Below are 90,383 nucleotides of genomic sequence, written 5' to 3'. Positions count from 1 at the left end.
GACTCATGACCCCATCCTGGGCCGTGACCACGCCAACAGCAGTATTCAACGTTTCTCGATCCTGAACTCGCCCTGTTCGGCGGACTCGCTATGAACCGCTGGCCTCAACTCACCCTGACACACAGGGACCCCTCCAGATACGGAAAGGGCGCGACGAACGTTAGCGGCGAAGCGTCCCCGTCGGACACGGCCAGTCTGGAGCCGCAGCTCCACCAGCTGTTCCCCTCTCTAACGTCGCCTGCGCCCTGTAGCCAGGAATAGCGCTCGGCGATCTTGTTCTCGACGCTAGCGCTCCCGAGTTCGACGGCCTCCTGCCGTGGCGACGAGGCGCTGAAGTTTCCCGGCTTGAGGTTGGTGCGCTTGTCAAGGAGAAAGATCGCGAAGTACCCGCCATCGAGTGGCTTTGGCGGGATCTGCCAAGGAACCCGCCCGAGCACCAACTGGTCGCGTCCGTTGGAGACCGGTACCTTCTCGCCGAGCGCGGCCTGAGCCTCCTCGGGGCTGACGAACTGAAGTGAGGACTTGATGGACAGCGCTTCCGGGCCGTACGGCGGGTGGTTGTGCCACCAGCGCCAGCCAATGAAGGCCACCATCGCCAGGATGACCGCCAACACCAGCCCGGTCCTTCGCCACGTCATGCGCGATAGTGAACCATGCGATCACCAGACGACCAGCCATCCGTAATCTTCTTCCAACTCGAAGGCCGGCATGCGCCACCGTGGGCCAGTAACCGTGTCGCTGGCCGACCCCTTCGGGCACAGCCGGCCCCGGGAGGCGGAGCGGGCACGAGACACGACCGGGCCCATCGCCGCTACAGGCGTTTCGGGCATCACGACCGCTTGAGCACGCTCTTCCAAACTGACCGTGCCCGAGTGGATTCGTCGTGCCCGTTGCGTGCCCGTTGGCTCGTCGAGCGTGTCAGCGTCCCGGGGACCAGGTGGGGACCACACGGCCTGCGCGATGGTGCGCGGCACGACGTCGACCGCACGGCCTGATCTTGGGGATAGCCGTGCGTGACGTGCGTGGACGTGTGGCGAAGCGTCCTGGGGGTCAAGGGATCGTCGGTTCGAATCCGGCCGTCCCGACAGTACGAAAAGAGGCCGTCGACCGGGGCATAAGCCCTGGCCAGCGGCCTCTAACTCGTACTGGGGCAGTGGGGATTTGCTGATCTAGACGGCGCGTAGCTGGGGACCATCTGGGGACCGGCGAGCCTTCAGGTGGGCGCTGAGTGCCGTGCCAGCGTCGGTGATCGACTGCCGGTCGGGGTGCAGGTACCGCTGTGTCGTGCTGAGCGATCCGTGCCCGGCGATCTTGCACAACACGTGCACCGGAACCCCCGCATCGTCCATCCAGGTCAGCCCGGTGTGCCGCAGGTCGTGTCGGCGCAGATGTTCGTGGCCCAGCTTCGTCACCACCTCGTCCCAGTGCGTCGCGTCCCGCAGTAGGGCAATGCTGATCCGTCCACCACGCGGCCCGGTGAACAGTCGGGAGTGCGGCTCGGCGACCGAGTCCAGGCGGCGGGCGACGATCGGTCGCACCTCTTCGATCAGCGGTACCACGCGGGCGCGCTTTCCCTTGGTGCCCTTGCCGATCAGACCGCCGGTGAACCCGCCGAGGCGACGCCGCTTCACTGCTGGGTCGGGACGACCTGCTGGTGCAGCGCGGAGCCGAGGATGTCCGCGGCGAGGCGGTACAGGTCGGAAGCGGCCTCCCCGGTGATGGCGGAGAACTGGTGCGCGGTCTCGAATGCCGGGTGCCGCTCCAGCTTGTCGCGGTAGTCGGGCAACGGCGCGTCCGACCTCATCAGGTCCAGCCACTGGCGGGTGCCGGGATAGGGACTGTTGATGTTCAGCGCCACACACCCGTCCGGGATGCAGCCCTCGCGGTGCAGGTCGGCGATGAGCTGAAGCGTCCGTACCCGCTGCTCGTCGGTCTCGCCCAGGCCGAACTGCAGCGAGGTGCCGACCCGGACACCGGCGGCACGACACCAGCGGGCCACCCGCCGGAACTGCTCCGTCCAGTCCGTCGGCTCCGCGAGTAACCGTAGTCGCTGCACCTTCTGCACCCGTTCGGCGTCCGGCTGGGCCGACTCCACGCCGAAGTAGATGTAGCTGCATCCGGTCCGGCCCATCCGGTGCAACAGCTGCTCGTCCACGTCGTTGATGGTGGTCTGGCAGCCCCACTCGACCTGCCGGCCGGCCGCCTGGTCCGTCTCGAGCATCGCGAGCAGGTCCGACAGCCAGCGGCGGTTCTGCGTGAACGTGCTGTCGTCGAAGAACACCGCCTCGAATCCCTGGTCGCTGCGGAGGCGGATCTCCCGCAGCACGTGCGCGGGCGTACGCTGCCGGATCTTCGGCTGGTTGTAGAGGAACGCGTCCGCGGACTCGTGGCAGAACGAGCAGGAGTACTTGCAGCCGAGAGCGGCCATGACCTGAGCGGTCCGCCGGTTGTCGAAGACGGGGAAGAGGTTCTCGTGGGTGAGCCTGGTGACGTCGATGAACGGCAACTTGTTGCCGTCGATCGGCGTGCCGCTCAGCGGTATCGGCGTGATCCGCCCGGTGTCGTCGTCGACGAGGATGAGCTGCCCGACCCCGGGAAGGGCGGCGAAGCGTTCGGGACTGGCCAGCAGTCTCTTGCGCAGCGCACGGGCATCGGTGGGCAGGTCCTCGGCGATCACCATGAGCACCTCGGGCAGGGCGAAGACCGCGTCCCCGGCGAAGACCAGGTCCACGATGGCGCGTTCCCGCTCCTGGGCGAAGGTCTGCAGGGCCGCCAGCCGGGCCAGCTGCGGGGACGTCAACGAGTACGACCCGTGGACGCCGCGCTGCCGTTCGCCCATCGCCCGGACCCGCTCGGAGGTGGACCGGTAGGCGTCCGGGTTCACGGCGTCCTCGTGTTGTCCCCCGAGCAGCACGATGCTGTTCGGGGAGACCGTTTTCACCAACTCCGCGATGCGGATCGCGAAGTGGTGGCCCTCCGACAGGTTGCTGATGCCGACGACCACGGGAAGGTGCTCGGCCACGCACTCGACGAGCGCCTTCTCGAACGCGTCGCTGTAGGCCGGCGGGTTGAGCACGCCGACGACCTCCGGCACCCGGTCACGGGGAAACTCGTCGATGCGCAGCATGCGGTCGAGCAGGCAGGTGGCGTACAGCAGGGGGGTCGGCATTCCGGGAAAGGCGCCGGTGGCGTTCTCCTCGATGTGGGGGGCGCTGACGAACAGGACCGGGAAGTGCTTGAGGCGGTGCCCCTGCCGTTCCGCCTCCGGCCCGCTCGCGGTGCCCAGTCGGGCGATCAGCTGCCGCTCCCGGTCCAACTCGCGCCGCATCGCCGCGGCAGAGACGGTGCCGGGGTCCAGGCCGTCGCCCGGGTACCAGCGCCATCCCCGCTCGTGCTCGGAGAGGTCGCGCGCGATGCGCTCCGCCCGTTGCCGGCGGATGCGCTCCTCTGCACCGGTCACCGGCCGAGGACCTTCAGGACGAACGCAGCGACGTCGGCGTCCGCCAGCAGGCGGCTGCGGTCGACCGGAAACGTGGTCGCGCCGACCAGGAGATCGGCCGGGTATCCGGCGTCCTGCGTACCGGAGAGCACCACGGACCCGAGCGGCGCCGCGGCCGGCGGCTGGACGGCCGACAGCGACGACGCGGCGAGGAACGCGAGGTAGGCGGCGAACCGGTCGGCGAGTTGCCGTTGCATGGCGGCGGGCACGGGCATCGTGCGGCAGGCGGCGGCGAGCGTCGTACGGTAGGCGTCTTCCAGGCTGGTCAGGACCGGCAGCAGCGCGTGGCCCGTTGTCGCGGGCTCCGTGTCGCGGGCCGCGACGGGGGCGAGGGCCGTCGCCAACTCCTCCGGCCCGAGGTGGGCGGCGAGGGAGTCGACCGCCTGCCGGTACTCGCCGCGGGCGATCCGGCTGTCCACGAGGACCGGGTCCACCGTGACGAGGCTCGGGTCGGCCGCACGGGACCCGCGGATCGCGGCCGCGAGTTGGGCGGCGAGCGGTGCGGCGGAGCAGTGTCCCAGGACACCGACGACGGGCGGCCCGTCCGCGAGGGCGCCGGCCAACCACGGCTCGATGTAGGCGCCGGGCTCCGTCACCTCGGTGACGGTCGTCGCCGGCGGTACCGCCTCGAGCACCCGGTACCCGGTCAGGTGCGGGGCGAGCTCCGCGAAGCCGGGGTCGCCGCGTCGCGCCTCGAACGCGACGGTGAGGATCACGCCCGCGCTGCCGTCGGCCAGCAGGCGCCAGGGGGAAGGTGTCATCATGCTCCCGTCCGGTAGGGCCGCGAGACGCTACACATGGGCATCCGCCCAGAAACCGCCATACTTCGACAGGTCGCCGACCGGCGACGCGCCATTGAAGTACGGCCGTTTGCCCATGGCCTCGGCGAATGTTTCCAGCCCGTCCAGGAATACCTGGTAGATCTGGTCCGGAGTGGCCTTGTCGGTGGCATAGACCGGCGGTAGGTCCTCGTGGTAAAGGCTGAAGTCGCGATGCAGGATTTTCATTCCGAAGCGCTCGGGATGTTGGAACATGGTGCTTCCGGGATAGGGTACGAGGCCGAACAGGTAGGTCGCCTGCAGCAGATCCTCGTGGATCAGTCCGCTGATCCAGTCGATGCTGCGGGCCATGTCGTCCGTAGTCTGGTCGGGAAAGCCGTTGACCGTGAACGCGCACGTTGCCAGCCCCGCGTCCCGGACTCGTTTCAACGTCTCGGTGGTCGCGTTCAGGTTCATGTGGTGTTTGTGCGTGTGATGCGTGTCCTGCGACCCGGTCTCGAGCCCGATCTCAATCCACTGGCAGCCGCTGCTCTTCAGTTTGCGCAGGACGCGCTCGTCGGTGAGGCAGTTGAGCCGCGTCTGGCAGTCGTATTGGATGTCGCCCTCCCGGGCGAGCGCGTCGAGCAGTTCGAGCGTCCGTTCCGGGTGCAGGGTGAACGTCTCGTCGCCCCAGTAGATGCTGTGGTGGGCGCCGTAGTGGGCGCGGTACGCCCGGATCTCCCGCAGCACCCGCTCGATCGGGAAGTATCCGGGGCGGCGGCCGATGGTCTGGATGGTGCAGAACGTGCACTGGTACGGGCAGCCGAGCGCGTAGACCTGGCGCAGGTAACGGATGTCCTCGCCGCTGCTGCGGGGGAACAGGTCGATCTTCGGAAACGGCAGGTCGGCGGGGGCGACGTCGGGGTAGCGGGTTGCGGTCCGCCGGGTGGTGCCGTCTTCGCGCTGGTAGACCAGGTTGCCCACGGGCGTCGGCTCCTGCCCGTCGCGCAGTGCGTCGAGCAGTGCGGGCAGGGCGCGCTCCCCACGGTCGACCACGACGTAGTCCACGCTCGGGTGGGCGGCGACCTCGTCGGCCAGCGGGGTCGCGGCCACCCCGCCGTAGACGATGATGGACCTGGGGTGGATCTGCTTGATGACGGTGGAGATCTCGTACGCGTAGCAGAGGTTCACCGTCATCGGGGAGAAGAGGTAGACGTCGGCCGGACTGCTGCGGGCCGCCTCCTCGATGGCGTCCTTCGCCAGGCGACCCGGCTCGATGAAGGTGCCCGGATCGGTGTAGAGGTCGAGGACTCCCATGTCGGAGTAGCCGTGCGCGTCCAGCACCCCGCCGAGCCAGAGCATCCAGTGCGGCAGTTCCCACATGTTGCGTTTCATGTGGCGCAGGCCCGGGTGAACCGAGTGGTATTGGACGTCGAAATTCCGCCAGAACAACTTCCGTTGCGGCACCGGCACGGTGGACATTGGTGTGTGAACGAATGATACCCGCATTTCCGCCCGTCAGGATTATGGACATTCCATGATGGTTTCAGCGGTTACCGCTGCGGCGACAGATATCCATGGCCGAGATAAATGCCCCCGTTGAGCCATGCCAAGCTCGCGTTACCGTATGAGCGAGCCTTGAGACTGTATGTCAGCCATTCACGGCTGTCAACATTATGATCTTGCGTCTACCGATTTGGCGTCGACCTTGACCGACGTGGAGATGCCATGATGGACTATTCGAGTCCGGTTTGGGGGGCCGCTTGTGTCTGATGATGATCCAGTAAGCGCTTCGGATGCGGCTGCCCGAGTCGAAGGAGATGCAGCCTCGCCGAACGGCCGCCCGGCCGGTGCCGCGGCTCCCGGCACCTCTCTGTGGCGCAATCCGAACTATCGCACCTTCCTGGGGATACAGACGCTCTCCGCCGTCGGTGACTCGTTCTCCTACGTGGCGATACCACTGCTCGTCCTGCAGGTCACCGGCTCGCTGGTCCAGATGGGAATCGTCACCGGGCTGACCGGCGTCGCCTCCATCACCACGGGGCTCTTCGCCGGGGTGGTCGTCGACCGCTTCGACCGCAGGACCCTCCTGATGATCTGCGACGGAGCCCGCTGCGTGCTCTACGGAGCCGTCGCGGTCGTCTTCCTCGTCGCCGAGCCGTCCTGGCTGATCTACCTCGTCGTGCCCCTGGCCGGCGTCTTCTCGATGATCTTCCAGGTCACCTACGTGGCCGTGGTGCCCGCCATCGTCGCGGCAGACCAGATCACCAGGGCCAACGGCCACCTCTACGCCACGTACGCGGTCGCGAGCGTCGCCGGCCCGGCGCTCGCCGGCATGGTGGCCGCCGCCTTCGGTCCCGCTGCCGCCATCGGCCTCGACGCCGTCACCTTCGCCGTCGCCGCCGTCGGCGTGCTGTTCATCAGGCTCGCGGCGGGGCGGCCGGACGCCGCCCGGCCGGCCGTCGTGGGCGCCGGCAACGTCCGCAACGAGTTCCTGGCGGGTGCGCGCTTCCTCTGGAACCATCCGCTGTTGCGTCAGCTCACGCTGCTGCTGTCGCTGCTGACGTTCCTGACCTACGGGCTCACCGACGCCGTCATCTTCCGGCTGAAGGACGAACTCGGGCAACCGGACACGGTGGTCGGCTACGTCCTGACCGCCGGGACGGTGGGCACCTTCGTGGCGTCGTTCGTGGTGGCCCGGGTCCGCGGGCGGCTGGGCTTCGGCCCCAGCTGGATAGGCGCCTTCAGCCTGGCCGGCCTCGCCGTCGCCGGAATGGGGCTGGCACGCAGCGTGCCCGCGCTCGCGGTGCTGATGGCGGTCATGCTGCTGGGCACCGGGGTGGCGGGCATCTGCTCGATGTCGTTGCGCCAGGAGATCACTCCGGGTCACCTGCTGGGGCGGGTGACCGCCGCCTTCTGGACGATCCACTCCGCGCTGGGACCGCTCGGCGCGGGCGCGATCACCGCCGTCGCCGCCGGGGTCGGCGTCACCCCGGTGCTCCTCGCGGTGGGTACGGCCATGGTCGCCATCGCGCTGTCCGGGGCGTTCAGCAGCATCGGGCGCGCCGGGGCGACGCCGGCCGCCGAGAGAGCCCTGGAGGGCGCGCGTTCGTAGGGGCCGATCATCCGGTGCGGGAGAGGGGAAACGATGGTGGACATGGATTCCGGCGGGACGCCGGCACCCGGCCTGCGGCGCCGGTCCGGGCGGGAGGTCGCGCGATGATCCCGTACTACCGCGGGCACCTGCTGGCCGAGCTGCGCCGCTTCCCCGGCTGGGTCGAGCCGGAAGGACTCGGCCTGACCGACGAGACGGTGGTCTACGTACGCCAGGACCTGTCCGTCGTGCTGCACCCGGTGCAGGACGACGAGAGCGTGCTGTGGGACGCGGACACCCCGCGGTGGCGGACGTTCTGCGAGTCCGAGCTCCGCTTCGAGGTGCCCGCCGAGTTGCGGGCCGACGCGGGCTGACGGCACGGCGTGGACCGGCAGAGGGGAGCGACCGTGCGTGAGCTGACCCAGCGGATCCAGAGCCTCACGCCCGAGCAACGTGGTGCGTTGGCTGAGCGGCTGCGCGATCGGGGGAGGGTCGGCCCGCTGGCCCTGTACGGCGGAGCCGCCGAGGGCGACGCCCCGGTGTCGTCGGCGCAGCGCCGCATCCTCTTCCTGCACCGGCTGCGGCCGGACAGCGCGTTCTACACCAGTGTCAACCCGTTCCACCTGGCCGGACCGCTGCGGGTCGGTGTGCTGCGGCGCTGCCTGCTCGAGATCGTGTCCCGGCACGAGATCCTGCGGACGACCTTTCCCGTCTTGGACGGGGTGGCCTACCAGCGGGTCCGGCCGACCCTCGAACCGGCGCTGCCCGTGATCGATCTGCGGGGCCTGAAGCCGGACGTCGCGCAGCGGGAGAGCGACCGGCTCGCGTCGATCGAGCGGCGCCGCCCGTTCGACCTGGGCGTCGACCCCCCGATGCGGACCAGCCTCGTCCTCCTCGCGGAGCACGAGTCGGTCCTTCTCGTCACGTTCCACCACGTCGCGGTCGACGGCTGGTCGCTCAGCGTGCTCGGGCGCGAGCTGGACCAGCTGTACCGCGCCTTCGCCGCCGGGCGACCCAGCCCGCTGAGCCCGCTCCCGGTGCAGTACGCCGGGTACAGCCGGTGGCAGGCGGACTGGGAGAACAGCGGGGAGGCGCGGGAGCAGCTCGCCTTCTGGCAGGACCAGCTCAGCGGCGCACCCGAGGCCCTGACGCTGTACACCGACCGGCCACGCCCGGCCGTGCAGAGCCATCGCGGCGCGACCCACCGGTTCGCGCTCGGCGCCGACCTCACGCGGGCGGTGGCCGAGCTGAGCCGCCGCTCCGGGGGCACCGCGCACATGACCCTGCTGGCCGCCCTCGGTGCCGTCCTGCACCGGTGGAGCGGCCAGGACGACATCGTCATCGGTGGCGCGGTGGCGAACCGCCGGCACCCGGAACTGCACGACCTGATCGGCTTCTTCGCCAACTCCGTCCTGTTCCGGATCCGCCCCCGTGGCGGGCAGACCTTCGACGAACTCCTGCGCCACGTACGCGACACGTGCCTGGCGGCGTACGCCCACCAGGACGTCTCCGTCGACCTCATCGCCCAGCGGCTGTTCCCCGAGCGTGACCTCGGCCGTAACCCGCTCTACCAGGTCAACTTCACGCTGCACAACACGCCGCCGCTGGCCGCGTCGCTCTCCGACCTCACGGTGACGCTGCTGGAGACGGGCACCGAGTCGGCCCGCTTCGACCTGGACGTCAACGTCTGGGAGTCCGACCAGGGGCTGGAATGCCTGATCGACTACTCCACCGACCTGTTTGACGAAGCCACCGTCGCCCGGCTGGCCACCTCGTTCCGCGAGCTGTTGGCGGCGGCCACCGCCGATCCGGGTCGGCGGCTGGCCGGGTTGCCGGTCATGTCGGGGGAGGAGCTGCACCGGATCCTGTCCGAGTGGAACGACACCGCCGCGCCGGGCGTCGACGCGCCACTGCACGAGCTGGTGGAGCGGCAGGCCGAACGGAGCCCGGACGCGCCCGCGGTGTGCTGCGCCGGGAGCGTGCTCACCTACCGCGAACTGGTGCGGTGGGCGAACCGGCTCGCCCACCACCTGTGGGACGCCGGCGCCCGGCCCGGCGGCACGGTGGCGGTGCTGTTGTCGCACGCGCCGGACACGGTAGCCGTGCTGCTGGCGATCATGAAGACCGGCGCGGCATACCTCCCGCTCGATCCGCGGCAGCCGCCACTGCGGACCGGCGCCATGCTCGCCGACAGCGGCAGCGCCCTGCTCGTCGTGCCCGACGGCGTGCCGGAGGGGGTGGACCGCTCCGCCCTGCGGGTGGTGAGACTGGAGGCCGAACGCGCGTCGATCGCGGCGCGGCCGACGGAGCCCCTCCCGGTACCGGTGTCGGCCGACCACCTGCTCTACCTGATGTACACCTCCGGCTCGACCGGCCGACCCAAGGCCGCCCTGCTCACCCACCGCAACGTGGTGAACTATCTGCGGTGGGCCGCCCGGTACTACACCGTCTCAGCGGGGACCGGGGTGGCGGTGCACTCGCCGCTGGCCTTCGACCTGGCGGTGACCAGCCTGTTCGCGCCGCTGCTCGCCGGCCAGCAACTGCTCCTCGCCGCTGCCGGGCGCGAGGTGCCCGGAGCGGAACTGCGTTCCCTGCTCGACGAGGCCGACGATCTGAGCTTCGTCAAACTGACCCCGTCCCATCTACGTCTCCTGGTCGAGTCCGCGGCGGACGACGCACCGGCCCTGCCGTGCCGGACGGTCATCCTCGGCGGCGAAGGGCTGCGCGGGGAGGCGGTGGCCGGGCTGCGTCGTGGTCAGCCCGAGGTCCGGCTGGTCAATGAGTACGGCCCGACCGAGACGGCCGTGGCCTGCACCGCGTACGACGGTGACCAGGTCACGCCGTACGGCCGGGTGCCGATCGGCACGCCGATCAGCAACGCGCGCGTCTACGTTCTGGACGCCGCCCTGCGCCCCACCCCGATCGGCGTGCCCGGCGAATTGTACGTCGGTGGTGCCGGGGTCGGTCTGGGCTACTGGCGCCGGGGCGCGCTCACCGCGGCGGCCTTCGTACCGGACCCGTTCGGCCCCGAGCCGGGCGGCCGGCTCTACCGCACCGGCGACATCGCGCGGTACCTGCCCGACGGCTGTCTCGAATATCTGGGCCGCCGCGACGAGCAGGTCAAGGTGCGCGGCCACCGGATCGAGTGCGGGGAGATCGAGGCCGTCCTGGACAGTCACCCCGCGGTGCGCTCCAGCGCTGCGGAACTGGTCCGCCGCGACACCGGTGACGAGCAGATCGTGGCCTTCGTCTGCCTGGAGGGCCAGCAGACGCGGGACGGCGGGTGGGACCGTGACCGCGTCCGGGAGTGGCGGGAGCTCTACGAGGACACCTACCGCGACCTCGACGGCGACCAGGACCCCTTCTTCAACCTCGCCGGCTGGCTGAGCAGCTACTCCGGGCGGCCCCTCGACCCCGCCGAGATGCGGGCCTGGCTGGACGACGCCGCCGGGCGCATCCGGGGGCTGCGCCCGAGTCGGGTGCTCGAGATCGGCTGTGGCACCGGCATGATCCTCGGCCGGGTGGCCCCGACATGCGAGTCCTACCAGGCGACGGACAACTCGCCCGCCGCCGTGGAGTACGTCCGGCGTGCCCTGCGCGACGTGGGCGGCGCGTGGTCCGACCGGGTCGAGACCTGGGCCGCGCCGGCCCACGAGAGTCTTCGGGCCGACGCGGCGAGCGCACCGCCGGACACCGTCGTCATGAACTCGGTGGTGCAGTACTTTCCGTCCGTCGAGTACCTGCTGCGGGTGCTGCGCCAGGCCGTCGACGTGCTGCCCGACGGCGGCCACGTCTTCCTCGGTGACCTGCGCAGCCTGCCGTTGTCGGAGCTGTTCCACACGTCGGTGGAGGTGCACAGGGCCCCGGTCGGGCTGCGCCTGGGCGAGCTGCGCCAGCGGGTCCGGCGCGCCGTCGCCCACGAGCCGGAGCTGTGCCTGGATCCCGCACTGTTCCGGGAGATCGGCGCGCGGTGGCCGAGGATCGCGCGGGTCCGGGTGCTGCCCAAGCGCGGCCGTCAGGACAACGAACTGGTCACCTTCCGGTACGACGTCATTCTCACCGTCGGTACGCCCGTCGCCGCGGAGGAACCCCCGACCCACGACTGGGGACCCGATCGCCGTACCCCCGCCGACCTGCTCCGCCTGCTCGACGCCGAGCGGCTCGACGCCGTGCGCCTGGCCGCCGTCCCGAACGCGCGCCTGTCCTGGGCCCGCCGCCTCAAGCGGTCGATGGACGAGCGGGATTCCGCCTCCTCCGCCGGTGAACTCGTGGCCTGCGCCACCGGTCTGCCGGCGGAGGGGACCGCCCCGGAGGACTGGTGGGAGCTGGCCGGCGACGGATCCGTCGACGTCGAGTTGAGCTGGGCGGCCGGACACGCCGAGGGCGCGTACGACGTCGTCCTGCGCCGTCGCGGGCCGATCGGGGCGCCCGGCCGGCCCGTCCACCGCCCGCCCGAGGAGTCCTGGGACGCCCGGCCGTACGCCAACGATCCGCTCTGGAGCCGGGCCTGCGCGGCGGCGATCCCGGAACTCGCCGGGTACGCGCGCGAGCGGCTGCCCGAACCCGCGCTGCCGGCGCGCTACCTGCCCGTCACCGAGCTGCCGCTGAACTCGAACGGGAAGGTCGACCGCGCCCAGCTGCGCCGCATGGCGGCGAACCCGGCGGTGCTGGAGAACGTCTGGGCGGCCCCCGCACGACCGCTGACCGAAACCGAGCGGGTCGTCGCCGACATCTGGCGCGCGCTGCTGGGCTGCGACGACGTCGGGCCGGAGGACGACTTCTTCGGGCTCGGCGGCCACTCCCTGCTCACCCTGCAGGTGGTGTTCAAGCTGCGCGGGCTGCTCGGCGTGGACGTGCCGGTACGGGCGCCGTTCGACCACCGGACCCTGGCCGACCTGGCGAGCTACCTCGACGGCCTGTCCGCCGCCGGAGACGACCTCCCGGCGTTGGTCGCGGTCGATCGGCGCGACCCGCTGCCCGCGTCCTTCGCTCAGGAGCGCCTGTGGTTCATGGCGCAGCTGCGTCCCGGCGACCACCAGTACAACGTCCCGGTATTCGACCGGATCGCGGGCCCGCTGGACGTCCGGGCCCTCGACGGGACCGTGGACGCGGTGGTCGCCCGGCACGAGGTGCTCCGTACCGTCATCGTGGCCGACGACGACGGCGTGCCCCGGCAGCGGATCCTGCCCGCCGCGCCGGTGCCGATGCCGCTGGTCGACCTGACCGCGCTGCCGGCCGGGCACCGCGAGGCCGAACTGCGGCGGCTGGTCGACCGGGAGTACCACCGTCCGTTCGACCTCGAGACCGGCCCGGTGCTGCGGGCACAGGTGGTCCGGCTCGGCGACGAGGACCACGCGTGGCTGTTGTCGATGCACCACATCGTCCACGACGGCTGGTCCTTCGGGCTGCTCACGGCCGAGCTGGCGGAGACCTACGCCGGCCTGGTGGCGGGGCGCCCACCCGATCCGACGCCGCCGACCCCGCAGTACGCCGACTATGCCGTCTGGCAGCGGCGGTCGTACGGCGACGGGCACCTCGCCGCCCAGCTGGACTTCTGGACCCGACGACTCACCGGCGTCCGCGAGCTGTTCCCGCGCCCGGCGGAGCGACCGGATCCGCCCGACGCGCGGCCCGCCGGGCGCAGCGTTCCGGTTCGGCTGTCGCCGTCGGTCAGCCGCGGCGTGCGGAGCCTCGGTCAGGCGACCGGTGCCACGCCCTTCATGGTGCTGCTGGCCGCGCTGGCGGCGACCCTGCACGCCCTCACCGGTCAGGACGACGTCGCCGTCGGCACGGACGTGGCCAACCGGTCGATGCCGGAGACCGAGACCATGCTCGGCTTCTTCGTCAACCAGATCGTGCTGCGGATGGACACCGGGGGCGACCCCACCTGGCGGCAGCTGCTCGACCGGGCCCGCACCACCGTGCTGGACGGACTGCGTCACCACCAGGTGCCGTTCGAACGGGTCGTGCAGGCGCTGAGGCCGCGCCGCTCCGGCCGGCGCACCCCCCTCTTCCAGGTGAAGCTGGTGTTGAACAACACGCCGCGCCGACCGGCGACGCTGCCCGGCCTCGACGTCACCGAGGTGCCGGTCGCCTCCGACGCCGTGCGTTTCGACCTCGCGCTCGTCCTGCAGGACGAGCCCGGTGCGATGACGGGATTCCTGGAGTACGACACGACGCTCTTCGACGAGACGACCGTCGACCGGGTGATCGCTGACTTCACCGCGGCGCTGGACGCGATGATCCTCGACCTCGGCGGACCGGCCGGGACCATGCGGCAGCGGGCTGAGCGGCCGTGACGCCCGAACCCACCGACCGGGAGCTCGCGGAGCCCGATCTCACCGACCCGGCGACCTACCGCCGGACCGACTACCTGGCGCTTTGGCGGGCGGTCCGCCGCCACCGTCCGATCGCCAGACTCGACTCGCCCCGGTACGGCCCGTTCTGGTCGGTGACCACCCACGACCTGGCCTGCCAGGTGCTGGAGGATCCCGTCCGGTTCACCTCGACGCGCGGGATGCGACTGGGCGCGGACGAGGCCGCGGTGGGGGCCGCGGCCGGCCGGATGCTCGTCGTCGCCGACGGCGCGGAGCACGCCCGGCTGCGCGCGGCGCACGCGCCCTGGTTCCGGTCGAACGAGGTGGCGGCGATGCGGGACGCGCTGCGCCGGCGGCTCGAGACCGAGCTGGAACCGATGGTGACGGGCGAACCGGTGGAAATCGTGCAGCGCCTCGCCAGCGCGGTGCCCACCTGGGTGGTGGGGCGGATGCTCGGCACCGACGACGCGGACACCGCCCGGCTCGCCGCCCTCGTCCGCACGGCCTTCGCCGAGGAGACCGACCCGGCGGAGCACACCTCGCGCCGCGCCGCCAGCGCACACGTCTTCGGCTACTTCGCCGACCTGCTGGAGAACCGGCGGGCGGATCCGCGCGCGGACGTGGTCAGCGCGCTGGCGCACGAACCGGACCCGGAGCGGCGGCTCACCGACGAAGAGATCCTGCTCAGCTGCGACGGTCTGGTCAACGGCGGGCTGGGTACGTCCCGACACGCCGTCTCCGGCACCCTGCTGGCCTTCGCCCGGCATCCCGACCAGTGGCTGCGGCTGCGGCGGGACGCCTCGCTCCTCCCGTCGGCCGTCGAGGAGGTGCTCCGCTGGGCGTCACCACCGATGCACCTCATGCGCACGGCGACGCGCGAGGTGGAACTGGGTGGTGCCCGCATCGGCGCCGGCGACCGCGTCGTGCTGTGGATCCCGTCCTGCAACCGCGACGAGTCGGTCTTCGCCGAACCGGACGCCTTCCGGATCGACCGGCGGCCGAACCGGCACCTCAGCCTCGGCGCGGGACCGCACTACTGCGTCGGGGCGTCGGTCGGCCGAATGGAGGTGCGCGTGCTGTTGCAGGTGCTGCTCGCCAGGGTGGACCGGATCGAGCTGCGCGCGGAGCCGGTACGCAGCGCCTCGACGTTCCTGCACGGCCTCGACCGGCTCGAGGTCGTTCTCCTGCCCATCCATCGTGCTGACAGGGAGGTGACGGTGTGACCGCCGCGAGGAGTGTCCCGCGCGACAGCGTGGAACTGGAGGTGACGCGGATCTACGAGGACCTGCTCGGCCTGGACGGGGTCGACGTCCACGCCGACTTCTTCACGCTCGGCGGGCACTCGCTGCTGGCCGTCCAGCTGCTCGCCCGGATCAAGAAGACATTCGGGACGGTGGTGCCGGTCTCCGTGCTGTTCGAGCACGCCGACGAGGAGGCCGCCAGCGTCTCGGTGCTCAGCGGTCTGGTTCGGCGCGGCCTCGGCGGCCGGCAGCCGGACTCCCCGGCGGGCCCGGTGACGCTGCGGCGGGGCGGCGGCGGCCCGGTGTTCTGCGTGCATCCGGCCGGCGGCGACCTCATGGCCTTCCGCGAGTTGGTGCGGCTGCTGCCGCCCGAGCGGCCCGTCTACGGGCTGCCGGCGCCGCCAGCGGACACCGATCCGTACGAGCCGGAGCTGTCCGACATCGCCGAACACCATCTCGCCCGGCTCACCGAGGCGCAGCCGGTCGGGCCGTACTCGCTGATCGGCTGGTCCATGGGCGGGGTGCTCGCGGCCGAGATGGCCGGGCGGCTGCGCGCGGCCGGCGCGCGCGTCGATCTGTTGGCGCTGGTGGACAGCTACCCGGCCGAGGAGGCCGAGGCGCCGGGGGAGAGCGAGATCCTGTCGGCGTTCGCCACCCACCTGGGCGGCGTCCTGAGCCGGCCCTTCGCCGTGCCGGCCGACGACCTGCGAGCGCTCTCCTTCGGCGACGGCCTCGCCCGGGTCCTCGCCGCGGCCCGCGCCGCGGGTGCCCTACCGCCCGGCACCGACATCACCGAACTGCTGACCTGGCTGACGCTCTTCCGCGCGCACGACCGGGCCCGGCGCCGCCACCGCGCCGTCCGGCCGGTGGAGGAACTCCTGTTGGTCTTCGCGTCGGACGCCGACCCGCTGAGACGGGACCGGGCCGCCGACAGCTGGCAGCGGATCACCGAGCGTCCGGTGCGGCGGCACCTCGTCCCGGGCAACCACTACTCGATGCTGACCGAACCGCACGTCAGGGAGTTGGCCACGATCCTCACCGACGCCCTGCGAGCACCGGCGGGGCGGTCATGACCGTCCTGCGCCTGTTCGACGACCGCTGCCGGGCCGTGCCGGACGCCCCCGCCGTGGAGTACCACGGACAGGCCCTCACCTACGCGGCGCTGGACGCGGCGGCGTCCCGGCTCGCGCAGCGGCTGCTGCGCCTCGGCGTGACCGGCCGCATCGTCGGTGTCTCCGTCGACCGTTCCGTCAATCTGCCCGTCGCCGTGCTGGCCGTTCTGCGGGCCGGCGCGGCGTATCTGCCGCTGGACCCGGCCTACCCGCCGGCACGCCTCGCGTTCATGCTGCGCGACAGTGACGTACGGGTGCTGCTGACCCAGCCCGACATCGCCGAGCGTCTGCCGTCGCGGGCCGGCGTCCGTACGGTGTGGTTGGACGAGGAGCCGTCGGGCGGTGCGCGGCCTGGGCAGCCGTGGCCCGTGGTCACCGACGAAGAGCTGGCGTACGTCATGTACACCTCCGGCTCCACCGGTGTCCCCAAGGGCGTGGCGATGCCGCACGGCCCGCTGACCAACCTCATCGAGTGGCAGCGCGGGGCGTCGGGCTGTGCGGAGGGTTCCCGCACGTTGCAGTTCTCCGCGTTCAGCTTCGACGCGTCCTTCCAGGAGATGTTCAGCACCTGGGCCGCCGGTGGCTGCCTGGTGCTGGTGGACGAGGACGTGCGGCGTGACCCGCACCGCCTGCTGCGTTTCGTCGACGAGTACCGGATCAACCGGATCTTCATGCCGTTCGTCGCGCTCCAGGCGCTGGCGGGCGCGGCCACCGGGCAGCAACGATTCCCCCAGGCGGTCCGGGAGGTCCTCACCGCCGGGGAACAGCTGTATGTCACGCCGGCGCTGCGGCGCTTCTTCGCAGCGCTGCCGGCGGCCACGCTGGTAAACCAGTACGGTCCCTCGGAGACGCACATCGTGACGTCGATCCAGCTCGGGCGCGACCCGGGCGAGTGGCCCGAGCTGCCGTCGATCGGCGCCGCGATCGACGGCGCTGGCATCGTGGTGCTCGACGACCGCGGGCTGCCCCTGCCGGTCGGCGCGACCGGGGAGATCGCCATCGGCGGGCGGGTGCTGGCCCGTGGCTATCTGCACCGCCCGGCGTTGACGGCGGAACGCTTCGTGCCCGATCCGCACGGTGCCGCCGGCGGGCGGCTGTACCTGACCGGGGACCGCGGGCGCCTCGACGTGGACGGAGCCGTCACGTTCCTCGGCCGCGACGACGGCCAGGTGAAGATCCGTGGCCATCGGGTCGAGCTGGGTGAGGTGGAGGTCGCGGTGAAGGCCGTGCCCGGCCTCGCCGACGCCGTGGTGGTCGCGCACGGCCGCCCGGGCGCCGAACGCAGGCTGGTGGCCTACGCCGTCGCCGGTCCGGGCGGGTGGCCCGCCGACGTTCGCGGGCAGCTGACGTCGGCCTTGCCGGCGCACATGGTGCCGGTGGCGGTCGTGCCGGTCGACGGGTTTCCGACGACGCCGAGCGGCAAGGTCGACCGGGCCGCGCTGGCCGCCCGGGAGTTGGTGCTCAGCGGCACCGGTGCGGCGACTGCCGACGGGTCGGTCGAGGACGCGGTCCGCCGCCTGTGGGAGGACGTCCTCGACGCCGTCAACGTGGGCCCGGACGACAACTTCTTCCAGCTGGGTGGTACGTCCCTGCTCGCGGCGGTGCTCACCAACCGGCTCAACGAGGAGTTCGGCATCCAGGCGGAGCTGGAGACCTTCCTGCGGAACCCGACCGTGGCGAAGCTGAGCGCCTGGATCGGGGCGCAGCCGATGGCGCCCGCGGCCGGCGGGAGTGACCGGTGAAGCCGCTCTGGACGGCCCCGATGGCCATGCCGGTGCGCACGCTCGCGTGGCGGCGCGACGACGTGCTGGAGGTGTCCTACCACGGCGGACGCGCTCTCCTCGGCACCGACGGCTCGCCGGCCGCCGCCGGGTCGTCCGGTGCCCCGCCCGCCGGGGATCCGGCGTGGTGCGAGCTGGTCGCCGACGGCGCGCGGCTCACCCTGCTGCTGGACGGCACGCCGCTCTGTGCCGCCACCCTCGACGGCCCGATCACCGCCGTCACCGCGGGCGCCGACGGCACGAAGGTCTTCGCCGGCACCACGGCCGGTACCGTGCACGCGCTGCGGCCGTCGCTGACGGCCTCCCAGGCCGCGACTCTCCTGGACGCGGAGCGTCGGCTGCTCGGCACGGTCGACGCGGGCACCCTCGATCGCGCCGCCCGGCTCTACGCCGCCACCGCCGGCCCGTCCTTCGCCGTGCACCGGATACGCCATCTGCAACGCGTCGGCGCGGCCGGCGCCGGGGAGGGCGACGCGGCGGTCGTGGCGGTGGCCCGGGCGGCCGGGGCGGCCCTGCACGGCCACTCGTCCGCCGCGTACGAGGTGGGCCGCGCACTGCGCGACCGGGGCGAGCCGGGCGAGGCGGTCGCCTACTTCCAGGCGGCCACCGCGTCCGCGCGGCTCAGGGCCTCCGCCTGGTACGCCGCCGCGGAGTGCTTCCAGCAGGTCGGCGCCCCGGCCGCGGCGGCGATCGCGTTCCAGCAGGCGTCGCTCGGCGGTCCCGGCGAGGAGGAGCTCCGACAGCTCTACCACCAGGCCCGGCGCCTGCAGGAGCAGGGCCGCCCCGGCGAGGCCGCCGACTGCTTCGAGGTCCTGCTGGCCTGGGACGTCAGCTACCTCGACGCGCAGGCGCGGCACGCCGCCTGCCGTGCGGTGCCCGCCCCGGCCGAGGCACCCGGGTCGGCTCGGCGCACGCCGGGACCGGCGGCGCTGGTCGGGGAACTCGCCGACCGTGGGTTGCTCGACACCGACGCGACCCGGCTGGACGCCTACGACGCCACGTTCTACCTCCAGTTCGAGAACACCGGGGTGACGGACACCGCGAAGAAGCAGCTCGAGTCGGTCGAGCTGCTGCACGCCCTCGGTCCCGTCGACCGTTACCGCACGTCGCTCGACGTGGGCAGCGGCACCATGCGCTACCCCCAGGTGCTCAGCCGGTACGGCGTCCGGTCGTTCGGCGTCGACCTGAGCGACGCCGGCGTACGGACCTGTGTCGACGGGCGGTGGCAGCGGCGGTTCGCGGTCGCCGACGGGACCTTCCTGCCGTTCCGGACCGGGTCCTTCGACCTGGTCAGCTGCATGATGGGCACCATCAATCACCTCTCGGCCGCGCAGCGCGGGCGGTTCTTCGCCGAGGCCCGGCGGACCCTGCGCCCCGGGGGCCGGCTGGTGGTGAGCGCGTGGAACCCCGACTGCCGGTTCCAGACGTTCCTGTCCTTCTACTCGCCCCGGGAGGTGGCCGAACTGCGCGGGCGGCTCACGCCGCCGGGGACCCTGGCGGGGGAGTGCGCCCGGTCAGGGTTCCGCGACGTCACGACCAAGAGCTTCTGCACGTTCCCGGACTGGCTGATCGCCGGCTCCAGTGTCTCCGGCACGGGCGCGGTGCACCTCTCCCGGCTGGTCGACCTGGACGCGGAGCGCACCGGCAGGGACCCCGCGGCACCGAGTCAGATGTTCATGCTCTGCGCGCGGCTGTAGCGCGGCCTCGCGTCGGAGGACCTACGAAGGGACACACGATGCGGCTCGACTGTCTGATCATCGGCTACAACGACACGCCCTTCTCGCGTCACCTGGACCTGGTGGGCCGCAAGGGCGGCCAGGCCATCGAGTATCGGACCGCCCGCCACGACCACGTGCGCTTCGACGGCCAGCGGCTGCCGTACATGGACCTGCTGTCGGAACTGGACCGTCGCCGCTCCGGCGCGGGCGCCGGCCACGTCGGGTACCACATCGGCGAGGTCCCGAACCTCGCCGCCGTGTACCTGACCAGCCACCTGCGCCGGCACGGGTACGAGGCGGACTTCGTCTCGGCGTTCCGCCCGGAGCAGGACCGGCTGGCGGCCCTGCTGACCGAGCGAGACCCCGTGCTCACCGTCATCACCACCACGTTCTACGTCTCGCCGGGACCGGTGATCGAGCTGGTCGAGTTCGTCCGGGAGCGCAACCCGGAGACGACGGTGGTGGTCGGCGGGCCGCTGGTCGCCAACCTGATCGTGGACGCCGACGCGGCCACGCTGCCCTGGGTGCTGGCCGAGATGGGCGCCGACGTGTACGTGCACGACGGGCAGGGCGAGGACACGCTGCGTCGGCTGGCCGCCGCCGTCCGCGACGGACGGCCGCTCGAGGACGTGCCGAACCTGCTGTGGGTGCGTGACGGGGAGACGGTGGTGAGCACCCGCCGGGTGCCGGAGAACAACTCGCTCGACGAGTGCGCCATCGAGTGGGGTCAGTTCGACGGTGGCGACCTGGGACCCGTGCTCCAGACCCGGACGGCGCGTAGCTGCGCGTTCAAGTGCGGCTTCTGCGACTACCCGATCCGGGCGGGCGCGCTGTCGCTGGCCTCGCTGTCCACGATCGAACGGGAACTCGACGCCATGGCCGAACTGGGCGCGACGGACGTCGTCTTCGTCGACGACACCTTCAACGTGCCGCTTCCGCGCTTCGTCGACATCTGCCAGCTCATGATCCGCAAGGGGTACGGGTTCCGCTGGTACTCGTACTTCCGGTGCGGCAACGTACGGGGCAGCGACATGTTCGACCTGATGGCGCGCAGCGGGTGCGCCGGCGTCTTCCTCGGCATCGAGTCGGGCGACGACACGGTCCTGAAGGCGATGAGCAAGTCGGCCAGCGTCGACCGGTACCGCAACGGCATCGAGCGGCTCAACGAGCGCGGCATCATGTCGTTCGCCTCGTTCATCGCCGGCTTTCCCGGCGAGACGGAGCAGACGGTGCAGAACACGATCGATTTCCTCAGCGACGTGGCGCCGACGTTCTTCCGGATCGAGCCGTGGTGGTACAACCACCGGGCCCCGATCCACCGGCAGGCGGCGAAGTACGCGCTGACCGGCAGAGACTTCCGCTGGCGGCACGCGACGATGGACTCGGCAGGAGCGTGCGACGCCGTGGATCGCGTCTTCGCGGAGGTGACCGAGTCGTTGTGGATGCCGATGTGGAACTTCGACTTCTGGGCGTTGCCCTACCTGCTCGGCCGCGGGTTCAGCCCTGAGCAGGTCGTCCAGCTGCACCGGCTGGGCCGTGACCTCATGGTCCTCAACGACGGTGAGGACACCGGCACCCAGGAGCGTCGCCGGGTCGCGGAGCGGGCCCTGGTCGACTGGTACGCGGCCGTGGACTCGCGGCCCTCACGGTACGGCTCCGGCGCCGTGTCACCGACGCTCCGCTAGCGGGTGGCGCCGTCCAGCGTCTCGCCGAGGCTCCGGGCGACGAGGATCTGGGTGTACCGCAGCTCGATGCCGATCGCCCGGCACCGGGCGGCCAGCTTCATCGCGGCGATCGAGTCGCCGCCCAGGGCGAGGAAGTCGTCGTCCGCCGACAACTCGCTCAACCCCAGCACGTCCCGTACGCACCGCAGGAACCGCTCCTCCCGACTCTCCGGCTGCGGGTCGGACGGCTCGGCCGCCGGTCGGGGCGCGGGGGCGACCGCCAGCGCGGCGAGGGCGGCCCGGTCAAGCTTGCGGTTGGCGGAGAGCGGCAGCGCGTCCAGTACGACGAACCGGTGCGGCAGCATGTAGTTGGGCAGCTTCCGGGCCAGGCCGGCGCGCAGGGCGGCCGGATCAGGATGCCCGTCCCGTTCGGGTACGACGAATGCGACCAGGGCGTCGCCGGGGGAGGCCACCTTCACGACTGCGGCGGCGCGTACCTCGTCGGACGCCCGCAGGCAGGCCTCGACCTCGCCCAGCTCCACGCGGTGCCCGCGGATCTTGACCTGGTCGTCGGTCCGTCCCACCACCACGAGCCGCCGCCGGTCGTCCAGGCGCACCAGGTCGCCGGTCCGGTACGCCCGGGTACCGTCCGGCAGCGTGACGAAGTTCCGTTCGGTGAGCGTGGGGAGGTTCAGATATCCGCGGGCCAGGCCGAGCCCGCCGATCAGCAGCTCGCCGGTGTCGTCCGCGGTCGCCTCCGGCTCTCGGGGACGCACCGTGAGCAGGGTGTTGGGGATCGGGCCGCCGACCGGCACGGGATCATGGGCGGCGTAGTCGTCCAGGTGGAACCCGGCGGATTCGTCGAGGCGCAGGAAGCAGCGCCCGATCACCGTCTCGGTCGGTCCGTAGTGGTTGTAGACGACTGATCCGGGAAAGAGGCGGCGCAGGGTCGACACCTGGTGCGCCCGGAGGACCTCGCCGCCCACGACGACGTACCGCGGCCCGGGTGGTGGCGTCCGACCGCCCGTGGCGGCGTCCAGCAGCTCGGCGTGCGACGGGGTCACCCGGACGAGGTCCAGCCGCGAGTCCTGGAGCAGTCGGGCGAGGGCCTCGTGGTCGGCGTCCGGCGGCGCCAGCGCGAGGCTCCCGCCGGTCACCAACGGCAGGTAGACGTTGGTGGCGGAGAAGTCGAACGCGATCGAGCTGTGCAGCAGACTGTGCACCGGGTTGCCCGGCGAGAACTCGGCCATCAGCCACCGCACGTAGTTCGCCAGCCCCTGGCGCTCCACCATGACGCCCTTCGGTCGCCCGGTGGAGCCCGAGGTGTACATCACGTACGCCAGGTCCCGTGGGCCGGCTCCGGCCCCGAGCCTCGCCCCGTCCCCGTCCCCGTCCCCGTCCCCGTCCTCGTCCAGGGAGACCAGGTCGTACGAGCCGCCGGCCATCGGGCCGTGCCGCCCGGGTCGGGTCAGCACGATCGACGCGGCGGCGTCGTCGACCATGAAGCGCAGGCGGTCGTCGGGCAGCGCCGGGTCGAGGGGCAGGTAGGCGCCGCCGGACTTCAACACGGCCAGCAGGCCGACGATCAGTTCGGGGGACCGATCGGCGTGCAGGCCGACGATCCGTCCCGGGCCGACGCCGAGGTCCCGAAGCCGCCGGGCGAGCCCGTCGGCGCGCCGGTCGAGCTGCCCGTACGTCAGGTGGGTGTCGCCCATGGTCACCGCGACGGCGTCCGGCGTACCCGCGGCACACCGCTCGATCAGCCCGACCACGTCCGGGATGGCGGTGGCACCGGCCGTCGTCGCGCTGGTCGGCGCGGACCTGGTGCGGGACGTCGACGCCTCGGTCATCTCGGTCATCAGGACTCGCGCTCCAGGTCGGCCAACATGTCGGCCAGCTCGCCGTCGGTCCCCGCGACGGCAGGCCGCGCGGTCAGTTCGGCCGCGAGCCCGGCGACCGTCGGGTACAGGAAGAAGTCGGCCAGGCTGAGCGGTGCCCCGAGACGCTCCTGGATGAGGGTCACGACGACGGTCGCCAGCAGGGAGTGCCCGCCCAGCACGAAGAAGTTGTCGTGCCGGCCGATGTCGGGGCGGGCGAGTACCTCGCTCCAGATCGCGGCGATCGCGGCCTCGGTCGCGTCCGTGGGGCCGGTGCCCGCGACCCGCGTCTCGACCCCCTCGGCGGGGTGGTCGGGCAGGTACGCGGGCGCCAGGGTCCCGTCCGGGCGCCGCCGGACCAGCCGCCCGGTGCGGGTCCGCCACCCTCCGCCGACGACCCACAGCTCGCCGGGCATACCCACCGGCGTCGGCAGCCCGTGCACGTCGACGACCTCGCCGTGCAGGTCGTCACCCGCGTCGGGTCCGGCAAGCGCGGCGACGTCGAGCACCTGGCCCAGCGCGGCCCGGGTCACCGGAGCCGGTGGTGCGCCGGCCGTACGGTCACCGCCGGGCGCCAGCTCGCGGACCTTCCGGTCCGGGTCCCGGCCGAGGTCGGCGAGGATGGCCAGCCAGCAGTCGGCGAGCGCCACGACGGACGAGCGTGCGAAGAGATCGGTGTCGTAGTCGATCCGCCCGGCGAGCCGCTCCCGCGTCCGGGTGACCGTGCAGACCAGGTCGTAGGTGGAGTTCTCCCGGTCGACCTCGCGCAACGTGCCGGTGGCACCCGGCAGGGCCAACTCAGGGTCCGCCTCTGTGATCATCTGGAACACGACCTGGAAGATCGGGTGGCGGTCCGACCGGCGTGCCTCGCCCCGCGCCGCCACCACCTGCTCGAACGGGACGTCCTGGTGCTCGTACGCGTCCTGGCAGGTCTCCGAGGTGAGCCGGAGCACCTCGCGGGCGCTCCGCTCGCCGTCCACCCGGATCCGGAGGGCGAGCATGTTGACGAAGGCGCCGATCAGTGAATCGACCTCCGGCCGGTCGCGTCCCGAGGCCGTTCCGCCCACGACGATGTCCTGCTGGCCCGTGCAGCGGTGCAGGAGGATCGCGAATCCGGCGAGCAGCGCCATGAAGACGGTGGCACCCTCCGCGCGGGCGAGTTCCCCCAGACGCGCGGTGACGGCGGTGTCGAGGGAGAAGCGGTAGCTGTCACCGCGGTAAGCGGGCCGGGCCGGTCGGGGACGATCCGTGGGCAGGGCCAGCTCCGTCGCGTCCCGCAACTGCTCCCGCCAGTAGGCACTGCCGCGTTCCCAACGGCCGGCCCGCATCAGCCGGTTCTGCCAGGTGGCGTAGTCGGCGTACTGCAGCCGTGGTTCGGGCAGGAGCGCCGGCTCTCCGGTCCGATCGGCACGGTAGAGCGCCGCCAGCTCGGTGAAGAAGATGTCGACCGACCAGGCGTCGGCGATGATGTGGTGGAACGACGTCAGCAGTACGTACCGGCGCGGACCGGTGTGCAGCAGGGTGAGGCGCAGCAGCGGGGCGCGCGCGAGGTCGAACACGCGTACCGCCTCCTGGTCGGTCAGCGCCTGCACCAGTCCCGCCGGCGACGGCGCGGCGTCCCCCGACAGGACGTCACGGACGTCGACGACGCGCAGCCGCGGCTCCCGCCCGGTAATCAGCTGACGCAGGCTGCCGTCGACGACGGCGAAACAGGTCCGCAGGCTCTCGTGCCGGCGCACGGTCCGCCGCAGTGCCCGATCGAGCGCCGCGACGTCCAGCTCACCGTGCAGATCGAGGGCCCGGGTGATGTTCTGCACCGCGCCGTCCGGCACCAGTTGGTCGAGGAAGTGGATGCGACGCTGCGCCGAGGAGGCCTCGCTCGATTCGACCGGACCGGCCCCGCTCATGACGCCGCTCCGACCGTCGGCACCGGTTCGGCCATGGCGACGGCGATCCGGCGCGGGCCCCGGAACGGCTCACGCGCGTGGGAGGTCAGCATGTTGTCGATCACGAGCACGTCGTCGCGCTCGTAGTCGAATCGGGTGCCGGCCGCGCGGTAGCTGTCGCGGACGTGGCCGATGACGTCGTCGGGGATCGCGCCTCCGTCGCCGAAGTAGCTGTTGCTGGGCAGTCCGTCCTCCCCGAACATCTCAAGCAGCCCGGAGCGGACGTCGGGCCCGAGGGTGGTGACGTGGAAGATGGCGGCGTGGTTGAACCACACCCGCTCCCCGGTCTGCGGGTGCCGGTGCACGGCATCGCGGACCGAGGTCGTGCGCAGCCATTGCGGGCCGCGCCACTGCGCCTCGATGCCGTGCTCGGCGCAGTAGCGGTCGACCTGGTCACGGTCGGTGGTGTTGAACACCTCCTGCCAGGGGAGGCCCACGTCGGGAGTGAAGTTGCGCCGGACCATCCACCGGCGCCTGGCGAACTCCTCCAGCACCGTCGGGTCGAGCTCCCGCAGCACGCCGCGGGTGTCGGCCAGCGGGGTGGCGCCCCGCTCCAGGGGCGGCTGTACGCAGTGGAAGTACAGCGTCATCGGCCAGGAACTCTGGTAGGAGTTCTCGTTGTGGAAGAAGATCTCCTCTGTGGGTGGGTAGTCGGTGGAGGTGTAGATCCTCCCCTTGATCGTCGACCGGGGTGAGGAACGCTCCGTGTAGGGCAGCGGATCACCGGACAGCGCCCGCACCGCCGCCTCGAGACCGTCGACTCCGCCGACGTCGAAGGCGCGGAGCAGGACCGCGCCGTTGGTGCGTAACCTGTGCCGGATCTCGGGGCGGTCGGCCGCGATCCGGTCGGTGAGCCTCTCCGCGGGGCGGTCACTGCGGATGACGTACGGAAGGTCCACGGCCTCTCCTTCAGCGCCGGTCGGCGAGCGGGATCACGGCGTTCCGTCAGCGGGGTGACGGACGACTTCACGGGCCACCGGAACGATCTCGTCCAGCCGGGCGAGGTCCCGGTCGGGGCGCTCGTCCTCGGCGTCGATCCTCGCGGCGACCTGCGCGATCGTCGGTTGGCGGAAGAACTGCCGGAGGCCGTACTCGATGCCCCACTCGGCCCGCACGCGCGCCACGAGCTGCATGGCCAGCAGGGAGTCGCCGCCGGCGACGAAGAAGTCGTCGTGCACACCGGTCCGCCGCCCGCGGAGCACCCGCGTCCACAGCCGAGCCAGCCGCCGCTCGGTCTCGGTACGCGGCGGCGTCCCGGTGCCCGGCAGGGGGATCTCCCGGCCGGGGCGACCCGCCAGGGCGCGGCGGTCCGTCTTACCGGTCGCCGTGGTCGGTAGCGCGGGCAGCAGCACCAGACGATCGGGAAGCATGTAGTGGGGAAGTGTCGCGCGCAGCGCGGCATGCCAGTCCCGCGTCTCGGCGGTCTCGGCGGCGGCGACGAAGGCATGCACCCGCCGGTCGGTGGGATCGCTGTCGTTTACGACCGCCACCGCGTCCCGGACGCCCGGCAGGCGCCGCAGGGCCGCCTCGATCTCGCCCAGCTCGACCCGGTACGCGCGGATCTTGACCTGCTGGTCGGCCCGGCCGAGATACTCGATCCGCAACCCCTGCGGCGTCCGGCGGAAACGCGCCCGGTCGCCGGTCCGGTACATCCGGGCGCCGGGCAGCGGGCTGAACGGGTCGGGCAGGAAGACCGACGCCGTCCGGCCGGGATCGCCCAGGTATCCGCGAGCCACCGTGGGGCCGCCGACGAAGATCGTGCCGGGCATTCCCGGCGGCACCGGCCGCAGCGCCGGGTCCAGGAGATGGACCGTCATTCCGGGCAGCGGTTCGCCGATGAGCACGGACGTGTCTTCCGGCCAGTCGGGCGGGCAGACGAAGTAGGTGCTGTCCACGGTTGCCTCGGTGAGCCCGTAGCAGTTGACCACCTGAGTGTCCGGCCCGCCGAGCCGCCGGAGGCGGGCCAGCTCGTCCGCGGGTACGGTGTCGGACCCCACGATGACGAGCCGGAGCCCGCCGAGGCCCTGGCCGCTGCGCTCAAGGTGCCCGGACAACGCCCGCAGGACGGTCGGTACGAAGTCCGCGACATCCACCCGTTCGTCCCGGATCAGGGCGAGCAGCCGGTCGGGCGAGAGCAGGAACTCGCGGGGGCAGACCACCAGCTTCGCCCCGGACGTGAGGGACCGGACGAGTTCCCCGAGGAAGCCGTCGAAGCAGAAGTTCGCCATCTGCAGGTGCGACCGGATCCGCCCCCGGAGCCCGAACGCGTGTTCCCACGCCATGCAGGTGCCCAGCAGGCCACCGTGGGTCGCCATGACACCCTTCGGCTGTCCGGTCGACCCCGAGGTGTAGATGACGTAGCTCAGCTGCCCGGCGGCCGTGGTGCGCGGCGGCCGATCGGTCGGCAGGTGGCCGAACGCCGTGTGGTCCGGGTCGACGGTCAGCACGTGCCGCCGGTCGTCGGCGAGGTCGCCGGCGAGCTGCTCCTGGGTGAGCAGGACGGTCACGCCCGCGTCGGCCAGGATCGCCTCCCGCCGGGCGGCCGGCATGTCGGTGTCGACCGGCACGTACGCTCCGCCGGCCTTCCAGACCGCCAGCACGGCCACGATCGTCTCGACCGAACGCTCCATCAGGATGCCCACCCGCGTCTCGGGTGCCACCCCGAGCTCGCGCAGGCGGTGCGCGAGTTGGTTCGCCCGCCGGTCCAGTTGCCCGTAGCCGAGCCGTACGCTTCCGCAGACGACCGCCTCGGCGTACGGGTCGGCGTCGGCGATCCGCTCGAAGAGATCCAGCACCGACGTCGCTGCCGGCGCGACGACGGGCGCCCCGGTCGACGCGGCGGCGACCACGGACCGTTCCGCCGGGGTGAGCAGGTCGAGGTCCTCGATGTCCGCGTCCGGCCGCTCGCACATGCCGACGAGCACGCTCTGCCAGTGCCCTGCCAGACGGTCGATCGTGGCCCGGTCGTAGCTGCTGGCCCGGTACCGGGCGACGAGCTCCAGGGCGCCGTCGTCCTCCACCACGTCGAGGGTCAGGTCGAGCTTGGCCAGACCGAGCTCGACCTCCCTCAGTGCGGCCCGCAGGCCGGCGAAGGAGTGCCGCTCGCCGGCGCCGGCGACGTACTGGAACAGGATCTGGAAGAACGGGCTGTTCTCCAGGTCCCGCCCGCCGCCCAGCGCGGCGACCACGGAGTCGAAGGGGACGTCCTGGTTGTCGTACGCGGCGAGGCAGGTGTCGCGTACCCGGAGCAGGGCCTGTCGTACGGTCGGCGCGCCGGACAGATCGGTGCGCAGCGCCAGCGTGTTCAGCAGCGGCCCGACCATGTCCTGGACGTCCGGATCGTCGCGCATCGCGATCGGCGTGCCCACCGTGATGTCGCCGCGTTGCAGGTAACGCGACACGGTGATCTTCAAGCCGGTCAGCAGCACCATGAACAGCGTGACCCGCTCGGCGCGGGCGAGGGCCCGCAGCCGCCCGGCGAGGTCGTCGGCGATGGCGTACCGGGCGTGTCCGGCGGCGTGCCCGGCATCGGTCCTCGCCCTGCGGTCCGGCGGCACGCGGGAATCGCCGGTGATGCCGTCCAGTCGACCGCGCCAGTAATCCAGCTGACGGTCGTGTCCGGCGCTGTTCCGCCATTTCTCCTGTCTCGCGACGACGTCCGAGAACTGCGGCCGAGAATGTGTCGGACGGAATTCGCCATTCTCCGCGAGGGTAGCGTACAGATCGCGGAAATCGCGGAACACCACCTGCGCCGACCAGCCGTCGGAGACGATGTGGTGCACGCCGAACAGCACGATGTGCCGGTCGGTTTCCGTGCGGATGACCGCCGCCCGGAACAGCGGGCCACGCTGAATGTCGAATCTGCGATGCGCGAGTCGGTCGACCAGGCCGTCGGCGGTCGTACCGCGTGCCGGGTCCGGAAGCGCGGAGAGGTCGATGAACGGTATCGCCGCCGGTTGGTCACCCGTCGACGTGTCGATGGCCGGCTGGCCGTCCTCGTCCGGGAATCGGGAACGCAGGATGCGGTGCCGACGGACGACCTCCTGCAACGCCCGGACCGCGAGCGCGGGGTCGAGCGGGCCCGACAGGTCGATCGCCGAATAGCTGTTGTAGACGGGGACGCCGGGCGTGATCTGGTCCAGGAACCAGAAGCGCCGCTGGCTGGCGGAGACCGCCTCCGGCCGCGACGGCACCTCCGTTCCTTCGTCCGAACGCTGCATCAATCGGCCTCGCGAGTCCTGATCGCCAACAATTCATGAGGTGGACGTTAATTGGCTGGCGGCCACTCGGACGCCGCTACCGGTCGTGCCGCCGCTGAAATCGCGGTGCACGATCGTGAAGACCGACCCAGTACAACAAGGCCCGCCGAGTTTCGTCAAGCGCCTGCCACGGCACCCTTGCCAAGATCTGAAAGCCGCCATCAGGCATTGGCGCTAATCGACCATTGACGGGGTCGGCATCGGCTGGACGCGAGCGTTGAGGGCGGCTACCCTGACTTGTCTGCGGAGGCTCGGGGGGCGACGTGGAATCGATCCGGCTCGTGGGTGCGGACCTCGCCGTCGGCGAGCCGATTCTTCCGTTGCTGGACGCCTCCTTCGGCCGTTTCGGGGAGCGGCCCGCCGTGTCCGATCCCGGCGGCTGCCTGACCTTCGCGGACCTGGACGCCGAGACCCGCTCACTGGCGGCGGAGCTGCGGGCGGCCGGCGTCGGCGCGGCGGAACCGGTGATCATCCAGACCGCCGCGTCCCGGTGGGCGATCGTCGCGATGCTCGCCGTGCTGCGGGCCGGCGCGCAGTACGTGCCGGTCGACCGGTTGTTTCCCCGCCGGCGGCAGGAGGACGTCATCGTGGCGAGCGGGGCGACCTGCCGCATCATCGAATCCGAGCACCCCGACGCCGGACTCCGGATCACGGGCGCCGCCGCGGGGTCGTCCGGAGCGTCCCCGCGCGCCCGGCCGGCGGGGGAGTCCCCGGCGTACACGCTGTTCACCAGTGGCTCGACCGGTACGCCGAAGGGCGTGGTGGTCACCCACGACGGCCTCGGATACTCCACCCGCGCCCGCATCCACTACTACCCGGACGCGCCGTCGGTCTACCTGCTCTGCTCGTCGGTATCCTTCGACAGCTCCGTGGCCGGCATCTACTGGTCGCTGGCGACCGGGGCGCACCTCGTCATCCCCGGCCGCAACCCGCTCGACGCCGAGGCCATCGTGACGGCGGCAGACCGCTTCCGCGGCTCCCACCTCCTGCTGCTGCCCACCCTCTACGAGGCGGTACTGGAAACGGCCGGCCCGAAGCAGCTCACGAGCCTCAGCACGGTCATCGTCGCGGGGGAGCCCTGCCCGCCGCGCCTCGTCGGCCGGCACTTCGCGCGGCTCCCCGGTGCGGCGCTCTACAACGAGTACGGACCGACCGAGGGCACCGTGTGGACGATGGTCCACCGGTGCCGTCCGGCGGACGCGGGCTCGTCCGACGTGCCGATCGGCCGGCCGATTCCCGGGACGACCGCGTACATCGACCTCGACGGCGAGCGGACCGGCTCCCGAACCGGTGAACTGCGGATCTCGGGCCCGGGCGTCGCAGCCGGATACGCGACCGCGGCCGGTGGGCTCGCGCACTTCCCGGTCGTCGAGGGGGCGCGAACCTATCGGACCGGCGACATCGTCAGCCTGGATGCCGAGGATCTCGTCCACTTCGTGGGCCGCCGCGACACCCAACTCAAGATCGGCGGTATGCGGATCGAGCTGGCGGAGATCGAGCAGGCGATCGTACGGCGCGTCGGCGGGCGACCCGCCGCCGTCGGCATCGCCCGCCGAGGCTCGACGGTTCCCAGTCTTGTCGCCTTCGTGGCCTGTGCCGACGCCCGCGAGAGCCTGCCCGACCTGCGCCGGCTGCTCCGCGACGACCTGCCTCGCGGCGCCCTGCCGAGCCGCTGGGAGGCGGTCGAGGAACTGCCGAGACTGCCGAACGGCAAGCTGGACCGGGCCGCGGTCGACCGGATGGCCGCCGACTTCCTGTGTCGCCCGTAGGGCCCGCTGCCCCGCCAGCACTGCTGAAGCACCCAAGGGGCCAGGTTCACGGCCCAAACATCTGCACGAAGGTCTGTCCCAGACGATCCCAGCGAGCTCATCTGCCGTACGCCGTCGGTCTCCGCCGGGGCGGCGTAGCAGTTCGCGGTCGAGACGCCACCGCGGTGCGCGCGGGAAACCGCGAGAGGAATTGGGCACCGAAAGCCGGGACGTGTTCGTGCACACCGTGATCGCCGCTGATCGCTCTGACCTGCCGCTTCATCTGCGTCCTGGATGAAGCGGCACCTTGGTCTCTTGATTCCGCGATCAGCCGTAATTTGTACAGTCCCGGTGTCTGCTCTCTGCCGATCGGAATGCCGCTGAGAATGCACGCCCTGAGCCGGGTATCGGCTAATGTCGATCATGGGTCCGATGCTCCTCCAGGCCACCCCGGGACGCACAACTGAGGTTGAGCGAGGCAGGGGCGCGGGCGGAAGATCATCGCTGACCGCCATGGCCGGTTCCCGGCTCGGTCATCGTCGCTGACTCACGCAGGCAGGTGTCCGCGAGCCGGTCCACCGGCCCCCACAGCGCCTCGACAGCGCCGGGGCGGCCGAGCCGCGCGGCCTCGGCGGCGGCCACGGTGGACAGTGCCGGTCCGACCCGCTGCGGCCCACCGAACTGGAAGTCGAGCTGTGTGGTGTAGCAGCCAGCCGAACGGATCTTCGCGTCGAGGTGGGCGTCGATGTCGACGGGCTGCTCGACGCCGTCCGGCACGGCCTGCCACGGGGGCTCGTCCGGGGCCCGGCTGACGTACGGCACGTCGCGCCACCACAGGACGCCGGTGGCGCACACGGCGACCGCCTCGGCGACGACGCGATGGTCGACGTGCCTGCCCAGCGCCTGCGGGGCGAGCACGAGGTCGGCGGCGCGCAGCCGTGGGCGCAGGGCCGTGACCAGCGCCGGGCCGATCCGATCGTCCGGGTGGACGCCGGTGAACAGGTCCGCGGCGCTGCCGTAGCCGCGGTGCGGAGCCTCCGGCAGGGGCAGGTGAACCGGTACCGCGTGGAGGACCCGGCACGCCGCCACGTCCTCCGCGCGGCGCAGCTCCATGTAGTCGACGTGCGTCGGTAGTCCCTTGTCGAGCTGGGTGGACAGGGCGAACGGCGACGGGTCCGGCACCGAGGCGGTGAAACAGGTCAGCACCTCGACGGTCCAGCCGGCAGCGGCGAGCGCGGCGAGGGTGGCGCCGACGGAGAAGACGGCGTCGTCGAGATGCGGGCTCACCGCGACGGCGTGGCGGGTCACAGCAGGTGCGGCGCCGCGCGGAAGCGGCACGCCGGATCCGGGGCCGGGTCGGCGATCTCCGGCACGGTCGCGCTCAGCCCGTCGTAGACCGCGGTGATCCGGTCGGCGATCACCGGCCAGCTCCAGTACCGCTCGACGTCGCGCCGGGCGCGGATCGCGAGCCGCGAGCGCAGGTCGGCGTCGTCGATCAGCCGGCGCACCGCCGCGGCCAGGGCCGCCGGGTCGCCGGCGGGCACGAGCAGACCGTTGTCGTCCGGGCGTACGCAGTCGCGCACCCCGACCACGTCGGTGGAGACCACGGGCAGTCCGGACGCCATCGCCTCCAGGATGGTGTTGGAGAAGCCCTCGGCGTAGGTGGGGCTGACGAAGACGTCGCCCCGGGCGTACACCCGGTGTGCCGTCTCGTAGGGCACGGCGCCGAGCAGTTCGACGTCGCCGGCCAGGTCGAGCTCGGTGATCCGCGCGGTGGTGGCGTCGACGTCGGGGCCGATGCCGGAGATCAGCAGGCGTACCGGCGTGCTGTCGGCGCGCAGCTTCGCCACCGCGTCGAGCAGGTCGAGCACGCCCTTGCGGGCGTCGACGCGACCGTGGTAGAGCAGCACCGGCGGCTCGGACAGCTCGCCGATCGCGCGCGACGGGGTGAACCGTTCGGTGTCGGTGGCCCCTGGTACGACGGTGAACCGGGCCGGGTCGAGGCCGTGCCGGTCGCACACCTCGGCGGCGAACGACTCCGACCCGATCAGCAGCGCCGGCGCGTGCGCGAACACCGCCCGCACCAGCCGGCGGTGGGTGTCGCAGCAGGTGCCGACCCAGTGCCCGTCGCCGCCCTGCACGGACACCACGGCGGGCAGGCCGGCGGCGCGCGCCGCCCGCAGCACCGCCAGGCCGTTCGGGTAGGCGTACTGGGCGTGCAGCACGTCGAAGGGGCGCCGGGCGTGCAGCCGCAGCACCGTGTCGGTCATCGCCGCCACGTCGGCTTCGAAGTCGGCCGGTTCGCCCCGGCCGACGGCCTGTTCGCCGTGCGCCTCGAGAGCGTGCACGGCGACGCCCGCCGGCACCCGGTCCGGCGGCGGTGGGCCGCCGCCGTAGACGGCCCGGCCGGCCGCGTCGCCCCGGTACTGGGAGACGAGGGTGACGTCGTGGCCGGCCCGCACCAGGTGGCGCAGCAGGTTCTCGGCGTACGCGCTCATGCCGGAGACGGCCGGCCAGTAGCGGCGGGAGACGAAGCAGATCCTCACGTCGCGGTCACCTCCAGGTGCACCGAAGCGGTGTGCCGGCCCTCGGCGGCGCGCAACGCGTCCAGCGCGGCCGGTACCAGGGTGTCGGCCCGGTGTGAGTCGCGCGACAACTCCAGGCTGACCAGCCCGGTGTAGCCGGTGTCGGTGAGCGCGCCGAGCACCGCCGGCAGGTCCATGTCGCCCTCCCCGGGCGCGCGGTGCTCGTGCCGGCCGCGGGGCATGTCCTCCACCGCGCAGGCGCCGAGCACCGGCCCGAAGGCCCACACCGCCGCCGCCGGTGAGTATCGGCCGGACACGAGGCAGTGCCCGGTGTCCAGGGCCAGGGTCAGCCCGGGCACCTGTGCGGCGAGGCGGGCCCAGTCGTCGCAGTCGTCGACCAGCATGCCCGGTTCGGGCTCGAACGCGCACCGTACGCCCCGCCCGTTCGCGTGGTCGACCACGTCGCGGACCCCGTCGACGAGCCAGCCCCAGCAGCGCTGCCGGTCGGTGCCGGGCTCGGGTACGCCGGCCCAGAACGACACCGCCTCGCTGTCCAGGTCGGCCGCCACGTCGACGCAGGTGCGCAGGAAGTCGCGCCGCCGGGCGCGGTCCGTCTCGTGCGGGGAGACCAGGGTGGGATGGTGCTTGCGCCGGGCGTCCAGCAGGAAGCGGGCGCCGGTCTCCACGACGCTGGCCAGGCCGAGCCCGGCCAGGCGGCGGGCGAGCCGCGCAGTGCGGCCGACCAGGTCCGGGGCGTACGGGTCGTGGTGTGCCACATCGAGGGTGAGGGCCACCCCGTCGTAGCCGGCGTCGGCGAGCAGGGCGAGGGCGTCGTCGAGGCGGTGCGAGGCCATGCCGTTGGTGTTGTAGGCGTACCGCAGGCTCATCCGGCGCTCCGGACGACGGCGTGCCGGGCCGGTTCCCGGTACAGCGGGTAGAGCGACCCGACGGTACGGGCCACCCCGGCGAGGTCGAGCCAGGCGCCGCCGCCGAGCCGCTCTCGGCCGGCCGCGTCCAGTACGACCGCGGCGGTGCCCTCGCGCGGCGGCGGACCCGAGCCCACCAGCGGCGAGTCCCGCTCGATGAGCCGACGCACGCCGCGCACCCCGATCCGGCCGTACGACATCGTCTCGGCCTCCAACCCCGGCACGATCACCTTGACCGCGACCGCCCCCTCCCCGGGGGCCAGGACGACCAGCACGTCGAAGTCGGCGAGCCGATCCAGCAGATCCGACAGCAGCGCGGGCGGATCGTCCAGCGAGCCCGGCGCGACCGTGGGCAGCGACGAGAACGGCACCCGGGTCCGCTCGGCCAGCACCACCGGCGCCAGCAGGCCGCGCAGGTCGCTCCCGCCGAGGCGGGTCCACGCGCGCATCGCCCGCAGCGCGTGCGGCTCCTGCGCCCCGAGGGGCCGGGCGAACTCCCGCCGCCAGTACGCCTTCGGCGCGACCGGCTCCACGTCGTCGAGGGCGCCGTGGGAGAAGACCTTGCGGGAGCGGGAGGAGACGTACTCCAGCAGCGCCTTGCGCAGCGCGACCTCCCGGTCCGGGTGCGCGGCCTCGCCGCACGCGGTCACCGCCAGCGGCGGCGTCTGCGGCTCGCGGTCCACGCCGACGACGTGCACGTCGACCACCCCGAAGTCGGTGGCCGCGAGCTTCGGCAGCACGTCGATCCCGGCGCTGCGCAGCCGCGCCAGCGTCGCCAGGGTCACCGGGTCGCGCACCTCGTCCAGGTCGAGCACCACACCGCGGTCCATGGCTCGGAACGCGGTTGCGTTGCCGTCGCGTTGCAGCAGCTCCAGCAGGCCGTGCGCGACAGCCCGCTCGACGGTGCCCCCGGCGCCGGAGCCGTTGGTGATCACCGTGACCAGGCGCTCCGCGGGGTCCTGCCACGGCAGGTCGTCAGCGGACGAGGCGCAGAACTCGGCCGGGACGAGGACGGTCTCGCCGGTGCGCCAGCGCAGCGTGGGCAGCCACGACCGCGGCTGGTCGTCGTCCACCGTCGTGCCGGCAGTCAGCACCAGAGAACGGGGGTCGACCACACCGTCCGGCCCGACCTCGCGCCGCAGCTGGGCGTAGGAGGCCCGGCGGGGGACGAGGCCGCGCAGGTGCCGGTGCAGCAGCAGGTCCTCCGCCAACTCCCCGTACGCGCCGATGCGGGCCTGCTCGACCGTCGCTCCGTAGCCGAAGGCCATCGCCCGGGGCCAGCCGGCGCCGAGGTGGTCGGCGGTGACCACCGGTATGCCGAGCCGGTCCACCGCGCTCACATCGAAGTCGCCGACCTCGCCGGGTGGCAGGGCGGCGGCGAGCTGGTCGGCGACCGACGACGCGGGGACCGTGTCGGTGCGGGGGTGCAGCGCTCGGGTCATGTCAGCTCCTCGATGGGAATCGGACCGGCCACCGGCTGCCCGCGCAGCTGCCGGTCGAACAGGGCGAGCACCTGCTCGCGACCGACCGGTGCCGCGAACTCGAACGGGGTGGCGACCGCCTGGAAGTCGAGCGTCTCGACCAGCTCACGGGCCTGACGGAGCTCGGCGTGCGACAGCGGGATCTGGGCGTGGTAGGCCTTGTGGCAGGACAGCCCGACCGGAGTCGTTCCCGCCAGGTCCACCTTGATGAGGTCACCGACGAAGAGGATGCCCCGCCGCGTGTCGTGCAGGACGCTGTGGCCGGGGAAGTGACCTCCGCTGCGGTACATGACCAGGCCGGGGGCCAGTTCGTGCCGGTCGTCGGTGGGCCAGGTGACCCTGAACGCCTTCGTCCAGACCAGGTCGTCCACGCCGACGGCGAGCACCGGAGGATCCAGCTCGTCCTGCAACTGCCACAGCGCGCCGTACCCGTGCACGTGGCTGGCGCCGAGCGCGACCAGGCCGCCGCGGCGGCGCAGATCCGCCAGGGCGGCGGGCGGATACCAGCCGGCGGCCTCCCAGCCCACGAGGCCGGCGTCGGTCTCGACGACCCAACCGGTGCTGCCCAGCCCGAGCTGCGGTTCACACCGGTAGCCGGTCACCCCGGGAGCGACCTCGGCCCAGCGGGCCTCCCGCCCGGCCGCCACCTCGTCGGCCCGGTGGAACAGCCAGCCCTCCTCCGGCAGGGCGTTGCGCACGTCGGTGCAGACCGGGCAGCCCGGGGGCGGGGCGAACCAGCGTTGCCAGTGCCCGCAGTTGTCGCACGCGTACGGTCGCAGCGGCATGTCAGGCTCCTCCCGCGGTGTGCAGCAGCTCGTGCAGGCGCAGGTCCCGGGCCAGCGGCCAGGGCCATCCGGCGCCGCGCACCGCCGCCCCGAACGCGCGGATCTGCTCGGTGAAGGGGCTGGTGCGGGCGTCGAAGGGCAGCTCGGTGGCGACGCCGGTGACCGCGTCCAGCCGGCGGAGACTGCCGCCGGCGGTCTGGCCCATGGTGTCCACGGCCACGAGCTGGGCCCGAGTGCCCACGATCTCCAGACGCCGGCGCGGCAACCGGTCGGCGGTGTTGAAGCTGACGTGCGCCGACACGAGGACCCCGCCGGCGGTGATGCCGGCCAGCACCGCCCCGTCGTCGACCGGGTACGGGTGCACCCGCCGTTGGGTCAGCACGGTGAGGGTGGTCAGGTCGTCGTCGAGCAGCGCGCCGACCAGGTCCACCCCGTGCGGGGCGAGATCGGCCAGCGCGCCCCCGCCGGAGCGGGCCGGGTCGACGCGCCAGTTGTCGTGGGGGCGGCCGTCCGGCGTCCAGTCCGGGGGCAGCCAGCAGCCGTAGGTGATGCGTACCGCCGTCACGGTGCCCAGGTCCCCGCCGGCGACACGGTCGGCGACGAGGCGGTGCGCGGGATGGAACCGTTGGTCGAAGGCGGCGCCGGCAAGAGTGCCACCGGCGGCGGCGACGAGCCGGCGGGCGTCGGTCACCGTCGCCGCGAGCGGCTTCTCGCAGAGCACCGGCACACCCGCCTTGGCCACTGCGGCGACCAGGTCGGCGTGGGTGTCGGTCGGCGTGGCGACGTAGACCGCCTCGACGTCGGGCTGGTCGAGCAGGGCGTCGAGGTCCGTGGTGGCGAGCGCCTCCGGCCGCAGGGCGGCGGCCGCCGCCGGGTCGCGGTCACAGGCCACCACGAGGCGGGCACCGGCGGCACGGATCGCGGGGGCGACGTGGTCCCGGGCCACCCAGCCGCATCCCACCACACCCCACCGCACCGCATCGTCCACGTCCGTCACCACCGCTCGGGCAGGTCGAGCAGGAGCCGACGGCGCACCGCGTCCGGTCCGGGCGGATCGGGCCAGCGCGGCGGCAGGTACGCCGACGCCCGGCGGCCGTACTCGGCCGCCCACCGCTCGTCCGGCCACGTGCGGTCACCGTCGGCGTAGAGGGGGTTGCGGCGAACCGGGACACCGGCGGCGGGCAGCAGCAGCGCCGGGTCGGCCGGCGCGGCGGCCCGGTCGCAGGCGAGCCCGAGCGCCTCGGTGGCGGCCAGCGCCGCCCCCGTGGCCGGCACCGGAAGCCGGCCCTCGGCCGTCGCGGCGGTCAACTCCTCCTCGGCGTACGCCTGGGCGCCCGGCAGCAGCGCCGTCCACTCGTGCGCGGACAGCGGCAGTCCGGCTCGGCCGGCCGGGTGGGCGGCGTTGTGCAGGTGCCCGAGCAGCACCGCCCCCCGTGGCCCGGCGGCGGCTGCCGCGGCGGCCACGAAGGCGGCCTTGTCGGCGAGGAAGTACAGCGCGTCGTGGCAGGCGACGTGGCGCGGGGCGGGGGAGGGCGGCAGTGGCCAGCCGGCGGTCAGGTCTGCGCAGGCCAGCGCGACCGGCGCGCCGGCGGGCAGCACGAAACGGCGGGCCAGCCACAGCTTGGCGAACACCACGTCCACACCGGTGAGGTCGGTGTGCCCGTGCAGGGCCAGGTGCCGCAGCAGGTGCCCGGCGCCGCAGGCCAGGTCCACCACCTCACGGCCGGCGGGCGGGTGGGCGGCGGTGAGCGCCAGTGCGGCCAGCCAGCTGGGGTCGGACCAGCGGTGTCGGAAGTAGGCGCCGACCCGGCCGAGACCGAGCAGGTCGACGGCCTCGGTGAGGGTTTCCGCCGCCCAGGCGGCGCGCAGTCGGTGCGGCGGGGGTGGGTCGCCGTCCCACCAGTCGTCGGCGTCGGCGAGCAGCAGCACCGCCGCGCCGCGCGGGTCACCGGCGTCCAGGGCCGCCACCGCGGCCTCGCGCAGCCCGTCGCGCCCGGGCCGCAGCCACGGGATGCCCTCGACCACGGGCCAGCGGCGCACCTCGTCGGTGAGGGTGTACGCGGTGTCGGCCCGCAGTCCGCTGCCGTCGGGGCCGCGCCATTGGGCGCCGGCGACCGGAGTGCCGACGGCGGTCACAGCCCCGCCGCCCGCAGCACGGCACGGTGGTACCCGGCGACCGGCCCGTCGTGCACCAACTGCAGGTCGACCAACGCCTGTTCGACGGTGAAGGCCGCCGCCCGGGCGTGATGGTGGGTCTGGAGCACCCGGTCCAGCACGTCGGCGGCGTGGAACGCGGCACCAAGCGGGGTGTTCGCGTCGGCGCGGTCCGCCAGCGCCGTGCTGACCCGGGCCGCGAGTGGGGCGGGCAGGGTGGCGAGTTCGGCCTCGGTGAGCCCGTCGACGATCGTGTCGAGGTGCTCGCCGAGCAGCATCTCACCGGCGAAGCCGGCGTCGGGCAGCCGGGCGTTGTGCAGGTGGTGCGCCAGGCCGAGCAGGAAGGCCGTACCGGGATCCGCGCCGACGTCCTCGGCGAGCAGCGCGGCGTAGACGGCCACGGCCCAGCTGTGCTCCGCATGACTCTCGGCGGGCTCGACCATCAGGCGGGGCCGCCCCGGCGCGGTGGCCCCCGCGCGGGGCTGGCGGCACAGGGCGGACACGAACGGCGGCACACCACCGCCCGGCGTACGGTCGGACACCAGCCCGGCCAGCGCATCGCGTAGCCGGGCGGCCGTGTCCGGGTGCAGCGCGTCGGCCAGCTCCGCGACTGCCCGGCCGAGAACCGTCTCCGCCTCCGACGCGGACAGGCCGCAGGCGGTGAGCGTGGCGGCGTCCACCCCGGCCAGCCGCGCCCCGGCCACGGCGGCGGCGCACTCCCGGGCTGCCAGCGCCGCCGGATCCGCGCCGGCGACCAGCGCCGCCCACGCCCGGACGAAGGCCTGTTCGGCGGTGGAGCCGTCGGCGTGCGCCACCCGGACCCGCTTCAGGTCGCCGATCTGCCGGAACGCCGGCGCCACCGCGGCCAGCCGGCGTGCCGGCGGCGCCGCCAGCGCGGTCGTCATGCCGCGTCCAACCACCGCAGCAGGGTCCGCTCCTGCGCATGCAGGGCATGTTCGGCAGCATGGCCGTGGCGTGTCTGCGGGGCCTTGAAGAAGTAGCCGAGCTGCTCCTGCGGGCCGCCTTCGCCGCGGCGGGCCGCCTCGACGACCAGCCGTACCAGCTCGATCACCAGCGGGGCGGCGAGGATCGAGTCCCGGCACAGGAAGTCGACCTTGACCTGCATCCGTTGCCCGAGGAAGCCGATCAGGTCGATGTTGTCCCACGCCTCCTTGGCGTCACCGCGCGGCCGGTAGTAGTCGATGCGCACCACATGGTCCTCGACCGGGTAACCGAGGATGTCGTCGAGCACCGAACCCTTGGTGTCCAGCTTGCTGGCCAGCGATGACGGGTCGTCGAGGATCTGCCCGTCCCGGTTGCCCAGGATGTTCGTGGAGTACCAGCCCTCGACGACGAGCGCCCGGGACCGGAACGCCGGCGCCAACACCGTCTTGACCAGCGTCTGGCCGGTCTTGCCGTCCTTACCGGCGACCGGTACCCGCTCCCGCTCCGCCAGCTCGACCAGTGCCGGCACGTCGGCGCCGAGACTCGGGGTGAAGTTCACGTACGGGCAGCCCTCCCGGATCGCCGCGTACGCGTAGAGCAGGCCCGGTGTGATCATGGCGTCGTCGCGGTCCAGCCCCTCCTCGAACGCGGTCAATCCGGCCAGCACCGGCGCGGCCGGGTCGGGCCGTGCCTCGGTGGAGGCGAGGTTGACCACCACCACCCGCTCCAGCGCCTGATCCGTCCGGAACCGGCGCAGGTCCTCGCGGAGGTGGGCGACCCGGTCCCGCAGCGGCCCGACCGGCACGACGTTGGCGCCGGTCGCGTTGCGGCACCACGCCGGGTCGGACACCGCCGGCCACGGCTTGATCGCCTGCAACGGTTCGGCGACGGTGTCCAGCTGCGCGGGCTCCACCACCCGGTGCACGTGCGCGGCCTTGGCCAGGTCGTCGGGGGAGAGGTCCCACCCGCCGAAGACCAGCGACTCGTACGGCACCAGATCCGTGCGGTGGGCCAGTGGCAGCCCCGACATGTCCCGCATGCCCAACCGCAGGAGTTCCACTCCGGCGACCGCCGTCGTGGCCACCGCACCACCCAGTCCCACCACCGCGACCCCGATGCGTTGCTCCGCCATGCTTCCTCCCGTGTCCAGCCGGACGCCCGAAACCCGGGCCGTCGGGTACCCGCGATGGGCCCGCCCATTCCCGCAGGTCGGCACCGGTCGGGCGGGCGCGCCGGGCTACGGCGATCGCCCGTTGCCGACCGCCGGCTATGGGCAAGATGCAGGTGGGTGCGGGTGCCGCACCGGCGGTACGCCTCGGGGGAGGGCTGATCGTGAAGGTGCTCATCGCAGGTGGCGCGGGCTTCATCGGCAGCACCGTCGCCTCCCGTCTGCTCGACGCCGGCCACACGCCCGTGGTGATCGACAATCTGATCACCGGCCGGCGCGAGTTCTGCTACGGCCGGATCTTCCACGAGGGTGACGTCGCCGACGCCGCGCTGGTCGACGACGTGCTGGACCGCCATCCCGACATCGAGGCCGTGGTGCACTGCGCGGCGCTGACCGTCGTGCCCGACTCGGTGGCCCGGCCGGTCGACTACTACCGCGCCAACGTGGCCGTGACACTGGAGTTCGTCGACCGGCTGCTCACCCACGGCGTGCGCCGCCTGATCTTCAGCTCGTCGGCCTCCATCTACGAGCCGGACCCGGATCTCGCGGTCGACGAGACGTCACCGCTGAGAGCCGGCAACCCGTACGCGCACACGAAGCTCGTGGTGGAACGGATGCTGGCCGACATCGCCGCCAGCAGCCCGCTGCGCGTGCTCTCACTGCGCTACTTCAACCCGATCGGCGCCGACCCGGCCCTACGCACGGGGCTGCAACTCGCCGCGCCCTCCCACGCGCTCGGCCGGCTCATCCACGCGTACCGCACCGGCGAGCCGTTCCCCGTCGCCGGCCTGGACTGGCCCACCCACGACGGCTCCGGGCTGCGCGACTACGTCCACGTCTGGGACCTCGCCACCGCCCACCTGCGGGCACTGGAACGCTTCGACGACCTCTTCCCCGCCGGTGCGCCCGGGCACGCCGCGATCAACCTCGGTACCGGCACCGGCAGCACCGTGCTGGAACTGGTCGCGGCGTTCAACACCCTGGTCGACCGCCCCGTCGCCGTGACCGAGGCGCCGCGCCGACCGGGCGACACCGTCGGTGCGTACACCCGCAGCCGACTCGCCCGGGACCTGCTCGGCTGGCGCGCGGAGCGTGACCTGACCGTGGGCATCACCGACTCGCTGGCCTGGTCCCGCCGACGCGAACGGCTGCTGCCCGACCTCGCCGTGCCGCTGCACCGGTTGGCCGGGTGACCGGCGAGCGGGTCGTCCCGATGATGGGGCGCTGGGCGCGGTCGGTCCTGACGACGTCCTGCCGGCTCGCCCCCGTTCACCCCGAAAACCCGTCTGGGATTGTCGATCAGTGACAAGGGGTGATTGGTCCCCGGTCATCGACGTGGTGACGGCGGCACTCGCGACGTAGGCGGCGGGCCGGCACAGTATGGGCAGCGGCTACCGATGTCACCGCGGGCGGCGGAGGCCAGGGTGAGCGTATGGCCTTTTCGCCGTCGTTCGCGCTCACCCGGGCCGAGGACCAGCTCGTGTTGCAGGTGTCGGTCAGCAACCTGCGGCCGCAACTGCGCCCCGGCCCACCGACCGGCTACGACCTGCAGCTGGTTGCCGGCGCCGCTCAGGGGCACCTGTGGGTGCGGTTCCCTCCGCAGCAACTCCTGGAGAACGCCGCCCGGGGTGCCAGCCCGCGACTGGTGCAGACCAAGCCGGTCTTCACACCACCCAGCGACGTGGTGCTCGTGGTGCGCCCGTCGGACGGCCCGATCGACCTGTCCGTCGCCGGTATCCCTGGCCGCGATCTCCCGGCTGGAGATCGTCCCCGGTGAACAGGGCGGTGCGGTCGACCCGCTTGACGCCCGGACACCTCGGCGTACCACCTGGTCGCGGCCGCGATGGCCGGGCAAGTCGGCCGGCCCGAGGACCCGGCCGCGGCAGAGGACCGGCGCCAGGACCGCGCGGCCCGCCGGGCCGCCGGGCCGCCGTCAGCCCACCAGATCCAGCGGTACGTCCAGCGCCCGCGCCGCCGACGCCGCGCTGGTGGCCGCCCCGCCGCCGGGCTTTCCGCAGGCGTCGCAGTTTCGCCTGCCCTACCTGCTCAACCTTGAGTCCCCCGGTGGTCACGTCCGGCTGCGGCACGCCGCCGCAGCCTGGGTGAACGCCGGTCGCACCGCCCTGTGGAGCACCCGGCTGGAGGTCACCTCGGTGGATTTCTCGGCCAGCGCCGAGGCGCCACTGGCGGCGCGCTTCACCCACACCCCGCAGAGCAGTGCACCGCAGCCGGGGTGGGCCGACGACGTCAACGACGCGCGGCTCAAGAACACCCTCAGGGCCGATCTGTGCGTCGAGACCTCCGAGCAGTCGCGCACCATCGCTTGACCAGCATCGGCGTGTCGCCTGACCTCATGACGGGTCTCCCTTCTCGGTCGTGTCCGCCGCCGCTACCCGTGCCCGCCGCACCTGGAAACGTCCGCGCTCGAAAAATCGGTGTCGGCATGACGATGCTCCACGCCCGGAGGGGCTGATAAAGACATGTTGAGCCAGGACGAACGTCGCCGACTCGACGACATCGAGCGGCACCTCCGCCGCGATCCGATCTTCACGGTGCGGATGCGCAGCGCGGCAACGGTGCCGTCGGTGCCAACGGCCGTGGTGTGGTTCCTCGCCATCCTCATCGCGCCCATCGTGGCGATCTCGAGCGGAATCGGCGCGGTGGCCCTGATCGCCGCCTTGGCCGTCGCAGCCGTCGCCATGGCAGCCGTGCGAAGCAGGACGCAGCGGCACCGTCTCCCGCGTCGCTGAACCGGCAGGCGGCGCAGCTCGCCTCAGCCACGGCACCGGGTCATGGCCCACCGGGCGGGCAGCTGCGTCGCAGCGGAGCGGCGGCGGTGCGTTTGCCGTTCAACGGTCCGGGTAGCGCGACCCTCTTCACTGTCAACTCGACCACCGCCGCCGCGAGTCGCGACGGCCAGCACGAAAGGACACGCTCGTGGAACGTCGAACGCAGTGGGTGACGGGGCTGTGCGCGGCGGCGGTGCTGACACTGGGCAGCGGCTGCACCGCCGACGCATCCTCCTCGGCCCCGGCGGCATCGCCCACCCCGCAGGCGGCGGCTCCGGCGCCGGTGGATCTGCCGCAGGTCGTCGCGCGCCTGCAGCCGTCGGTGGTGACCGTCCGCGCGGGGCAGTCCATGGGCTCAGGAGTCATTTTCCGTGACGGCGGGCTGATCCTCACCAACGAGCACGTCGTCGGTGACCAGCGTGATGTGGAGATCGCTCTCGCAGACGGCACCCGCGTTGCCGCTCGGACTGTGGCCACCGACGCCGTCACCGACCTCGCCGTGCTGCGCGCCGCGCGCACCGACCTGCCGCCCGCGCCGTTCCGCACCGACCTGCCTCCGCCGGGGGAACCGGTCCTCGCCCTCGGCAGCCCGCTGGGGTTCCTCAACAGCGTCACCGCGGGCATCGTTTCCGGCGTCGGGCGGGAGATCCCCGGTTCCGCGAGCCAGGACAACGCCCTGGTCGACCTCATCCAGACCGACGCCGCGATATCCCCCGGCAACTCCGGCGGCGCCTTGGCCGACCACTCCGGCCGGGTAATCGGCATCAACGACGCGTACCTGCCGCCGCAGACCGGCGCGGTCTCCATCGGCTTCGCCATCCCCGCCGCCACCGCCATCGACATCGCCGACGACCTGCTCGACGACGGTAAGGTCACCCAGCCCTATCTCGGACTGGCCGTCGCCCGCCTCACCCCGCAGATCGCCGAAGCCCTCGATGCCGGCACCGACCGCGGCGTACTGGTCCGCGACGTCGCCCCCGGGTCACCCGCAGCCGACGCCGGCCTACGACCCGGCGATCTCGTCACCGCGATGGCCGGGCAGCGCACCGACACACTGGAGCAGTTCCTGGGCGCGTTGCGCGGCATCGAGCCCGGCCAGCGGGTGCCGGTGACCTACGTGCGCAGCGGCAGTCCCCGCGACACCACGTTGACACCGACCGCCGCCACCCGCTGACCCGATGACAGCCGTGAAACCCCGGAACAGCACGGACACCGCCGCCAAGGGGCGGTACGGGATGCGCCGGTGAAACGCCCCTCCGAACGCGACGCCACCCTGAACGGGCTCGCCCGCCGGCTCGACAAACCCATGGGTGCCCTCGGGGTGATCTTCGTGCTCCTCGTGCTCGGCCAAGCTCTGGCCCGCGACCCCGGCGTGTCCGCCGCGCTCACCGTCGCCAGTTGGGTGCTGTGGGCGGTGTTCGTCGCGGAGTTCGCCCTCCGCGCCTGGCTCGCCCGCCACCGCGCCCGCCAGTTCTGGCGACGCAACTGGTGGCAGGTCATCTTCCTCGCCGTGCCATTCCTACGCTTCGCGCGCGCCGCGACCGCCCTGCGCGCCGCCCGTGCCGGCGGCGTGATCACCGCCGCCGTTCGCGGATCCCGCTCGGCCGGGCGACTGCTCACCGACCGCCTCGCCTGGCTGGCGATCATCACCACCACCGTGGTCCTCACCGTCGGGCAACTGCTCGTGCTCGCCGGCGCCTACCGCGGCTACGGCGAGGCCCTGCACGACGTCGCCCTGACCACCATCACCGGTGAGCCCCTGGGCTCCCCCAACAAGCTGGCGCAGATCGTCGAGCTGCTCCTCGCCGTCTACTCGGTCGTCGTCTTCGGCACCCTCGCAGGTGCCCTCGGCGCCTACTTCCTCAGCAACGACCCGGGGAACAGGAAAGACCGGCCCCCGCCGTCCGCCTGACCCGATGGGATGGCGCCGGCGCCACCGCCGGCCGCACCGTCAACAGGTCCACCCGCTGCGCCTCGTTACCGGACGAGCAACGCCATCGGCTGGAGTGGGAGCGGTTCGCTCGACCAACCGGGTCTGTCAAGCTTACGGCTGATCTTGGTTGTTGAGGTGGTCAGTCGTTGGCCGGGGTGAGCCGGCCCTCGAAGGCGATCTGGAAGGCGTTCAGCGGCGCCTTCCAGCGCATGGTCCATCGGCGGCGGCCGGTGCCGGTGGGGTCGAGGCTCATCAACGCCATGTAGACGCACTTGAGTGCTGCGGCTTCGTTCGGGAAGTGTCCTCGGGCACGGACGGCCTTGCGGATGCGGGCGTAATCGACTCGATCGCGTTCGTGGAGCAGATGACCTTGCGGATCTCCACGTCGAATGCGAGGAAGGGCACGAATTCGGCCCAGGCGTTCTCCCACAGCTTCACGATCGCCGGGTACTTCTTGCCCCAGGTCTCGGCGAACTCGAGGAACCGTTCGGTCGCGGCGTCCTCGGTCGCCGCGGTGTAGACCGGCTTGAGCGCTTTGGCGATCTTGTCCCAGTCCTGGCGAGCCGCGTAGCGGAACGAGTTGGCAGCAGGTGAACCACACAGGTTTGCACGATCGTGCGCGGCCACACCGTCGCGACGGCGTCCGGCAGGCCCTTGAGCCCGTCACAGACGAGCATCAACACGTCCTGGACACCGCGGTTCTTCAGTTCCGTGAGCACATGCAGCCAGTGTTTCGCGCCCTCACCGCCGTCACCAGCCCAGATCCCGAGGATGTCGCGGTGCCCGTCGACGGTGACCGCCATGACCACGTAGATCGGCCGGTTCGCGACCTGACCGTCCCTGATCTTGACGTTGATGGCATCGATGAACATGCCCGGTAGAAACCGCCCCCTGTCGAGAGGCTGGTTCTGCCACTCGGCCATGCCGTTCATGACCATGTCGGTGATGGTGGAGATGGTCTGCTTCGACACCTCAACGCCGTAGACCTCGGCCAGGTGCGCGGCGATCTCCCCGTGAGTGAGACCCTTGGCCGACAGCGACAGCACCATGTCGTCGACCCCGGTCAGGCGCCGCTGCCGCTTACGCACGATCTGCGGCTCGAACGTCCCGGCGGCGTCGCGTGGGACCCGGACCTCGACCGGTCCGACGTCGGTGAGCACGGTCTTGGTCCGGCTGCCGTTACGGGTGTTCCCGCTGCCCCGACCCGCCGGGTCGTGCTTGTCGTAGCCGACGTGATCGGTGATCTCACCGTCCAACGCCGACTCCAGGACCCGCTTCGTGAGCTGCTGCAACAGCCCGCCCTCACCGGTCAGCTTCAACCCGTCCCCACGAGCCCGATCGACCAGCATCGCGATCGACTGCTCATCCGTGACCGCACCCACCGGCTCCACGGCCGGCTGTCCCACGGTCGTCTCGGTCGTCATCTGGCGTCTCTCCCTTGATCGGTCGATCAGCCGTAATTTGTACAGTCCCGCCACCGGCGCCCGTCTGTGACCGTGCGGACAGCCGGAAACGTGGTTCTCCGATTGGCGTTCGCTGCGTAGGATCTCCGGCGATCAAGGGGGATGAGACGGTGGGCGATTTCCAGCAGTTCGTGACGGATGTGACTTCGCGTCTGTCCACGATGTCCAGGGGTGAGTTGTACGTCGTCGGCGACGGTCTCGACCGGGACTCACTCTGGCTCACCTTTCTCGATTCCTTCCCCGCCGGCACCAATCTGCGGTTCCGTGAGCGATCCGAGTACGACTGCTCGACCTGCCGCGGTTTCGTCAAGCACTTCGGCAACGTCGTCGAGATCCACGACGGGCGGGTCCGTACCGTCTGGTCCGGGGTGTCGGCATCCGACCCGGTCTTCTCCGTCGTCGCCGCCGCTCTGGACGAGTTCGTTCTTTCGCTGCCGTTGTCCACCATCTTCCGGTCCACTCAGGCGCAGTACGGGACGAAGACCACCCGAACGCTGCGCGACAGCCAGGTCGAGGTGTGGCACCACCTGCACGGCCGGGTGGAGAAGCGGCATCGCATCGAGGACGTCGGCGCGGCACAGGCCAACTTCGGCGCCGCGGTGCAGGTCTTCCAGCGTGGCCTGGCCGAGCTGACCCGGCACGCTCTGGACACCGTCGTCGACCTCGTCGACGACAACGCCCTCTACCGCGGCGCGGAGCATCGCCGGGCGGTGACCGAGTTCCGCTCGCTGCAGAACCGGTGGACCCAGGCGACCGACCGATGTGCCTTCGTCTTCGCCAACGCCATGAACCCGGCGGCCCGGTTCCGCAACACGGTGATCGGCACCCTCGTCCAGGATCTCTCCGCGGGCGTCGACCTGGAGCAGGCGGTCCGGTCGTTCGAGGCGAAGGTGGCGCCGCAGAATTACCAGCGCCCGACGGCGTTGATCACCCCGGGCATGGTCAGGGCCGCCATGAGGACCATTGCCGAGCTGGGTATCGAGGAGTCGTTGCAGCGACGGTTCGCCCGGCTGTCCGACGTGTCGGTCACCAACGTGCTGTGGGTCGACAACGACGCCCAGGCACGGATGAAGGACGGCATCGAAGGGCTGCTCATGCAGGCGGCCACCACCCGGTCGTCAGGTGCGCTCCTACGCGACGCCAAGCCGGAGGAGATTCCCGTGGTCTCCTTCATGAAGGACATCCTGCCCGGCGCCGCCACCATCGACCTGTGGGTCGCCAACACCTACGAGCCGCACCTCGTCAGCCTCACCACCGGCCGGTGCCCGGCTGCTCCGCGGTTGTTCAAGTGGGACAACGATTTCGGCTGGTCGTACGGCGGCAACGTCACCGACTCGATCAGGGAGAAGGTCAAGCGGGCCGGCGGCAACGTCACCGGCAAGCTGCGGGTGAGCCTGTCCTGGTTCAACCACGACGACCTGGACCTGCACGTGTACGAACCCAACGGCGACCACATCTGGTACCAGGAGAAGCGCAACAAGCTGGACGTCGACATGAACGCCAGCGGGACGCTCTCCCGCGAGCCGGTGGAGAACGTCACCTGGACCGACCGTGTCCCCGACGGTGAGTACCGGATCGAGGTGAACCAGTACCGCAAGCGGGACAGCACCCAGGTCGGCTTCGTGATCGAGACCGAGAGCAACGGGAAGATCGAGCATTACAGCCACGAGCGCGCGGTCGGCCACAAGGAGACCGTCGAGGTGGGCCGGATGACGGTTGCCGGCGGGGTGATCACCGCTTTCCGGCCGGGTAGGGACGTGCAGCCGGGCAGCGCGGGCAAGGAGTTGTGGGGCATCACCACCGAACAGTTCGTACCGGTGTCCACCATCATGTACTCGCCGAACTACTTCGACGACAACGAGGTCGGCAACCGGCACTACTTCTTCATCCTGAAGGGGTGCGTGAACGACCAGCCGACGCGGGGGATCTACAACGAGTTCCTCCGCAGCGACCTGCAACCGCACCGCAAGGTGTTCGAGGTTCTCGGCGACCGCGCCAGGTGCGAGCCGTCTCCGGATCAGCTGTCCGGCCTCGGCTTCAGCTCCACGGTCCGCAGCTCCGTGGTCGCCAAGGTGACCATGACCGGCGGCCGGCGCCGCCTCATCAGCATCCAGTTCTGATTCCCTGACCAGATATTCCAGAGAGGCTGCCGTGACCATTTTCGAGAAGGCCACACGGGAGAAGTTCCGGTATCCGTCGGCCAAGGGACTGCTGACCACGGAACAGCTGTGGGAGCTTCCGCTGACCGCCAAGTCCGGCTTCAGCCTCGATGATGTGGCCAAGGCGGTCAACGCCGAGCTCAAGGCCGTCGACACCGAGTCGTTCGTGGCCACCGAGGCCAATCCAGCCAAGGCAACCTTGGAGACCAAGCTGGAGGTCGTCAAGCACGTCATCGCCGTCCGCCTCACGGAGGACCAGGCGGCGAAGGCGGCGGCGGCCAAGAAGCTGGAGAAGGAGAAGCTGCTGGCGGTCCTGGCCCGCAAGCAGGACGCGGTCCTGGAGAACCTGACCGAGGCAGACCTACTGGCCCGAATCAACAACCTGTAGCCCGCCGACAGTCAGCGTCTGCCAGCGGACCCGCACATCGCCGGGAGGTACGGTCGCCATGCAGGACCTGGGCGGCCAGGCCGACGCTCACGGCCACCTCTCGGCGAACCCGCATCGGTACAACAGCGACCGCGACGCCCCCTCATCGGCTGCTCGTCGACGAGCAGGCCATCGACCGCTCGCCGATGGAGTGGGTGCGGCAGCCGAAGACTCCCCGGAAGCTGGTTCCGGTTCTGCGGGTCGGGGACACAGGAAAGCTCCTCGACGCGTGCAAGGGCAAGGGCTTCGTCAACCTGCGGGACGAGGCGCTGATTCGGCTGTACTGCAACACTTGTGCTCGGCTGTCCGAGGTGGGCAACCTCCCCGTGGCCGATGTCGACCCGTGTGATGGCTACCTGCTTTCGACACTGGTACCGGCCAGGGGCCGATGCCTTACCGGCGTCCGCAGCCGCGGCCCGCGCTGCCTGGTGAGGCAGTACGGACTGCCCCGAAGGCCGCCGACTGCGCGTGTCGGTGAGCCCACCGCTGCGCCATGGTGACCGCGTCGACTGTCGCCGAGTGAAAAGAGCGGTCATGACCTGGCGAGAGACCTACTGGCACGACGCTGCCTCCGACCCCGCGTACTTCACTGCCGTGGAGTTCGCCACCGTCCTCGATGGTGACTACGGCACGCGGCTGTTCGGCAGATGGGTCGCCGAACGCTACCCGTACTCGCACGAGCTGGTCCGCGCCGTGGAGTACCTGCTGGTCACCAACGCCTACGCCGAGGACGTCACGGAGACGCTGGACATCCTCCACCTGCGCCTGCCCCGCCCGTGGGACGACCCGGCGATGCTCACCGCCCTGGAACGGACCACCACGCGATTCCCGCATGTGCCCACGCAGGTCCGCGACGACCACGACGCCAACGTGCTCGCCGACGCGCTTTCGGCCGACATCGACACGTTTCGGCTGTGGCGGGAGGAGATCCAGCAGGCCGCCGTCGCGCTGCTGCGCGACGGCGGGGTGATGGACACCTTCCTCGACGACTGCGCGCTGCTCGCCGGCGAGGCGAAGGAGCACCAGGCGGTGCAGGCCCTGGAGAAGGGCAAGGAGCGGGTCGACGGCCCGCTCCACATCCCGAGCCACAACCAGGGCCACCACGGTCACGAGGAGAGCGACGCCACCGCGTACGTCCGCAGCGACGAGGGGACGGTCACCGTCGTCCGGAAGCCGGGCGTGTCGTTCAGCGAGCCCGCCGAGGTCGCGGCGAGGCGGTATCCCTGGTTGTCCTACCCCTTCCGGCTCGGGGTGGCCTTCACCCTGAACCCCGAGGCGAACTCCCACCTGCCCGAGACGTTCAGCTGGGACGAGGCGCAGGTCCACCTCGGCCGGTGGGGGGTCGACCTCGACGAACTCGTCGAGCGGATCGAGCAGGCCATGGGCAACCGCTTCGCGCGGATGTACCGGGACGAGCGGATGGTGGTCTCGGTCATCGGCGAGAGCGTGGACGTGACGGTGACCATCGACTCGGCGCTCAACGCCCACAACACCGGGATCCTCGCCACCCTCGACAGTGACGGCGCGTACACGCACTACGTCCAGTTCAAGGACCTGGTGATGTTCTACGTCGACGAGAACGACATGTACACGCCGATCTACAACGTGCTGAAGACGTTCGGCGACCTGTGGGTCGGCGGCGATGCGGAGAGCTACGTGGTGCGGCACGGCAAGGGCCGAAAGGCGTACTTCACCGTCACCTCGGTCAAGCCGAGCCACCAGGCCAGCCTGGTCGCGGTGGTCCGGCGCTGCTCGGACGGCATGACGGTCAAGGTGCTGTCCTGACCCGACCCGGCCGGCCGGCACCGGGTGCGCCGGCAGGTCCGAGGGATGCGGGTGCGGTCGGTGTTGCCCGTGGGTGCAGGAAGGCCTGCACCCGGGTCTGTCCGCCCACCCGCTGCGCAGCGCCGGCCCGGCCGACTTCAATGCCCGGCATGGTCGCATTCGCCTCCCGCTCACTGCGCACCGCGTCGGCGCTGGCCGTCGTGGCAATCCTGGTGGCCAGCGCTCCACCGGCCGGGCACGCCGCGTTCCTCGCGGCACCGGCCGCGGGCGGGGGAGCGGAGTTCCGGATCAGCGTCGCGGACGCCGCCGCACCGGCCGCCGTCGCGCCGCACGGTGGCCTGACCGACACGGCGATCGGGTTGACCCCCGGCGGGTCGGCGTCGCTCACCCGCACGGTCACCACGGCCACCGTGCCGCCCCGCCCCGACGTGGTGCTGCTCGCCGACACCACCGGCAGCATGGGCGGGGCGCTGGAGGACGTCAAGACCAACGCCCGCCGGATCGTCGCGGACATCAGCGCCGTACAGCCGGATGCCGGGTTCGCCGTCGCCGAGTACCGCGACGGCGGCGACGAGTACGCCTTCCGGGTCAACCAGGACCTGACCGCCGACCCCACCGCCGTGCAGGAGGCGGTGAACACCTGGACCCCGGCCGGTGGCGGGGACATCCCTGAGGCGAACCTGCACGCGTTGTCCCGGGTCGCCACCGGCGCGGTCGCCCTTCGCACCGACAGCAGCCCGATCCTGGTGATCTTCGGTGACGCGCCGTCGCACGATCCGAGCCTCGGCCACGACCTCGCCGGGACGATCACCGCGCTCACCGCCCGGGGCATCCGGGTGGTGGCGGTCGACGTCACCGCGTCCCCGCTCTCCAGCCTCGACCAGACCGGGCAGTTCACCGAGATCACCGCTCGCACCGACGGGGTGCTGCTCAGGGCGGTCTCCGCCGGTGAGGTCTCCACCGCGATCCTTGCCGGCATCCGGGCGATCCCGTCCACCGTCACCGCCCGCGTCTCCGACTGCGACCCGCAGCTCAGCGCCGACGTCACGCCCGGCGAGCGGACCGTCGACAGCGGCGGCAGCGTCGACGTCACGCTCACGGTGCGGGTCGACCCGAAGGCCCGCAACGGCGAGTACACCTGCCGGCTGACGTTCACCGTGGACGGGATCGTCCACGGCGCGGCGGAACGGTTGGCGGTGACCGTGACCGGGGCCGCCCCCGACGTGCCGGTGCTGCACTCCGACACGACGCTGCTCGACCTCGGTGAGGCATCCCTCGGGGTGGCCGCCCCGACCCGCCGGGTACTCCTGAGCAACTCCGGGGACTACCCGCTCAGCGTCGCCGCCACGCTCGGCCCGCAGCCGTACCCGGCGGCATTCACGGTCAGCGGGAACGGGTGTGGCACGGTGCTCGCCGCCGGCGATTCCTGCGCGCTGGACGTCGCGGCGACCCCGCGCGTCATCGGGGCGGCCAGCACGGTGCTCACCTTGGCCAGTTCCACCGACACCGGGGGACGGGCGGCGCAGTCGCTGACCCTGCGCGTCTTCGGCCGCAGCCCGATCCTGGCGTTCAACCCGGGGGTCGGCCGGCCCGGTCAGGTGGTGACCGGCATCGGCCGGGACTTCCCGCCGGGCGCGACGGTCTCGCTGGCCTGGGCTGACGGCACCGGAGCGGTGACCGTGGCGGCGGATGCCTCCGGCCGGTTCGCCGTACCGATGGTGGTCTTCGCCGACGGCCCGGCCGGTCCCCGCACGGCGGTCGCGGCGGTGCCGACGGTCGGGACGGTGACCAGCGGGACGTTCCTCGTGCAGTCCCCGACGGCGCAGCCGGGCGTCTTCACCCGGCGCCGCTGACCCCCGGCGCCATCAGCCGACGAGCACCTGACCGGTGGCGACGATGGTGCCGTTCGGCGCGGGCGCGGGATCGTTGCAGGTGTTGACCTTGTCGCCGTGCCGGGCGACGGGCTTGCCGTTGACCAGCACCAGCGGGCTGCCGGCGAGGACGGTTCCCTGGTTGGTCGGCGGGACCTGGAACGGCCCGCCGGTGGGTACGTGCGGGGGCGCGTTCACCGCCCCGCTGCCCACCACGGCGGCCGGTTTCCCCTCGATCAGCACGTCGGTGCTGCACCCGGTGGTGATCGTGCCGGTGAAGGGCATCGGGGTCGGGGTCGGCACCGGCCCCACCGGCGAGGGGAGCATGACGATGTGCGTGTCGGTGCCGACCACCTTGTCGCCGAGCTTCGCCGCGGGTACGCCCACGTCGCCGCTCCTTCCTTGTCTCCGGGACCGGGACCGGTCGGACGTTCAGATCAGGCCCTCGCGGATGGCGTGCGCGACCGCCTGGGTCCGGTTGCGCACGCCGAGCTGGACGGTGATCTCGCGCACGATGTTCTTGATGCTGCGTTCCGAGTAGGACAGGTCCCGGGCGACCGTCGCGGTGTCCGCCCCGGCGGCGATCATCCGCAGCACGGCGAGCTGCCGTGGCGACAGGGGCAGGATGGTCAGACCCCGGGGGGTCAGCACCTGGCGCTGGGCGCGTCCCACCCGGGTCAGCAGGGAGCTGAGCAGGTCGGTGGGGAGCCGCGCCTCACCTCGGGCGGCGGCCCGCACCACCTCGCGTAGCAGCGGCGCGGTGCTCTCCGCGCGTCGTACCATGCTCAGCCCGCCTGCCTCGATGGCCCGGAGCCCCGCCGTGTCGTCGAGCTGTCCCACCACCAGCACCGGCCGGGGTGCCGGTGCGGGTGCGGCGGCCAGCGCGTCGAGCTGGGCCAGCAGCCACTCGTCCACGGTGTCCCCGACGAGCACCAGCACGTCCGCCGTAGCGTCGTCCTCGGTCGCCCGTACGGGACGGACCCCGGCCGGATCCCCGTCGCCCGGCCCGCCGCCGAGTTGGGCGATCACCCCGGCCTGGGAGATCGGGTCGCGGGCGCGGACCGCGGTGCGTACGGGAGTGACGTCGGTGGCCGGGCCGGACTCCGGCCGGGCGCTCATCGGGCGGCGCCGGGGCTGGCGGACGGGCTGGTCGCCGGTGCGACCGGCACCAGTTGGCCGGCGAAGTAGGCCGCGGGGGTGCACGGTGTGTTGCCCGGGTTGGTGCACCGGACGGCTACCGTGACCGGCTGGCCGGCGGAGAACTTCAACGGCTGCACGAAGTGGTAGTCCAGGTCGCGGAAGTTGTTCAGTCCGGTCTCCAGCAGCACGGTGTCACCCCGCCGCACCTGGAGCACGCCCGCGTCGCCGTGCGGGTTCTGCAACACGATGTCGGTCACCCAGAGCACCTTCCTCGCCGCCGGCCGGTACGTCGACAGGGCGAACTCGTTGGAGGTCGGGGAGGCGTTGGTGGCCACCCGGAAGTCGGCGGCGGTTTCCGGGTCGGCGTTCTCCAGCGTTCCGCCCGGACCGCCCCCCGGGCCGTTCCCCGTGCCGGCCGTCGGGCTCGCCGGCGCGCTCGGCTTCGGCGGGGCGGACCCCCCGGTCACCGCCTGCTCGGCCTTCTCCGCGGTCTGCGCCGCCTCGCTGGCCTGCGTCCTGACCTCGGCGACCTCCTCGCTCAAATCCTGGTTGAGCTGCTGGGTCCGCACCTGCGCGGCCTCCTTGGCGGTGGACTGCACGGTGGGTTTGAGCACCGCGAACCAGAGCGCCGTCACCGCCACGACCACCGCCACGGCGACCAGCGCCACCCGGGGCGACCAGGCGGGCAGCACCGCCCGTTGCATCAGCAGCCCGTCGCAGGTGATCGGCCCGGTCTCGGGCCGGGTGACGGCCACCTGGAAGGGCAGGTTGCGGTCAGGGCCGAGCAGGAACCGCTTCTTCGGGCGTACCCGCAGCTTGACGAAGGTGGCGGTGCCCGGACGCAGCACCGGCGCGGCGGGCCGGACCCGGAAGCCGAGCAGCAGGTCCGGGTCGGTGGGCAGCACCTCGACGGTGGTCTCGGTGTTGCCGGTGTTGTCCACGACCAGCTGGTGAGCCCCGGTCCGACGGGACCGGGAGGTCCGGGGCGCCAGTTCGGCGGCGAGCTCCACGAAGGGCAGGACGGTGACCCGGCCCTCCTCGACGACCGAGCCGTCCGGGTCCTCCCGGCCCCGGACCCGTACCCCGAAGTCGAGGTCGCCGGCCGGAACGGTGGCCGAGCGGGGCGGCCGGAAGGTGACTCGGGCCTCCTCCTCCGTGCCGGGCAGCAGGTTCATCGTCGGTGGCTCGACCTGGGCCCAGGCGCCGGCGTCGCCGACCACGTCGAGGGTGAAGTGGTCGACGACGGAGGCGGTGTTGCGCACCCGTACGGTGCAGCCGACCTCGTCGCCGGGCGCGACGGTCAGCTCGGTCTCGGCAAGTCCCACAGCGGCGCTCATGCCGCGCAGTCTCGCCGCGCGGCGGGTGCCGGCAGTACCGCGATCGAGGAACACCAACGGGCAGCTGTGGTTACCTCATCGGGCAACCCGCTGGCCCGACCCGTGTCGGGGTCGTCCGGTTCGGGCCGGCCCCACCCCGATCCGCTCGGCGCTCAGCCGGGTTCGCTGATCCGTCCGGGGCGGCGTGTGGCGCGGGCCCCGGAGGTGCCGCCGTGCCGTCCGGCGCTGACGCTCACCTCGCGCGGTGCGGGCGCCAGGTCGGTCGTGGCCTCCGGCACGTACGGGACGAGTAGTTGCAGGTGCAGGCCGCTGCGGGCGGCGCCGTCGCGCGGCAGCCACGCCGACCCGCCGTTTCCCTCGCGGCGGGGGGCGCTGCGCACCACGACGGGCTGGTTCGCCCGCGCCAGGGCCCCGACGAGGAAACGGACGGGCAGCGCGGTGCAACCCGCGCAGCCGACCAGCAGGTCGCCGAGGAGACGGTGTTCGCGTTCGGTGTCCGGTCCCCAGGCGGTCAGCAGGTAGCTGAACCGGTAGCGCCGCCCCGGCGGGCGGCGTCCGGTCACCTGGCCGGTGGCGTCGCGCAGGTCGTCCCAGCTGGCGGAGACGCCATCGGGGTCCTCCTCCACATCGAGCAGGAAGGCCGAGACCCGCTCGCCGGCCAGCTGCGCGCAGCGGTCCGGCGGGTCGAAGACCACGGGCACCCCCGGCGGCAGGTAGCTGCCCAGCCAGGCCCGTACCGACAGGTCGACATCCCAGATCACCCACCCACCCTGCCGGTCGTCGGGGCCGCCCTGCCTCGGCGACCGGGCAGGCCGGTGGGGCGGATCCCGTTGCCCTTCGGGGCAGTGCGGCCTACCCCCGTGGCGGTCCGGCGGGCAACGGATCCGGCCCGGCACCGTTGGCATGCTCGCCGCAACACACCGTCGTACAGGAGGTTCGATGCCGACGTATCTGTCGCCGGGCGTCTACGTGGAGGAGGTGTCCTCCGGGTCGAGGCCGATCGAGGCGGTCGGGACCGCCGTCGCCGCGTTCGTCGGCTTCGCCGAGAAGGGGCCGGTCGACGAGCCCACCCTGATCACCAACTGGTCGCAGTACACCCGCACGTTCGGCGGGTTCCTTGCGGGGGCGTTCCTGCCCCTGTCGGTCTACGGATACTTCCTCAACGGCGGCGGTTGCGCGTACGTCGTCCGGGTGGGTGGCTCCGACGGCGACGCCGGGGTGGCGGGCGGCGACGGGGCGTACGCCACCGCGGCGGTGCCGGCCGGCGGGAACAACGGGAAGCTCTCCTTCACCGTTCGCGCCGCCCTGCCCGGCCCGGCCGGTCAGGACCTCTCGGTCGAGGTCACCGACTCCTCCGAGGGCGGCGACGACACCTTCAAGCTCGTGGTGAAGCAGGCCGGCAAGCCGGTCGAGACGCTGGACAACCTGACCACCCGCCGGGGTGCCGGCAACGTGGTCACCGTCGTGCGCCAGCAGTCGAAGCTGATCCAGATCGAGGAGGCCAAGGGCACGACGCTCGCCCCGCCTCGACGCGGTGCCGAGGTTGCCCTCGCCGCTGCGGCACTGCCGGACACCACCACCGTCGACGGCGACCTGAGGGTGCGCGCCGAGGACTACGTCGGGGACGTCAGCGACCGGACCGGGTTCGCCGGGCTGGAAGCGATCGAGGACGTCACCATGCTCAGCGTGCCGGACCTGGCGGCCGCTCACCAGCGCGGGGTCATCGACGACGAGGCGTACAAGGCCGTCCAACTCGCGATGATCGCGCACTGCGAGCTGATGGGCGACCGGGTGGCCATCCTCGACCCGCCGCCCGGGCTGCACCCGCAGCGCCTCAAGGAATGGCGGCAGGACGTCGCCGGCTACGACTCCAAGTACGCGACCCTCTACTGGCCCTGGATCAAGGTCATGGACCCGGCGCAGGGGCGGGCGGTCTTCATGCCGCCGAGCGGCCACGTCGCCGGAGTGTGGGCCCGCAACGACGACACCCGGGGCGTGCACAAGGCGCCGGCCAACGAGATCATCCGGGGTGCGCTCGCCCTGGAGAGTGGCCTGACCAGGGGCGAGCACGACCAGCTCAACCCGATCGGGGTCAACTGCATCCGGTCCTTCCCCGGCCAGGGCATCCGGATCTGGGGCGCCCGTACGCTCTCCAGCGACGCCGAGTGGCGCTACCTCAACGTCCGGCGGCTGTTCAACTGGATCGAGAAGTCCATCCTGCTCGGCACCAACTGGGTGGTCTTCGAGCCCAACGATCCCCGGCTCTGGGACGCGGTGCGCCGGGTCATCACGATGTTCCTTCGCCGGGTGTGGCGCAGCGGCGCCCTGATGGGCGACACCTGGTCCGAGGCGTTCTTCGTCAAGTGCGACGCGGAGAACAACCCGCCGGAGAACCTCGACGCCGGGATCCTCACCGTCGACATCGGCATCGCACCGGTCAAGCCGGCCGAGTTCGTGGTGTTCCGCCTCTCCCAGCTCTCGCACGGCGCGGGCGACGACTGAGCCCGAGCGACGACGTAACCAGGAAGGACGACCATGGCAGGTCAGGGTACCCAGGACCCGCGCCAGAACACCGAGATCATCAGTGCCGCCGTGTTCCGGCTGGAGGTGCCGGGCATGAACGCGGTCAACTTCGCCGAGCTGGTCGGCATCAGCAGCGAGGTGGAGAACGCCGAGTACATGGCCGCCGGTCCCACCGGGCCGATCTTCTCCCGGCACTTCGGCCGGACCAAGCCGCCGATGGTCACCCTCAAGCGGGGACTCGACCTCAACGGTGACCTCTGGCTCTGGCACCAGAAGGTGCGCAATCTGATGTACGACGCGTATCGGGACTGCGCACTGAAGCTCTACGGGCCCGGTGACGACCTCAACGGCGACGCCCGGCTGACCTACATGATGACCAACGCCTGGCCGGCGAAGGTGGAGGTCAGCGGGGTCAAGGCCGGCGCTACCGACATCGTCTACCAGACGGTCACGCTGATGTGCGACGACCTGTTCGACTTCAATGCGCGGATCTGACCTCGCCGGGCCCGCCGCTGGACCGGCGGCGGGCCCGCGCACCGAGTTCCCGTTCGTGCTGCCCCGTGGGCTGGTCGACGAGCGGGGCGCGGTGCACCGGCAGGGCGTCCTGCGGCTCGCCACGGCCCGCGACGAGATCCACCCCCAGGGCGATCCCCGGGTACGGCAGAACCCGGCGTACCTCACCGTGTTGCTGCTGGCCCGGACGGTGACCCGGATCGGTGCGGTGCAGCCGGTCGACACCACGGTGATCGAGCGGCTCTTCGCCTCCGACCTGGCCTTCCTCCAGGACCTCTACCGGCGGGTCAACCAGCAGGGGCACACCGGCGCGGAGGTCACCTGCCCGCACTGCGGCGACGAGTTCGCGGTGGACCTGGCCGGCGCCGTGCCAGCGGGAGCCTGACCCGTCCCTCCCGACCACGAACCGGTCCCTGAGCTGATTTCCAAGGAGGTGGGGGATGGCCTGGTCCCTCCGGCCCCGCCGGTTGTTCCGGCCGGGCCGTCAGCCGGCCGCCGAGGCGTCCGTCCCGGCGTCGGTGCCGCCCGCCGGGGGACGGCGGTCGCTGGTGGACGCCCCGCTGGCGCGGGTGCCCGTGCCGCTGGCGGCGTCGGCGTACCCCGCTCGGGAGTGGGCCGCAGCCGCCGCGCCCCTGCTGACCGTGGCACCCGTCCCGGCCATGGTCACGCTCACCCTGCCCCCGGTGTTGGCGGGTGTCCCGTCGTCCGGGCCGGCCTTCTCCGACGCCGTCGCCACCGCCGTCCCCCGGTCCGCCGGGCCCGTCGTCGCGCCGCTGCCCACCGAGCACCCCGCCCGCCCGGTGCGCCGTCCGGTGGACACGCCCCGCACGCTGGCGCCGGTCGTCCCGGCAGCCACCCACGCGACCCCGCTGGCCGGAAACGACGACCTGTACCCGGCCATCGGCCCGGAGCACCCGCTGGACCCGGCCAGCAGCTTGAAGCCCGACCTGGACCCGGCCACCGGACCGGCGCGCAACGGTGGCCCGGCCGGGCGTGACGAGGCGGCAACCCGGACCGCCGCCCGGTTCGCCGCTGCCGGACTGCCGGTCGCGCCCGTCTGGCCGCCCCCCGGTTTCGAGGACGTCTACGTCGCGGCCGAGGCCACCCGGGCGGCGGAGGCGGCCCGCTCGGCCGGGACGCCGGGGGCCGTGCGACAGCGGACCGAGACCGCACCGCGCGCCACCGATCCGCCGCCCGACGGCGAGCAGCTCGGTGCCGGCTCGGCACCGGCGCCCGGTCGGGCGGTCCGCCCGGTCGAGGTGGTTTCCCGTGCCCGGTCCGCCCGGCGCACACCGACCCGCCCGGCTCCGGCGGGGGAGGACACGCCGGTCACCCCCAGCGAGGTGAGGCCGGTGGACGCGGTGAGCGCCCGGGGGGACCGCCCGGCAGCAGTGCCGGCGACGAACACCGCCCCGCCACCGGCCGAGGACCCGCCGCCCGTGTCGCCGACCGACCCGCCCGCGCACCGCTCCGACGACCCGACCGGACGGTCCGCACACAGCCCCGCCGCCCCGGCCAGCCCGGCCCCGCACCGCCGCGACGAGCCGATCGGGCCGGCCACGCACCGCCCGGATCGGCCTACCGGACCGGTCACGCGGCGGGTGGAACGGACCGGGTCGACCGCCGGACCGGACGACCCATCGGGAGGTGACCCGGTCGCCGCGCCGCAGGGTGGGGTCGCCGTACGTCCGGCGGGTGACCAGACTGCGCTGTCGCCGGCCCGGTTCCTGACCCGGCGTACGGACACCTCGTCGGTCGGCGCCGGGGAACGGCCGGCGCCGGTGTCACCCGCCACGATCGGGGTGCCGGCATCGGTCATCCGCACGGAACTCCCGGCCCGAACTCCTGGTCGACTGTCGGGCGGCGGTGCGGTGTCGGTCATCGGCCCTGACCCGGCGACCCTTGAGGAGGATCGCGGCGACGCACCGCCGGTCAGCCGTCCGGTGTCCACCAGCGGCGCGCTGTCCGGCGACGCGGGGGAGCCAACCACCGGTGCCCCACGGCTGCCCACCCCAGCCAGCGTCGCGGGGTACGCCGATCCGCGTCCCACCGGGACGGAACCGACGTCGGGTGCGTCCACCCCGAGCACGCCCACCCCGCCCGCGGGGCGCCCGGCGTCTCCGACCGGGCCCGCCATCGGTATGCCGGTGGTCGCGGACCCGTGGCCGGCGCTGGCACCCGGCACCGGACTGGCGTCGGCCACGGACGACCGGATCACCTCCGCAACAGCCGTGCCGTCCACTCCGGGCGGTCCCTTGCGCCGGTCGTCTCCGGTGACGGGCACCGACGGGGAGCAAGCGACGCCGGAGCGAAGGTCGGGAGACGACCTGACGGCTGGTGGTCCGTCCGGCAACGCGCCGCCCACCCGGCCGGGGCACCCACCGGCCGTGCCGCTGCGGTACCCGGACCCGCCGTCCCGGGTGCTCCCGGCCGCACCGGCCGAGGGGCCTACCGCCGAGCCGGTGCCCGCCGTACTGGTGGACGGGTTCCGCCGCCGGTACGACGTCGACGTCTCGGACGTGCCGGTCCGGCGCGGCCCCCGGGCCACCGCCGAGGTACGGCAGGCCGGTGCCCGTGCCGCCGCCCGGAACGGCGAGGTCCTGTTGCCGGCGGAGGCCGGCCCGCTCGACGCGCCGCCCGCCCGGGCCCTGCTCGCCCACGAGCTGGCCCACGTCGTGCAGCAGCGCGTGCTCGGCGGGACGACCCCGGCGGAGTCGACGGCCGCTGGACGTGACCTGGAGGCACGTGCCCTGGCCGCCGAGTACGCCTTCGGTGGCGCGTCCACGCCGAACGGGGTGGGCCCGACCTCTCCGACGGTGCCCCTGGTGGCCGGCGGTGCGGTCGTCCCCGCCGGAGCGACCTCGACGTCCGCGGGGGGCACCTGGGGGGCAACGTCGGACGGCGGGCTGACCTGGCGGGCCGGTCCCGCCGGCCCGGCCCCGACGGGTCACCCGGCGCAGCGGGCACCCGTGGGGGGCTCCGCCGACGCCCTGGCCGACCTGCGCGACCTGGTGCGGGCCGAGGTGAACCGGCAGGAAGGGGCCGAGCAGGTCGGGTCGTCCGAGCCCATGCCGGAGACGACCCTGGCGGCGCTACGGGCCGAGGTGGCCGCCGCGACCGCCCCGCCCGCGTTCGACCGGAGTGCCGGCCGCCTCGCCGAGGTCCGCGGCGCGGTGGAGCGACTCCGCGAGGAGCTGCGTACCGCGACGGAGCGGGAGGAGGCCGCCACGGCTCGTCTCGACCGGGACATCGCGTTCCTGCGCTCCTGGCTCGGTGACCGGCTGCCGGGGCGGACGGTGGACCTGGACGACGCGGACGACCTGGAGGAACTGGCCGGACGTCTCTACGGACGGCTGCGCGCCCGGCTCCGACAGGAACTGCTGGTCGATCGGGAACGCGGCGGACGACTGGCCCGGTTCCCCTGACCCGACGACGCCCCGTCGAGGAACACCGGGCACAGGAACACCCGGACCGGAAACGCGCGATCCACCAGCACGACGACGCAGACGACGAGGAGGTACGAACGATGGCGGGCGGTCTCTCCACCGCGGCCCGGTTGATGGGTGGCTTCTTCGAGGTCACCGGAGTCAACCACCGGTACCTGGTGGTCATCGACGACGAGCGCTACAACCTCGGCTCCTGGTCCCGGGTCTCCGGCCTCGGCGTGACCTGGCAGGTTTGCGAGTACCGCGCCGGGGACAGCAACGACGTGCACACCTTCGTGGGCGACCCGACCTACAGCCGGATCCGGCTAAGCCGGGCGGTCTGTTTCGACTCCCAGGTGGTGCAGGAGTGGCTCTGCCAGCAGGCCCGGCGGTACCAGCCACTCAGCGGCAGCATCCAGCTCGTCGACAGCCTCGGCATCAAGATCGTCGGCTGGGAGTTGAAGCACTTCTTCCCGGTCGGCTGGTCGGTGTCCGAACTCGACCCGAGTCGGGTCGGGATCGTCGTGGAGACCCTGGAGCTGGCCCACACCGGCTTCCTCGACGACGACGTCTCGTTCTCGCTCTGACCCGGCCCTCCACCACGCAGCCAGACCAAGAACGGAGCAGTGATGGCGACGATCTCCGCGGGACAGCTCGGCGGCATGCTGGGCGACCCGAACCAGACCGCGCAGGGGCTGGCCTCCGGTGGCCTGGCGCAGTTGTTCCGCAGCGGACCCGGGGTCCGGCGGACCGACAAGCTCGGCCTCGCCATGCGGTTCCAGGTGACCATCGGCGGCGTCCAACTCGGCCTCTGGCGCTCCTGCCGGGGCCTGCGGGCCGACTTCAGGCCGGAGGTGGTCCGGGTGAGCGGGGACTACGTCGGCCAGTACCACCTGCCGGGCGAGGTCAGCTACCCGCCGCTCGTGCTGGAACGGGCCGTCCACCGGGAGCACTCCGCGCGGTTGCAGCGCTGGCTGGTCGACGTCCTGGGCTCCTGGCGGGACGGCACCGGCGACGACACCCGGACCACCGCCCGGATCACCCTGCTCGACGCCGACGGCGAACCGGTCGACAGTTGGCTGCTCTACGGCGTACGCCCGTCGTCGTGGTCCGGACCGGACCTCTCCGCCGACACCAACCAGGTGGCGGTGGAGCGCCTGGAACTGGTGCACGAGGGCTTCTTCCCCGACCTCCAGGTTCGGGCGGCGACGGCCTCGCTGTCGTCGCCGACGATCGGCACGGTCACCTTCGCCTACAACCCGACCAGGATGAACATCACCCGATCCTCCCGGGCCAGCCAGCTCGTCGGGCAGGGCAAGGGCCTGGTGATCGCCTCGGACACCGCGCTGCGGGTGTCGGCGGGGGAGGTGCTCCTGGTCGGGCCCGGCGTGGCGCAGGACGTGCAGAAGCTGATCGCCTTCTCCGGGACGCCCACCCCCGAAGACCAGAACCGCGCCACCAGCGAGGCCGCACTGCCCGATCTCACCTTCACCTGGGGCAAGCTCTCCATGACGGTCAAGCTGAGCACGCTGAATGTCAACCTCACCCGGTTCGACGGGGAGGGGCAGCCGATCCGGGCCCAGGCCACCCTGGACCTGGTCGTGTTCAAGGGGGAGATCTTCCCCAGGCAGTCCGGTGCCACGCCACCGCCCCGCTCGGTGTGGACCGACCCGGCGCAGTGGCGGCAACGGGCCTCGGCGAGCGGCATCGACGACCCGATTCGGGCCCAGACCCGTGGCGGTGCCGGGGGAAGGCCGACGCCGGGGGCGCGGCGATGAGCGGTGTCGACCGGCACCACCTGCTCTGGGGTACGACCGCCCTGCGCCCCCGGGTCACCACCGGCGCGGCCGGTCGGGACCTGCCGGCACCGGTCGCCGCCGGTCTCGTCCGGGTGGTGGTGGACACCCAGCTGTGGTTGCCGGACATGTTCGAGTTGACCTTCGCCGACCTGGACGGTGACGTGCTCACCCGGGCCGGTCTCCAGCTCGGCACGGCGGTGCAGGTCTTCGGTCCCAGCCAGGACGGCTCGGTCGAGCACCGGCTGATCAGCGGCGAGGTGACCGCACTGGAAGGCCGCTTCGTCGACCTCACCGCCTACGTGGTGGTGCGCGGCTACACCCACGACCACCGGTTGCACCGGGTCCGCCGGACCCGTACCTTCCTCAACCAGTCCGACTCCGACATCGCCCGCCAGGTCGCCACCGCCGCCAAGCTCACCCTCGGCACCATCGACTCCACCGGCGGCACGCTGGCCCATCTCGCCCAGGTCGACCAGACCGACTGGGAGTTCCTCACCGGCCGGGCCCGGGAACTCGGCTACGAGGTCGGCGCCGACGGCGACCGGTTCCGCTTCCGGCGGGCGACCACCGCCAGCCGGGCCGGCACCCCGCTGCCACTGACCTTCCGGGGCAACCTGCGCCGCTTCCTGCCCCGCGTCACCGCCGGCAACCTCGCCCCCGAGGTCGAGGTGCGGGCCTGGGACCCGGTCGCGGCGACGGTGGTCGCCAGCCGTACCGCGACCACCGCCGACGGGGTGAACCTGGGCGCGGGCCGGACCCCGGCCGGTGCCGCCGACACCTTCGTGCCCCGCGCCGCCCCGGCCCCGCGTGCCGGCAACAGCGCCATCGGTGACGTGGGGCCGGCCCCGGGCCCCCGGGCGCACGTCCTGGTCGGCCGGGGCCTGCCTGTCCCGGACCGGGCCGACGGCGCGGTCCGGGAGTTGGCGGCCAGCCTGGCGGCCGGCCTCGGTGGCTCGTTCGCCGAGGCCGAGGGGGAGGCGCTCGGCGACGCCCGGCTGGTCGCCGGCCGGGCGATCCGGGTGGACGGAGTACCGGCGCCGTTCGCCGGCACCTGGACGCTCAGCGCCGCCCGGCACGTCTTCGACGAGACCGCCGACGGGTACCGGACCGAGTTCACCGTCGGCGGCACCCAGGACCGGTCGCTGCTCGGCCTCACCGGCACCGACGACACCCGCGGCGGATCCGGGTCAGGTCGGATCGACGGGGTGGTCTGCGGGGTGGTCAGCAACGTCCGGGACCCGCGGAACCTGGGCCGGGTGAAGCTCGCCCTGCCCTGGCTGTCGCCGGACCACGAGACCGACTGGGCGCCGGTCGGGCAGCTCTTCGCCGGTCCGGTCGCCGGGGCGTTCTTCGTTCCCGAGCCGGGTGACCAGGTGCTGGTGGCCTTCGAGTTCGGCGACGTACGCCGCCCGTACGTGCTGGGCAGCCTGCCCAGCCGGCACACCGGGTATGGCCTGGACGGCGCACAGACCTCGTCGACGAAACCGGGTGCCAGCGGCGTCAAGTCGGTCGGCCAGACCGGCTCGGTGATCCGGCGCGGACTGCTCTCGCCGTCCGGCAACCGACTGGTCTTCCACGACGAGGTACCCCCTGGCGGCAAGGGCCGACCCACCGCCGCGAACGTGGTCCTCGGCACCAAGGGCGACAAGCTCGCCCTCGCCATGGACCAGGTGAGTGGGGAGGTGACCCTGCGCTGCGCCCCCGACCGGCCCGGGAAGCTGGTCATCGAGTGCACCGGGCAGACCGCCGTGGAGATCAAGGCCGGACCCGGCGGCAGCATGACCCTCGACGGCGGCACCAGCCTGAAGCTCAAGGCCAAGACGGTCGACATCGACGGTACGCAGGTCAACATCAGCGGCACCGCGGCGACCGCCATCAAGGGCAAACCCATCCAGCTCAACTGAGGAGTGCCATGCAGGCCGACGTCATCGGCACCGGGTGTGCCTTTCCCCTGCGCGTCCAGCCCCACGGCGGGCTCGCCACGGTCAGCGGGACCGCCCTGATCGAGCAGGCGATGCAGGTGATCCTGGCGACCTACCCGGGTGAACGCCCGATGCGGCCGGAGTTCGGCTCCCGGCTGCGCGACTTCGTCTTCGAGCCGGCCACCGCCGCGACCCGCCGCGCGGTCGCGGTGGAGATCCGTACCGCGCTGGCCCGTTGGGAACCCCGGGCCGAGATCGACGAGGTCGCCGTCACCGACGACCCGGCCGGCGGCGACGGGCTGCTGCACATCGACATCCGCTACCGGGTCCGCGGCACCGAGGACCCGCACAGCCTCCAGCTCGACCTGCGAACGTTGCCCGGTGGCGAGGCCCCGGCCGGGGCGGAGGTGACCAACTGATGGCGCTGCCCGCCCCCACCCTCGACGACCGTACCTACGACGACCTGGTCGCCGACGCGCGCCGGCTGATCGCCGACCGCTGCCCGGAGTGGACCGACCTGCACCCGGCCGACCCCGGCGTGACCCTGATCGAGACCTTCGCGTCCCTGAGCGACCAGCTCATCTACCGGCTCAACCGGGTGCCCGACCGGCTGTACGTGAAGTTCCTGGAGCTGATCGGCGTGCGCCTGGTGCCGCCCACCGCAGCCCGGACCTCGTTGACGTTCTGGCTCTCCACGCCGGCCCGAGCCACCCAGGTCGTCCCGGCGGGCACCCGGGCGGTCACCGTCGCCGACGGCGACGACCCGCTGGTCTTCACCACCCTGACCGACCTCACCGTGCCGCCCTGCGCCCTGACCCAGTTACGCGTCCGCACCGCCGACGGGACCGCCGACCAGACCGCCGCCCTGGAACTCGGCGGCCCGGTGGCCGCGTTCTCCGCCGTACCGCGGCCGGGCGACGAACTGCTGGTCGGCCTGGACCGGCCGGTCGGTGGCTGCGCGGTGCGGCTGGAGTTCGAGGGCCGGGTGGACGGCGTCGGGGTCAACCCGCAGCACCCGCCGCTGCGCTGGGAGGCGCGGGTCGCCGACGGCTGGCGGGAGTGCGAGGTCAGCCTGGACGAGACCGGCGCGCTCAACCGGCCCGGGCCGCTCCTGCTGCACGTACCCGAGGGACACCAGGCCACCCTGGTCGACGGCGTCCTCGCCGGCTGGCTGCGGGCCCGGGTGGTGGAGCCCGAGGAGGGCCAGCCGGCCTACCGCGCCACCCCGGTGATCCTCGGCCTGGCCGCCAACACCGTGGGCGGCACCACCGAGGCGGTGCACGCCGACCTGGTCGACGACGAGGAACTCGGCGACTCGGAGGGGGTGCCCGGCCAGCGTTTCCCGCTGTCCCGTCGACCGGTGCTGACCAACCTCGGCGACCCGGTGCTTGAGGTCAGCTCCGACGACGGCTGGCAGCCGTGGACCCCGGTCCGCCACTTCGCCGCCAGCGGACCGGACGACCGGCACTTCCTGCTCGACGGGGTGGCCGGGGAGGTCGTGCTCGGCCCGGCGGTCCGCCAGCCCGACGGCACGCTGCGCCGCCACGGTGCCGTGCCGCCCCGGGGCAGTCGGCTGCGGCTGCGCCGCTACGCGGTCGGCGGTGGCAGCCGGGGCAACGTCGCCGCCAGCGCGGTCCGCGCGCTACGCACCAGCGTCCCGTACGTCGCCGGAGTGGAGAACCGCCACCCGGCCAGCGGCGGCGTGGACGGCGAAACCCTGGACGAGGCCCGCCGCCGGGGCCCGCTGACGCTGCGCAGCCGGGACCGCGCGGTCACCGTCGAGGACCACGAGGTGCTCGCCCGCGAGGCGGCCCCCGAGCTGGCCCGGGTGCGCTGCGTGCCGGGCGACGGCGCCGGCCCGCCGGTGGCCCGGATCCTGGTGGTGCCGGCGGCCCCGACCGACCGGGGCCGGCTGCGGCTGGAGGACCTGATCCCGGCCGAGGCGAGTCTGACCCGGGTGGCCGAGCGGCTGGACGCCACCCGGCTGATCGGTACCCGGGTGGTCGTCGAGCCGCCCCGCTACCGGGGGGTGACCGTGGTGGCCCGGGTGGTCGCCCGGCCCCGGGTCCGCGTCGACCGGGTCCGTGAGGACGGCCTGGCCGCCCTGTACGGCTTCCTCAGCCCGCTGGCCGGCGGTGGCCCGGACGGGCTGGGCTGGCCCTTCGGTCGTCCGGTGCAGGCCGGGGAACTCTTCGCCGTGCTGCAACGGGTCCGGGGCGTGGAACTGGTGGAGGACCTGAGGCTGTTCACCGCCAACCCGGTGACCGGGGAACGGGGCGCCGAGGCGGGCCGGATCGACCTGGAGCCGGACAGCCTCGTCTTCTCCTTCGACCATCAGCTCCGGGTGGAGGAGCACTGATGCGTGGCCTGGTCGACGTGCGGATGCCGTACCCGGTCGCCGGGTTCCTACCCGCCCTGTTGCAGGAGGACGACCTGCTGGTCCGCTGGACCGAGGCCCTGGACCAGGTGCTCGCCCCGGTGGTCTCCACCCTGGACTGCCTCGACGCGTACCTCGATCCGTGGCTGACGCCGCCGGACTTCCTGCTCTGGCTCGGCGAGTGGGTCGGAGCGCACCTGGACGAGAACTGGCCGGTCGAGCGGCAGCGCGCGATGGTCGCCGCCGCGGCCGCGGCGCACCGGCTACGGGGCACCGCGCGCGGGCTCCGGATGCTGTTGGAGTTGGCGACCGACGGCGAGGTGGAGGTCGTGGACTCGGCCGAGGTCTCCTGGTCGGCCCACCCGCGATCGCACACCAGGCCGGTCCCGCCGGCCCGGCTGCACGTCCGCGTCCGGACGGCCGAACCCGACCGGGTCGCCCGGTACGCCCTGGAGGAGCTGATCCGCGCGGCCGTGCCGGCCCACGTCGCGACGACCCTGGAGGTACTCGGCCATGATCGTCTGTCGTGAGTGCGGCAACCACAACGGTGACGCGGACACCTTCTGCGGTTCCTGCGGGAGCTTCCTCGAGTGGACCGGCGAGAAGACCACGCCGAAGGTCACCGTGGCGCCCGATCCCGAGCCGGAGCCGGAGCAGCGCCTGCGTCCGACCCTGCTGCAACGCATCGCCGGCGTGATCGCGCCGGCCCCGGGCGGTTCCCCGGTCGACCAGAGCGTGGTCCGGGTCTCGGACGGCTCCGCCCGGGGACCGGGGGCCCGTCCCGGGCTGGGCGGTCCCCCGGGGTTGCCCGGCGGGGCCCGACCGGGCCCACCCGGCACCGGCCGCCCGGGTGCGCCGCCCGGTCCCCGTCCCGGCCCGCCCGGGATGTCCCGTCCCGGTAGGCCGGGAGGGGGCGGCCCCGCAACGCCCCCGGGCGTACGTCCCGGCCCGCCCGGCACCGGTGGTGGTGCGGTTCCGGGGCTTCGGTCCGCACTGGCTGGCCCGCCGGGCGTGGGCGCGCGGCCGCCGGGTACGGGTGGGCCGCCGCGCCAGCTGCCCCCGCCACCACCGGGGGTGGCCAACGCACGGTTGCCCCGACCGGTGGAGCGCCCCGCCGGCACCCGGCCCGGCGTGCCCGACGGACCACCGCCCGGCCCGGCACGGCCTGCCTCCGGCGAACCCGCGAGCGCTGACGAGTCCGGGACTGATGCCGGGCTTGCCGGGCTGTCCCGGCCGGCCGGAGCGGATCCGGAGCACGAACCGGTCGACGCGGTCGAGGTGACCGCCGTCGGGTCGGCCGTGCCGGAACCGACTGACGGGGCGGGCCGGGCCGACGATCCGGACGAGGAGCAGGTCCCGGCGCCGCGTCCCCGGCGCGCGCTCGCCGCGCCACACACCAGCGCACTGGTGGCGACCGTGGAGGACCCGGCCAGCCAGGCCGGGCGGACGACCACCGGCCGGACGTCCGGGCGGGCCCGTGCCGGTGTCCGGGTGGGCGTTGAACCGGAGGAGGTGACGCCCCAGCCGGCCCGGTCCCGGACGGCCACGACCGGCCGACGCGCCTCCACCCGCCGGCTGGAACCGGGTGACCTGGTCTGCGGCGAGTGCGGCGAGGGCAACCCGCCGACCCGCCGGTTCTGCAGCCGCTGCGGCGACTCGCTGCGCACCGCCGAGGTGGTCCGCCGCCGGTGGTGGCAACGGCTGCTGCCCCGGCGTGGCCCGAAGGTCGCAGCGGCGGGCACCCGTCCCGGCGCCCCGGGCGGCGGGACGGGCGGCGGCGGCGTCGGCGTGCTCCATCGCGTCTACCAGCGGGCGAACGCGGTCGCCGCGGTGCTGCTCTTCGCGCTCGGTGTCGCGTACCTGATCTATCCGCCGCTGCGGGAACGGGTGAACGCGGTCGTGCTGCCGCCGGTGCGCGACGCCCGCGCCTGGGTCGACCGGAAGCTCAACCCCCGGTTCGTGGCGGCCCGGCCGGTGGAGGTGACCGGCAGCGCGTCGGTCGCCGGGCACGGCCCGGACCTGACCGTCGACCAGTACCGCAACACGCACTGGCAGGTCCGTTGGAACGCCGATCGGCCGCCCACGGTGACCCTGCGCTTCGGCGCCGAGGTCGACCTGGAACGGCTCATCGTCATCGCCGGCACGGCGGAGGACTACACCGCCTCGCACCGGCCGGCGAAGCTGCACCTGGTCTGGTCCACCAACCGTTCGGACACGCTGACCGTCCAGGACACCGGCGAGCCGCAGACCCTCACGCTGACCGCCGCCAAGGGGGTCACCAGCGTGCAGATCCAGGTCACCGACGTGTACCGGGCGGAGAAGGGCACCGACGTGGCCGTCAGCGAACTCGAGTTCTTCGCCCGGGAGTGACGCTCCGCCGGCGGCGCGGTCCACCGCGCCGCCACCCCGACCACCACCGCCGGTCACCCGTCCGGCGGTCCAGCTGAGACGGAGGTACGTCCGTGGCAGAAGCAGCCATCGTACTGAACACCACCGCCGGCCTGACCGGGTTCGTCACCGGCCAGGCACGGGGACTGACCGAAGGCCTGTTCCAGGTCACCGCCTTCAACGACGCCCGCTTCGAGAAGGAGATGCCGCTGGACATGCTGGCGTCGCCGAACCCACTCGGGGACAGGCAGATCGTCATGGTGCGGGGCAGCCAGTCCGTGGACCACGTGTACTGGCTGCGCTACCTGCGCCGGGGCAAGGTCGGCGTGACCGACCGGAAACGGGTCTGCGTGGAACTGCTGGTGCGGTTCACCACCTTCGACTACGTGCCGAAGGCCGGCCAGGGCCTGCAGCCCAGCGACCTGAACGCGCTTGCCGACTATCCGATGTGGGGCATCTCGGGACTGAGCATCTCGCTGATGGCCACCGGTCGGGGCCGGAACCCGTTCAACAAGTTCAACGAGGTGGGCAGCCTGGTCTTCGACACCACGCCGGTGACCAGCGGGCTGCCGCACTTTCGGATCAACTACCGGGTCCAGCACCAGGCCAAGACCGTCATGGGGGCCACGCTCGCGCTGAACCACAACGACACCGGCGCGTTCCTGGTGCACAGCAACGGCCTGCTGGAGATCGCCCCCGGTGAGGGGCGGACCGAGAAGCACTTCCGCATCACGCCGCTCAGCGGACGGGTGCACAACCGGCCGAGCCTGATCGGCGCGGCCAACGCCCCGGCCGGCCAGGTGTCCCTGCTCGCCGCCACCCGGATCACCCGGAGCCCCTGGCAGGCCGCGCACGCGCTCGCCGCGTACGAGCACGACAGCCTGCGGGTGATCGGATTCGACCAGCTCAGCGGCCCGGACACGCTCACCGTCGACAGCGCCGCCGCCAACGGGGTGGTGGCCCGGGCGGGCCAGAACGGCCGCCAGGGGGCGATGCGGCTGGAGTACATCCGCAACGGTGCCGTGCTGGGCAGCCAGGTCCGCACCAAGATCAGGGTGCTGCTGCTGCTCCGCTACACCCTGGTCCACTACTTCACCGATCCGGACCAGGCCGGCAAACGCCAGGTCGTCCAGCAGAACGGGGTCCGGTATGCCAGCTTCCAGGACGTGTCGCTCACCGTGCTGGACACCGTGGCGGGTGATCCACTCGTGGTCGGCGAGGACGGGACCAAGTACGACATCAAGGCGATCAAGAACCGCTTCCACGAGACGTCGACCCTGCGGTTCGGCGCACGGGTCGAGGAGGTCAACGGCCAGGTCGGGGCCCAGGTGAAGATCGCCTGGCGGGCCCAGCACGCGGGTGCGCTGGGCAAGTCGCAGTCCCACGACGACACCGGCGACTTCCGGCTCGGCGTCGACCAGTCCGGAAATCCGGTGCTGCGCCTGCTCGACGAGGACAGCAACAAGTACTTCACCGTGACGGCCTGACAGGGGAGTCGAGATGAGTAACTACCCGGAGACCTTCGACCCCACCGGGCCGGCGAGCCTGGAGGAGGCGTACTCCTACCTGAACTGGACGGCGGTCAGCGTCGGCCGGATCCTCGCCGGTCAGCCGGAGACGAGCTGGGAGCTGCTGCCCGGCCTGCTCGGCGAGAACTGGGGCGACCCGGACTGGTACCAGCACAACGAGTGGCTGGCCGACTTCTACAACGCCGTCTACCAGTACGCCAGCTCGGTGCCCCCGGTCGAGATCTTCGCCGTGGACGAGATGGGCGAACCGGCGGCGGACGTGGCGCGCGTGATCGACAGGGTGGTGCAGACCTGGACCCTCGCCGCCTACCAGGACCTGGAGACCGACGAACAGTCCTACGACGAACAGGACCAGTGGTCGGAGCAGGACCAGTGGGCCGAGCAGGACCAGTGGACCACCGGGCAGGACCAGTGGACCCACCAGGACCACGGCACCGGGCTCGACCCGTCCGTCGGCCACCACCCGGAGGCGGAGTACGACCCGACCGCCGTGCTCGACCCGGAGACCGCAACCGCCGACGAGGCGGACCTCGCGCGGCAGGAGCCGCTGACCCACCTCGACCCGGACGCCGCCCGGCAGGTCCTCGCCAAGGTGCTCGACGACGAGGTGGACGACCTCTCGGCCGAGGACGAACAGATCCTGGCCACCGTGCTCACCGCCGAGAGGTTCCAGTACCTGGCCCGCGAGTTCGACCTGGTCTGAGGCAACGTTCCGGGACGCCCGGGTGGACCCCCGGCCGGCCCCACCGGCCCCGCGTCGGCTGATCCCACCGGCCGGCACCGACCGGTTCCACCGATTCCGCGCCGGCCGGCCCCACCGGCTCGACACCGCGCCGGCCGTCCCGCGTCACCCGACGCCGGGCGGCCGGCCGGCGGGGCGCCACCGGCCGAGGCCGTCGAGCCGGTCGGCCTCCCGCCGGTACGCCGTCTGCTCGGCGGCGGTGAGGCCGGCGACCGGGCCGATCCCGGCGAGCAGCCGCAGGCTGCGCAACCGGCCGAGGAAATGGCCGGTCTCCCGGTGCGTCGCCAGCGCGTCGCGGGCCGTCCGTACCGCCGCCACCGGATCCCGGGCGCTCAGCGCCTCGGCCCTGGTGACCAGGGCGTGGCCCACCCAGATCCGGTACCCGGCGGCTTGGGCCACCTCCCACGCCTGCCCCGCCACAGCGAGCGCCTCGGTCGGATCGGTCCGCCGGTGCACCTCGGCCAGTCCGATCAGCGATTCCGCCTGTTCACCGTGGGCGCCGCTGGCCCGGGCCAGCGCCAGCGCCCGTCGGTGCTCCGCCACCGCGGCGTCGCCGTCCCCCCGCCGCAGGTGCACCATGCCCAGCACGTTACGGGTGGCGGCCTGCTGGGACGGGTCGCCGACCAACTCGGCCAGGGCCAGAGCGGCCTCGGCCAGTTCGGTCGCCCGGGCCAGGTCGTCCGCGTTCACGTGCAGCGCGGCCAGTCCGCGCAGGCTCTCCACCTCCGTCGGCCGGTAACCGGTCTCCCGGCTCACCTCCAGGGCCTCGCCGAGGTGGGCCAGGGCGTCGTCGTACCGGCCGAGAGCGTGCTCGACGTCGCCGAGGTTGCTCAGGCTGATCCCCGTGTTCATCCGCATGCCGGTACGCCGGGTCAGCGCCAGCCCCTGTCGGAAGACCTCCTCGGCCTCGCGTAGCCGGCCCATGTCGCGGTAGATGACCCCGAGGTTGCCGAGACTGGTGCTCAACCGCTCGGCTCCGCCGAGCCGTTCGTGGATCTCCACCGCCCGCCGGGTCAGCTCCGCCGCGTCGGCCAGTCGCCCGGCCCGCAGGTGCACCAACCCGCAGGTGCCGTACGCCGCCGCCAGCCCTTCGGGCCAGTCCGCCCGGGTGGCCGCGTCGATCATCGCCGTCGCGTGTTCCAGGCCCACCCGGAACTCGCTGCGGCGTAGGTGCAGGCTGGCCAGTCCCAGCCGGCTCGCGGCCTCGCCCGCCTCGTCGCCGGCGGTCTGGGCGGCGCGCAGCGCGTGGGTCGCCGCCAGGAAGCCGTCGCTGTGCGGGCGGAACTGGTAGTACCCGCGCAACGCGTCGGGGATCCGCCAGGCGGCTGGGTCCGCGTGCTCGGCGGCGTGCGCGACGACCCGGACCAGGTTGGTGCGTTCCGCCTCCAGCCAGGCCATCGCCTCGCCGGTCGAGGCGAACCCCGCCGCGTCGGCGGTGCCGACGTCCCTGCTCGACGGCAGGCGCACCATCTGCGGATAGATCGCTGCTGCGGCGGCGTCGGCGCGTCGTTGGCACCAGGCGTAGAGCCGCCGGGTGGCCGCGCGCAGCTCCGGTGCCGGGTCCTCGGCGGTGGCCCGCTCCACCGCGTAGATCCGCAGCAGGTCGTGGAAGGTGTACCGGCCGGTGCGGGGCTGCTGCACCAGGTGCGCGGCGGCGAGCCGGTCCAGCTCCCGGGCGGCCGAGGCCTCGTCGACCGCGGCGACGGCGGCGGCCGCCGGTACGGTCACGTCCGCCCCGGGAGCCGGCCCGAGCAGCCGGAAGAGCCGGCGGGTCGAGGGGGGCAGCGCCGCGTACGACAGGTCGAAGGCCGCCCGGACGGCGGCCTGGTCGTCCCCCTCGACCCGCAGCCCGGCGAGCTGGTTGCCGGCGCTGAGCCGGGCGGTGTGCGCGCTGATCGGCCGCCCCGGATGGTCGATGAGGTCGGCGGCGGCGATCCGCAGTGCCAGCGGCAACCGGGCGCACACCTCCGCCAGTTCGGCGATCTCGGCCGGGGCGGCGGCCACCTGGTCGGCAGGGATGATCCGGGTCAGCAGGGCGCTGGCCTCGGCCCCGGTGAGCACGTCGAGGGCGATGCGGCGCGCGCCGTCGATCGCGACCAGCCCACTGAGCCGGTCCCGGCTGGTGACCAGTGCCAGGCAGCCGGGGGTGCCGGGCAGCAGCGGTCGGACCTGGTCGGCGCTCGCCGCGTTGTCGAGCACCAGCAGCATCCGGCGACCGTCGAGCAGGGTACGCAGCAGCGCGGCGGCCTGGCTCGGGTCGACCGGGATCTGCTCGGCCGGCACGCCCAGCGCGTGCAGGAATCCGGCGAGCGCCTCGCCCTCGCGGACCGGGTTGGCCGTCGAGTAGCCCCGCAGGTTGACGTAGAGCTGCCCGTCCGGGAAGTGCTGCCGCACCCGGTGGGCCCAGTGCACCGCCAGAGCGGTCTTGCCCACCCCGGCCATACCCGTGATCGTGGCGACGACGACCGGCCCGCTGGCGCCCGCCGACGCGGCCAGCAGGGTGTCGAGGGCGGCAATCTGGCTGCTCCGGCCGGTGAAGTGCGCGACGTCGGCCGGCAGTTGGGCCGGCGGCCGGTGGTCGGGCATCCGGGGCGGTGCCGGCTCGACCGGCCGGGGCGGCGGCGAGGCGGCGGTCGCGACCCGAGGCACGATCACCGGCAGGTCCTGCCGGAGGATGCGCAGCTGCGCCTCGCGCAGCTCCGGGCCGGGCTCAACCCCGAGCTGGTCGGCGAGGCGGTCCCGTAGTTTCCGGTGCAGGGCCAGCGCCCGGGCCTGCTGGCCGCAGGCGGCGAGGGCGAGCATCAGCCGGGCGTGCACCTGTTCGTGCAGCGGCTCGTGGCTGGCCACCGCGCTGAGTTCGCGGACCGCCCGGTCCGGCAGGCCCAGCTCCAAGGCGAGCGTGGCGTAGGTGACGGCGGTGGCGATCCGGCGGCGGTTCAGGGCGGCGGCGGTCGGATGCTGGGCCAGGCCCGGCCCGAGGTCGGTCAGGACCGGTCCCCGCCACAGGGCCAGCGCCTCGGCCAGGCGGTCCAGGCTCGCTAGGTCACCGGCCACACTGCCCTCGGCCCGACCGATCAGGGCGGTGAACCGGGTCAGGTCGAGCTGCCTGGGGCCGACGCGCAGCTGGTAGCCGCCGGCGGCGTGCACGATCGTTGTGCCGCCGTCACTGGTCGCCCCACCGCTCCCGCCCGCCCCGGCAATGCCGTTCGCCCTGCCGCTCGTCCCGCCGCCGGGATGGACGAGCGTCCGGCGGAGCCGGGCGACGTAGGTGTGCACCAGGTTCAGGCAGCTGTCCGGCGGATCGTGGCCCCAGAGGACGTCGACGATCTCCTGCCGGGAGATGGTCGTCTCCGGATGCAGGGCGAGCAGACCGAGTAGCATCCGCTGCCGTCCCGAGCCCAGCGCGACCGGCTCCGCGCCCACCCGCAGGGTCAACGGACCGAGCACCCCGATGCGCAGCGACCCCGTCCCGCCGGGCGGCTCCGAGCCGGGTGGCTCCGGAGCGGGCGGGCCGACGGCCTCGGCGATACGGCGCAGTGACTCCGGGCGGGGAGTGCGTACCCGACCCTGTTCGATGTCCCGTACCGCCCGGACGCTGATCCCCGCCCGATGGGCCAACCCTTCCTGGGTCAGCCCGGCGCGCAACCGCCGGAGCCTCAGCTCAGCGCCGTCTTCCGCCATCTCCGGTTCCCCTGTTCGCCCGCGCGGCTCGGTCGGCCACCACCAACGAGTGATTCTGCCGGTTCGGGGTCAGGCGACCATGATCCACCAGTTCGGCCCGTAGCGACAGTCGAGAGTAGACGCACCGGGCAGCGCCCGCCCGGGTAGTCGTTCTGCCGGTTCCTGCCGGTGCCCGTCATACCCGTCGTTGCCCGGACGGGCAACTCCGCAGCTCGATGACAGGGGAGGTGACGGACAGTTCCCCGTCCGGTCGCGTCCAGTCCGCCGCCAGTCCCCGGGCCGCCGGGTTCTCTACCGTTCGAGGGCGGGTAGGACCACCACCGCCTGCTGGTCCCGCCCGTCACGCGAGACACCACCACTCCACGGCCCGACCGCCGGTTCGCAACCCGGCGACCGTGTCGCACACCCCGATGCTCGTTCGACCACCAGTAAGGAACCGTCATGACCGGACGTGCGCAGGCACACATTCGTACCCCCGATCCGATCTCCACGGCCGGCATCACCGCGGCCCTGCGTGGGCGGATGGAGATCGAGGTCGTCTCCGAGGATCGCATCACCGCCGAGACCGTCGGCGTGGTCGCCGCCGACGCGCTCGACCAGGAGGCACTGGACCTGATCCGGGCGGTCCGCCGGCTGGGCTGCCGGCGCTTCGTGCTGGTCGCCGCCGTCGAGTCGGACACGGCCCTGATCCCCGCCGTGGAACTGGGGGTACGCGCCCTCGCCACCCGGGCCGAGGCGACCAGCCACCGGCTGGCGCAGCTTGTCGTCAGCACCGCCTCTGGGGGTGCCGCGATGCCGCCGGAAGTGCTCGGCCGGCTGGTCAAGCAGGTCACCCGCTTGCAGCAGACGGTGCTCGCCCCGCGCGGCATCGACGTCAACGGGCTGTCCCACCGCGAGAACCAGGTGCTGCGGCTGGTCGCCGATGGAATGGACACCCGGGAGGTGGCCACCCGGCTCAGCTACTCGGAGCGGACCGTCAAGAACGTGCTGCACGACATCACCACACGGTTCCAGCTGCGCAACCGCACCCACGCGGTGGCGTACGCGGTGCGCGAGGGCCTGATCTGACTGTGCGGGTGGCGGGGTCGCGACGGTAGCAAGCAGAGCAGGAGGCAGCAGCCAGAACATCACCGGGGACAGCTCACGAAGCGGCAGGATGCTGTTGATCACCTGCACGGCGCCGGGCCCCGTCGTGGGTCAACACCTCGATCCGGCGCTCGTACGTCGCGAGGGCGACGACCGGGTAGGAGACTTCGACGACCGCCAAGGCGGCGAGGGCCTGCACGATGGTCTGGGCAGCGCCAACTTGCGTCCATTCCGGTTCAGGTCGTCGGCAGCTTCGCTGCCAGCACGTGAGTCATCTGGCGGACCCGCCTGGGTGATCAGTTCGGGTGAGGTGTCCGGGTTGAGCCGGGCGTGCCCATTTGGTCAGGTCATCAGGAGCGGTGGCCTCGCGCAGCACGGTCTCGTACATGCTGGTCAGGCGACGCGGGCTGCTCAGGTCGCAACGCGCCCGCCCGGACCGGTCGGCTGTGAGCGATAACAGAGCCGCAGCCGGTCGCATCCGCGGTAGCGATCCCATCCGGCTCGTCGAGCGTCTCGTGAGGCAGAGGTGACCAAGCGGCTGGGCGGTCCTGACGGATGAGCGCGTCGTGGGGCTGAGGAATTGATGATTAGTCACGTCTTGACGAAGGCAATGTTATCGCTCACCCTCGATGTCGAGGCTGACTGCGGCCACGGCTCACCGGGCGGGCCCTCGCTGGTCGACCTCGCGATCGTGACGTCCCCCAGGGCATGCGGACGTCACCTCAGGACATCCGCTGGCGACAGCGACCGGACTGCCGGTGTCGGTGCCGTCCACCTCACTGACCGTCCCCGAGCCGCGCCCGCCGTTCCGGGCCGGCTTCCCGAGCCAACTGGCACATCACCACCACCGGTATTGATGACTGGACAGGAACGCCATGACATCCAAGAGAACCCTGCTGTCGGCGATGGCCCTCGCCGTGGCGCTGACCGCGGGTATGACGGCGACGCTGGACTCCACGGCCAGCGCCGGAACCACCCTGAAAGCGTCCGCGGCCGAGAAGGGTCGCTACTTCGGCGCGGCCGTCGCGACGGGCAAGCTCTCCGACAGCCAGTACGTCGGCATCCTCAACCGCGAGTTCAACAGCGTCGTCGCCGAGAACGAGATGAAGTGGGACGCCACCGAGCCCCAGCAGGGCCGGTTCAGCTACACCGGCGGCGATCGTCTCGTCAGTCACGCCCGGGCCAACGGCATGAGCGTGCGGGGTCACGCCCTGCTCTGGCACGCGCAGCAACCGGGTTGGGCGCAGAGCCTCTCCGGTAGCGCGTTGCGCAACGCCGCGATCAACCATGTCACCCAGGTGGCCAGCCACTTCCGAGGCCAGATCCACTCCTGGGACGTGGTCAACGAGGCGTTCGCCGACGGTGGCGGCGGCGGACGGCGTGACTCCAACCTGCAGCGCACGGGCAACGACTGGATCGAGGCGGCGTTCCGCGCCGCCAGGGCGGCCGATCCCGGTGCGAAGTTGTGCTACAACGACTACAACACCGACGGCGTCAACGCGAAGTCGACCGGTGTCTACAACATGGTGCGGGACTTCAAGGCCCGGGGCGTGCCGATCGACTGCGTCGGTTTCCAGTCCCACCTGGGCACCTCGCTCCCGGGCGACTACCAGGCCAATCTGCAGCGCTTCGCCGACCTCGGGGTCGACGTGCAGATCACCGAGCTCGACGTCATGAAGGGCGCCAACCAGGCCAACATCTACGCCGCGGTCACGCGCTCCTGTCTGGCCGTCTCGCGCTGCAACGGCATCACCGTGTGGGGTGTGCGGGACAGCGACTCCTGGCGCGGCACCGACGACGCCCTGCTCTTCGATCGATCGGGCAACAAGAAGCCGGCGTACACCGCCGTCCTCAATGCCCTCAACGAGGGCGGTAACCCGCCCTCCACGCCGCCACCGGGCCTGCCGGTGGACACCAGTGCCTGGTATCTGCTGGTGAACCGGAACAGTGGCAAGGCGTTGGACGTGTACAACCTCGCGACCAATGACGGTGCGCGGATCAGCCAGTGGACGCGGAACGGCGGGGCGAACCAGCAGTGGCAGTTCGTGGACTCGGGTGGTGGCTACTACCGGTTGAAGTCCCGGCACTCCGGCAAGGTGCTGGACGTCTACAACTTCTCCACCTCCGACGCCGCCGCGATCGTGCAGTGGAGCGACGGCAACGGCACGAACCAGCAGTTCCGGCTCGCCGAATCGGCCGGAGGTTACGTGCGTGTGATCAACCGCAACAGCGGCAAGGCCGTGGAGGTGCAGGGCGCGTCCACCAGCGACGGGGCGAACGTCGTCCAGTACACCGACTGGGGCGGCAACAACCAGCAATGGCAACTGATCCGTATCGGTTAGCTGGTCTTCCGTCAGGTGGCGCGGACGGCATCCGTTCGCGCCACCGCAGGCGGGCAACCGGCCAGGGACACGCGCCGGTGGCCGCATCGCACCCGTACGACGAACACCGTGCCGACGCCGGACGTCGGCAGGCACCCCAGGCCATCCGCCTGCGTTCCGCTCGCGGGTGACCCCGACCAGAGGAGTGGACCATGAGTGCCATCGGTGCGGCTCGTCCCGCCCTTCCATCGAGGCATCGCTGGCGGTCAGGGCTGGCCGCGGCGGCTGCGGCGGTCATCGCGGCCGGCACGATGGTCGCCGTGAACGCGGCCCCCGCGGCCGCGGCGACCGTGGACACCAACGCCTGGTACGTCCTGGTGAACAGGAACAGCGGCAAGGCGCTGGACCTCTACGCCTCGGCCACCAACGACGGTGCGCGGATCAGCCAGTGGACCCGGAACGGCGGGGCCAACCAGCAGTGGCAGTTCCTGGACTCGGGTGGCGGCTACTACAGGCTGAAGTCCCGGCACTCCGGCAAGGTCCTCGATGTGCACAACTGGTCGACTGCCGACGGCGGGGCGATCGTGCAGTGGTCCGACAACAACGCGACGAACCAGCAGTTTCGGCTCGCGGACTCGGACGGCGGTCACGTCCGCCTGATCAGCCGGCACAGCGGCAAGGTCGTGGAGGTGCAGGGTGCCTCCACCGCCGACGGTGGGAACATCGTGCAGTACTCCGACTGGAACGGGGCCAACCAGCAGTGGCAGCTTGTCCGCGCGGGCAGCGACGATCCGCCGCCGGGAGGCACCGGGTGCGGTAGGGCCCCGACGCTGTCCAGCGGCACGCACACGATTCAGAGCAACGGCAGGAGCCGCTCCTTCATCCTGCGGGTGCCCGCCAACTACGACAGCACCAAGCCCTACCGGCTGATCTTCGCGTTCCACTGGCGTGGCGGCACCATGCAGGAGATCTCCTCGGGCGGCACCAGTGGGACGGCCTGGTCCTACTACGGGCAGCAGGAACAGTCGAACAACAGCGCGATCCTGGTCGCGCCCCAGGGAATCGGCAACGGCTGGGGCAACGCCGGCGGTGAGGACGTCACCTTCGTCGACGACACGATCAGACGGATCGAGAGCGACCTCTGCGTCAACCCGAGGCAGCGGTTCGCCCTCGGCTTCAGTTGGGGCGGCGGCATGAGCTATGCGCTCGCCTGCGCCCGGGCCACTGTCTTCCGGGCGGTCGCGGTCATCGCCGGCGCACAGATCAGCGGGTGTAGCGGTGGTACGCAGCCCATCGCGTACTTCGGGCTGCACGGCATCTCGGACAACGTCCTGAACATCTCGCAGGGGCGTTCGTTGCGCGATACGTTCGTCCGGAACAACGGTTGCGCCGCCCAGAACCCGCCCGAGCCGGGGCCGGGCAGCCGTACGCACGTCACGACCGCCTACTCCGGCTGCAGGGCCGGCTACCCGGTCCAGTGGGCCGCGTTCGACAACGGTCACATGCCCGGGCCGGTGGACGGGACGTACGCCGAGAGTGGCGTTACCACCTGGACCAAGGGTGAGATCTGGCGGTTCTTCGCGCAGTTCTCGTGACGCGGACGGGTCACCGGCGCCGGCTTACGCGATGCGGGGGTCGGCGCCGGCTGACCTCGGGTCGAGATGGCGAGGATCCTGAGCGTGGCCTCCTGTCTGGCTCTCGAGCATGGCGTCGGGCACGCTGGAGCCGTTGCTGCCCGTGGGACGTAGGCCGGGTCGGCCGTGGGCGTGGACGAAACGGCAGCTCATTGATGGGATCAGGTGGCGGACCCCGGTCGGTGCGCCGTGGCGGGACATCCCGGAGTGCTACGGGTCCTGGGCGGCGGCGTACGCGGTGTTCCGCCGGGGTAGGCGATGCCGTGGCGTCGTGCCGCCGGGCAGACGCTGAGGGGCCCTGGTGGGTTCGACCACCGGGCAGGGTCTCCGGATACCTGATCGTGATCATGCTGGTGGTCGTGTATGACAACGTCGTGCTTGTTGAGGAGTTCCAGGGCGGGACAGCGGGTGTCTGCGCTCGTCGTGCGGATCTGACGCGGGGTGGCCGGTGGCAGGGCCTGCTTCTCGATGTCACCTCTGCGCCCCGACGTCCGGGGATCGCGGTGGAGGTCACCCGGGGTGGGCGTCTTCTGATCCGGCAGGGACCGACGGTTGTCTTCCTCGCTCGGCTGGACGCTGCCTCCTGGTCGGAGTGCTGCTCGAGGTCGATGCCGTAGGCGATGTTGTGGTGGCGCGTTCGGCGTTGGCGCTGGTGTCCGGTGTGCCGGGATTGGTGGTTCGGCTCGACGAGCACGCGCGGTCGGCACCGCGGCACGGCCGATACCGGGAGCCCACGTGGCGGCGGGTCGCGGGGCGGTTCCGGACGTGCGGGTGCGGGTGCGGGCGGCGGAGGCCGCGTGTCGTGACGCGGTCTGGACGCGCCGGCACGATTTTCTGGGCCGGCTGGCGCGGTCGGCTCGGGCCGAGGTGCGGGTGGTGGCGTTGACCGGGCTGGTCCGGGCCGGCCAGGACGTCGCCGCCGCCGGATCTCTGGAGGATGATGCGCCGTTGGTGCGGGCCGTGGCCCGAGACGCCGCCCGCCGCCTCGGTACGGACGCTCGGGAGCACTATCGCAGAGCCGTCGACACCGACGAGCCGGCTGTGGGGGCGATGGCTGGGCTCGCCGAGATCGGCTCCGTAGCGGACGCCCCGTTACTGAGGCGGTTGCTCGGTCACCGGAGGGCAAGGGTACGTGCCCAGGCGGTGCGCGGTCTGCGGATGCTGGACGCGGTCGTGGCGGGCGAGATGGTGACCTTGGTACGGGACCCGTCACCCATGGTGGTGCGGGAGGTGACCCTGGCGCTGCGTCCGGTCGCCGGCGCTCTGCCGCCGGCCCTGCCATGGGAACTGCTCCGCGACGGCCGGGTGGAGTTGCGTCGGGCCGGCTACCGGCTCCTGCGGGGCCGTGGCGTCGGCGTCGAGTTGCGCGGGGCTCTCATCCTCGCCGTCGACGTGGACCCACGGGTGGCGGAACGGGGCAGGGCCGATGCCACTCGCATCGTCCGTGACGCGGCGCGGACAGTCTGGCGTCGTGCTCCTCGACCGGAGTTGGAGGTCAGCGGGGCAGCGTACGCCGAGCTTCTCGCGTTGGCGGCCCGAGCGGCGACGGCACTCGGGGAGGAGACGAGTCGGCAGCTCGCCGACTGGCTGGCGAGTAGCCGCCCGGCCGGTGACAGCGCGCCAACGCCTGGAAGTCCGCAGTGGTGTCGTTGCCGTCGTGTCCGGCGAGCCGGCTGCCGAACGGAGGGCGCGGCTGCGTGCGTCGGACTGTGGACTCGGCTGCGCGCGCTGGCCTGAAGACAACAATGGCAAGGAGGGGAACTCCTTGCCATTACAAATATATACCACACCCCCGGGCTTGCGGCAAGGCCCCGATCATGGCGCAGAATTTGCCGGCCGAGCGCAAGAATTGGCACACCATTGGGGGAATTCGATGTTCGATGTGATCATCGTCGGCGGCGGGCCGACCGGCATGATGCTGGCGAGCGAATTGCGTCTGCAGGGCGTTGACGTGCTCGTGCTGGAGAAGGAGGCCGAGTTGCCGCCGTTCGTGCGGTCGCTCGGACTGCACGTGCGCAGTATCGAGGTGATGGATCAGCGGGGGCTGTTGGAGCGTTTCCTCCAGAACGGCAAGCAGTACCCGATCCGGGGATTCTTCGCGGGCATCGACAAGCCCGCTCCCACCGGGCTGGACACCGCGCACGGATACGTGCTCGGCATTCCGCAGACGCTCACCGACCGGCTGCTGGCCGAGCACGCGGCCGAAGCCGGAGCCGAGATCCGGCGCGGCTGCGCCGTGGTCGGGCTGGAGCAGGACGACGACGGCGTCACCGTCCACGTCGGACCGGAAGCGGCAACGCCGTTGCGGGCGCGGTTCGTCGTCGGCTGCGACGGTGGCCGCAGCACGGTTCGGAAACTGCTCGGGGTCGGATTCCCCGGCGAGCCGTCGAGGATCGACACGCTGCTGGGCGAGATGGAGGCGACGGCGTCCGCGGACGACATCGCCGAGGTGACGGCCGAGGTGCGCAAGACCGAGAAGCGGTTCGGGATCGGGCCGTCGGGCAGGCCGGGGGTGTTCCGGGCGGTCGTGCCGGCGGAGGGCGTGGCCGAGGACCGGTCGGTGCCGCCGACGATCGAGGAGTTCAAGCAACAGCTGCGCAGGTACGCCGGCACCGACTTCGGTGTGCACTCCCCCCGCTGGCTGTCGCGCTTCGGCGACGCGACCCGCCAGGCCGAGCGCTACCGGGTCGCACGGGTGTTCCTGGCCGGGGACGCCGCACACGTCCACCCGCCGCTGGGTGGGCAGGGGCTCAACCTCGGGATCCAGGACTCGTTCAACCTGGGGTGGAAGCTCGCGGCGGCCGTCGGCGGCTGGGCGCCGGACGACCTGCTGGACAGCTACGAGTCCGAGCGGCATCCGGTGGCCGCCGACGTGCTGAACAACACCCGTGCACAGATGCAGCTGACGAGCGACGAGCCCGGGCCGCAGGCGGTTCGGCGGTTGCTGGCGCAGCTGATGGACCTCAACGACGTCAACCGGTTCCTGATCGAGAAGATCACGGCGATCAGCGTCCGGTACGACTTCGGAGCGGGCCATGCCCTGCTCGGGCGGCGGCTGCGCGACGTCCAGCTGAAGAACGGGCGGCTGTTCGAGCTGATGCGCACCGGCGGCGGGCTGCTGCTCGACCGGACGGGGCGGCTCTCGGTGGGCGGCTGGGCAGATCGAGTGGACCACGTCGCCGACGGCAGCGAGGAGCTGGACGTGCCGGCGGTACTGCTGCGGCCGGACGGGCACGTCGCGTGGGTGGGCGACGATCAGCAGACGCTCGAGGTCGCGCTGGCCAAGTGGTTCGGCGCCGCAGGAGCCGCTACGGCCGGGTGAGGGACGCTTCGGGGGCTGCGAGCCCTCGGGGTGCCGGTGCGGACGACGCGCCGCCTGCCGGGCCGCCGCGGAACTGACGCCTCGACCACCGTCGGAGCTCTGGTCGGGGCTCGTGGTTGCGATGTCGGCCCGTGACATGATGGCGCCCATGGGGAAACAGCAGGACGTCGGCGGGCCCGACCGTCACAGTGGGTCAGGTTCCGCCGAGGACGGCGTGACGGGGGGCGGCGTCGATGCGCGGCTCGCCGTCGCACAGGACCCCACGACGCCACAGATGGCCCTCATCGACCTGGCGTCCGACCCGTCGGCCGTGGTCCGTAAGGCGGTCGCGACTCGCGCCGACGCGCCCGCGCAGGCACTGCGACCGTTGACCCGGGACCGTGATCGTGATGTCCGGGAGGCCGTGGCGAGGAACCCCTCGACCTCCCGGGCCAATCTCCTGCTGCTCGTCAGGGACACCGACCGGTGGGTCCGCTGGGCGGTCGCCGGCAACCCGGCCTGCGACGAGTCGATCCGCCGGGTGATGGCGGAGGCTCCCGACAAGGAGCTTCGTGGTCTCCTCGCGGAGACGCGCGAACTTGAGCCCGAGCTGGCCGCGCGGCTGGTCGACGACGTCTCACCCGAGGTACGGGAACGGCTCGCCACCCACACCCACGACCCGGGCGTGATCACCGCCCTGCTGGCCGATCGCACCGCGCGCGTACGCAAGGGGCTCGCCCGCAATCCGCGGACCACCACCGCCCAGCGCAGCGCACTCGCCCAGGATCCGGTGGCGGACGTCCGCGTCGCGCTGGTGCTCGCGGTCGAGCTGGACGATGCGGATCTGCGACGGCTGGTCGACGACCGTTCGGTGCAGGTGCGGATGGCGATGGCGACGTCGGAGGTGGTCCCGCCGCACATCCGGGAGGCGCTCGGCCGCGATCCCGACGAGATGGTCGCCGGCGCGGCGCGGGACTTCCGTCCCGGGGCGCCCGGCGCCGCGGTGGTACGGGCACCGCGTATCGGCCACCGGGCCTCCGGGGCCGGCCGAGGCCGACCGGGCGGCGCCCGGCGCTGAGGGCGGTCGTCGCGGCGCCCGCCGCCGCGCGCATCGCCTGCGCGGCCTCTTCATCACCGTATGGCTGTGCGTGCCGCCCACCCCAGGCCGTACGTCGACGCTTCGCCCGGCGTGCCGGGCGGCCGGAGGGCGTGGCACCGCGGGCCCGTCGGCCGAGTCCCTGACGGTGTACGGGAACCCGCGGGCCGCCTCCTGCCGGCCGTCAGCCGGCCGTCGCTGGTGCGCCGGTGCCGGGCCGGGCGCCGGCCGCCTCGGTGAGCGCGGTCCGGAGGATGTCGAGCAGCGGGCCGTCGGGGTGGTCGATCCAGTGCTGGATGGCGACGCGCAGGGACGCCAGGAAGGTCGCCGCCAGGACCCGGGACCGCAGCGCCCCGTCGGGGCCGGTCAACCGGTGGGCGACGTCGTCGGCGAGGTCGCGCTCGATGGCGGTGTAGGCCGCGACCTGGTGTGCGACGAGGCCCGGGTGCCCCCGTAGCTGACGGCGGTGGACCAGCCAGGAGGGCGGGGCGTTGCCGTACGCCTCGACGGCGAGGCGCTCGGCGGCCCCGCTCAGCGCGTCCCAGGCCGGTGCGTCGGCCGGTTGGCGGCGGACGAGTTCCAGCAGCCGGCGCAGCCGTACGGCGTCCCCGTGGAAGACCGCCTCCTCCTTGCTGGAGAAGTAGTTGGAGAACGTCCGGCGGGAGACGTTCGCGGCGTCGGCGATGGCCTCCACGGTGACCCGGTCGAGCCCGTGTTCGGTGGCGAGGCGCAGGGCCGCCTCGTGCAGGGCGAGGCGGGTGGCCGCCTTCTTGCGCTCCCGCAGCCCGGTGGTCTCCTCCATGGCGACAGCCTACGGCGCGGGTGATTCAGTTCTCGTCGGGAAAACTTGCACTACGGGCAAGATCTGAAGATGCTTGTGGGCGGCAACCATCGGCCGGATCCTCGACACCGCGCTCGTCGAGTGACGCCGGCAGAGGTGGCGGCGTTCGCCGCCGCGCTCGGCCGGTTCACCCGCGACGTCGAGACCGTCCTCGGACACCACGACAACCTGGAGGCCGCGCGATGAGCGCACCCACCACGGCCGGCGACGCGCCGATGACCCACCGGCAGACGCTGGAGGCCCTCAGCGGCCTGCTGTTGGTGCTGTTCGTCGCGATGCTCAGCGGCACCGTCGTCTCGACGGCGCTGCCGAGGATCATCGGAGCGTTGGACGGGTCGCAGACCCAGTACACCTGGGTGGTCACCGCCACCCTGCTCACCGCGACCGCGACCACCCCGATCTGGGGCAAGCTCGCCGACCTGTTCAACAAGAAGTCCCTGGTCCAGATCGCGATCGTCGTCTTCCTGGTCGGCTCGGTGCTGGCCGGCCTCGCCCAGACCGCCGGCCAGCTCATCGCCGCCCGCGCGTTCCAGGGCATCGGCGTCGGCGGCCTCCAGGCCCTCGTCCAGGTGGCCATCGCCGCGATGATCCCGCCCCGGGAGCGCGGCCGGTACAACGGCTACCTCGGCGGGGTCATGGCGGTGGCGACGGTGGGAGGCCCACTGCTGGGCGGACTCATCGTCGACACGTCCTGGCTCGGCTGGCGCTGGTGCTTCTTCGTCGGGGTCCCCGTCGCCGCCGTCGCGCTGGTCCTGCTGCAGTTCACCCTGCGCCTGCCGACGGTCCGCCGAGAGCACGTGAAGATCGACTACCTGGGTGCGGCCCTGATCGCCGCCGGCGTCAGCGTGCTGCTCATCTGGATCTCCTTCGTCGACGGCTCGTTCGCCTGGGTCTCCTGGCAGTCCGCCCTCATGGTGGGCGGCGCGGTGGCGCTGCTCGCCCTGGCCGTCCGGGTGGAGTCCCGGGCCGAGGAGCCGGTCGTCCCGCTCGATCTCGTCCGGCAGCGCACCACCGCCCTGGCCATCCTGGGCAGCCTGGCGGTGGGCATGGCGATGTTCGGCGGCGCCGTCTTCCTCGGTCAGTACTTCCAGATCGGCCGCGGCTACAGCCCCACGGAGGCCGGGCTGCTCACCATCCCGATGATGGCCGGCGTCCTCGGCTCGTCGATCATCGCCGGCCGGCTGATCACCAGGACCGGGAAGGTCAAGCCGTACATCGTGTTCGGGGCGATCATGCTCGTCATCGGGTTCGCCCTGCTCGGCACCATCGACCACCAGACCTCGCTGGTGCTGGTCGGCGCGGCCATGTTCATCGTCGGCGTCGGGGTCGGCATGACGATGCAGAACCTCGTGCTCGCCGTGCAGAACACCGTCTCGCTGCGGGACATCGGCGCGGCCAGCTCGACCGTCGCGTTCTTCCGCTCGCTGGGCGGCACCATCGGCGTCTCGGTGCTCGGCGCGGTCCTCGCCCGGCGGGTCACCGACCAGATCACCACCGACCTCTCCGCCGCCGGCATCCCCACCTCCGGCAGCGCGGGAGCCGGCAGCCTGAACCTCGACGCCATGCCCGCGGCGGTCCAGCAGATCGTCCGCGCGGCGTACGGGGACGCCACCGGTCACATCTTCCTCATCTCGGCCGCGATCGCCGTCGTCGGCGTCATCGCCGCGGTCCTGCTGCGGCCGGTCGGCCTGCGCAGCAGCCTCGACCTGCCCGACGCGGCCAGGTCGACGGCCGTGGGCGCCGACGCCGTCGACGGCGCTCCGGCCTTCGACCAGGTGACCGTGGACGCCGCCGCCGTGCGGGAGGCGCCAGCGCGCCGCTGACCGGCCCCGCTGTCGTCAGGCACCCGCGGGCCGTACGGCCACGACCTGGCCGCCCTCGACGGCCCGGACACGTCGCTGTTCGTGAAGGATCCCTGTGCCTCCGGGACGTGGCCGGGCGGTGCCGGTGACCCGGCCGGCGGGCCGCGCACCCCGCGTCGTCGTGCCGGGCGTAGCGCCGGGGAGTGGAGAAGACGGTGGGGAGGAACGACGCTCCGCCCCTCCCCACCGTCGCGGGTTGCTCAGGACAGGAACTTGTCCAGGGCGGCCTCGATGCTGCCGGAGTCCGGCGCCGCGTGCGACTTCATGGTGGTCTTGTTGTACGAGATGAAGCTCGGGCAGCGCGCCGCCGGGGCGGTGACGGTACCGCCGTCGCCGATCTTCTCGCCGGTCTTCGCGGCGTAGAAGGTCAGGGTGTAGCGCGACGAGATGTAGTCGATGGTGACCTGCTTGCCCGCGCTGTCCTTGTACTGGCACTTCTTCGGCGCGCCCTCGCTGCCTTCCACGAACTTCAGGCAGCCGACCACCGACACCGTCTCGAAGTCGGCGCTCTTGGCATAGTACGGCTTGTTCGAGGCGACCGACTTCGTCGACCAGAAGTTCGGCCGGTCGGGGTTGTTCGAGAACGTGTACGCCTTGGCGCCGCTCGGGCCGGTGTAGGGGGCCGCGTTCAGGATCTGGCCACCCTCGCAGACGTTCGACAGGTCGCTGGAGTAGCGGGCGGTCACCGCGTTGTTGTCCGGCTCCTGCGTCTCCTGCTGCCCCGGGGTGGGGGAGGCGTCCGTGCCCGGGGTGCCGCTGGCGCCGGGAGCGGCGCTGGGGCCGGCGGTCGCGACCGTGGTGGGCTCGTCGTCGTCGCTGCTGACGAGGATGAGGCCGATGCCGGCGCCGCAGATGGCGAGCACGAGGACCACCGCGCCGGCGACCAGCCCGATGATCAGGCCCTTGTTCGACTTCTTCGGCGGCGGGAAAGGAGCACCGAACTGCGGTGCCTGTGCTGGCTGCCCGTATCCCGGGTACCCGCCCTGCTGCGGCGGAGCCGGCGGCCCGCTCCAGGGGGTGACGTTCGGGTCCGGCTGCTGCCCTCCGTACGGAGGGTAACTGTCGCTCATGTGAAGCCCTTATCGCTGTCGACGTGTGCCCAGGCACGGGATCAACAATCAGGGTAGTGAGCGCCGCAAATTGCGACGATGGGCGGCCGAACCCGCGGGAAGTCGCCGTTAGGCAACGGCGGCACACGGTGTGACTCTGTGTGTGAGTTACGGTTCAGTACGTGCCGAGATGCCCGGTCTTCCGGGGTTCGCAGGCGGCGTGGATCCGGGCTGCCGGAAGGGGATTCCGTTGTGTGGCCGGGGATGTGGGCCGGAGGGATCGTCCGATTCGGGCCTGTGACGAAGATCACTGTGCCGCGGGCCGAGTTGTGGGCGACACCGGCGTGTCGCGATGCGTCGGCACCGCTTCGTCGCCCCGCCCCGCCCCGCCC

General features: G+C 72.4%; 64 protein-coding genes and 2 pseudogenes. 40 read left to right on the top strand and 26 right to left on the bottom strand.

The annotated features are described in order from the left end of the window. Positions 1-104 precede the first annotated feature (104 nt). The 5 genes and pseudogenes from KBX06_RS24975 to KBX06_RS24955 form a co-directional block, all read right to left on the bottom strand. Entirely contained in the window at positions 105-614 is a 510-nt protein-coding gene (locus tag KBX06_RS24975; RefSeq protein ID WP_210839252.1) for a hypothetical protein, read from the bottom strand. 555 nt (positions 615-1,169) lie between these two features. Then, positions 1,170-1,604, bottom strand: a pseudogene (locus KBX06_RS24970) (tyrosine-type recombinase/integrase); the annotation flags it as partial. A 23-nt stretch (positions 1,605-1,627) separates the two neighbouring features. Next, positions 1,628-3,460, bottom strand: a complete 1,833-nt coding sequence (locus tag KBX06_RS28585) for a radical SAM protein (protein ID WP_210839250.1) — start codon at positions 3,458-3,460, stop codon at positions 1,628-1,630. Continuing rightward, positions 3,457-4,263, bottom strand: coding sequence for a hypothetical protein (locus KBX06_RS24960; protein ID WP_210839248.1), 807 nt, complete (start codon positions 4,261-4,263; stop codon positions 3,457-3,459). The genes KBX06_RS28585 and KBX06_RS24960 overlap by 4 nt, the downstream gene beginning before the upstream one ends. 27 nt (positions 4,264-4,290) lie before the next feature. After that, entirely contained in the window at positions 4,291-5,739 is a 1,449-nt protein-coding gene (locus tag KBX06_RS24955) for a B12-binding domain-containing radical SAM protein (RefSeq protein WP_210839246.1), read from the bottom strand. Between the two features lie 391 nt (positions 5,740-6,130). Here KBX06_RS24955 and KBX06_RS24950 point away from each other — a divergent pair, with 391 nt between their 5' ends. The 8 genes from KBX06_RS24950 (at position 6,131) to KBX06_RS24915 (ending at position 21,205) form a co-directional block, all read left to right on the top strand. Beyond that, entirely contained in the window at positions 6,131-7,372 is a 1,242-nt protein-coding gene (locus KBX06_RS24950) for an MFS transporter (protein ID WP_210839258.1), read from the top strand. Positions 7,373-7,476: 104 nt separating this feature from the next. Continuing rightward, on the top strand, positions 7,477-7,725 hold the full coding sequence (locus KBX06_RS24945; protein ID WP_210839244.1) for a hypothetical protein: 249 nt from the start codon (positions 7,477-7,479) through the stop codon (positions 7,723-7,725). A 33-nt stretch (positions 7,726-7,758) separates the two neighbouring features. Further along, a complete protein-coding gene (locus KBX06_RS24940) occupies positions 7,759-13,650 on the top strand; it encodes a non-ribosomal peptide synthetase (protein WP_210839242.1) in 5,892 nt (1,963 codons plus the stop codon). Further along, positions 13,647-14,891 (top strand): cytochrome P450, encoded by a 1,245-nt coding sequence (locus tag KBX06_RS28580; RefSeq protein WP_210839240.1) that lies wholly within the window; start codon positions 13,647-13,649, stop codon positions 14,889-14,891. The genes KBX06_RS24940 and KBX06_RS28580 overlap by 4 nt, the downstream gene beginning before the upstream one ends. Next, positions 14,888-15,982, top strand: coding sequence for an alpha/beta fold hydrolase (locus KBX06_RS24930; protein WP_210839238.1), 1,095 nt, complete (start codon positions 14,888-14,890; stop codon positions 15,980-15,982). The genes KBX06_RS28580 and KBX06_RS24930 overlap by 4 nt, the downstream gene beginning before the upstream one ends. Continuing rightward, positions 15,979-17,763 (top strand): non-ribosomal peptide synthetase, encoded by a 1,785-nt coding sequence (locus KBX06_RS24925; RefSeq protein ID WP_210839236.1) that lies wholly within the window; start codon positions 15,979-15,981, stop codon positions 17,761-17,763. The genes KBX06_RS24930 and KBX06_RS24925 overlap by 4 nt, the downstream gene beginning before the upstream one ends. Then, the gene (locus tag KBX06_RS24920; protein ID WP_210839234.1) at positions 17,760-19,499 is read left to right on the top strand and encodes a class I SAM-dependent methyltransferase; all 1,740 of its coding nucleotides are present in this window, start codon (positions 17,760-17,762) and stop codon (positions 19,497-19,499) included. Before KBX06_RS24925 ends, KBX06_RS24920 begins: the two co-directional genes overlap by 4 nt. A 38-nt stretch (positions 19,500-19,537) precedes the next feature. Beyond that, entirely contained in the window at positions 19,538-21,205 is a 1,668-nt protein-coding gene (locus KBX06_RS24915) for a PhpK family radical SAM P-methyltransferase (RefSeq protein ID WP_210839232.1), read from the top strand. On the opposite strand, the gene KBX06_RS24910 is transcribed toward KBX06_RS24915, so the two are convergent. From KBX06_RS24910 to KBX06_RS24895, 4 genes are read right to left on the bottom strand one after another with little or no spacing between them, the layout of a single operon-like run. Continuing rightward, on the bottom strand, positions 21,202-23,043 hold the full coding sequence (locus tag KBX06_RS24910; protein WP_210839230.1) for a non-ribosomal peptide synthetase: 1,842 nt from the start codon (positions 23,041-23,043) through the stop codon (positions 21,202-21,204). The genes KBX06_RS24915 and KBX06_RS24910 overlap by 4 nt on opposite strands. Beyond that, positions 23,043-24,968: a condensation domain-containing protein gene (locus KBX06_RS24905; RefSeq protein WP_210839228.1), complete on the bottom strand. Its 1,926-nt coding sequence runs from the start codon at positions 24,966-24,968 to the stop codon at positions 23,043-23,045. Before KBX06_RS24905 ends, KBX06_RS24910 begins: the two co-directional genes overlap by 1 nt. Further along, positions 24,965-25,906, bottom strand: a complete 942-nt coding sequence (locus tag KBX06_RS24900; protein ID WP_210839226.1) for a TauD/TfdA family dioxygenase — start codon at positions 25,904-25,906, stop codon at positions 24,965-24,967. The genes KBX06_RS24905 and KBX06_RS24900 overlap by 4 nt, the downstream gene beginning before the upstream one ends. A gap of 33 nt (positions 25,907-25,939) precedes the next feature. Further along, positions 25,940-29,200, bottom strand: a complete 3,261-nt coding sequence (locus tag KBX06_RS24895; RefSeq protein WP_210839224.1) for a non-ribosomal peptide synthetase — start codon at positions 29,198-29,200, stop codon at positions 25,940-25,942. 329 nt (positions 29,201-29,529) lie between these two features. Here KBX06_RS24895 and KBX06_RS24890 point away from each other — a divergent pair, with 329 nt between their 5' ends. Then, positions 29,530-31,035, top strand: a complete 1,506-nt coding sequence (locus tag KBX06_RS24890; RefSeq protein ID WP_210839222.1) for an AMP-binding protein — start codon at positions 29,530-29,532, stop codon at positions 31,033-31,035. Positions 31,036-31,512: 477 nt separating this feature from the next. On the opposite strand, the gene KBX06_RS24885 is transcribed toward KBX06_RS24890, so the two are convergent. The 9 genes from KBX06_RS24885 to KBX06_RS24845 are packed head-to-tail and all read right to left on the bottom strand — an operon-like array spanning position 31,513 to position 40,962. Further along, the gene (locus KBX06_RS24885) at positions 31,513-32,301 is read right to left on the bottom strand and encodes a PIG-L deacetylase family protein (protein ID WP_210839220.1); all 789 of its coding nucleotides are present in this window, start codon (positions 32,299-32,301) and stop codon (positions 31,513-31,515) included. A 17-nt stretch (positions 32,302-32,318) separates the two neighbouring features. Next, positions 32,319-33,560, bottom strand: coding sequence for a glycosyltransferase family 4 protein (locus KBX06_RS24880; RefSeq protein ID WP_210839218.1), 1,242 nt, complete (start codon positions 33,558-33,560; stop codon positions 32,319-32,321). Beyond that, positions 33,557-34,426 carry a sugar phosphate isomerase/epimerase gene (locus KBX06_RS24875; protein ID WP_210839216.1) on the bottom strand — a complete coding sequence of 290 codons (870 nt, stop codon included), beginning with the start codon at positions 34,424-34,426 and terminating at the stop codon, positions 33,557-33,559. The genes KBX06_RS24880 and KBX06_RS24875 overlap by 4 nt, the downstream gene beginning before the upstream one ends. Continuing rightward, the gene (locus KBX06_RS24870; RefSeq protein ID WP_210839214.1) at positions 34,423-35,907 is read right to left on the bottom strand and encodes a YcaO-like family protein; all 1,485 of its coding nucleotides are present in this window, start codon (positions 35,905-35,907) and stop codon (positions 34,423-34,425) included. The genes KBX06_RS24875 and KBX06_RS24870 overlap by 4 nt, the downstream gene beginning before the upstream one ends. Further along, entirely contained in the window at positions 35,904-36,731 is an 828-nt protein-coding gene (locus KBX06_RS24865; protein WP_210839212.1) for an MBL fold metallo-hydrolase, read from the bottom strand. The genes KBX06_RS24870 and KBX06_RS24865 overlap by 4 nt, the downstream gene beginning before the upstream one ends. Position 36,732: 1 nt before the next feature. Beyond that, on the bottom strand, positions 36,733-37,719 hold the full coding sequence (locus tag KBX06_RS24860) for a Gfo/Idh/MocA family protein (RefSeq protein ID WP_210839210.1): 987 nt from the start codon (positions 37,717-37,719) through the stop codon (positions 36,733-36,735). 5 nt (positions 37,720-37,724) lie between these two features. Further along, entirely contained in the window at positions 37,725-38,867 is a 1,143-nt protein-coding gene (locus KBX06_RS28575; protein WP_210839208.1) for a class I SAM-dependent methyltransferase, read from the bottom strand. Beyond that, positions 38,864-39,790, bottom strand: coding sequence for an HD domain-containing protein (locus KBX06_RS24850; protein WP_210839206.1), 927 nt, complete (start codon positions 39,788-39,790; stop codon positions 38,864-38,866). Before KBX06_RS24850 ends, KBX06_RS28575 begins: the two co-directional genes overlap by 4 nt. Further along, positions 39,787-40,962, bottom strand: coding sequence for an inositol-3-phosphate synthase (locus KBX06_RS24845; RefSeq protein WP_210839204.1), 1,176 nt, complete (start codon positions 40,960-40,962; stop codon positions 39,787-39,789). Before KBX06_RS24845 ends, KBX06_RS24850 begins: the two co-directional genes overlap by 4 nt. A gap of 137 nt (positions 40,963-41,099) precedes the next feature. Here KBX06_RS24845 and galE point away from each other — a divergent pair, with 137 nt between their 5' ends. From galE to KBX06_RS24815, 6 genes are all read left to right on the top strand, one after another. Then, positions 41,100-42,191 (top strand): UDP-glucose 4-epimerase GalE, encoded by a 1,092-nt coding sequence (gene galE, locus KBX06_RS24840; RefSeq protein WP_247686622.1) that lies wholly within the window; start codon positions 41,100-41,102, stop codon positions 42,189-42,191. Positions 42,192-42,430: 239 nt separating this feature from the next. Further along, entirely contained in the window at positions 42,431-42,775 is a 345-nt protein-coding gene (locus KBX06_RS24835; protein WP_210839201.1) for a hypothetical protein, read from the top strand. Positions 42,776-42,986: 211 nt separating this feature from the next. Further along, entirely contained in the window at positions 42,987-43,325 is a 339-nt protein-coding gene (locus KBX06_RS24830; protein ID WP_210839200.1) for a hypothetical protein, read from the top strand. A 153-nt stretch (positions 43,326-43,478) separates the two neighbouring features. Further along, positions 43,479-43,748, top strand: a complete 270-nt coding sequence (locus KBX06_RS24825; protein ID WP_210839198.1) for a DUF3040 domain-containing protein — start codon at positions 43,479-43,481, stop codon at positions 43,746-43,748. 187 nt (positions 43,749-43,935) lie between these two features. Further along, a complete protein-coding gene (locus KBX06_RS24820; RefSeq protein ID WP_210839196.1) occupies positions 43,936-44,961 on the top strand; it encodes a S1C family serine protease in 1,026 nt (341 codons plus the stop codon). A gap of 69 nt (positions 44,962-45,030) precedes the next feature. Then, a complete protein-coding gene (locus KBX06_RS24815) occupies positions 45,031-45,699 on the top strand; it encodes a hypothetical protein (protein ID WP_210839194.1) in 669 nt (222 codons plus the stop codon). A gap of 160 nt (positions 45,700-45,859) precedes the next feature. Here KBX06_RS24815 and KBX06_RS24810 read toward each other — a convergent pair. Next, positions 45,860-47,144, bottom strand: a pseudogene (locus KBX06_RS24810) (IS256 family transposase). Between the two features lie 149 nt (positions 47,145-47,293). Here KBX06_RS24810 and KBX06_RS24805 point away from each other — a divergent pair. From KBX06_RS24805 to KBX06_RS24790, 4 genes are all read left to right on the top strand, one after another. Beyond that, positions 47,294-49,303, top strand: coding sequence for a hypothetical protein (locus tag KBX06_RS24805; RefSeq protein WP_210839192.1), 2,010 nt, complete (start codon positions 47,294-47,296; stop codon positions 49,301-49,303). A 31-nt stretch (positions 49,304-49,334) separates the two neighbouring features. Further along, a complete protein-coding gene (locus KBX06_RS24800; protein ID WP_132407173.1) occupies positions 49,335-49,730 on the top strand; it encodes a hypothetical protein in 396 nt (131 codons plus the stop codon). Between the two features lie 573 nt (positions 49,731-50,303). Then, the gene (locus KBX06_RS24795; RefSeq protein WP_210839190.1) at positions 50,304-51,554 is read left to right on the top strand and encodes a hypothetical protein; all 1,251 of its coding nucleotides are present in this window, start codon (positions 50,304-50,306) and stop codon (positions 51,552-51,554) included. Positions 51,555-51,703: 149 nt separating this feature from the next. Further along, positions 51,704-53,407, top strand: coding sequence for a choice-of-anchor D domain-containing protein (locus KBX06_RS24790; RefSeq protein WP_210839189.1), 1,704 nt, complete (start codon positions 51,704-51,706; stop codon positions 53,405-53,407). Positions 53,408-53,419: 12 nt separating this feature from the next. On the opposite strand, the gene KBX06_RS24785 is transcribed toward KBX06_RS24790, so the two are convergent. From KBX06_RS24785 to KBX06_RS24770, 4 genes are all read right to left on the bottom strand, one after another. Then, positions 53,420-53,812, bottom strand: coding sequence for a PAAR domain-containing protein (locus tag KBX06_RS24785; protein WP_210839186.1), 393 nt, complete (start codon positions 53,810-53,812; stop codon positions 53,420-53,422). A gap of 45 nt (positions 53,813-53,857) precedes the next feature. Continuing rightward, on the bottom strand, positions 53,858-54,544 hold the full coding sequence (locus tag KBX06_RS24780; protein ID WP_210839184.1) for a LuxR C-terminal-related transcriptional regulator: 687 nt from the start codon (positions 54,542-54,544) through the stop codon (positions 53,858-53,860). Continuing rightward, entirely contained in the window at positions 54,541-55,902 is a 1,362-nt protein-coding gene (locus tag KBX06_RS24775; RefSeq protein ID WP_210839182.1) for a hypothetical protein, read from the bottom strand. The genes KBX06_RS24780 and KBX06_RS24775 overlap by 4 nt, the downstream gene beginning before the upstream one ends. 152 nt (positions 55,903-56,054) lie before the next feature. Further along, positions 56,055-56,663 (bottom strand): Pvc16 family protein, encoded by a 609-nt coding sequence (locus KBX06_RS24770; protein WP_210839180.1) that lies wholly within the window; start codon positions 56,661-56,663, stop codon positions 56,055-56,057. Positions 56,664-56,841: 178 nt separating this feature from the next. Between KBX06_RS24770 and KBX06_RS24765 the strand changes: the two genes are divergently transcribed. The 13 genes from KBX06_RS24765 to KBX06_RS24705 all read left to right on the top strand — a co-directional run bounded on the left by KBX06_RS24765 (position 56,842) and on the right by KBX06_RS24705 (position 73,081). Then, on the top strand, positions 56,842-58,404 hold the full coding sequence (locus KBX06_RS24765) for a phage tail sheath subtilisin-like domain-containing protein (protein WP_210839178.1): 1,563 nt from the start codon (positions 56,842-56,844) through the stop codon (positions 58,402-58,404). A 33-nt stretch (positions 58,405-58,437) separates the two neighbouring features. Then, complete coding sequence (locus KBX06_RS24760) at positions 58,438-58,920, top strand: phage tail protein (RefSeq protein ID WP_210839176.1); 483 nt, start codon at positions 58,438-58,440, stop codon at positions 58,918-58,920. After that, positions 58,907-59,323, top strand: coding sequence for a hypothetical protein (locus KBX06_RS24755; protein WP_210839174.1), 417 nt, complete (start codon positions 58,907-58,909; stop codon positions 59,321-59,323). The genes KBX06_RS24760 and KBX06_RS24755 overlap by 14 nt, the downstream gene beginning before the upstream one ends. A 55-nt stretch (positions 59,324-59,378) precedes the next feature. Next, positions 59,379-62,363: a DUF4157 domain-containing protein gene (locus KBX06_RS24750; protein WP_210839172.1), complete on the top strand. Its 2,985-nt coding sequence runs from the start codon at positions 59,379-59,381 to the stop codon at positions 62,361-62,363. 101 nt (positions 62,364-62,464) lie between these two features. Beyond that, positions 62,465-62,950 carry a phage tail protein gene (locus KBX06_RS24745; RefSeq protein WP_210839170.1) on the top strand — a complete coding sequence of 162 codons (486 nt, stop codon included), beginning with the start codon at positions 62,465-62,467 and terminating at the stop codon, positions 62,948-62,950. Positions 62,951-62,992: 42 nt separating this feature from the next. After that, positions 62,993-64,141: a phage tail protein gene (locus KBX06_RS24740; RefSeq protein WP_210839168.1), complete on the top strand. Its 1,149-nt coding sequence runs from the start codon at positions 62,993-62,995 to the stop codon at positions 64,139-64,141. Then, positions 64,138-66,066, top strand: a complete 1,929-nt coding sequence (locus KBX06_RS24735) for a phage baseplate assembly protein V (RefSeq protein ID WP_210839166.1) — start codon at positions 64,138-64,140, stop codon at positions 66,064-66,066. The genes KBX06_RS24740 and KBX06_RS24735 overlap by 4 nt, the downstream gene beginning before the upstream one ends. Positions 66,067-66,074: 8 nt before the next feature. After that, on the top strand, positions 66,075-66,503 hold the full coding sequence (locus tag KBX06_RS24730; RefSeq protein WP_210839164.1) for a GPW/gp25 family protein: 429 nt from the start codon (positions 66,075-66,077) through the stop codon (positions 66,501-66,503). Beyond that, complete coding sequence (locus KBX06_RS24725; protein ID WP_210839162.1) at positions 66,503-68,443, top strand: putative baseplate assembly protein; 1,941 nt, start codon at positions 66,503-66,505, stop codon at positions 68,441-68,443. Before KBX06_RS24730 ends, KBX06_RS24725 begins: the two co-directional genes overlap by 1 nt. Further along, entirely contained in the window at positions 68,443-68,991 is a 549-nt protein-coding gene (locus tag KBX06_RS24720; RefSeq protein WP_210839160.1) for a phage tail protein, read from the top strand. Before KBX06_RS24725 ends, KBX06_RS24720 begins: the two co-directional genes overlap by 1 nt. A gap of 769 nt (positions 68,992-69,760) precedes the next feature. Continuing rightward, positions 69,761-70,831, top strand: coding sequence for a zinc ribbon domain-containing protein (locus KBX06_RS24715; RefSeq protein WP_210839158.1), 1,071 nt, complete (start codon positions 69,761-69,763; stop codon positions 70,829-70,831). Between the two features lie 92 nt (positions 70,832-70,923). Next, positions 70,924-72,336, top strand: a complete 1,413-nt coding sequence (locus KBX06_RS24710; protein WP_210839157.1) for a hypothetical protein — start codon at positions 70,924-70,926, stop codon at positions 72,334-72,336. Between the two features lie 13 nt (positions 72,337-72,349). Further along, a complete protein-coding gene (locus KBX06_RS24705) occupies positions 72,350-73,081 on the top strand; it encodes a hypothetical protein (RefSeq protein ID WP_210839155.1) in 732 nt (243 codons plus the stop codon). A gap of 144 nt (positions 73,082-73,225) precedes the next feature. On the opposite strand, the gene KBX06_RS24700 is transcribed toward KBX06_RS24705, so the two are convergent. After that, a complete protein-coding gene (locus tag KBX06_RS24700) occupies positions 73,226-76,801 on the bottom strand; it encodes a BTAD domain-containing putative transcriptional regulator (protein WP_210839153.1) in 3,576 nt (1,191 codons plus the stop codon). A gap of 441 nt (positions 76,802-77,242) precedes the next feature. Between KBX06_RS24700 and KBX06_RS24695 the strand changes: the two genes are divergently transcribed. From KBX06_RS24695 to KBX06_RS24665, 7 genes are all read left to right on the top strand, one after another. Continuing rightward, a complete protein-coding gene (locus KBX06_RS24695; RefSeq protein ID WP_210839151.1) occupies positions 77,243-77,869 on the top strand; it encodes a response regulator transcription factor in 627 nt (208 codons plus the stop codon). Between the two features lie 893 nt (positions 77,870-78,762). After that, positions 78,763-80,229, top strand: coding sequence for an endo-1,4-beta-xylanase (locus tag KBX06_RS24690; RefSeq protein ID WP_210839149.1), 1,467 nt, complete (start codon positions 78,763-78,765; stop codon positions 80,227-80,229). Positions 80,230-80,420: 191 nt separating this feature from the next. Further along, positions 80,421-81,803 (top strand): RICIN domain-containing protein, encoded by a 1,383-nt coding sequence (locus KBX06_RS24685; RefSeq protein WP_210839147.1) that lies wholly within the window; start codon positions 80,421-80,423, stop codon positions 81,801-81,803. A gap of 109 nt (positions 81,804-81,912) precedes the next feature. Further along, complete coding sequence (locus KBX06_RS24680; protein WP_374225674.1) at positions 81,913-82,134, top strand: transposase; 222 nt, start codon at positions 81,913-81,915, stop codon at positions 82,132-82,134. A 443-nt stretch (positions 82,135-82,577) separates the two neighbouring features. Continuing rightward, complete coding sequence (locus tag KBX06_RS24675; protein WP_210839145.1) at positions 82,578-83,579, top strand: hypothetical protein; 1,002 nt, start codon at positions 82,578-82,580, stop codon at positions 83,577-83,579. 136 nt (positions 83,580-83,715) lie between these two features. Next, positions 83,716-85,164: a rifampin monooxygenase gene (rox, locus tag KBX06_RS24670; RefSeq protein ID WP_210839254.1), complete on the top strand. Its 1,449-nt coding sequence runs from the start codon at positions 83,716-83,718 to the stop codon at positions 85,162-85,164. Between the two features lie 274 nt (positions 85,165-85,438). Continuing rightward, entirely contained in the window at positions 85,439-86,221 is a 783-nt protein-coding gene (locus tag KBX06_RS24665; RefSeq protein ID WP_210839143.1) for a hypothetical protein, read from the top strand. A 202-nt stretch (positions 86,222-86,423) separates the two neighbouring features. Here KBX06_RS24665 and KBX06_RS24660 read toward each other — a convergent pair whose 3' ends face one another. Continuing rightward, complete coding sequence (locus KBX06_RS24660) at positions 86,424-87,041, bottom strand: TetR/AcrR family transcriptional regulator (RefSeq protein ID WP_210839141.1); 618 nt, start codon at positions 87,039-87,041, stop codon at positions 86,424-86,426. Positions 87,042-87,262: 221 nt separating this feature from the next. On the opposite strand from KBX06_RS24660, the gene KBX06_RS24655 reads away from it, so the two are divergent. Beyond that, the gene (locus KBX06_RS24655; protein ID WP_210839139.1) at positions 87,263-88,903 is read left to right on the top strand and encodes an MDR family MFS transporter; all 1,641 of its coding nucleotides are present in this window, start codon (positions 87,263-87,265) and stop codon (positions 88,901-88,903) included. 239 nt (positions 88,904-89,142) lie between these two features. Here the strand turns inward: KBX06_RS24655 and KBX06_RS24650 are convergent, their stop codons facing one another. Continuing rightward, positions 89,143-90,012 carry a hypothetical protein gene (locus KBX06_RS24650; protein ID WP_210839137.1) on the bottom strand — a complete coding sequence of 290 codons (870 nt, stop codon included), beginning with the start codon at positions 90,010-90,012 and terminating at the stop codon, positions 89,143-89,145. Between the last annotated feature and the right edge of the window lie 371 nt (positions 90,013-90,383).

Source organism: Micromonospora sp. C31 (assembly GCF_018070575.1).
GTDB lineage: Bacteria > Actinomycetota > Actinomycetes > Mycobacteriales > Micromonosporaceae > Micromonospora.
This window is presented reverse-complemented; position numbering and strand designations above follow the sequence as displayed.

Coding starts and splice junctions, on each gene's coding strand:
- KBX06_RS24750 (WP_210839172.1), top strand. CDS start 59,379: ATGGCCTGGTCCCTCCGGCCCCGCCGGTTGTTCCGGCCGGGCCGTCAG.
- KBX06_RS24825 (WP_210839198.1), top strand. CDS start 43,479: ATGTTGAGCCAGGACGAACGTCGCCGACTCGACGACATCGAGCGGCAC.
- KBX06_RS24780 (WP_210839184.1), bottom strand. CDS start 54,544: ATGAGCGCCCGGCCGGAGTCCGGCCCGGCCACCGACGTCACTCCCGTA.
- KBX06_RS24955 (WP_210839246.1), bottom strand. CDS start 5,739: ATGTCCACCGTGCCGGTGCCGCAACGGAAGTTGTTCTGGCGGAATTTC.
- KBX06_RS24775 (WP_210839182.1), bottom strand. CDS start 55,902: ATGAGCGCCGCTGTGGGACTTGCCGAGACCGAGCTGACCGTCGCGCCC.
- KBX06_RS24755 (WP_210839174.1), top strand. CDS start 58,907: ATGCGCGGATCTGACCTCGCCGGGCCCGCCGCTGGACCGGCGGCGGGC.
- KBX06_RS24680 (WP_374225674.1), top strand. CDS start 81,913: ATGGCGTCGGGCACGCTGGAGCCGTTGCTGCCCGTGGGACGTAGGCCG.
- KBX06_RS24760 (WP_210839176.1), top strand. CDS start 58,438: ATGGCAGGTCAGGGTACCCAGGACCCGCGCCAGAACACCGAGATCATC.
- KBX06_RS24960 (WP_210839248.1), bottom strand. CDS start 4,263: ATGATGACACCTTCCCCCTGGCGCCTGCTGGCCGACGGCAGCGCGGGC.
- KBX06_RS24695 (WP_210839151.1), top strand. CDS start 77,243: ATGACCGGACGTGCGCAGGCACACATTCGTACCCCCGATCCGATCTCC.
- KBX06_RS24705 (WP_210839155.1), top strand. CDS start 72,350: ATGAGTAACTACCCGGAGACCTTCGACCCCACCGGGCCGGCGAGCCTG.
- KBX06_RS24730 (WP_210839164.1), top strand. CDS start 66,075: ATGCAGGCCGACGTCATCGGCACCGGGTGTGCCTTTCCCCTGCGCGTC.
- KBX06_RS24690 (WP_210839149.1), top strand. CDS start 78,763: ATGACATCCAAGAGAACCCTGCTGTCGGCGATGGCCCTCGCCGTGGCG.
- KBX06_RS24925 (WP_210839236.1), top strand. CDS start 15,979: ATGACCGTCCTGCGCCTGTTCGACGACCGCTGCCGGGCCGTGCCGGAC.
- KBX06_RS24945 (WP_210839244.1), top strand. CDS start 7,477: ATGATCCCGTACTACCGCGGGCACCTGCTGGCCGAGCTGCGCCGCTTC.
- KBX06_RS24915 (WP_210839232.1), top strand. CDS start 19,538: ATGCGGCTCGACTGTCTGATCATCGGCTACAACGACACGCCCTTCTCG.
- KBX06_RS24795 (WP_210839190.1), top strand. CDS start 50,304: ATGACCTGGCGAGAGACCTACTGGCACGACGCTGCCTCCGACCCCGCG.
- KBX06_RS24910 (WP_210839230.1), bottom strand. CDS start 23,043: ATGACCGAGATGACCGAGGCGTCGACGTCCCGCACCAGGTCCGCGCCG.
- KBX06_RS24865 (WP_210839212.1), bottom strand. CDS start 36,731: ATGCCGCTGCGACCGTACGCGTGCGACAACTGCGGGCACTGGCAACGC.
- KBX06_RS24905 (WP_210839228.1), bottom strand. CDS start 24,968: ATGAGCGGGGCCGGTCCGGTCGAATCGAGCGAGGCCTCCTCGGCGCAG.
- KBX06_RS24735 (WP_210839166.1), top strand. CDS start 64,138: ATGAGCGGTGTCGACCGGCACCACCTGCTCTGGGGTACGACCGCCCTG.
- KBX06_RS24790 (WP_210839189.1), top strand. CDS start 51,704: ATGGTCGCATTCGCCTCCCGCTCACTGCGCACCGCGTCGGCGCTGGCC.
- KBX06_RS24875 (WP_210839216.1), bottom strand. CDS start 34,426: ATGAGCCTGCGGTACGCCTACAACACCAACGGCATGGCCTCGCACCGC.
- KBX06_RS24835 (WP_210839201.1), top strand. CDS start 42,431: ATGGCCTTTTCGCCGTCGTTCGCGCTCACCCGGGCCGAGGACCAGCTC.
- KBX06_RS24650 (WP_210839137.1), bottom strand. CDS start 90,012: ATGAGCGACAGTTACCCTCCGTACGGAGGGCAGCAGCCGGACCCGAAC.
- KBX06_RS24660 (WP_210839141.1), bottom strand. CDS start 87,041: ATGGAGGAGACCACCGGGCTGCGGGAGCGCAAGAAGGCGGCCACCCGC.
- KBX06_RS24850 (WP_210839206.1), bottom strand. CDS start 39,790: ATGACGACCGCGCTGGCGGCGCCGCCGGCACGCCGGCTGGCCGCGGTG.
- KBX06_RS24845 (WP_210839204.1), bottom strand. CDS start 40,962: ATGGCGGAGCAACGCATCGGGGTCGCGGTGGTGGGACTGGGTGGTGCG.
- KBX06_RS24765 (WP_210839178.1), top strand. CDS start 56,842: ATGCCGACGTATCTGTCGCCGGGCGTCTACGTGGAGGAGGTGTCCTCC.
- KBX06_RS24740 (WP_210839168.1), top strand. CDS start 62,993: ATGGCGACGATCTCCGCGGGACAGCTCGGCGGCATGCTGGGCGACCCG.
- KBX06_RS24720 (WP_210839160.1), top strand. CDS start 68,443: ATGCGTGGCCTGGTCGACGTGCGGATGCCGTACCCGGTCGCCGGGTTC.
- KBX06_RS24700 (WP_210839153.1), bottom strand. CDS start 76,801: ATGGCGGAAGACGGCGCTGAGCTGAGGCTCCGGCGGTTGCGCGCCGGG.
- KBX06_RS24745 (WP_210839170.1), top strand. CDS start 62,465: ATGGCGGGCGGTCTCTCCACCGCGGCCCGGTTGATGGGTGGCTTCTTC.
- KBX06_RS24685 (WP_210839147.1), top strand. CDS start 80,421: ATGAGTGCCATCGGTGCGGCTCGTCCCGCCCTTCCATCGAGGCATCGC.
- KBX06_RS24655 (WP_210839139.1), top strand. CDS start 87,263: ATGAGCGCACCCACCACGGCCGGCGACGCGCCGATGACCCACCGGCAG.
- KBX06_RS24665 (WP_210839143.1), top strand. CDS start 85,439: ATGGCCCTCATCGACCTGGCGTCCGACCCGTCGGCCGTGGTCCGTAAG.
- KBX06_RS24870 (WP_210839214.1), bottom strand. CDS start 35,907: ATGACCCGAGCGCTGCACCCCCGCACCGACACGGTCCCCGCGTCGTCG.
- galE (WP_247686622.1), top strand. CDS start 41,100: ATGGGCAAGATGCAGGTGGGTGCGGGTGCCGCACCGGCGGTACGCCTC.
- KBX06_RS24725 (WP_210839162.1), top strand. CDS start 66,503: ATGGCGCTGCCCGCCCCCACCCTCGACGACCGTACCTACGACGACCTG.
- rox (WP_210839254.1), top strand. CDS start 83,716: ATGTTCGATGTGATCATCGTCGGCGGCGGGCCGACCGGCATGATGCTG.